The sequence below is a fragment of the Defluviimonas salinarum genome (genome assembly GCF_026013545.1).
GTDB lineage: Bacteria > Pseudomonadota > Alphaproteobacteria > Rhodobacterales > Rhodobacteraceae > Albidovulum > Albidovulum salinarum.
This window is the reverse complement of the sequence record NZ_JAPDOG010000006.1, coordinates 1-111,358: the sequence shown is the minus strand read 5'-3', so window position 1 is coordinate 111,358 and position 111,358 is coordinate 1. Positions and strand designations below refer to the sequence as shown.

107 protein-coding genes (1 of these 107 cut by a window edge) are annotated in these 111,358 nt (G+C 68.2%); 55 read left to right on the top strand and 52 right to left on the bottom strand.

Annotated elements, in window-relative coordinates; all coding sequences use genetic code 11:
* The 4 genes in view from OM960_RS08740 to OM960_RS08725 are tightly spaced (each overlapping or abutting the next) and all read left to right on the top strand, a layout consistent with a single transcriptional unit that may run on beyond the window.
* Positions 1–470, top strand: the 3' end of a protein-coding gene (locus tag OM960_RS08740) for an AAA family ATPase (protein WP_264771705.1). 535 nt of this gene lie to the left of the window's left edge; only the last 470 of its 1,005 coding nucleotides appear in the window; its start codon lies beyond the left edge, outside the window; the stop codon is at positions 468–470.
* Positions 467–1,363 (top strand): DUF58 domain-containing protein, encoded by an 897-nt coding sequence (locus OM960_RS08735; protein ID WP_264771704.1) that lies wholly within the window; start codon positions 467–469, stop codon positions 1,361–1,363. The genes OM960_RS08740 and OM960_RS08735 overlap by 4 nt, the downstream gene beginning before the upstream one ends.
* The gene (locus tag OM960_RS08730) at positions 1,363–4,128 is read left to right on the top strand and encodes a DUF4159 domain-containing protein (RefSeq protein WP_264771703.1); all 2,766 of its coding nucleotides are present in this window, start codon (positions 1,363–1,365) and stop codon (positions 4,126–4,128) included. Before OM960_RS08735 ends, OM960_RS08730 begins: the two co-directional genes overlap by 1 nt.
* Positions 4,125–6,209 (top strand): hypothetical protein, encoded by a 2,085-nt coding sequence (locus OM960_RS08725; protein WP_264771702.1) that lies wholly within the window; start codon positions 4,125–4,127, stop codon positions 6,207–6,209. Before OM960_RS08730 ends, OM960_RS08725 begins: the two co-directional genes overlap by 4 nt.
* Before the next feature lie 69 nt (positions 6,210–6,278).
* On the opposite strand, the gene OM960_RS08720 is transcribed toward OM960_RS08725, so the two are convergent.
* Together OM960_RS08720 and OM960_RS08715 are read right to left on the bottom strand one after the other, a co-directional pair.
* Entirely contained in the window at positions 6,279–6,473 is a 195-nt protein-coding gene (locus tag OM960_RS08720; RefSeq protein WP_263334044.1) for a hypothetical protein, read from the bottom strand.
* Between the two features lie 174 nt (positions 6,474–6,647).
* Positions 6,648–7,004, bottom strand: a complete 357-nt coding sequence (locus OM960_RS08715) for a hypothetical protein (protein WP_264771701.1) — start codon at positions 7,002–7,004, stop codon at positions 6,648–6,650.
* A 148-nt stretch (positions 7,005–7,152) separates the two neighbouring features.
* Between OM960_RS08715 and OM960_RS08710 the strand changes: the two genes are divergently transcribed.
* The 7 genes from OM960_RS08710 to OM960_RS08680 all read left to right on the top strand — a co-directional run bounded on the left by OM960_RS08710 (position 7,153) and on the right by OM960_RS08680 (position 14,074).
* Positions 7,153–8,586 carry an FAD-linked oxidase C-terminal domain-containing protein gene (locus tag OM960_RS08710; protein WP_264771700.1) on the top strand — a complete coding sequence of 478 codons (1,434 nt, stop codon included), beginning with the start codon at positions 7,153–7,155 and terminating at the stop codon, positions 8,584–8,586.
* Positions 8,587–8,656: 70 nt separating this feature from the next.
* A complete protein-coding gene (locus OM960_RS08705) occupies positions 8,657–9,766 on the top strand; it encodes an FAD-binding protein (RefSeq protein ID WP_264771699.1) in 1,110 nt (369 codons plus the stop codon).
* 3 nt (positions 9,767–9,769) lie between these two features.
* On the top strand, positions 9,770–11,056 hold the full coding sequence (gene glcF / locus OM960_RS08700; RefSeq protein ID WP_264771698.1) for a glycolate oxidase subunit GlcF: 1,287 nt from the start codon (positions 9,770–9,772) through the stop codon (positions 11,054–11,056).
* Between the two features lie 148 nt (positions 11,057–11,204).
* Positions 11,205–12,017, top strand: a complete 813-nt coding sequence (locus OM960_RS08695) for a trypsin-like serine protease (RefSeq protein WP_264771697.1) — start codon at positions 11,205–11,207, stop codon at positions 12,015–12,017.
* Positions 12,014–12,847, top strand: coding sequence for a trypsin-like serine peptidase (locus OM960_RS08690; protein ID WP_264771696.1), 834 nt, complete (start codon positions 12,014–12,016; stop codon positions 12,845–12,847). The genes OM960_RS08695 and OM960_RS08690 overlap by 4 nt, the downstream gene beginning before the upstream one ends.
* Before the next feature lie 124 nt (positions 12,848–12,971).
* Positions 12,972–13,436 (top strand): Hsp20 family protein, encoded by a 465-nt coding sequence (locus OM960_RS08685; RefSeq protein WP_264771695.1) that lies wholly within the window; start codon positions 12,972–12,974, stop codon positions 13,434–13,436.
* Between the two features lie 104 nt (positions 13,437–13,540).
* Positions 13,541–14,074 carry a cupin domain-containing protein gene (locus OM960_RS08680; protein WP_263334028.1) on the top strand — a complete coding sequence of 178 codons (534 nt, stop codon included), beginning with the start codon at positions 13,541–13,543 and terminating at the stop codon, positions 14,072–14,074.
* A gap of 39 nt (positions 14,075–14,113) precedes the next feature.
* On the opposite strand, the gene OM960_RS08675 is transcribed toward OM960_RS08680, so the two are convergent.
* The gene (locus OM960_RS08675; protein WP_264771694.1) at positions 14,114–14,593 is read right to left on the bottom strand and encodes a cupin domain-containing protein; all 480 of its coding nucleotides are present in this window, start codon (positions 14,591–14,593) and stop codon (positions 14,114–14,116) included.
* Between the two features lie 102 nt (positions 14,594–14,695).
* On the opposite strand from OM960_RS08675, the gene OM960_RS08670 reads away from it, so the two are divergent.
* On the top strand, positions 14,696–15,631 hold the full coding sequence (locus tag OM960_RS08670) for a LysR family transcriptional regulator (protein WP_264771693.1): 936 nt from the start codon (positions 14,696–14,698) through the stop codon (positions 15,629–15,631).
* Positions 15,632–15,742: 111 nt separating this feature from the next.
* Here OM960_RS08670 and OM960_RS08665 read toward each other — a convergent pair whose 3' ends face one another.
* The 5 genes from OM960_RS08665 to OM960_RS08645 form a co-directional block, all read right to left on the bottom strand.
* Positions 15,743–17,770, bottom strand: coding sequence for a vWA domain-containing protein (locus tag OM960_RS08665; RefSeq protein WP_264771692.1), 2,028 nt, complete (start codon positions 17,768–17,770; stop codon positions 15,743–15,745).
* The gene (locus OM960_RS08660; protein WP_264771762.1) at positions 17,767–18,306 is read right to left on the bottom strand and encodes an RNA polymerase sigma factor; all 540 of its coding nucleotides are present in this window, start codon (positions 18,304–18,306) and stop codon (positions 17,767–17,769) included. The genes OM960_RS08665 and OM960_RS08660 overlap by 4 nt, the downstream gene beginning before the upstream one ends.
* A gap of 211 nt (positions 18,307–18,517) precedes the next feature.
* Entirely contained in the window at positions 18,518–19,063 is a 546-nt protein-coding gene (locus OM960_RS08655) for a peptidoglycan-binding domain-containing protein (RefSeq protein ID WP_263334022.1), read from the bottom strand.
* A gap of 116 nt (positions 19,064–19,179) precedes the next feature.
* Positions 19,180–19,806 (bottom strand): hypothetical protein, encoded by a 627-nt coding sequence (locus OM960_RS08650; protein ID WP_264771691.1) that lies wholly within the window; start codon positions 19,804–19,806, stop codon positions 19,180–19,182.
* A 23-nt stretch (positions 19,807–19,829) separates the two neighbouring features.
* On the bottom strand, positions 19,830–20,363 hold the full coding sequence (locus OM960_RS08645) for a DUF2141 domain-containing protein (RefSeq protein ID WP_264771690.1): 534 nt from the start codon (positions 20,361–20,363) through the stop codon (positions 19,830–19,832).
* 136 nt (positions 20,364–20,499) lie between these two features.
* On the opposite strand from OM960_RS08645, the gene OM960_RS25525 reads away from it, so the two are divergent.
* The gene (locus tag OM960_RS25525; protein ID WP_264771689.1) at positions 20,500–21,312 is read left to right on the top strand and encodes a LytTR family DNA-binding domain-containing protein; all 813 of its coding nucleotides are present in this window, start codon (positions 20,500–20,502) and stop codon (positions 21,310–21,312) included.
* Positions 21,313–21,324: 12 nt separating this feature from the next.
* Here the strand turns inward: OM960_RS25525 and OM960_RS08635 are convergent, their stop codons facing one another.
* From OM960_RS08635 to OM960_RS08625, 3 genes are all read right to left on the bottom strand, one after another.
* On the bottom strand, positions 21,325–23,289 hold the full coding sequence (locus OM960_RS08635; protein ID WP_264771688.1) for a BTAD domain-containing putative transcriptional regulator: 1,965 nt from the start codon (positions 23,287–23,289) through the stop codon (positions 21,325–21,327).
* Between the two features lie 262 nt (positions 23,290–23,551).
* Positions 23,552–25,558, bottom strand: a complete 2,007-nt coding sequence (locus tag OM960_RS08630; RefSeq protein ID WP_264771687.1) for a BTAD domain-containing putative transcriptional regulator — start codon at positions 25,556–25,558, stop codon at positions 23,552–23,554.
* A gap of 141 nt (positions 25,559–25,699) precedes the next feature.
* A complete protein-coding gene (locus tag OM960_RS08625) occupies positions 25,700–27,178 on the bottom strand; it encodes an NAD-dependent succinate-semialdehyde dehydrogenase (protein ID WP_264771686.1) in 1,479 nt (492 codons plus the stop codon).
* Between the two features lie 84 nt (positions 27,179–27,262).
* Between OM960_RS08625 and OM960_RS08620 the strand changes: the two genes are divergently transcribed.
* Positions 27,263–28,045 carry an alpha/beta hydrolase gene (locus OM960_RS08620; RefSeq protein WP_264771685.1) on the top strand — a complete coding sequence of 261 codons (783 nt, stop codon included), beginning with the start codon at positions 27,263–27,265 and terminating at the stop codon, positions 28,043–28,045.
* On the opposite strand, the gene OM960_RS08615 is transcribed toward OM960_RS08620, so the two are convergent.
* The 11 genes from OM960_RS08615 to OM960_RS08565 all read right to left on the bottom strand — a co-directional run bounded on the left by OM960_RS08615 (position 28,042) and on the right by OM960_RS08565 (position 37,321).
* Positions 28,042–29,034 (bottom strand): P1 family peptidase, encoded by a 993-nt coding sequence (locus OM960_RS08615; protein ID WP_264771684.1) that lies wholly within the window; start codon positions 29,032–29,034, stop codon positions 28,042–28,044. The two genes, OM960_RS08620 and OM960_RS08615, sit on opposite strands and share 4 nt — an antisense overlap.
* Entirely contained in the window at positions 29,034–29,384 is a 351-nt protein-coding gene (locus tag OM960_RS08610) for a cupin domain-containing protein (RefSeq protein ID WP_263334006.1), read from the bottom strand. The genes OM960_RS08615 and OM960_RS08610 overlap by 1 nt, the downstream gene beginning before the upstream one ends.
* 66 nt (positions 29,385–29,450) lie before the next feature.
* Positions 29,451–30,191: a glucose 1-dehydrogenase gene (locus tag OM960_RS08605; RefSeq protein WP_264771683.1), complete on the bottom strand. Its 741-nt coding sequence runs from the start codon at positions 30,189–30,191 to the stop codon at positions 29,451–29,453.
* A 43-nt stretch (positions 30,192–30,234) separates the two neighbouring features.
* Complete coding sequence (locus OM960_RS08600; RefSeq protein ID WP_264771682.1) at positions 30,235–30,498, bottom strand: hypothetical protein; 264 nt, start codon at positions 30,496–30,498, stop codon at positions 30,235–30,237.
* Entirely contained in the window at positions 30,495–31,070 is a 576-nt protein-coding gene (locus OM960_RS08595; protein WP_264771681.1) for a hypothetical protein, read from the bottom strand. The genes OM960_RS08600 and OM960_RS08595 overlap by 4 nt, the downstream gene beginning before the upstream one ends.
* 6 nt (positions 31,071–31,076) lie before the next feature.
* A complete protein-coding gene (locus OM960_RS08590) occupies positions 31,077–31,436 on the bottom strand; it encodes a GerW family sporulation protein (protein WP_263334001.1) in 360 nt (119 codons plus the stop codon).
* A gap of 82 nt (positions 31,437–31,518) precedes the next feature.
* On the bottom strand, positions 31,519–32,967 hold the full coding sequence (locus tag OM960_RS08585; RefSeq protein ID WP_264771680.1) for an aldehyde dehydrogenase family protein: 1,449 nt from the start codon (positions 32,965–32,967) through the stop codon (positions 31,519–31,521).
* A complete protein-coding gene (locus OM960_RS08580) occupies positions 32,957–34,555 on the bottom strand; it encodes an ABC transporter ATP-binding protein (RefSeq protein ID WP_264771679.1) in 1,599 nt (532 codons plus the stop codon). The genes OM960_RS08585 and OM960_RS08580 overlap by 11 nt, the downstream gene beginning before the upstream one ends.
* Entirely contained in the window at positions 34,552–35,364 is an 813-nt protein-coding gene (locus OM960_RS08575) for an ABC transporter permease (protein ID WP_263333996.1), read from the bottom strand. The genes OM960_RS08580 and OM960_RS08575 overlap by 4 nt, the downstream gene beginning before the upstream one ends.
* A complete protein-coding gene (locus OM960_RS08570; protein ID WP_264771678.1) occupies positions 35,361–36,305 on the bottom strand; it encodes an ABC transporter permease in 945 nt (314 codons plus the stop codon). Before OM960_RS08570 ends, OM960_RS08575 begins: the two co-directional genes overlap by 4 nt.
* 59 nt (positions 36,306–36,364) lie before the next feature.
* Positions 36,365–37,321: a LysR family transcriptional regulator gene (locus OM960_RS08565; RefSeq protein ID WP_264771677.1), complete on the bottom strand. Its 957-nt coding sequence runs from the start codon at positions 37,319–37,321 to the stop codon at positions 36,365–36,367.
* Positions 37,322–37,434: 113 nt separating this feature from the next.
* On the opposite strand from OM960_RS08565, the gene OM960_RS08560 reads away from it, so the two are divergent.
* From OM960_RS08560 to OM960_RS08540, 5 genes are all read left to right on the top strand, one after another.
* Complete coding sequence (locus tag OM960_RS08560) at positions 37,435–38,067, top strand: sulfotransferase family protein (protein ID WP_264771676.1); 633 nt, start codon at positions 37,435–37,437, stop codon at positions 38,065–38,067.
* A gap of 67 nt (positions 38,068–38,134) precedes the next feature.
* Entirely contained in the window at positions 38,135–38,566 is a 432-nt protein-coding gene (locus OM960_RS08555) for a YybH family protein (RefSeq protein WP_264771675.1), read from the top strand.
* A gap of 300 nt (positions 38,567–38,866) precedes the next feature.
* Entirely contained in the window at positions 38,867–40,072 is a 1,206-nt protein-coding gene (locus OM960_RS08550) for an aminopeptidase P family protein (RefSeq protein WP_264771674.1), read from the top strand.
* A 141-nt stretch (positions 40,073–40,213) separates the two neighbouring features.
* A complete protein-coding gene (locus tag OM960_RS08545; RefSeq protein WP_264771673.1) occupies positions 40,214–40,747 on the top strand; it encodes an HD domain-containing protein in 534 nt (177 codons plus the stop codon).
* Positions 40,748–40,881: 134 nt separating this feature from the next.
* On the top strand, positions 40,882–41,688 hold the full coding sequence (locus OM960_RS08540; protein WP_264771672.1) for a L,D-transpeptidase: 807 nt from the start codon (positions 40,882–40,884) through the stop codon (positions 41,686–41,688).
* A gap of 14 nt (positions 41,689–41,702) precedes the next feature.
* Here OM960_RS08540 and OM960_RS08535 read toward each other — a convergent pair whose 3' ends face one another.
* Together OM960_RS08535 and OM960_RS08530 are read right to left on the bottom strand one after the other, a co-directional pair.
* Entirely contained in the window at positions 41,703–42,044 is a 342-nt protein-coding gene (locus OM960_RS08535) for a cupin domain-containing protein (RefSeq protein ID WP_264771671.1), read from the bottom strand.
* Between the two features lie 113 nt (positions 42,045–42,157).
* Entirely contained in the window at positions 42,158–43,630 is a 1,473-nt protein-coding gene (locus OM960_RS08530) for an ABC transporter substrate-binding protein (protein WP_264771670.1), read from the bottom strand.
* 165 nt (positions 43,631–43,795) lie between these two features.
* On the opposite strand from OM960_RS08530, the gene panB reads away from it, so the two are divergent.
* Positions 43,796–44,623, top strand: coding sequence for a 3-methyl-2-oxobutanoate hydroxymethyltransferase (gene panB, locus OM960_RS08525; RefSeq protein ID WP_264771669.1), 828 nt, complete (start codon positions 43,796–43,798; stop codon positions 44,621–44,623).
* Positions 44,620–45,462 (top strand): pantoate--beta-alanine ligase, encoded by an 843-nt coding sequence (panC, locus tag OM960_RS08520; RefSeq protein WP_264771668.1) that lies wholly within the window; start codon positions 44,620–44,622, stop codon positions 45,460–45,462. Before panB ends, panC begins: the two co-directional genes overlap by 4 nt.
* Positions 45,463–45,592: 130 nt before the next feature.
* Here the strand turns inward: panC and OM960_RS08515 are convergent, their stop codons facing one another.
* Positions 45,593–46,879 carry an acetylornithine deacetylase/succinyl-diaminopimelate desuccinylase family protein gene (locus tag OM960_RS08515; RefSeq protein WP_264771667.1) on the bottom strand — a complete coding sequence of 429 codons (1,287 nt, stop codon included), beginning with the start codon at positions 46,877–46,879 and terminating at the stop codon, positions 45,593–45,595.
* A gap of 170 nt (positions 46,880–47,049) precedes the next feature.
* Here OM960_RS08515 and OM960_RS08510 point away from each other — a divergent pair, with 170 nt between their 5' ends.
* From OM960_RS08510 to OM960_RS08460, 11 genes are all read left to right on the top strand, one after another.
* A complete protein-coding gene (locus OM960_RS08510) occupies positions 47,050–48,126 on the top strand; it encodes a hypothetical protein (RefSeq protein ID WP_263333973.1) in 1,077 nt (358 codons plus the stop codon).
* The gene (locus OM960_RS08505) at positions 48,127–49,254 is read left to right on the top strand and encodes a hypothetical protein (protein ID WP_263333971.1); all 1,128 of its coding nucleotides are present in this window, start codon (positions 48,127–48,129) and stop codon (positions 49,252–49,254) included.
* 71 nt (positions 49,255–49,325) lie between these two features.
* Positions 49,326–51,266, top strand: coding sequence for an AAA family ATPase (locus tag OM960_RS08500; RefSeq protein WP_264771666.1), 1,941 nt, complete (start codon positions 49,326–49,328; stop codon positions 51,264–51,266).
* A 50-nt stretch (positions 51,267–51,316) separates the two neighbouring features.
* Positions 51,317–51,607 (top strand): hypothetical protein, encoded by a 291-nt coding sequence (locus OM960_RS08495; protein WP_264771665.1) that lies wholly within the window; start codon positions 51,317–51,319, stop codon positions 51,605–51,607.
* Positions 51,608–51,698: 91 nt separating this feature from the next.
* Positions 51,699–52,145, top strand: a complete 447-nt coding sequence (locus tag OM960_RS08490; RefSeq protein ID WP_264771664.1) for an endonuclease domain-containing protein — start codon at positions 51,699–51,701, stop codon at positions 52,143–52,145.
* Positions 52,146–52,266: 121 nt separating this feature from the next.
* Positions 52,267–53,643, top strand: coding sequence for a DUF6638 family protein (locus OM960_RS08485; protein ID WP_264771663.1), 1,377 nt, complete (start codon positions 52,267–52,269; stop codon positions 53,641–53,643).
* Positions 53,640–53,912 carry a hypothetical protein gene (locus OM960_RS08480; protein WP_263333962.1) on the top strand — a complete coding sequence of 91 codons (273 nt, stop codon included), beginning with the start codon at positions 53,640–53,642 and terminating at the stop codon, positions 53,910–53,912. Before OM960_RS08485 ends, OM960_RS08480 begins: the two co-directional genes overlap by 4 nt.
* Before the next feature lie 7 nt (positions 53,913–53,919).
* On the top strand, positions 53,920–54,594 hold the full coding sequence (locus OM960_RS08475; protein ID WP_263333960.1) for a DUF1523 family protein: 675 nt from the start codon (positions 53,920–53,922) through the stop codon (positions 54,592–54,594).
* A gap of 105 nt (positions 54,595–54,699) precedes the next feature.
* The gene (gene deoC, locus OM960_RS08470) at positions 54,700–55,668 is read left to right on the top strand and encodes a deoxyribose-phosphate aldolase (protein WP_263333959.1); all 969 of its coding nucleotides are present in this window, start codon (positions 54,700–54,702) and stop codon (positions 55,666–55,668) included.
* Positions 55,669–55,675: 7 nt separating this feature from the next.
* Positions 55,676–58,033 carry an aldehyde dehydrogenase family protein gene (locus tag OM960_RS08465; protein WP_264771662.1) on the top strand — a complete coding sequence of 786 codons (2,358 nt, stop codon included), beginning with the start codon at positions 55,676–55,678 and terminating at the stop codon, positions 58,031–58,033.
* Complete coding sequence (locus OM960_RS08460; protein ID WP_264771661.1) at positions 58,030–58,728, top strand: fumarylacetoacetate hydrolase family protein; 699 nt, start codon at positions 58,030–58,032, stop codon at positions 58,726–58,728. Before OM960_RS08465 ends, OM960_RS08460 begins: the two co-directional genes overlap by 4 nt.
* A gap of 1 nt (position 58,729) precedes the next feature.
* Here the strand turns inward: OM960_RS08460 and OM960_RS08455 are convergent, their stop codons facing one another.
* Positions 58,730–59,023 (bottom strand): hypothetical protein, encoded by a 294-nt coding sequence (locus OM960_RS08455; RefSeq protein WP_263333953.1) that lies wholly within the window; start codon positions 59,021–59,023, stop codon positions 58,730–58,732.
* A gap of 185 nt (positions 59,024–59,208) precedes the next feature.
* On the opposite strand from OM960_RS08455, the gene OM960_RS08450 reads away from it, so the two are divergent.
* The 12 genes from OM960_RS08450 (at position 59,209) to OM960_RS08395 (ending at position 71,758) form a co-directional block, all read left to right on the top strand.
* Positions 59,209–59,790: an amino acid synthesis family protein gene (locus tag OM960_RS08450; protein WP_264771660.1), complete on the top strand. Its 582-nt coding sequence runs from the start codon at positions 59,209–59,211 to the stop codon at positions 59,788–59,790.
* The gene (locus OM960_RS08445) at positions 59,790–61,148 is read left to right on the top strand and encodes a hypothetical protein (protein ID WP_264771659.1); all 1,359 of its coding nucleotides are present in this window, start codon (positions 59,790–59,792) and stop codon (positions 61,146–61,148) included. The genes OM960_RS08450 and OM960_RS08445 overlap by 1 nt, the downstream gene beginning before the upstream one ends.
* 96 nt (positions 61,149–61,244) lie before the next feature.
* Complete coding sequence (locus OM960_RS08440) at positions 61,245–62,528, top strand: ABC transporter substrate-binding protein (protein WP_264771658.1); 1,284 nt, start codon at positions 61,245–61,247, stop codon at positions 62,526–62,528.
* Positions 62,529–62,568: 40 nt separating this feature from the next.
* Positions 62,569–63,450 carry a branched-chain amino acid ABC transporter permease gene (locus OM960_RS08435; RefSeq protein ID WP_264771657.1) on the top strand — a complete coding sequence of 294 codons (882 nt, stop codon included), beginning with the start codon at positions 62,569–62,571 and terminating at the stop codon, positions 63,448–63,450.
* Positions 63,447–64,388, top strand: coding sequence for a branched-chain amino acid ABC transporter permease (locus OM960_RS08430; protein ID WP_264771656.1), 942 nt, complete (start codon positions 63,447–63,449; stop codon positions 64,386–64,388). Before OM960_RS08435 ends, OM960_RS08430 begins: the two co-directional genes overlap by 4 nt.
* Positions 64,385–65,101 (top strand): ABC transporter ATP-binding protein, encoded by a 717-nt coding sequence (locus OM960_RS08425; RefSeq protein ID WP_263334210.1) that lies wholly within the window; start codon positions 64,385–64,387, stop codon positions 65,099–65,101. Before OM960_RS08430 ends, OM960_RS08425 begins: the two co-directional genes overlap by 4 nt.
* Positions 65,088–65,783, top strand: coding sequence for an ABC transporter ATP-binding protein (locus OM960_RS08420; protein WP_264771655.1), 696 nt, complete (start codon positions 65,088–65,090; stop codon positions 65,781–65,783). The genes OM960_RS08425 and OM960_RS08420 overlap by 14 nt, the downstream gene beginning before the upstream one ends.
* Before the next feature lie 156 nt (positions 65,784–65,939).
* Positions 65,940–66,965 carry a BMP family protein gene (locus OM960_RS08415; RefSeq protein WP_264771654.1) on the top strand — a complete coding sequence of 342 codons (1,026 nt, stop codon included), beginning with the start codon at positions 65,940–65,942 and terminating at the stop codon, positions 66,963–66,965.
* Positions 66,965–68,509, top strand: coding sequence for an ABC transporter ATP-binding protein (locus tag OM960_RS08410; protein WP_263333941.1), 1,545 nt, complete (start codon positions 66,965–66,967; stop codon positions 68,507–68,509). The genes OM960_RS08415 and OM960_RS08410 overlap by 1 nt, the downstream gene beginning before the upstream one ends.
* On the top strand, positions 68,499–69,548 hold the full coding sequence (locus OM960_RS08405) for an ABC transporter permease (protein WP_264771653.1): 1,050 nt from the start codon (positions 68,499–68,501) through the stop codon (positions 69,546–69,548). The genes OM960_RS08410 and OM960_RS08405 overlap by 11 nt, the downstream gene beginning before the upstream one ends.
* Positions 69,548–70,492, top strand: coding sequence for an ABC transporter permease (locus OM960_RS08400; protein WP_264771652.1), 945 nt, complete (start codon positions 69,548–69,550; stop codon positions 70,490–70,492). Before OM960_RS08405 ends, OM960_RS08400 begins: the two co-directional genes overlap by 1 nt.
* On the top strand, positions 70,493–71,758 hold the full coding sequence (locus OM960_RS08395) for an amidohydrolase family protein (protein ID WP_264771651.1): 1,266 nt from the start codon (positions 70,493–70,495) through the stop codon (positions 71,756–71,758). It abuts the gene before it with no gap.
* A 111-nt stretch (positions 71,759–71,869) separates the two neighbouring features.
* Here the strand turns inward: OM960_RS08395 and OM960_RS08390 are convergent, their stop codons facing one another.
* Positions 71,870–73,240, bottom strand: coding sequence for an FAD-binding oxidoreductase (locus OM960_RS08390; protein WP_263333934.1), 1,371 nt, complete (start codon positions 73,238–73,240; stop codon positions 71,870–71,872).
* 306 nt (positions 73,241–73,546) lie between these two features.
* Positions 73,547–74,176: a ribonuclease T2 family protein gene (locus OM960_RS08385; RefSeq protein WP_264771650.1), complete on the bottom strand. Its 630-nt coding sequence runs from the start codon at positions 74,174–74,176 to the stop codon at positions 73,547–73,549.
* A gap of 124 nt (positions 74,177–74,300) precedes the next feature.
* Here OM960_RS08385 and OM960_RS08380 point away from each other — a divergent pair, with 124 nt between their 5' ends.
* Complete coding sequence (locus tag OM960_RS08380; RefSeq protein WP_263333930.1) at positions 74,301–75,059, top strand: DUF1013 domain-containing protein; 759 nt, start codon at positions 74,301–74,303, stop codon at positions 75,057–75,059.
* Between the two features lie 110 nt (positions 75,060–75,169).
* On the opposite strand, the gene OM960_RS08375 is transcribed toward OM960_RS08380, so the two are convergent.
* The 3 genes from OM960_RS08375 to OM960_RS08365 form a co-directional block, all read right to left on the bottom strand.
* Entirely contained in the window at positions 75,170–75,562 is a 393-nt protein-coding gene (locus OM960_RS08375) for a cupin domain-containing protein (RefSeq protein WP_264771649.1), read from the bottom strand.
* 204 nt (positions 75,563–75,766) lie between these two features.
* On the bottom strand, positions 75,767–76,090 hold the full coding sequence (locus OM960_RS08370) for a DUF1330 domain-containing protein (RefSeq protein WP_264771648.1): 324 nt from the start codon (positions 76,088–76,090) through the stop codon (positions 75,767–75,769).
* Between the two features lie 122 nt (positions 76,091–76,212).
* Positions 76,213–77,145, bottom strand: coding sequence for a zinc ABC transporter substrate-binding protein (locus OM960_RS08365; RefSeq protein WP_263333925.1), 933 nt, complete (start codon positions 77,143–77,145; stop codon positions 76,213–76,215).
* Positions 77,146–77,224: 79 nt separating this feature from the next.
* Between OM960_RS08365 and OM960_RS08360 the strand changes: the two genes are divergently transcribed.
* The 4 genes from OM960_RS08360 to OM960_RS08345 are packed head-to-tail and all read left to right on the top strand — an operon-like array spanning position 77,225 to position 80,845.
* Positions 77,225–77,728, top strand: a complete 504-nt coding sequence (locus tag OM960_RS08360) for a transcriptional repressor (RefSeq protein WP_264771647.1) — start codon at positions 77,225–77,227, stop codon at positions 77,726–77,728.
* A complete protein-coding gene (locus OM960_RS08355) occupies positions 77,725–78,495 on the top strand; it encodes a metal ABC transporter ATP-binding protein (protein ID WP_263333922.1) in 771 nt (256 codons plus the stop codon). Before OM960_RS08360 ends, OM960_RS08355 begins: the two co-directional genes overlap by 4 nt.
* Entirely contained in the window at positions 78,410–79,276 is an 867-nt protein-coding gene (locus OM960_RS08350) for a metal ABC transporter permease (RefSeq protein WP_411709785.1), read from the top strand. Before OM960_RS08355 ends, OM960_RS08350 begins: the two co-directional genes overlap by 86 nt.
* A gap of 54 nt (positions 79,277–79,330) precedes the next feature.
* Positions 79,331–80,845: a malonate--CoA ligase gene (locus tag OM960_RS08345; protein WP_264771646.1), complete on the top strand. Its 1,515-nt coding sequence runs from the start codon at positions 79,331–79,333 to the stop codon at positions 80,843–80,845.
* A gap of 15 nt (positions 80,846–80,860) precedes the next feature.
* Here the strand turns inward: OM960_RS08345 and OM960_RS08340 are convergent, their stop codons facing one another.
* Positions 80,861–82,267, bottom strand: coding sequence for an aminotransferase-like domain-containing protein (locus OM960_RS08340; protein ID WP_264771645.1), 1,407 nt, complete (start codon positions 82,265–82,267; stop codon positions 80,861–80,863).
* 72 nt (positions 82,268–82,339) lie between these two features.
* On the opposite strand from OM960_RS08340, the gene OM960_RS08335 reads away from it, so the two are divergent.
* Entirely contained in the window at positions 82,340–82,990 is a 651-nt protein-coding gene (locus tag OM960_RS08335; protein WP_263333919.1) for a pyridoxamine 5'-phosphate oxidase family protein, read from the top strand.
* 9 nt (positions 82,991–82,999) lie between these two features.
* Here the strand turns inward: OM960_RS08335 and OM960_RS08330 are convergent, their stop codons facing one another.
* The 8 genes from OM960_RS08330 to OM960_RS08295 form a co-directional block, all read right to left on the bottom strand.
* Positions 83,000–84,304: a UDP-glucose dehydrogenase family protein gene (locus OM960_RS08330; protein WP_264771644.1), complete on the bottom strand. Its 1,305-nt coding sequence runs from the start codon at positions 84,302–84,304 to the stop codon at positions 83,000–83,002.
* Positions 84,305–84,543: 239 nt separating this feature from the next.
* On the bottom strand, positions 84,544–85,692 hold the full coding sequence (locus tag OM960_RS08325) for an iron-containing alcohol dehydrogenase (RefSeq protein WP_264771643.1): 1,149 nt from the start codon (positions 85,690–85,692) through the stop codon (positions 84,544–84,546).
* A complete protein-coding gene (locus tag OM960_RS08320; protein ID WP_264771642.1) occupies positions 85,689–87,077 on the bottom strand; it encodes an aldehyde dehydrogenase family protein in 1,389 nt (462 codons plus the stop codon). Before OM960_RS08320 ends, OM960_RS08325 begins: the two co-directional genes overlap by 4 nt.
* 38 nt (positions 87,078–87,115) lie before the next feature.
* Positions 87,116–88,480 carry a glutamine synthetase family protein gene (locus OM960_RS08315; protein WP_264771641.1) on the bottom strand — a complete coding sequence of 455 codons (1,365 nt, stop codon included), beginning with the start codon at positions 88,478–88,480 and terminating at the stop codon, positions 87,116–87,118.
* A gap of 73 nt (positions 88,481–88,553) precedes the next feature.
* Positions 88,554–89,588 (bottom strand): TRAP transporter substrate-binding protein, encoded by a 1,035-nt coding sequence (locus OM960_RS08310; RefSeq protein WP_263333910.1) that lies wholly within the window; start codon positions 89,586–89,588, stop codon positions 88,554–88,556.
* 46 nt (positions 89,589–89,634) lie between these two features.
* On the bottom strand, positions 89,635–90,963 hold the full coding sequence (locus OM960_RS08305) for a TRAP transporter large permease (protein WP_263333907.1): 1,329 nt from the start codon (positions 90,961–90,963) through the stop codon (positions 89,635–89,637).
* A complete protein-coding gene (locus tag OM960_RS08300) occupies positions 90,960–91,469 on the bottom strand; it encodes a TRAP transporter small permease subunit (RefSeq protein WP_263333905.1) in 510 nt (169 codons plus the stop codon). Before OM960_RS08300 ends, OM960_RS08305 begins: the two co-directional genes overlap by 4 nt.
* A 1-nt stretch (position 91,470) precedes the next feature.
* Positions 91,471–92,259 carry an N-formylglutamate amidohydrolase gene (locus OM960_RS08295; protein WP_264771640.1) on the bottom strand — a complete coding sequence of 263 codons (789 nt, stop codon included), beginning with the start codon at positions 92,257–92,259 and terminating at the stop codon, positions 91,471–91,473.
* 145 nt (positions 92,260–92,404) lie between these two features.
* Here OM960_RS08295 and OM960_RS08290 point away from each other — a divergent pair, with 145 nt between their 5' ends.
* Complete coding sequence (locus OM960_RS08290) at positions 92,405–93,277, top strand: MurR/RpiR family transcriptional regulator (RefSeq protein ID WP_263333901.1); 873 nt, start codon at positions 92,405–92,407, stop codon at positions 93,275–93,277.
* A 46-nt stretch (positions 93,278–93,323) separates the two neighbouring features.
* Here OM960_RS08290 and OM960_RS08285 read toward each other — a convergent pair whose 3' ends face one another.
* The 4 genes from OM960_RS08285 to OM960_RS08270 all read right to left on the bottom strand — a co-directional run bounded on the left by OM960_RS08285 (position 93,324) and on the right by OM960_RS08270 (position 97,471).
* Positions 93,324–94,091, bottom strand: coding sequence for an SDR family NAD(P)-dependent oxidoreductase (locus OM960_RS08285; protein ID WP_263333900.1), 768 nt, complete (start codon positions 94,089–94,091; stop codon positions 93,324–93,326).
* A 141-nt stretch (positions 94,092–94,232) separates the two neighbouring features.
* On the bottom strand, positions 94,233–95,126 hold the full coding sequence (locus OM960_RS08280) for a DMT family transporter (protein ID WP_264771639.1): 894 nt from the start codon (positions 95,124–95,126) through the stop codon (positions 94,233–94,235).
* 90 nt (positions 95,127–95,216) lie between these two features.
* Positions 95,217–96,422 carry a winged helix-turn-helix domain-containing protein gene (locus tag OM960_RS08275; RefSeq protein WP_264771638.1) on the bottom strand — a complete coding sequence of 402 codons (1,206 nt, stop codon included), beginning with the start codon at positions 96,420–96,422 and terminating at the stop codon, positions 95,217–95,219.
* Complete coding sequence (locus tag OM960_RS08270) at positions 96,419–97,471, bottom strand: dipeptidase (RefSeq protein ID WP_264771637.1); 1,053 nt, start codon at positions 97,469–97,471, stop codon at positions 96,419–96,421. The genes OM960_RS08275 and OM960_RS08270 overlap by 4 nt, the downstream gene beginning before the upstream one ends.
* A 145-nt stretch (positions 97,472–97,616) precedes the next feature.
* Between OM960_RS08270 and OM960_RS08265 the strand changes: the two genes are divergently transcribed.
* Complete coding sequence (locus OM960_RS08265) at positions 97,617–98,471, top strand: fumarylacetoacetate hydrolase family protein (protein ID WP_263333893.1); 855 nt, start codon at positions 97,617–97,619, stop codon at positions 98,469–98,471.
* A 115-nt stretch (positions 98,472–98,586) separates the two neighbouring features.
* Positions 98,587–99,909 (top strand): c-type cytochrome, encoded by a 1,323-nt coding sequence (locus OM960_RS08260; RefSeq protein ID WP_264771636.1) that lies wholly within the window; start codon positions 98,587–98,589, stop codon positions 99,907–99,909.
* Positions 99,910–99,927: 18 nt separating this feature from the next.
* On the opposite strand, the gene OM960_RS08255 is transcribed toward OM960_RS08260, so the two are convergent.
* The 5 genes from OM960_RS08255 to OM960_RS08235 form a co-directional block, all read right to left on the bottom strand.
* Positions 99,928–100,941 carry an oligopeptide/dipeptide ABC transporter ATP-binding protein gene (locus tag OM960_RS08255; RefSeq protein ID WP_263333889.1) on the bottom strand — a complete coding sequence of 338 codons (1,014 nt, stop codon included), beginning with the start codon at positions 100,939–100,941 and terminating at the stop codon, positions 99,928–99,930.
* Positions 100,938–101,906 carry an oligopeptide/dipeptide ABC transporter ATP-binding protein gene (locus OM960_RS08250; protein WP_263333887.1) on the bottom strand — a complete coding sequence of 323 codons (969 nt, stop codon included), beginning with the start codon at positions 101,904–101,906 and terminating at the stop codon, positions 100,938–100,940. Before OM960_RS08250 ends, OM960_RS08255 begins: the two co-directional genes overlap by 4 nt.
* A 1-nt stretch (position 101,907) precedes the next feature.
* On the bottom strand, positions 101,908–102,834 hold the full coding sequence (locus OM960_RS08245) for an ABC transporter permease subunit (RefSeq protein ID WP_264771635.1): 927 nt from the start codon (positions 102,832–102,834) through the stop codon (positions 101,908–101,910).
* Positions 102,835–102,837: 3 nt separating this feature from the next.
* Positions 102,838–103,761, bottom strand: coding sequence for an oligopeptide ABC transporter permease OppB (gene oppB, locus OM960_RS08240; RefSeq protein WP_263333884.1), 924 nt, complete (start codon positions 103,759–103,761; stop codon positions 102,838–102,840).
* Between the two features lie 62 nt (positions 103,762–103,823).
* The gene (locus tag OM960_RS08235; protein WP_263333882.1) at positions 103,824–105,434 is read right to left on the bottom strand and encodes a peptide ABC transporter substrate-binding protein; all 1,611 of its coding nucleotides are present in this window, start codon (positions 105,432–105,434) and stop codon (positions 103,824–103,826) included.
* Between the two features lie 335 nt (positions 105,435–105,769).
* On the opposite strand from OM960_RS08235, the gene OM960_RS08230 reads away from it, so the two are divergent.
* Entirely contained in the window at positions 105,770–106,636 is an 867-nt protein-coding gene (locus tag OM960_RS08230; RefSeq protein WP_263333880.1) for an urea carboxylase-associated family protein, read from the top strand.
* Positions 106,637–106,722: 86 nt separating this feature from the next.
* Here the strand turns inward: OM960_RS08230 and glyA are convergent, their stop codons facing one another.
* A complete protein-coding gene (gene glyA, locus OM960_RS08225) occupies positions 106,723–108,042 on the bottom strand; it encodes a serine hydroxymethyltransferase (RefSeq protein ID WP_264771634.1) in 1,320 nt (439 codons plus the stop codon).
* Between the two features lie 97 nt (positions 108,043–108,139).
* Here glyA and OM960_RS08220 point away from each other — a divergent pair, with 97 nt between their 5' ends.
* Complete coding sequence (locus OM960_RS08220; protein ID WP_263333877.1) at positions 108,140–109,018, top strand: LysR family transcriptional regulator; 879 nt, start codon at positions 108,140–108,142, stop codon at positions 109,016–109,018.
* A 15-nt stretch (positions 109,019–109,033) separates the two neighbouring features.
* Here the strand turns inward: OM960_RS08220 and deoD are convergent, their stop codons facing one another.
* Positions 109,034–109,738, bottom strand: a complete 705-nt coding sequence (deoD, locus tag OM960_RS08215; RefSeq protein ID WP_264771633.1) for a purine-nucleoside phosphorylase — start codon at positions 109,736–109,738, stop codon at positions 109,034–109,036.
* Between the two features lie 247 nt (positions 109,739–109,985).
* A complete protein-coding gene (locus OM960_RS08210) occupies positions 109,986–111,215 on the bottom strand; it encodes an amidohydrolase (protein WP_264771632.1) in 1,230 nt (409 codons plus the stop codon).
* Positions 111,216–111,358: the final 143 nt, after the last annotated feature.

The window sequence follows — 111,358 nt, the reverse complement described above, 5'->3', positions numbered from 1 at the left end:
TCCTCGTGCAGATCGACGTCGACTATCCCGACCGCGGCACCGAGCGCGACATCCTCCTGGCGACGACTGGGGTGGAGAGTGCCGAGTCGCCGCAGGTCTTCACCGCCGCCGATCTCGTCGCGGCGCAGACCACCGTCAGGCGGATGCCGGTCGGCGAGAAGGTGGTGGAGCTGATCCTCGACCTGGTGCGGGCCTGCCGGCCGGGCGAGGCCGAGGCCGGCCGGGCGGTCACCGACAGCGTGAGCTGGGGGCCCGGGCCGCGTGCGGCGCAGGCGCTGATGCTGACGGTCCGGGCACGGGCGCTGCTGCAGGGGCGGCTCGCGCCCTCGGCCGAGGACGTGCTGGCGCTGGCGCGGCCGGTCCTCAGCCACCGGATGGCGCTCTCGTTCGCGGCGCGGGCGCGGGGCGAGAGCCTTGCCGAGATCATCGAGAGCGTGGCGCGTGACGTGATGCGGGCCGAGGCGGCATGACCGAGGCCGCGCCCCATTCCGCCCGTCCGGCGGGCCTGAGGCGCAGGGCGGAGGCGCTCGCCTCGGCGCTGCCGCCCCTGATGGCGGATGCCCGCCACCTGGCGGCGACGGTGCAGTTGGGCGAGCACGGGCGGCGGCTTTCCGGCATGGGCGACGAGTTCTGGCAGTACCGCCCCGCCCATGCCGGCGACGAGGCGCGGCTGATCGACTGGCGCCGCTCGGGCAAGGCCGATGCGCAATTCGTGCGCGAGAAGGAATGGCAGGCGGCGCAGTCGGTGCATCTCTGGGTCGACGATGCCCGCTCGATGGAATTCACCGGCGATCCGAAGCGGCAGGCCAAGGCCGACCGGGCGCGACTTCTGGCGCTGGCTCTCGCGGTGCTCCTGATCCGCGCGGGCGAGCGCGTCGGGCTCGCCGATCCGATCGCGCCGCCGCGCTCGGGCGAGGTGCAGCTTCTGCGCCTTGCGCAAGCCTTCACACGGGCCGCCGGAGAGGCCGATTTCGGCGCGCCCGAGGCGCGGGCGATCCTCGCCGGCTCGCGCGCGGTCTTCCTCTCGGATTTCATGGGAGAGCCCGAGGCGGTCGAGAAGGCGCTGGCGCTCGCCGCCGACAAGGGGGTGACGGGCGTTCTGATGCAGGTGCTCGACCCGGTCGAGGAGGCGTTCCCCTTCGACGGTCGCACGATCTTTGAAAGCATGGGCGGCACGCTGACCCATGAGACCCGCAAGGCCGGCGACCTGCGCGCGCGCTACCAGGAGCGGCTTGCCGAGCGCAAGGCGCGGCTTGCCGACTACGCGCAGAAGGCGGGCTGGCTCTACACCACCCATCACACCGGCGAACCCGCACAAGGGGCGCTGCTCTGGATCTACGCGGCGCTCAGGAAGGATCACTGATGCTGATCCTCGGTCCCGTCGGCTTCACGATTCCCTGGCTCCTCTGGGGGCTCGTGCTCTTGCCGGTGCTCTGGCTTCTCCTGCGCGCGATCCCGCCGGCGCCGATCCGGCGGAGGTTTCCGGGTGTCGCGCTGCTGCTGGGGCTGAAGGACGAGGAGCAGGAAGCCGAGCGCACGCCGTGGTGGCTGCTTCTCCTGCGGATGCTCGCGGCGGCGCTCGTCATCGCGGGTTTTGCCGGACCGGTGCTCAATCCGCAGGAAAAGGTCGCGGGGGGCGGGCCGCTTCTCGTCGTCGTCGATGGCGGCTGGGCCGATGCGCGCGACTGGACGCGGCGCGCGGGCCGGATTGCGGCGGCGCTCTCGGAAGCCGGGCGCGCCGGGCGGCCGGTGGCGCTCGTCTCCCTCGCCGATCCGCCGGCGGGCGGCCCGGTCTTCGCCGCCGCCGACGCGGTCGCCGCGAGCCTGCCGGCGCTGGAGCCGAAGCCGTGGGAGCCGGAGGCCGGGGCGCTGACCGATCTGGCTGCAGCACTGCCGGAGGGCGGCTTCGATACGCTCTGGCTGTCGGACGGGCTCGCGCGGGAGGGGCGGGCGGGGCTTGCCGAGGCACTCGCGGCGAAGGGCAAGGTCACGGCGGTCGAGAGCGCGCGGGACGTGATGGCGCTCTCCGGCGCGGGCTATGCCGAGGGCAAGGTCTCGGTCACCGCGCTCAGGGCGCGCCATGCCGGCCCGGCCGCAGCCGAGATCGTCGCGCGCGGGCTCGACCCTGCCGGGATCGAGCGCGAGCTGGCGCGGGCAGAAGCCACGTTCGCCGACGGCGACGGCATGGCCGAGGCGGCGTTCGACCTGCCGCCGGAACTGAGAAACCGCATCACCCGCTTCGAGGTCTCGGGCGAGGCGACGGCGGGCGCGGTGGCGCTGACCGACGACGCGCTGAAGCGGCGCAAGGTCGGGCTCGTGGTCGGCGGCGCGGGGCGCGAGGGGCTGGAGCTGCTCTCGCCCGACCATTACCTGCGCCAGGCGCTGGTGCCGACCGCCGATCTCGTTGAGGGGACCGTCGGCGACGTGCTGCTTGCCAGCCCCGACGTGATCATCCTCGCCGATGTCGCCAAGGTGGCCGAGAGCGAAGCGCTGTCGGAATGGATCGAGGAGGGCGGGCTGCTCGTCCGCTTCGCCGGGCCGCGCCTTGCCAATTCCGATGTCGGCCGGGACGCGCTCGACCCGCTGCTGCCGGTGCGGCTCCGGCTTGGCGGCCGGGCGGTCGGCGGAACGATGAGCTGGGGCGAGCCGAAGGCGCTCGCGCCCTTCGCGGAAGGGTCGCCCTTCGCCGGGCTGGTGCCGCCCGCCGATGTCGCGGTGAGCGCGCAGGTCCTCGCCCAGCCGGGGCCGGACCTCGCGGCGGCCACGGTGGCGACGCTTGCCGATGGCACGCCGCTCGTCACCCGCCGGACGATCGGCGAGGGGCAGGTGGTGCTCTTCCATGTCGCGGCCAACGCCGAATGGTCGAGCCTGCCCTTGTCGGGGCTCTTCGTGCAGATGCTCGAACGGCTCGCGGTGTCGAGCCGGCCGGCGCGGCCGGAAGAGGCGGATCTCGCGGGCACGACCTGGGTCGCGGAGAAGGTGCTCGACGCCTATGGCGCGCTGGGCGAGGCCGAGGACCTGCCGGGCATCCCCGGCGAGGCGCTGGCCGAGCCGCGGATCGGGCCGGAGCTGCAGCCGGGGCTCTATGCCTCGGGCGACAGGCGGCTCGCGGTGAACGCGGTCGCGCCCGACCGGGTGCTGGCGGCGGCGGAATGGTCCAACGATGTCACCGTCGAGGGGCTGGCTGTCGCGCGCGAAACGCTCCTGAAGGGCTGGTTCCTCGGGGCAGCACTCCTCCTCCTGCTGCTGGACATGATCGCGGCGCTCGCGCTCTCGGGGCGGCTCCGGGGACCGCGGTCGGGTATCGCCGCGCTCCTGCTCGCGATCCTCGCCGCCGGGCTGCCGGGCGAGACCCGCGCCCAGAACGCGGCCGAGGAACAGCTCGTCCGCGCCGCTGGCAATGTCGTCCTCGCCCATGTCCTGACCGGCGACGCCGAGACCGACCGGGTCGCCGAGGCGGGGCTCTGGGGTCTGTCGGAGATCCTCTTCGCCCGCACCTCGGTCGAGCCGGTGGAGCCGCGCGGCGTCGATGTCGAAGGCGACGATCTGGCGGTCTACACCTTTCTCTACTGGCCTGTCACAGCCGACCAGAAGGCGCCGTCGCCCGCGGCCTATGCCCGGCTCAACCGCTATCTGAGGTCCGGCGGCATGATCCTCTTCGACACCCGCGACGGCGATGTCGCGGGCTTCGGCGCGGCGACGCCCGAGGGGCGGCGGCTGCAGGCGCTGGCGGCGCCCCTCGACATCCCGCCGCTGGAACCCTTGCCGAGCGACCATGTGCTGACCCGCAGCTTCTACCTCCTGCAGGATTTCCCTGGCCGCCATGCCGGCCGCGCGGTCTGGGTCGAGGCGGCGCCGCCGGATGCCGAGCGCGCCGAGGGGATGCCGTTCCGCAACCTCAACGACGGCGTGACCCCGGTGGTGATCGGCGGCAACGACTGGGCCTCGGCCTGGGCGGTCGATGACAGCGGCCGGCCGATGTTCCGGGTGGGGCGCGGCCTCGGCGGCGAGCGCCAGCGCGAGATCGCGTATCGCTTCGGCGTCAACCTGATCATGTATGTGCTGACCGGCAACTACAAATCCGACCAGGTTCATGTGCCGACGCTGTTGGAAAGGCTGGGGCAATGACCGGGCATGTCGTCTTCGATCCGTTCCTGCCCTGGCCGCTGATCTGGGCCGCCTGCGGTCTGGCGCTGGCCTTCGTGGCAATAGCACTCTGGCGCGGTTTGTCTGGCTGGTGGCTGCGCAGCCTCGCCGCCGCGGCACTTTTGGCGGCAATCGCCGGGCCCTCGCTGCAGACCGAGGAACGGCGCAGCCTCAGCGACATCGTCATTCTCGTCGTTGACGAGAGCGCGAGCCAGAAGATCGCCGACCGCGCCAAGCAGACCGAAGCGGCGGTGGCGCGGGTCGAGGCCGAAATCGCGGCCTTGCCGAACACCGAACTGCGCAAGGTTGTTCTGGGCGACGGCGCCGAGGATGCCGGCACGCTCGCGATGACCGCGCTCGCCCAGGCCCTGGCCGAGGAGCCGCGGGCGCGCGTTGCGGGTGCGATCCTCGTCACCGACGGTCAGGTGCATGATCTGGAGCTTGCGCCCGACATGCCCGCGCCGATGAACGTGCTCCTGACCGGGCACGAAAGCGACTGGGACCGCCGCTTGATGATCAAGACCGCCCCGGTCTTCGGGATTATCGGCGAGCCGGTGCAGCTCACGATCCGCGTCGAGGAGCAGGGTCGGATGCCGGCGGGGCTTGGCGGGCGGCCGGTCATGCTCTCGGTTGCGATCGACGGCGCGCCGCCGGAGACCTATCCGGTGCCGGTGGGAGAGGATATCGACCTGCCGCTGGTGCTCGATCACGGCGGGCAGAACGTGGTGCAACTATGGGTTGAAATCGCCGAAGGCGAACTCACCGATCGCAACAACATGGCCGTGGTGCAGATCAACGGGGTGCGCGACCGGCTCAGGGTGCTTCTGGTCTCGGGCGAGCCCTATGCGGGCGAGCGGACCTGGCGCAACCTCCTGAAATCCGACAGCGCGGTGGATCTGGTGCATTTCACCATCCTGCGCCCGCCCGACAAGCAGGACGGCGTGCCGGTCTCGGAGTTGTCGCTGATCGCCTTCCCGACGCGCGAGCTTTTTGTCGAGAAGATCACCGAGTTCGACCTGATCATCTTCGACCGCTACCGGCTGAGGGGCATCCTGCCCTCGGCCTATCTCGACAATATCCGCGACTACGTGCTTGCCGGCGGAGCAGTGCTGGTCGCGGCCGGTCCGGATTTCGCCTCGGCCGAGAGCCTCTATCACTCGGGCCTTGGCGACATCCTGCCCGCAAGGCCGACGGCGCGGGTGATCGAGGGCGGCTTCACGCCGCGCGTCTCCGATCTCGGTCAGCGCCATCCGGTGGCTGAGGGGCTCGAGGCTTTCGCGCCTGAGGGCGGGGCGGCCGGGACGGTCGGGGCGCCCAGTTGGGGGCGCTGGATGCGCTATCTCGAGCTTGCCGATCCTGCCGGGCAGGTGGTGATGGAGGCGCCCGGCGGCCGGCCGCTCCTGGTGCTCAACCGGGTCGCCGAGGGGCGGGTGGCGCTTCTCGGCTCCGATCAGGCCTGGCTCTGGGGGCGCGGGTTCGAGGGCGGCGGGCCGCAGCTCGAGCTGCTGCGCCGACTGGCGCACTGGATGATGAAGGAGCCCGAACTCGAGGAGGAGGCGCTGGTCGCCACCGCGGAAGGCCAAAAACTGACAATCACCCGGCGTACCTTGAGCGAAGGCGCGCGCGAAGTCACCGTGACCGCGCCGGACGGCACCGAGACAGTGTTGCAACTGACCGAAGCGGCACCGGGGCGCTACGAGGCCGAATTCGCGGCGCCCGAGATCGGGCTCTATCGCTTGACTGACGGCGAGTTGAACCGGGTGGTGGCCCTCGGTCCGGCGGCGCCGCGCGAGTTCGAGGAGACGATCGCCTCCGAGGCGCCGCTCGGCCCGGTGGCGGAGGCGAGCCAGGGCGGGTTCCTGCGGATCGAGGACGGGCTTCCGGATGTCCGCACGGTGCGCGCGGGGCGTCCGGCGATCGGGCGCGGCTGGGTCGGCATTACCCCGCGCGATGCCTACCGGACCACCGATATCCGCATCGCGCCGCTGCTTCCGGCCTGGGCGTTCCTCCTGATCGCGCTGGGTCTCAGCGTGCTCGCCTGGCTTCGCGAGGGCCAACGCTGACGCGCCCGAAAGGGCGCGTCAGGGCGTTTTCATGAGAGTGGGGTTTCGATCGCCGCGATGGCAACGCGGTCAGACCGGCATGTTGTCCCACAGGCTGTCCGGATCGTCGTTCGAGACCACGACCCGCAGCCGGCTCTGCCGGAAATTGGCCGGCGCTCCGAGACGGTCGCGCAGCAGGCGCTTCAGCTCTTCGGCACGCTCAGGCTTGGCCAGAATATCGTCCACGATCAAATCTATCTCGTCGCGGCGCTTCGCCTGGCTCATGACATCCTCCCGATTATTGGTTTTGGTTGCGCTGTGGTGCGCAAGGTGACGGCACGAGCGGAGGGTAACACAACCCAAACGATTCTTGATACGCTAAAGTCCGGTCAACTTGACGCGGCGTAAGCGTGGCCCGGAAATGCGGCGGAAATTGGCCGGATCGTTTCTCGAAGCAATTTAATCGGCAAGATCGAGCCTGACTGGTGTCGCGACCCAGCCGTCGAGGGTGCAGCGCGGGCGAATCAGCACGTGGTCGAGGCCATCGGGGACCGCCACGCCGGAGAGGCTCCGGGTGAAGGGCTGCTCCTCGACATGGGGATGTGTGAGCTCGCGGTAGCCGAGCCGGCCGCCGTCGGGCGCGAGCACCTCCCAGCCGCTGGCATAATGGTCCCAGCCGGAATCGGGATGGGTCAGCGTGACGGTGAAGGTAAGGGTGCCGCCGTGGCGTTCCGCACGCGCGCCGGTGATTTGCGGTGGGTCGGCGCAGGCCGGACCGGCTGCCAGGGCGAGGAGGACGAGACACGGGCGGAACATGGCGGCAGAGTGCCACGGCGGGACCGGAGCCGGGATCACATTGATGTGCGGGTGCCCGGTTTCTGCCCGAAAGGAGAGCTGCGCGACAAGGATTCGATTGCGTTTCACGAAAACTGGTTATAATTTCTTACCAGTTTTGAGGTGTGCCATGGATCTACCCGTCGCCGACCGTTCCGTCCTTGCCCGCAAGGCAGAGATCGTCGCGCGGCTTCGCGCGGCGATGGCGGACGGGGCGGTGATCGACGACCCTGCCGAGACCCGCGCCTATGAATGCGATGCGCTTGCCGCCTATCGCTGCGCGCCGCTCGCCGTCGTGTTGCCAGGCTCGACCGCCGAGGTCGCGGCGGTGCTCAAGGTCTGTCACGAGGAGCGGGTGCCGGTGGTGCCGAGGGGGGCGGGAACCTCGCTCGCTGGCGGCGCGCTGCCGACGGCGGACAGCGTGATCCTCGGGGTGGCGCGGATGAACCGGGTGCTCGACGTGGATTACGACGACCGCTTCATCCGGGTCGAGGCGGGGCGCACGAACCTTTCGGTCACCGGCGCCGTGGAGGAGGAGGGCTTCTTCTATGCGCCCGATCCCTCCTCGCAGCTCGCCTGTGCAATCGCCGGCAATATCGCGATGAACTCGGGCGGGGCGCATTGCCTGAAATACGGGGTGACGACGAACAACCTGATGGGCGTCACGCTGGTGACGATGGAGGGCGACGTGGTCGAGATCGGCGGCGCGCATCTCGATGCCGGAGGCTATGACCTTCTCGGGGTGGTCTGCGGCTCGGAGGGGCAGCTCGGCGTCGTCACCGAGGCGGTGTTGCGGATCCTGCCAAAGCCCGAGGGGGCGCGGCCGGTGCTGATCGCCTTCGGCTCGAACGAGGTCGCGGGCGCCTGTGTCGCCGACATCATCAAGGCGGGCGTGCTGCCGGTCGCGATCGAGTTCATGGACCGGCCCTGCATCCGCGCCTGCGAGGCCTTCGCCCGTGCCGGCTATCCGGATTGCGAGGCGCTCCTGATCGTCGAGGTGGAGGGCGCGGAGGCCGAGATCGACGAGCAACTCGGCCTGATCCGCCAGACCGCGGCGCGGCACGATCCGGTCGAGTTCCGCGAGAGCCGGTCGGCGGAGGAGGCGCAGAAGATCTGGCTCGGCCGCAAGTCGGCCTTCGGCGCCGTAGGGCAGATCAACGACTACATGTGCCTCGACGGGACGATCCCGGTCTCGGCCCTGCCGAAGGTGCTGAAGCGGATCGGCGAGATGAGCCGCGACTTCGGGCTCGATGTGGCGAACGTCTTCCATGCCGGCGACGGCAACATGCATCCGCTGATCCTCTATGATGCCAACAAGCCGGGGGACCTGGAGACCTGCGAGGCGCTCGGGGCGGAGATCCTGAAGCTCTGCGTCGAGGTCGGCGGCTGCCTGACCGGCGAGCATGGCGTCGGGATCGAGAAGCGCGACCTGATGGAGGTGCAATATTCGGCGGCGGACATGGAGGCGCAGATGCGGGTCAAGGACGTGTTCGATCCGCGCTGGTTGCTCAACCCGGCCAAGGTGTTCCCGCTGCACATGAGTGCCGGGCGGCGGGCTGGGTGAGGCGGCGGCGCCGGGGGTTTTCCACCCCCGGACCCCCGGAGGATATTTTCGAGAAGGTGAAGGCAGCAGCGTGAGGGTTTCATCCGAAGAGGAGCTGGCAGAGGCGGTTCGGGGTGCGTGCGCGCCGCTCACCGTGCGGGGTGGCGGCACGCGGCCCGTCGGCTCGACGGGCGCGGGCGCGGCGCTCGACGTCTCGGGTCTGGCCGGGATCACGCTTTACGAGCCGGGGGCGCTGACGGTCGTCGCGAAGGCGGGCACGCCCTTGGCCGCGCTCGAGGCGGCGCTTGCGGCCGAAGGGCAGCGGCTGGCCTTCGAGCCGGCGGACTGGCGCGGGCTTCTCGGGACCGCCGGGGAACCGACGTTGGGCGGCATGGTGGCCGCGAATGTCTCGGGGCCGCGGCGGGTGCAGGCGGGGGCTTGCCGCGATGCGCTTTTGGGGGTGCGGTTTGTCGACGGGACCGGCGCGGTGGTGAAGAACGGCGGGCGGGTGATGAAGAACGTCACCGGCTATGACCTCGTGAAGCTGATGGCGGGGAGCTGGGGCACTCTCGGCGTGTTGACCGAGGCGGCGTTCAAGGTGCTGCCGGCGCCGGAGGCGGCGGCGACGGTCATCATCGGGGTCGAGGGTGCGGACGCGGCCGTGCGGGTTCTCTCTGCGGCGCTCGGCACGCCCTTTGACGTGACCGGCGCGGCGTACCTGCCGGGCGAGGGCGCGCTGGTGAGGATCGAGGGCTTTGCCGCCTCGGTCGCCTACCGCGCGGAGCGGCTTGCCGCGGCGCTCGGGGCGCATGGGCCGGTCGCGGTCGAGGCGGACGCCGAGCGGGTCGCGGCGCTCTGGTGCCGGGTGAGGGAGGTGGCGCCGTTCCACGGCAAGGCGGGCGACGTCTGGCGGATCTCGGTCCGGCCCTCGGACGCGCCGGGCCTTGTCGCGCGGATCGGCGGCGCGTGGATGCTCGACTGGGGGGGCGGGCTCGTCTGGGCGCTGTTGCCGGAGGGGAGCGACCTGCGCGCGGCGCTCGGCCCGATCCGGGGCCATGCGACGCTGATCCGCGCCGCGGCGGCGACCCGCGCGCGGATCGCGACCTTCGCGCCGGAGCCGGCGGCACTCGCCGCGATCTCGGCGGGGCTGCGCGCCCGGTTCGACCCGCGCGGCATTCTCAATCCGGGGCTGATGGGCTGACCGATGCAGACGCATTTCACCGAAGAGCAGCTGAAGGATCATGGGCTCAAGCGCGCCAACGAGATCCTGCGTGCTTGCGTTCATTGCGGCTTTTGTACTGCGACTTGCCCCACCTACCAAGTCCTCGGCGACGAGCTCGATTCCCCGCGCGGGCGGATCTACCTGATCAAGGAGATGCTGGAGACCGGGCGGCCGGCGGATGAGAAGACCGTAAAGCACATCGACCGTTGCCTGTCGTGCCTTGCCTGCATGACGACCTGTCCCTCGGGCGTGCATTACATGCATCTGATCGACCATGCCCGCGCGCATGTCGAGGCGACCTATCGCCGGCCCTGGCGCGACCGGGCGCTGCGCTGGCTTCTGGCGCGGGTGATCCCGCATCCGGGCCGGTTCCGGCTGGCGCTGGCGGGTGCCCGGCTGGCGCGGCCCGTCGCCGCCTCGTTGCCCGATGCGCGGCTGAGGGCGATGGTGGCGATGGCGCCGGAGCGCGTGCCGCCGGCGAGCCGCAACGACGCGCCGCAGGTCTTCCCGGCGACAGGGGAACGGCGGATGCGGGTCGCGCTGATGACGGGCTGCGCGCAGAAGGCGCTCAACACCGATATCAACGACGCGACGATCCGGCTTCTGAGGCGGCTCGGTTGCGAGGTGGTGGTGGCGAAGGGCGCGGGCTGTTGCGGGGCGCTGACCCATCACATGGGCAAGACCGGCGAGAGCCACGCCTCGGCCGCGGCGAATATTCGCGCCTGGACGGCGGAGAAGCGCGCGGGCGGGCTCGACGCGGTGGTGATCAACACGTCGGGCTGCGGCACGACGGTGAAGGATTACGGGCACATGTTCCGCACCGACCCGCTCGCGGAGGAGGCGGCGGAGATCGCGGGTCTTGCTTGCGATGTGAGCGAGATTCTGGAGCGGATCGGGTTCGCCGGCACGGCGCCCGAGCCCTTGAGAGTCGCCTATCACGCGGCCTGCTCGCTGCAGCATGGCCAGCAGGTGCGGGGGGCGCCCAAGGCGCTCCTCAAGGCGGCGGGGTTCGAGGTCGTCGAGCCGGCCGACGCGCATCTCTGCTGCGGCTCGGCGGGGACCTACAACCTGCTCCAGCCGGAGATTTCGGCGGAACTCAAGCGGCGCAAGGTCGCGACGCTGGAGGCCCGGGCGCCGGACGTGATCGCGGCCGGCAATATCGGCTGCATGATGCAGATCGGTGCCGGGACTGGCGTGCCGGTCGTCCATACGGTGGAGCTTCTGGACTGGGCGAGCGGCGGGCCCCGGCCGCGGGCGCTGGCACGGTAGGGCCGGAGCGGCGCGCCCGGGGAGCGGATCTTCGCCGAAACCCCATGAAATCGGGCGCCGCGGTCCCGCGGGCGCGGCGCCGGGTTGCCCTCGGTCACAAATTTGCCTCAACAGGTGGGTAAATGCGGGATGACGGAGGGGAGACGACATGCGGACCTGGATTGCGGCGCTGTTGGTGGCCGGTTGGCCCCTCGCGGCTCCGGCGGAGGAGGCGGCGGCGCTCCATGCCCTGAACTCGGCGGATGAGACCCGCGGCTGGGAAGCCGTCGGCCGGCTCAATATCGCCGATACCTCGTTTTGCACCGGCGCGCTGATCGCGCCCTCGCTGGTGCTGACGGCCGCGCATTGCCTGGTCGATCAGCGCACGGGCGCGGACATCGATCCCGGCGAGCTGACCTTTCTTGCCGGCTGGCGCAACGGCCGGGCGGCGGCCTATCGCGGCGTGAAGCGAGCGATGGCGCATCCCGACTACGTCTACGAGGGGGAAAACCCGATGGACCGGGTCGCCTATGACCTCGCCCTCCTGGAGCTTGACCAGCCGATCCGGCTGCCCTCGATCCGGCCCTTCGACGTGGGCGCCGATCCGATGCGCGGCGACACGGTGAGCATCGTCTCCTACGCCTTCGACCGGTCCGAGGCGCCGTCGATGCAGGACGCCTGTCTCGTGCTCGGGCGCCAGCCGGGTGTTCTCGTGCTGACCTGCGCGGTCGATTTCGGCTCCTCGGGCGCGCCGATCTTCGCGGTCAAGGATGGTGCCGCGCAGATCGTCTCGGTGGTTTCGGCCAAGGCCGAGATGAACGACAAGCGGGTGGCGCTCGCCACGCAGATGACGCAGCCTTTGACCGAACTGCAGGCGGCCTTCGCCGCGGGGGAAAGCCCGTTCCAGAGGGTCACGCCCGGTCCTGGTGCATCGCCCACGGGCAAGACCGGCTCGGCCGGCGCGAAATTCGTCAAGCCGTGAGGCCGGCGGTGCGGATAATCGGCCTCGTTTCCATTGCCGTCTTGGCGCTCGCGGGGGCGGCGGCGGCCGAGGCACCGCCGCTCAAGCGGCTGACGCTCCGCCAGGATGTGCTCGGCTTCGAGGCCGTGGGCCGGGTCGAGATCGGCGCACAGGGCTATTGCACCGGTGCCCTGATCGCGCCCGACCTCGTCCTGACGGCGGCGCATTGCCTTCGCGGCGGCAGCTCGGGCACGGCGCCGGACATCGCCGGGATGCGTTTTCGCGCCGGGTTGCGCGATGGCGTCGCCGTGGCCGAGAGCGGCGTCGCGCGTGCTGTGGCGCATCCGCGCTACGATCCGGCGAATCCGAAAGACCTCGACAGCGTTCGCCACGATGTCGCGCTGCTCGAGCTTGCCGAACCGATCCCGGCGGCCACCGCCGCGCCCTTCGCGATCGCGCGTCTCGGCAATCAGGTTCGCCAGATCGACGTCGTGTCCTTCGCGACGGGACGCGATGCGGCGCTGTCGTGGCAGGACGGTTGCCGGGTCGTTGGCCGCGACGTGGGGCTCATCGCCTTCGACTGCGATGTCCATTTCGGCTCGTCCGGCGCGCCGGTCTTCGATCGCACGGCCGGCCGGCCGAGGATCGTCGCGATCATCGCGGCGGGCACGCGCGAGGACGGCAAGGTGGTCTCGGTCGGCATGGAACTCGAGGAGCCGGTCGCGGAACTGCGCAGGGCGTTGCGGACCGGACAGGGCGTGATCGTCGCCGGTGGTTCGCGCGGGATCGAGCCGCGCCGGATCCTCCCCGGCGCGAAGGCGGAAACCGGGGCGCGGTTCGTGCGTCCCTGACCCTTGAAAACCGCAAAAAGCCTTCACATGTGATGTTTGCCGGGGTGCCGCTTGAGGGCTCCGGAGTGGCAACCGCCCGTCCCGAGGAGGGAGGGCCAGAAACATCGCTCGATGGAGGATGAGAATGCGAACCTATGATTTTACCCCGCTTTACCGCGCGACCGTCGGATTCGACCGGGTCGCCGACCTGATGGACCGGGTCCTTTCGGCCGACGTGGCCCAGCCGACCTATCCGCCCTACAACATCGAAAAGACCGACGAGAATGCCTACCGCATCTCCATCGCCGTCGCCGGGTTCTCGGGCGATGAGCTGAATGTCGAGGTCAAGGACGGCGCGCTGATCGTCTCGGCCCGCAAGGCCGCCGAGGACGAGGCCAAGACCTACCTGCACCGCGGCATCGCGACCCGCGCGTTCGAGCGCCGCTTCGCGCTGGCCGAGCACGTCAAGGTGACGAACGCGGTGCATGTCGACGGCATGCTGCATGTCGACCTCGTCCGCGAAGTGCCCGAGGCGCTGAAACCGCGCCGGATCGAGATCGCCCGGGGCGATATGGTCGAGGCGAAAGCCGTCGAGAAGAGCGGGGCCTGAGGTCCCGACACGAAGGATGGACAGAGGCGCGCCCTGAAGGGCGCGCCTTTCGTTTGCGCGCGGCTGAGCATAGTCTTTCCCGCATCGCAGAAGGAGAGGCGCACATGTCCAATCCAGACCGTCCCGCGTGCATTGCCCACTGGCAGGAGATCGAGGGCGCCGACCGGCCCTATTACCGCGGCGAAGACGAACGGATGAGCATCGGCGCGCCGTTCGGCCGGCACTTCGGGCTGACCCGCCTCGGGATCCACCACGAACGGTTGCTGCCCGGCCGCCGGACATCATACCCGCACGCCGAGAGCGCCGAGGAAGAGTTCGTCTACGTCATCGACGGCGCACCCGATGTCTGGCTCGATGGCCATCTGCACCGCCTGTCGCCCGGTGACGCGGTCGGGTTCCCGGCCGGGACCGGGCAGTCGCACACCTTCATCAACAACACCGATACAGAGGTACGCCTGCTGGTCGTCGGCGAGGCCTCGAAGCCCGAGAACCGCATCGTCTACCCGCTGAACCCGCAAGAGCGTGACGGGCGCGACGACTGGTGGGACGCCGCTCCGGGCCGGCCGCTGGGGGACCATGACGGGCTGAGCGACAGGGTCCGCGACTGGCGCGCCGGGCGGCGGGCGACGCAGGATTGACCGTGTCGCCGCATCCCGCCGAGGGGTGCCTCGCAGGTGTCAGTGGAGCGGCGGGCCGACGATCTCGATCCGGTGGTCCGCGCAGATGCGGGTGAGTTCGGCCTTCATCGCCTCGGTCGGCACGGCGGGATCGGGCAGGCCTGGCCGGTCGGCAGGGCGGCTTGCCGCGCGGATCATGCGCTCGAAATCATTACCGCTGGTGATGGCGAGGAAATGCGCGCCCTCGGCGCTTTCGACGCGGAAGCTGTGCGGCTTGCCCTTCGGCGCCATCACGGTGCCGCCGGCATCGAGGAAGACATCCGTGCCGTCGATCTGGATCCGGAGCCGTCCCTTCAGCACCACGAAGACCTCGTCCTCGCTGTGGTGGATGTGGAGCGGCGGGCTGTCGCCATGGGGCGCCCATTGCTCGACGACCGACAGGCGGTCCGCGCCAGCCTCGCACGAGACGGGGATCGCGAGGAGGTTGTTCATGAACCAGAAGAGTTCGGTCCCGGAATCCGGGGTGGAGAGCGCATTCATCGTGGGGTCCTTCGCGTCGATGCCGGAAGCGGCGGCAGTTGCAATCTAGCGCGGATTGCTTCATCCATGAAATCGCAAGTCTCTATGCAGCCGATCCATGGGATGGATTTGAACGCACTCGATCTCAATCTGATCCGGGTCTTCGACGCACTCTGGCAGGAGCGCGGCGTGACCCGCGCCGGCGACCGGGTCGGCCTGTCCCAGCCCGCTGTCAGCGCGGCGTTGAACCGCCTGCGCCACGCGCTCGGCGACCAGCTCTTCGTGCGCCGCGGCAACGAGATGGTGCCGACCCCGCGCGCCGAGGAGCTGGCGCCGCGCGCGCGGGCGGCGCTCGCGGAGATCGGCAGGATGCTGGCGCCCGGACCGGCCTTCGATCCGGCGGGGCTGGAGCGGACCTTCACCTTCCTCGGGTCGGATTTCTTCTCGATGCTCCTAATGCCGCGCCTGGCCGAAAGGCTGGGGGAGGAGGCGCCGGGCGTACGGCTCAGGCTGCTCGACAGCGCCCATGGCGACGTGCCGAGACTGTTGCGCGATGACGGCGTCGACATGGCGCTGGAGCAGCCGATCGAGGTGCCCGAGGGCGTGTCGCGCGAGGTCATGTTCCGCGCGCCCTTCGTGATAGTGACGGCGCGGGGCAATCCCGGCGTGGCCGGGCTCGCCGAGGGCGCGCGGATGCCGATGAAGGTCTTCTGCGGGCTCGAACATGCGATCCGGTCGGTCGACGGCAGCATGCGGGGGCGGGTCGATGCGGCGCTGGAGGAGCAGGGCCGGCACCGCCGGGTCACGCTGGCGCTGCCGCATTTCCAGGCGGTGGCGCTCGCGGTCGCGCAGGGGCGCCACCTCGCGGCCCTGCCGGTGCAGTTCGCGCGCGCCGTGCGGGACAGCGTGCCGCTCCGGATCTTCGCGCCGCCGTTCGAGATTCCGGTGCCGGAGATCAGCCTCTACTGGCATGCGCGGCACGATCGCGATCCGGCGCATCGCTGGATGCGGGCGCGGACGCTCGGCCTCGTCGCCGAGCTTGGCTTCCGCGATCTTTGAGGTGGGCCGGCGGAGCGCCCTTGCGGGCGCGAGATATCTGTCGCGCCCGTTAGCCTGCGCAACGGGCGCTCCGCGGCCTCCGGCGGGGGTATTTGGCGCAATGAAGAAGCCTCAGCGCGCGAGGCTTTGCGCCAGCCGCATGAGCTGCACCGCCTCGGCGCGGTAGCCGTAGGGATCGCCCCCCCTGGCGCCGTTGGCAAGCGTGATGGCGTCGTCCCAGCCCCATTGCCCGAGGTATTTCGGGCCGGAGAGGAGCTGGCCCATGCCAGCGATCGCGGCGGCGAAGCGGGCGTCGGGATCAGCCTCGGCGGGCGTGGCGGGGATCGGCGTTTCGATCAGCCGCGAGGTCGCCGTGCCCGGCACCTTGTAGCGCAGCTTGAGAAAGCCAAGCTCGGCGGCGTCGCCGGCCAGTTGCGGTTCGGCGTAGCGCAGGGGGTCGGTCAGCCGCGCCTTGCTGCCGACCGGGGTGATCTCATAGAGCGCGGTCACCTGGTGTCCCGCGCCGATCTCGCCCGCGTCAACCCGGTCGTTGTTGAAATCCTCGCGCGCCAGCGCCCGGGTCTCGTAGCCGATCAGCCGGTATTCGGCGACGGCGGCGGGGTTGAACTCGATCTGGATCTTCACGTCGTCGGCGATGGGGAAGAGGGCGCCGGAAAGCTGGTCGACGAGCACCTTCTGCGCCTCGGCGAGCGTGTCGATATAGGCCGCCGTGCCGTTGCCGTTCTGGGCCAGCGCCTGCATTGTCGCGTCGTCGAGATTGCCGCGGCCGAAGCCGAGGACGGACAGGTAGGTGCCGCTCTCGCGTTTTTGCGCGATGAAGTCCTTCAGCGCCTCGGGATCGTGGATGCCGACGTTGAAATCGCCGTCGGTGGCCAGAAGGATGCGCCCGATCCGGCCCTCCCCGGCCATGCTCTCGGCGGTCCGGTAGGCCAGGCGCAGGCCCTCCGCCCCGGCGGTCGAGCCGCCCGCACCGAGCCGGTCGAGGGCCGCGAGGATCGTGGCGCGGTCGGCGGCGTCGGTGGGTTCCAGCACGAGGCCGGCGGAGCCGGCATAGGTGACGATCGCGATCCGGTCCTCGGGGCGCAGCTCGCCGAGCATCAGCGCGAGCGACTGCTTCAGGAGCGGCAGTTTCTTCGGATCGTCCATCGAACCCGACGTGTCGATCAGGAAGACGAGGTCGAGAGGCGGCCGGTCGTCGGTCGCGGGAAGCTCGCCCTGCAGGCCGATGCGGAGAAGCCGGGTCTCGGCGTTCCACGGCGTCTCGAAGAGGGTCACCGCGGCGCGAAACGGGGCGTCGCCCTCGTCCGGCGCCGGGTAGGCATAGGGGAAGTAGTTCACCATCTCCTCGACCCGCACGGCCTCGGCGGGCGGCAGATACCCATTGGTGAGCGAGGAGCGGAGCACCGCATAGGAGGCCGTGTCGGTGTCGATGGAGAAGGTCGATACCGGCTCCTCGGCCGTGACCTTCAGCGGATTGGGGTCGGCTTCGGGATAGGCCTCGGTGAGCGGCGCCGGTGCCAGCACCGTCTCGGCCTCTGGCAGGACGTAGCCCGCGACATCGCCGGAAGGGGCGGACCGGAACGCTTCCTCGGTCATGATGCCGGTCTGCGCGGTGATCGCCTCGGCCGCTTCTTTCCGCGGCGCGGGCGGCGCGGCCGCTATGGGCATGTCGGCGAGAGCGTCGGCTTCCGGGGCGGCTTTCGGCGTTGGGGCCGCGGCGATCGCCGGCGCGGTGGATTCGAGCGGGGAGGCGGTGCCCGCGTCCCGTCCGACCTCGGGGAAGGATTGCCGCGCGCGGGCCTCGCCGGTCTGGGCTTCGCCGGTCGCCGTGGCGACAGGGGACGGCGCCGAAACGCTCCGCCGCAGTTCGGGGTAGACCGTGATCGCCACACCGATGGCGACGACGGAGGCGGTGGCGGCCAGCGCCGGTCTCGTGGTCAGTCTCGACATCATCTCGCGTACTCCTTTCAGAACACCCGCCCGTGCAGGGCGGTCCTGATTGGGACGCGGCGCTTGCGCGCTTCCTTGGTGGCGGTCGAAATTTTCCATCGCCCGCCGCAGGGCTTCGGCCTTCGCCGCCCCGTCGGGGGCGGGGTGCGACTTCAACGCGGCGCGCAGGCGGTCGAGATCGTCGGTCATAGCATGCCCTCCGCCCGCGCCATCTCGCGCAGGCGTTTCTTCACTTCGCTCATCCGCCAGGCGACCGTGCCTTCGGAGAGCCCGAGCACCTCGGCGGCCTCCTTCTGGCTCAGTTCCTCCCCGAGCGTGAGGGCGACGGTGTCGCGCAGTTCCGGTGTAAGCCGCGCCATTGTCGCGGCGAGCCAGTCCCCAACCTCGGCCGCCTCGGCGATCCCGGCGCGGCGGTTGATCTCCCAGTCGCCCCAGCCGTCGGCGGCCCGCGCATGGGCGGCCATTCGGCGGCGGCGGTCATGCGCGGCATTCACCGTGACCCGGTAGAGCCAGGTCGTGAACCGCGCCTCGCGCCGGTAGCTCCCGAGCTTCGCCGGGAGCGCGAGGCAAATGTCCTGCGCGAGATCCTCGGCCTCGGCCCGGCTGCCGGTCAGGCGGAAGGACAGGCCGTGAAGCCGGTCGTAATGCCGCGCGAGAAGCGCCGCGAAGGCGTCGCGGTCTCCTCCTGCGGCGGCTTCGGCCAGGTCCTCGTCCGGGGTTTGCATGCGCATGACGGAACTATGACGCGGGCGAGGCGTCAATCCTTGGCGGTGGTGGAGAATATTTTTCGCCGAACCGGCGGGGGCAGCCCACTGGGCGCAGGGAGAGCGCGGGTGCCGCGGCTCTGCCAAGGGGCGCAGCGGGCGCGGTCGACATGCGCCCGCCGCTCGGGTGTCTCATCCTGCCGGGAAGCGCGGGCCTCCCGGCCGGGTGGCCTCAGCGCAGAAGCCGGCCGTAGAAGTCGTAGGCGCCGGCCACCGTGGTGAGCTCGGTCGTGCCTTGGGAGTCGCCGGCGAACGCGGTGACGGCACGGTAGGTCATCGGGCCGAACGAGCCGTCGATGCCGCCGTTGTAATAGCCCCACTCGGACAGACGCGCCTGGATGCGCCGGCGGTCCGAGAGCGGATAGCTGTTGAAGGCGCGCGCGGCCGGGGTCGAATAGACGTCCGAGGAGCCGTAGCTCGGCTGTTCGTAGCGCGCGGGCTGCTGGTAGGACGGCTGCGGGTAATAGCTGGACTGCGGCTGCCGGTAGCTGGTCTGCGGCTGCCGATAGCTGGTCTGCGGCTGGTAATAGCCGGTCTGCGAACGGGCCGGCTGCTGAGCCTTGGCGCGCGAGTTCATCAGCAGATAGCCCACCGCCGCCGCCGCGGCGGCGCCCTTGAGCATGTCCTGCTCGCGCTGGCCCCAGGCGCTTGCGGGTGCGGCGGCCGTGGAAGCGATCAGGAGCGCGGCAATGGCGGAGGTGCGGAACTTGTGCAGCATCGAGATTCCCTCGTTGAGATCGAATATGTGGCAGCAATGGAGCCGGCGCGCATGATAGGCAACATCGGGCTTCGGTTATTCGATAACCATCGGCAATTCGGTGCCGAACGCGCCCGTCACGCCTCCGCCCTCCGGGTCGAGGCGGCGCGCCACGCGACGGCCCCGATCGCGATCAGCGCAAGCCCGAACGCCGCCGCCGTGATCCGTGCCGCCGCGAGACCGCCAAGGGGGCTCAGCCCGGCGCCGAAGGCGAGCGCGGTGACGATCAGCGCCAGGGCGGGCACGCGCGGCATGATCCCGGCGAGGAGCCAGGCAGCACCAAGGGCCGCGTAGCCAAGGACCGTGAGCAGGCCGGCCAGCGGAAAGGCCACGGCCACGGCGCCCATCGCGTCGCCGGCGCCGTGATCGGCGATGACCTCGGGATAGTGAAGCGCGAGATAGGGCGCGATCAGCACCTCGTAGTAGTCGAGGCCGAAGATCATCATCATGCCGATAAAGAGCGTCACATAGCCGGCGAGGCCGAGCGCCCCGCTGCGCAGAGCCGTCGCGGCATAGAGCGCGGTCGTGCCGAGCAGGCCGAGCACGAGCGAGAGCGCGAAAAGCGCGTGGATCGCGATCCAGCCCGGGCTGGCGATGGTCTCGGGTGTCATGTGGTGCGGATGCGAGACATAGGAATAGCCGAGCGCCGCACCGGCGACGATCATGCCGGCGGCACCGGCGCGAATGAGCGTTTCACGGGTCATGGTTCTCTCCTGTTCCGGAATGGTCAGATCGTTGCCGTGCGGCGCAGCCGCCGCAGCAAAGCGAGCGCGCCGAACAGCGCGACAAGCGCGGGAAGCCCGACAAGCGCCATCTGCGAGACGGCCGCGAAAGCATTCATGCGCAGACGGATCGCCTGCCGCACCGGCGCTTCGCCGAGATCGACGGCGACCTCCTCCCAGTCGGGCAGGCCGAAGCTCGTCCAGGCGCCGTTCGAATAGCCGTAGGGCTCCTGCGGCAGGCCGAGGAACGGGCGGTTGAGCGCGTCGTCCCCGTCGCGGTCGTGATGGGCGATGATCGCGTAACGGCCGGGCGGCAGGTCGTCCGCCTGCCACTCGGCGCGACCGGCGCGGATCGGGACCGAGGCGATCCGCGCGACCGGGATCTCGCCGAGATAACCGGCCTCGCCTTCCATCACGACGATCCGCGCGAGGCCGGTGTCGTCGCCGAATCCGGTGATGGTGACGTCGATTTCGGCGGCCGCGGCAGCGCCGGTGCCGAGTGCTGCGATCAGGGGGCAGAGCGCAAGCTTCTGTTTCACATGATGTCCTTTCGTCCGTGTGGATGCCGGTTGCGATGTCGGCAGCTCTGGCGTCCTCGCCCGGTCCGTTCCTGCCGGCTTTCGTGATCCGGCACGGTTGTTTCGCCAATCCCGCCGGTGGTACGCTTCGCGAAGCGTGAACCGTACCGACCCCTCTCCCCGATCCGGAGCGCAACGGATCCTCGCCAGCGTCTCCCTGCGCTACCTGATCGCGATTCTCTCGACGGCGGCCTTCATGGTTTGGCAGGCCGGGGACGCGGTGCGCGCGGGGGAAGACCTGCGCGGGCTGACGCTGTTCTGGACCGCCTCGGTCACACTCGGCTGGCTGCAGATGATCCTGATCGCGCGGGGGGTGCGCGCGTCCTTCGGGGCCGGAAACTGGCCGGGCTGGGCGCTGCTTCTGGCCTCGGCCTTTCTCGGGGCGGTGCCGCTGACGTTCCAGGTTCGCTGGCTGATGGAAACGATCGTCGCGCCCGAAGCCGGATTGCCGGCGCCCTGGGTCACCTATCTCAACGTGGTGGTCATCAACACCGTCTTCTCGGTGATCCAGTACGTTCTGATCGAGCGCTGGCCCGTCCTCGGCACCGCGCAGCCGAGCGCGGCGCCAGACCCCAGCCCCACGATGCCGACGCTGCCGACCGTCGGCATGCTGAGGCGGCGGCCCGACGGGCTGACGGGTGTGATCCGGTACCTGCAGATGGAGGATCACTACCTCCGGGTGCACACGGACGCGGGCGACGGCCTCGTGCTGCACCGCATGAGCGACGCGGTCGAGGACCTCGCCGGGTGCGAAGGCTTGCAGGTCCACCGGTCCTGGTGGGTGTCGCGCGCCGCTGTCGCAGACACGCTCCTGGAAAACCGCAAGCGCTCGCTCGTCGCGACCGATGGGACCGTGATCCCGGTCGGGCGGTCGTTCGAGAAGACACTCCGTGCGGCGGGCTGGTTCTGACCGCTCAGCGTATCATTCGGGCAGACCGGCGACGGCCAGCCCGTCCCTGAGCCGCGCCGCGTCGCGCGGGCGCTGGAACGGATAGGCTTCGAGCAGGGTCGTGATGCGCAGACCCGGATCGCTCAGGCGGAGCCGTTCGACGACCTGCCGCGCGTCCTTGACCCGGCCGGACCGGGCGAGCGCCGCGGCGAGGATGCAATGCGCGACCTGGTAGCTCGGCCGCAGCCGGATCGAGCTTTCCGCCCAATGCACGGCCTCCTCGTCCCGCCCGGCGAAGAAATGGGTGCAGGCCATCGCCCCGTGGGTCGTCGCGGCATGGGGGTCGTGCGGGCTGAGGCGGATCGCGCGGGAAAGGTCCGCGATTGCCTCCTCCGGCCGGCCCGCCCAGGCATTGATCCAGCCGCTGAACCCCCAGGCCATCGCGAGATTGGGATTGAGCTCCAGCCCGCGCGCGATCAGCGACCCGCCGCCACCGATGTCGCCGCAAACGAATGCAAGGCCGAGCCCCGCCGTCGCGAGCGCGACGGCATCCCCGCCGCCCGTCGCGATCGCCCGCGCCGCAAGGTCGCGGACCGCGCGCTTCTCAGCGGCGGGATCGGTGACCCAGCCGCAGGCCTTGCGCTGCGAATGGCAGCGCACCGCCATTCCGTAGGCGGCGGCGAAATCCGGGTCGCGCTTAACCGCCTCGCCGAACATCGCGATGGCCGTCGCGTTGCCGTCCCGCGTCCACAGGTGCACCGAGGAGAGCCCGCGCAGGTAATAGTCGTAGGCATCGAGCCGGGCGGTCGGCTTCTGTGTCGCCCGGTCGATCTCGGCCTCCTCGATCCGGGGCGCGATCTCGCCGACGACGCGGGCGGTGATCCGGCCCTGCAGGTCGAATATGTCGCTCATGACCCCGTCGAAGCCGTCGGCCCAGAGCTGCAGGCCGGTCCCGGCGTCGACGAGCCGGGCGGTGATCCGCACCTGATCGGCCGCCCGGCGCAGGCTGCCTTCTAGGACGTAGCGCACCCCCTGCTCGCGGGCGATCTGCTTCACGTCGATGGCGCGGCCGCGATAGGTGAAGCTGGAACTGCGGGCGATCACGAACAGCCAGCGGATGCGCGACAGCGCCGTGATGATCTCCTCGACGATCCCGTCGGCGAAGTAATCCTGATCGGGATCGCCCGAGAGATTGGCGAACGGCAGCACCGCGATCGACGGGCGGTCGGGCAGCGGCGGGTAGGGCGCCGCGGCACCCGGTGCCCGGCCGGCACCGGTGCGGATCTCGGCCTCAAGCGCCACGGTGTCGCCGTCCGGCTCGGTCTGCACCTCCTCGGCCAGCCGGTCGCGCAGCTCGGCGCAGAGCCGCAGCGCCGCCGCGCGTTCGCCCTGCGCGGCGTGGAGCCGCATCAGGGCGCGCGCAGCGTCCTCGCGCAGGGGATCGAGCGCGAGCAGCCGCATCGCGGCGGACCGGGTGGCCTCCGCGTCGCCCCGAGCTTCGGCCGAGGTCATGAGACGGGCGGCCAGCGTCTCGGCCATGGCCCGGAATTCAAGCCGTCCCTGCCGCAGCCAGTCGTCGAAAGCCGGATCGCGCACCGCGATCCCGTCGAGAAGGTCGCCGCGATAGAGGGCGAGACCCTCGGCCCCGACGGTTTCGTCCTCCGCGGTGGCGAGGCGTTGGAATGCGACGGCGTCGACCGCCAGCCGCGTGAGATCAAGCCTTACCGAGTGACGGTCGCTGTCGAGAAGCCCCGGCGCGAGCGGATCAAGCACCCGGCGCAGCCCTGCCAGAGCGTGTTTCAGGCTGTCGCGTGCCTGCGGCGCGGCGCGGTCGCTCCACAGGAGTGCCGCGATCTGGTCGTGGCCGAGGCGGCCATCGGGGGCCAGCGCGAGCGCCGCGAGCAGGGCGCGCGGCTTGGCACCGGCCGGGGCGCAGTCGCCGCCGGTCGTGTCGGTGAGGGCGAAACCTCCAAGAATCGAAAGGGTTGCCTCGGCCACGGTGCGATTTCCCCTTCTACAGTGCCGAATTCCCGATCGTTTCCCGCCGCGTTCCCGTCCGGCTCCCGCATCCGGGCGCATGCTGGGTTTCACAGATGGCACAGGCCCTCACGATAACAGGAGACGACGCGATGCTCAGCAAAAACACATCCCCCCGCGAAACCGATCAGATGACGCAAATTCCGGTCCTGCCGTGGGAAATCGTCGCGAACGGTGCGAAGAGCCACGGGGCCGAACGGATGCCCGGGGCGCAACGGTCGGTCTATCGCCTGATCTGCGCGCTCGGAGCGTTCCGGGACTGGCTCGGTTCCGGGAACGCGTCGAGACCGGCCTTCCGCAGCCCGTCGCGCAAGTGGTCCTCGTCGGCCGGATCGGAATAGACGAACAGCAACCGCCAGTAATCCCTGTCGCCGGCCGGCGCGAGCGCGGCAAGCTGTTGCCGCACCGGTTCGACCTCCGGGCTGCCGAGCTGTCCGAGGCTTGCGAGGATGACCAGCGCGATGAACGGCTGGCGCCGGAGCGCGAAGGCCTTCCGGGAAAACTCCAGCGCCCTGCCGTAGTCGCGAAGGTGGTAATGCGCGAGGCCGATGCGGCTCAGGAACAGATAGGTCAGGGGATCGCGCGGGCTGAGGCGGAGCGCGGTCTCGAGCGGATCGAGCGCCTCGGCGAAGCGGCCGTTGGCGATGCGTGTCCAGCCAAGCGCGTTCTGAGCCAGAGCCAGGTTCGGATTGAGGTCGGCCGCGCGTTCCGCCGCGGCCAGCGCCTCGACCGGGCGTTCATCCATCAGGCAGGCGAGGCTCATCGCGTAGTGCGAATAGCCATCCCCCTCTTCCAGCGAAACGGCCTTCTCCGCCGCCGCCATCAGCTCGGCGCGGTCGCGGGCGATGTCGTCGCTGAAGCCGAAGAGGCTCCGGGCATAGAGCGCCCGCGCGAGGACCATGTAGGCGCGCGCGAGGCCGGGGTCGAGCTCGATAGCGCGGCGCTGCCAGTGGAGCGCCTGCGCGAAATCCTCTGCATCCTGCTGCCGGTTGTGAAACCACATGCCCTTCATGTGGCAGTCATAGGCGGCCAGCTGCCCGGCGGAGCGGTCGAGCGCACGGCGGGATTCGCCAACCAGAAGCTCCGGCTCGATGGCGCCGACGATCCGGCGCGTCAACTCGTCCTGAATGACGAAGATGTCGGTCAGGTCGCGGTCGTAGTGGTCGCCCCAGAGCTGGATTCCGGTGTCCGCCTCGATCAGCGCGGCCGAGAGCCGGATGCGGCTCCCGGCGCGCCGCAGGCTGCCGGTGGCGACGTAGCGAACACCGAGTTTCTGGCCGATCTCTGCGATCGGCATTTCGCTGTTGCGGAAGGCGAAGCTCGAGTTGCGGTTGATCACGAAGAACCAGCGGTACCGCGAGAGCGCGTTGATGAGGTCCTCCACGACGCCGTCAGCGAAGTAGGCTTGGTCCTGGTCGTTTTGGAGGGTGTGAAAGGGAAGCACCGCGATGGACGGGCGGTCGGGCAGCGGCAGGCCGGCCGGGGCGACGCTGGCGGCGATCCGACTCTCGCGGATCGCGGTGCCAAGGGCTTCGGTCTCGGAGGAGGGCTCGATCTGCAGGTCGGCTGCGAGCCGTTCGCGCAATTCCTCGAGGCACCGGAGCGCGGCTGCCCGCTCGCCAGCCTCGGCGTGCAGGCGCATGAGCGCGCGCACCGCGTCCTCGCGCAGCGGATCGAGACCGAGGAGCCGCGTGGCGGCCTCGCGGACCGCCGCGTCATCCGCTCCGGCCTCCGCATCGGCGAGAAGCAAGGCCGCCGTCGACTCCGCGAGCGTAGCGTAGGTGGCCCGCTCCTGCCTGAGCCAGTCGTCGAAGGCCGGGTCGCGCACGCTGACGCCGTGGAGAAGCTCACCGCCGTAGAGTTCCAGCGCCCGTGATTTCGCCTGCGGGTCCGCGGCGCCGGCGAGGGCCTTGAACTCGCCCGCATCGACGGCGATCCGATTCAGATCGAGCCGCACCGACTGGCGGTCGACCTCCAGCGCGTCCAGCCCGGCGGCGGCGAGGCGGCGGCGGAGGTCGGCAAGCGCGTGCTTGAGGCTGTCGCGCGCCTGCGGCGCGGCGCGGTCGCTCCACAGGAGCGCGGCGATCTGGTCATGGCCGAGCCGCCCGTCCGGCGCGAGCGCCAGCACGGCGAGCAGTCCGACGGGCTTTGCGCCGGGGATCTCGCAGGTCGTGCCCCGTGCGTCCCGAAGGCTGAAACCGCCCAGTAGTGTCAGACGTGCCTCGGCCAAGGGTACATCTCCGATATCGTCCGCGAGGCCGACCAACAGGCCTCTGAGGACACGATAACAGCAGATGAGCCGCCGCTCACACAAAACGAAACCGGCCGCAGGATCTGCATCCCGCGGCCGGTCCCGGTCGTTGCTGTCGCCTCAGACGGAGAGGCAGATGTATTTCATCTCGAGGTAGTCCTCGACGCCGTGATGGCTACCCTCGCGGCCGAGGCCGGATTGCTTGACGCCGCCGAACGGTGCCACCTCGGTGGAGATGAGGCCGGTGTTCACGCCCACCATGCCATATTCCAGCGCCTCCTGGACCCGCGTGATGCGGCCGATGTCGCGGGCGTAGAAGTAGCTCGCAAGCCCGAAGATCGTGTTGTTGGCATGCGCGATCACTTCTTCCTCGGTCTCGAACCGGAACAGGGGCGCGAGCGGGCCGAAGGTCTCCTCGGTCGAGACCTTCATGTCCGGAGTGATGCCGGTGACGACCGTCGGCTCGAAGAACGTGCCGCCGAGCGCGTGGCGCTGGCCGCCAGTCACGACCTGCCCGCCACCGGCGAGCGCGTCGGCGATATGCTCCTCGACCTTCTCGACCGCCGCCTCGTTGATCAGGGGGCCGGTGGTGACGCCGTCCTTCAACCCGTCGCCGACGTTGAGCTTCTTTACCGCCGCCGCGAGCTTTTCGGCGAAGGCGTCATAGACGCCGGCCTGCACATAGATGCGGTTGGCGCAGACGCAGGTCTGGCCGTTGTTGCGGAACTTCGAGATCATCGCGCCCTCGACCGCCTTGTCGAGATCGGCGTCGTCGAACACGATGAAGGGCGCGTTGCCGCCAAGCTCCATCGAGCACTTCATCACCTGGTCGGCGGCCTGGCGCAGGAGGATCCGGCCGACCTCGGTCGAGCCGGTGAAGGTGAGCTTGCGCACGATCGGGTTCTCGCAGAACTCCTTGCCGATGTCCGACGACCGCTTCGAGGTGATGACCGAGAAAAGCCCCGCCGGAACCCCGGCGCGTTCCGCGAGCACCGCCATGGCGAGCGCCGACAAGGGCGTCTCGGCCGCCGGCCGCGCGACGAAGCCGCAGCCCACCGCGAGCGCCGGGGCCACTTTCCGGGCGATCATCGCGTTCGGGAAGTTCCACGGCGTGATCGAGGCCGCGACCCCGATCGGCTGCTTGATCACCGTAATGCGCTTGTCGGGCTGGTGGCCGGGGATCGTCTCGCCATAGACCCGCTTGGCTTCCTCGGCGAACCACTCGACGAAGGAAGCGCCATAGAGGATCTCGCCCTTGGCCTCGGCCAGCGGCTTGCCCATCTCGGCGGTCAGGATCGCGCCGAGATCGTCGGCATTGGCGACCATCAGGTCGTGCCACTTGCGCAGAACGCCGGCGCGCTCCTTGCCGGTGCGGGCGGCCCAGGCCTTGCGCGCCGCATCGGCGGCGGCGATCGCCCGGGCGGTCTCCTTGCGGGAAAGATCGGGCACGGTGCAGATCACGTCGCCGCGTGCCGGGTTGGTGATTTCGAACGTTGCGCCGTCGTCGGCGTCGATCCATTCTCCGGCGACATAGGCCTGCGTGGCCAGAAGCGACGGGTCTTTCAAGAGCGACCGGAGGTCGGTGACGGAATCGAGCATGGAATCCCCCTGTATTGGCAATTTGATCAAATGCACGAGACCGGCACGAAAGTCCAGCGTCCTGCCGGGTAGCGGTGGTTGCACATGAGATATGACGACGCTTACGCGAATGCAAAGTTTATCCCCGGCGGCGCCGATTACCCGCCGCGCTGGGCAAAAGGCGCGGCGACGTTCCGCGCGGCACTCGGGCAGCGAGCGCGGCTCGGGCTGCGCTACGGCCCCGCCGAAGCCGGCTGGTTCGATCTTTTCTTGCCTGATGCGGAGCCTCTGGGGCTGATGGTTTTCGTTCATGGCGGCTATTGGCTGGCCTTCGGGCCGCGCGACTTCTCGCATCTCGCCTCCGGCGCGCTGGCGCGCGGCTGGGCCTGCGCGATGCCCGCCTACACGCTCGCGCCCAAGGCACGGATTTCGGAAATGACCGCCGAGATCGCGGCCGCGCTGCCAATGATGGCTGGTGCGGTGGCGGGCCCCGTGGTCCTCACCGGCCACTCGGCGGGCGGGCATCTCGTGGCGCGCATGGCTTCCGCCGATGCCGCGCTGCCGGTGGTCGAGCGACTCACCCGGATCGTGCCGATCTCGCCGCTCGCCGATCTGCGGCCGTTGATCGAGACCGCGATGAACGCCGATCTGCGGCTCGATCCAGCCGAAGCCCGGGACGAGAGCCCGGCGCTTCACCCGCGCCGCCCCGGGACCAGCGTTCATGTCTGGGTCGGTGGCGACGAGCGCCCGGCCTTCCTCGACCAGGCGCGCAGGCTCGGCAATGCCTGGGCCTGCCCGGTGACGATCGAGCCGAAGCGCCACCATTTCGACGTCATCGAGGGGCTCGAGCCCCCCGACAGCCCGCTGATGGCGGCGCTTCTCGGTTAGGGGGCGAACTTCTGCCGCCAGCTCGGCAGGAGGTCGCCCGGACGCGCTTCCGCCGCATGGACACCCCGGGCGATGGCGCGGGCGAGGCAGCATGCGGCGGCATGGCCAAGCGCGAAGAGGTCGGCGACCGGATCGGCGAGCGGCCGCGCCCCGGTTGCCGCCGCGAAGACCAGATCGCCGTCAAGGAGCGTATGCGCGGGCACGATCGCCCGCGCCATGCCGTCATGCGCCGCCACCGCCACCCGATGCGCCTGGGCCCGGTCGAGCACGGCATCGGTGGCGACGATGGCGATCGTGGTGGCCTCACCGGGGCGCTTCGCGGGCACCGGCTCGGCGCCGGGCGCGAACACGCCGGGCAGACCGAGCCCGCCATATTCCGCGCCCATCTCCCAGGGCGCCGCCCAGAACTGCGGCCCGCCCCCCACCGTCACCGCGCCGAGCGCGTTGACCGCGACCAGCGCGCCCACCGTGACGCCATTGTCGAGCACCGCCGAGGCCGAGCCGAGCCCGCCCTTCAGCCCGTGCACGGTGGCCCCGGTCCCAGCGCCAGCAGTGCCGAGCGCGAACTCCGCCCGTGCGGCGTCCAGCGCCGCTCGGCCGAGCCGCCGGTAGGGATCCTCGGCCCAGTCCTTGTCGCCGCCATTCAGAAGGTCGAAGAGGATCGCCCCCGGCACGATCGGCACCCGCGCCTCGCCCACGGCAAAGCCACGACCTGCCATACGGAGCCCGTCCGCGACGCCCGAACAGGCATCGAGTCCGAAGGCCGAGCCGCCGGACAGGACCAGCGCGTCGACCTCGCTCACCAGCCGGTCGGGCGCAAGCAGGTCGGTCTCGCGCGTGCCGGGGGCACCCCCCATCACATGCACCGCCGCGACGAAGGGCCGCGCGCCCAAAAGCACGGTCGCGCCCGAGCGAAGCCCGTGGTCCTCGGAATTGCCGACCAAAAGCCCCGCGACATCGGTGATCAGGTTGCGCGCACCCGGCCGCATCAGATCCGCTCCTTGACCGCCGCCGTCGCCGGATCGCCGGTATTGGGCGTGTTCCGCGGCTCGATCAGCAGCACCTGCGCCTCGCGCTCCGCCCGTGGCCGGTGGCGCACTCCCTTCGGCACGACGAACAGCTCACCCGGACCCAGCCGATGGGTCTCCTCCTCGACATCGAGGAGCACCTCGCCCGCGAGAACCAGGAACAGGTCGTCGGTGTCGGGATGTTCATGGAACGGAAACTCGCCCTGGAACTTCACCACCATGATGTCGTTGCCATTGTAGTCCGCCACGACCTTCGGCTGCCAATGCGCATCGAACTGCGCGAGCTTCTCCGCGAGATTGACAACCTTCATGCCCCCATCCCTTCTTCTTTTCCGAAATATCCCGGGGGTCCGGGGGCAGCGCCCCCGGCTCCGCGCTCAGATGCAGCGCCCGCCATCCACCTCGAGCGCCACACCGGTGATCATCGCCGCCTCGTCCGAACAGAGAAAGCACGCCGCATTGCCCATGTCCTCGGGTGTCGAGAACCGCCCGATCGGGATCGTGGAAAGGAACTTCGCCCGCATCTCCGGCGTGTCCTCGCCAAGAATGCTCTTCAGAAGCGGCGTCTCGCCGGCGACCGGGCAGATCGCGTTGACCCGTACGCCGGTCGGTGCCAGCTCGACCGCCATCGTCTTCGTCGCGGTGATCATCCAGCCCTTCGAGGCGTTGTACCAGTTGAGCCGCGGCCGGGGCGAAAGCCCGGCGGTCGAGGCGACGTTGAGGATTGCGCCCGCACCGTGTGCCTTCATCGCCGGGACCAGCGCGCGGGCGGTCAGGTAGACCGCCTTGCAGTTCACCGCGAAGACCCGGTCGAAATCGGCTTCGCTCACTTCTTCGAGCGGACTCGGCAGATGCGTCACCCCGGCGTTGTTGACGAGGATGTCGACCGCGCCGAAGGCTTGCGCCGCGGTCGCGGCCATCTCCGCCACGCTCTCGGCCGAGGCGACGTCGACGCGCCGGGCGATGCCGCCGATCTCGGCCGCGATAGCCTCGGCGGCCGTCGAGTTGATGTCGGCCACCATCACTCGCGCGCCCTCGGCCGCGAACTTTCGCGCGATTCCCGCTCCGAAGCCCGATCCCGCGCCGGTCACGATCGCCGTCTTGCCTTCGAGTCGCATAGCCGCCCTCCCGCCATCCAGCCTGCCGATTGCGTGCGTGAACTCAACCGCCATCTTGAGGCATCGCCGCCTCAAGGCGGTCGCGCAGAGCAGGAAAGGCCGCCTCGAGATCGGCTAGGGCGAGCGGCTGGCCCTGGGGATCGACCGCCACGATTTCGTCCCACGTGCCGATCACGATCGCGACCGGCCGTTTGTCACCCGCGGCACCCAGAGCGCCGGGCAGGCGCCATCCGTGTGCGCCCGTCTCGCAGAGCGCGGCAACGACGATGCCGCCAAGGCGGCGTGGCGGATCGAGGCGGAGTGTCATCGCCGCACCACGAATACGTCCCAGCCGAAGCGAAGCACCGGCCCGAGAAGGGCGATCGGGGTCAGGTACAATGCCACCTCCGCCTGCCCGGCGAGGCTTGGCCCGGTGAAGTCGGGACGCAGGTCGAGCGCGACCCGGGGCGGCCGCGGGGCATGGATAAGCAGCGCCAGCCAGCCATAAAGCTGCCCGGTCTCGGCCGGATCTGTGAGGCCGAACACGCCCGTGACCGCGACCCGGTCGAGATGGACCCGCCGCAGCACCCCGCCGAGCAGACGGGGCGCGGCGCGGACCATCCGCAGCGCGCGGCCACGCCCGCCGGCGTCGGGCTTCCGGCGCCTCTTGCGTCCCGGCGCTGCCGCCGAGGGGCGGCCGGGTGCGGGTCGGGGCTTGCGCCCTCCGGTGCTGTCGAAGACCGGCAGGGCCGGCGTCAGCCCGGCGACGAGCCGTGCTTCGGCCCTGAACCGCAGCGCTGCGCCCGCCTCGGCCCGGAGCCTGAGATGGACGGGCAGGGCGATCACCGCGAGAAGGGCGAGACCCGAAAGCAGTAGCAAGCCCCAGAGAAGGGCAGTCATCGCCCCTCAGCCCCCGGCTTTCGCCGCCCCGGCCGCGCCCGCGGCCTTTTCGATGGCTTTCGACGCGGCCTCGCCGAGCATCTGGGCGATTGTCGACATTGCGCCGTGGACGCCTTCGACCCGCGCGCCCTCCTTGTCGATGATGATCGCGCCCAGGGGCTTGATTCCGCCACCGCCGCCGGTACCACCGCCCTGGCCCTTCTTCATATCCGCGCCGCCTCCTGCACCGAAGGCGAAGCCGTAGCTGACGATCGGGATGATCGTCGCGCCGTCCTTCTCGATCGGGTCGCCGAGTACGTTCTTGGCGCTGAGAAGCCTTTCCAATTCTTCCACGGTTCCCTTGAGCAGGCGTTCGACATCTTCCATTGCTGTATCCTCCTGAAAGCCCGAGCCGCCCGCAGGATAGGCAAGGAAACGTGCCGAAGTCTGATCGTGGTCAATGACGCCGTCAGCCGTGGCGCGCAGCGACGGTTTTCAGGACCGAGAAGCCGTAGAGCGCCTCGAATCCCTTCTCGCGGCCGTGGCCGGAGCGGCCGACGCCGCCGAACGGCAGTTCGACCCCGCCGCCCGCGCCGTAGTTGTTGATGAAGACCTGGCCCGCGCGGACCCGCTTCGCCATCCGCATCTGGCGGGCGCCGTTGTCGCTCCAGACCGAGGCGACGAGTCCGTAATCGGTGCCGTTGGCGATGGCGACGGCCTCGTCCTCGCCGTCGAACGGGATCACGACCTGCGCCGGCCCGAAGATCTCGTCGCGGGCGAGGATATGGTCGGGGCGGACATCGGCAAGAAGCATCGGCGCGACATAATGGCCGCCTCGCGGCGCGCTCGCCGCGATCTCGCCGCGCGCCGCGACGGTGAGGTCGTCGGAAGCGGCGAGATAGCTTTCGACGATCTTCTTCTGGCGCGCGGAGATCAGCGGGCCGAGCTCGAGATCGTCGAGCGCGCGCCCGACGCGAAGCGCGCGGTAGCGCTCGGCCATGCGCTGGACGACCTCCGCATAGCGCGGCCGCTCGACGAGGATTCGCGAGGAGGCAGAACAGGTCTGGCCGGCATTCTGGATGCCGGCATTGACGAGGAAGGGCAGGGCGGCGTCGAGATCGGCGTCGGCGAAGACGATCTGGGGCGACTTGCCGCCGAGCTCCAGAGTCACGGGGACGACATTCCCGGCTGCCGCCGTCTGGACGAGGCGCCCGACCGGGACGGAGCCGGTGAAGCTCAGATGCCGGACGCCGGGATGGGCGGACAGCGCGGCACCCGCCTCCTCGCCGAGGCCGGGAACGACGTTCAGCGCACCGGCGGGCAGGCCGGCCTCGGTGGCGATGCGGGCGAAGGCAAGGGCGGTGAGCGAGGCCTCCTCGGCGGGTTTCAGGACGCAGGCATTGCCCATCGCGAGGGCCGCGCCGACCGAGCGGCCGATGATCTGCATCGGGTAGTTCCAGGGCACGATATGGCCTGTGGCGCCATGTGGCTCGCGGAGGGTGTAGACGGTGTAGCCGTCGAGATAGGGGATCGTGTCGCCCATCACCTTGTCGGCCGCGCCGCCGTAGAACTCCATGTAGCGCGCGAGGGCTGCCACATCGGCGCGGGCCTGCTTCAGCGGCTTACCGACATCGGTGGATTCGAGGATCGCGAGGTCCTCGGCGCGCGTCTCGACGATGCGGCCGATCTTCATGAGGACGCGGCCGCGCGCGGCCGCCGTCATCCGGCCCCAGTCGCCGGTCCTTGCAGCCTCGGCAGCGGCGACTGCTTCGTCGATCTCCGCCGCCCCGCCCTTCGCCAGGGCCCCGATCTCGGACCCCGTCGAGGGGTCCTCGATCGGCAGCGTCTCCGACGCTGGGCGCCAGGCCCCACCGGCGAGCCATTCGGTCGGGTCGAACCAGAGCCGGTCAATCGTCATGGGCCTCCTCCTTCCAATTGGCCGGGATCACCGGTGTCGCCGCGACGAGTTGCCGCGTATAGGGGTGGGACGGGCGGGTGAAGACGGTCTCGGTCTCGCCCTCCTCGACGATCCGGCCGGACCGCATGACGAGGACCCGGTCGGTGACGGCGCGCACGACCGAGAGGTCGTGGCTGACGAAAAGGTAGGCGAGCCCGTGGCTGTCCTGCAAGCGCGCGAGGAGGTCGAGCACCTGGGCGCGGACCCGGACATCGAGCGCCGAGACTGCCTCGTCGAGCACGATAAGGTCGGGGCGGATGATCAGCGCGCGGGCAATGGCGACGCGTTGGCGCTGGCCGCCGGAAAACTCGTGGATGTATTTCGTCATGTCGCCGGCCTCGAGCCCGACCTCCTCAAGTGCCGCCGCGACGCGATCGCTTGCGTCCGTCGGGGTGCCGGTCAGGTGGAAGGGTTCGGCGACGAGGCGGCCGACGCGGTGGCGGGGATTGAAGCTGCCGTACGGGTCCTGGAACACCACCTGCATCCGGGCGCGGAGCGCGCGCGGCATCGTCCGTCCCGCCGTCACCTCGGCCCCGCCGAGTCGCACCCGGCCCGACTGGATCGGGTCGAGCCCGAGGATCGCGCGGGTCAGCGTGGACTTGCCGCAGCCGGATTCGCCGACGAGTCCAAGGCTTTCGCCCCTGCGGATCGTGAGGCTCACGCCGTCCACCGCGCGCAGGCGCGGATGCGGGGCGAAGGCAGTGGGGCGGGGGAGAGCATATTCGCGCACGGCTTCCTCGACCTCGAGGAGCGTCTCGGGCCGGGTCCGGGCCGTGCGCGCGGGCCGGTGCCCGGAAGCCGCGAAGAGCTTGCGCGTATAGTCGTGCGCGCGGGTGCGGAACACCGTCCCGGTCGCGCCGTCTTCCACGATGCGGCCTTGTTGCATCACAGCGACATGGGTTGCCATGCCCGCCACGACTGCGAGGTCGTGGGTGATGAGCATGAGCGCCATGCCTTCCTCAGCCGTCAGCCGCTTCAGGAGGTCGAGGATCTGCGCCTGGGTGGTGACGTCGAGCGCAGTCGTCGGCTCGTCGGCGATTAGGAGCTTCGGCCGGAGCGCGATGGCCATGGCGATGGCGACGCGCTGGCGCTGGCCGCCCGACAGTTCGTGCGGGTAGAGCGAGAGCGGGAACCGCTCCTCGGGCAGGCCGACGCGGGCGAGCCGGTCGCGGGCGGCGGCGCGGGCCTCGGCGCGGCGGGCCGCGCGGTGGATCAGGAGCGTCTCGGCCACCTGGTCGCCGATCGTCTTCATCGGGTTGAGCGCCGTCATCGGTTCCTGGAAAATCATGCCGATCTCGTTGCCCCGAAGCGCGGTGAGCCGTCGTTCGGGCAGGGAGAGCAGGTTTTCACCGGCGAAGCGCACCTCTCCCGCGGCAACCGTGCCGCTCGGCAGGAGGCCCATCACGCCAAGCGCGGTCATCGACTTGCCGGAGCCAGATTCGCCGACGAGGCCGAAGGTCTCGCCCGGCGCGATGTCGAAGGAGACCTCGGCGAGGATCGGCGTCGCGTCGATGGACAGGGACAGGCCCCGGACCGAGAGCAACGTCATCGGATCCGCCTCAGCCTTGGGTCGAGATGATCGCGCAGGCCGTCGCCGAGGAGGTTGAGACCAAGGACGGTGAGGACGATGGCGAGGCCGGGGAAGATCGCGACATGGGGCGCGAGCGTCACCATGGTCTGAGCCTCGGCGAGCATCCGGCCCCACGAGGCGGTCGGCGGCTGCGCACCGAGGCCGACATAGGAAAGCCCCGCCTCGGCGAGGATGCCGAGCGAGAACTGAATCGTGCCCTGCACGATCAGGAGGTTCGCGAGATTGGGCAGGATGTGCTCGACCGAGATCCGCGCGGGGCCTTTCCCCGCGACCTCGGCGGCGCGGATGAAGTCGAGCGTCCAGAGGGACAGCGCCGCCCCGCGCGTGACGCGGGCGAAGACGGGCACGTTGAAGATGCCGATGGCGAGGATCGCGTTCAGGGCCGAGGGGCCGAAGACCGCGGTGATCAGGATCGCGATCACGAGCGAGGGAAAGGCGAAGACGAGGTCGTTGAGGCGCATCACCGCCTCGTCGATCAGGCTGCCCCGGTTGGCGGCGGCGATAAGTCCGAGCGGCACGCCCGCGCCCATGCCGATACCGACTGCGACGAGAGCCACGGCGATCGAGGTCTGCGCCCCCGCCATCAGCATCGCGCCGATGTCGCGGCCGAAATGGTCGGTACCGAGCCAGTGGGCGGGGGAGGGCGGTTGAAGCCGCTCGGCGATGGCCATGGCGGTGATGTCGTAGGGCGTCCAGACCAGCGAGACGACGGCCGCGAGAAGTGCGGCCAGCGACAGGGCCAGGCCGAGGAGGAGCGGCAGCCTCATGCCCGTTTCCTCAGGCGCGGATCGATCGCGGCATAGGCGAGGTCGACGAGGAAGGTCACGAGGATCACCGCGAAGACGAGGATCATCACCACGCTTTCGACGACGATCAGGTCGCGTTGCGTGATCGCTTGGAAGATCAGCCGCCCGAGACCGGGCAGGTAGAAGACATTTTCGATGATGATTGCCCCGGCGATCAGGAACGAGAACTGCATGCCGAGGATTGTCAGGACCGGGATCATCGCGTTGCGAAGGGCATGGTGCAGGATCGTCTGGCCGCGCGTGAGCCCCTTGGCGCGGGCGGTGCGGATGTAGTCCTGGTCGAGCGTCTCGATCAGCGCCGAGCGAAGCACGCGGGCGAGGATCGCGGCCTGCGGCAGGGCGAGCGCGATCGCGGGCAGCGTCAGCGCCCTGAGGCCCGCGCCGACGCTCTGCCAGCCCGGAAAGCCGCCGGCCGGGAAGATCTGCCAATGGAGCGCGAAGACGAGGACGAGAAGCATCGCGAACCAGAAGTTTGGCAGCGCGATGCCGATCTGCGTCGCCCCCATCACGGCGGCATCCGCCGCCCGCCCGCGCCGTGCGGCGGCGAGAAGCCCGGCCGGGAAGGCGATCAGCGTGGCGAGCGCGAGCGCATAGGCCGCGAGCGGCAGCGAGACCGCGAGGCGCTGGGCGACGAGATCGGCCACCGGCACCTTGTAGGTGTAGGAAAGGCCGAAATCGCCCCGCGCCATGCCGGTGATCCAGCCAAGATAGCGGATAGGTGGCGCGGCGTTCAGCCCGAGCCTCTCGCGGAGCGCGGCCACCGTATCCTCGCTCGCGTTGAGGCCGAGCATGTAGGCGGCGGGATCGCCGGGCACGACCTCGATCACGGTGAAGATGACGAGGCTCGCGACCAGAAGGCTCAGGCCGAGCGAGATCAGGCGTCCGAGGAGATAGCGCAGCATGTCCCGCCCCTTTCCGTCGCCGAGGCTAGGGGGTGGCGCCGATCCGGTCCAGAGCCGGATTACGCTGGCGCGACCAGGCGGTTTACCGCGAGCTTCGTCTCGGCTTCCGCTTGCAGGCATCGGTAGGCCTCGATCACCACCGAGCGGATCCAGCTGCCGGCGGCGTCATTGGCAAGCCGCGCGCTCCAGAAGAAACGGACCGGCACCGGGTCGAGCGTGACCGGCGGGCGCAGCGCGCGGAGGCCGTGCGCCTCCATGTCCCAGGCGAGCAGCATCGCGGGGAAGGTCGCGAGGAAATCCGACTGGGCGAGGATCGAGGCGACCCCGGCCGAGTCGCCGATGAGCGCGGTGACCCGGCGCCCGCCGACCGGGCCCCCGGCGGCCTCGGCGAAGGGGCTCTGGGCCGCGCGGGTGACATTGACCATTAGGTGCGGATAGCGGCGCCAGGCGTCGAGCCCCCAGTTCCGGACGGCCGGATGATCCTGCCGCGCGAAGGTCACCCAGGAAAAGGGCTCCACCACCTGTTCGTTCAGGCCGTCGGGCAGGCGCGGCGTGCCGCCGAGATGGGCAAGGTCGATGAGCCCCTCGCTGAGGGCGGCGTAGACGTCGTGATGCGGCGGCAGCCACTCGATTCGGACATGCGGCGCCTCGCGCGCCACCCGTGCCGACACCTCGGCGATCAGCCGGGTGAGCGTCGGGATCGCGATGCGGAACACCCTGTCGCTGGTCGCGGGATCGAAGAGGTCGCGGGGCGCGATCACCCGCCGGATGCCGCGCAGGATCGGCCGGACATCCTCGATCAGCACCTCGGCATAGGGGCTCGGATGCATGCGGCCGCCGACCTTCACCAGCAGCGGATCGCCGAGCTGCTGGCGCAGGCGCGCGAGCGCATGGCTGATCGCGGACTGGGTCTTGCCGAGCCTGTCGGCCGCGACGGTGACGCTGCGGGTCTCCATCAGGACCTCGAACACGACCAGGAGGTTCAGGTCCACGTGGTTGAGATTAATTTCATTCATGACGCATGAAATCGTTTCGTTGGATTATTTAGGGCTACTGGCGCAGGATTTCGCGTGAAAACCGATCATTCGACGCGCATCGTCAGTTTCATTCATAATGGAGGGACGCGCACATGGCACTCAAAATCATCGGTGCGGGGTTCGGCCGCACGGGCACCTATTCCCTGAAGCTCGCGCTCGAACAGCTCGGCTTCGATCCCTGCCATCACATGGCCGAGGTGATCGGCAATCCGGCGCAGGTCGCGCTCTGGACCGAGGTGGTGAACGGGCGGCCGGATTTCGGCGCGATCTTTTCGGGGTTCGGCGCCGCGGTCGATTTCCCCGCCGCCGCCTACTGGCGCGAGATCCACCAGGCGTTTCCGGAGGCGAAGGTCGTCCTCTCGGCGCGCGATCCCGAACGCTGGTACGAGAGCTTCTCACAGACGATCCTGCCGGTCTTGACCGACCGGGCTTCCTGGCCCGATCACGCCAAGCCCTGGTTCGAGATGGTCGAGGCGGTGGTGATCGGCAAGGCCTTGGCCGGACGGACCGACCGCGACGGCATCCTCGCGGCCTATCGCGAGAACGTGGAGGCGGTGCGCCGGCTTGAGAAGGAGGGCCGCGGATTGAGTTTCGCCGCGTCCGAGGGCTGGTCGCCGCTTTGCGCCTACCTCGGCTCCGAGGTTCCGGGCGAGCCCTATCCGCGCACCAACGCAAGGGAGGAGTTCTTCAGCGCCTTGAAGGCGGGCCTCGAAGTCGAGGCATGAGGCGCCATAGCGAAGGAACGGCAACGAGCGGGCTGGTCCCGCGACTTCTGGAAAGGGAGGATCGAGAATGTCCAGTGAAAGCGATGTCCGCGCCGCTTCGGAACGGTTCTACGCGGCATTGAACGCGATGGCCAATGGCGACAACGGCCCGATGGCCGATGTCTGGTCGGCGAGCGAGGGGGCGTCCGCGCAGCATCCGATCGGTGGCCGCAATCTCGGCCATGCTGATGTCGTGGCCTCCTTCGGCGCGGTCGCGAAGGCGGCCACGGGGGGTGAGGTCGCGCTGCTCGACCAGAAGATCGAGCTTGGCGGCGACATGGCGGTCGAGACCGGGGTGGAGAAGGGCAGGGTGACACTTGCCGGGCACGCGGCGGAGATCGAGCACCGGGTGACGAATGTCTACCGCCGCGAGGGCGGGGTATGGAAGATCGTCCACCACCACACCGATCTCTCGCCGGCACTCCTCGACGTGCTGGATAAGTTGAAGGCCGGAGGGTGAGCTAGCGGCAGGCGGCCGGGGGCGCTGCCCGTCGTCCATTGGCTCTCGAACCAATGGACGACCCCCGGGATACTTCTGCAATGAAGAAGGAGGAGCGGTCGCCCGGGGGACGCAATGTCGTTTTTCGGCTAGCCGGGGGCGGGACGGTTGCGCTAGAAGGCGAGCGAGCCGTGGCGATGGCGTCGCCACAGGGGCATCTGCCCCGCCGCTTGCGGAGCGATCCGCCGCAGTCCTGTACGCCGGGACCTTTCGGGGTTCCTGTGCCTGAGGTCCGGACCCCATCAAGTGAGGTCTGTAGAAATGACGGAACGTCCCCAGCAATACCGCTTCCACCAGGGCGAGAAGACCCTGCCCTTCGCCGCGTCGGAATACGACGCGCGCCTCGGCGGGCTCCGCGCGATCATGGATGCGCAAGGCGTCGATGCGGTCGTGCTCACCTCGATGCACAACATCGCCTATTATTCCGGGTTCCTTTACTGCTCTTTCGGGCGGCCCTACGCGCTCGTCGTCACGGCGACCGAGGACGTGACGATCAGCGCGGGGATCGACGCCGCGCAGCCCTGGCGGCGCTGCCATGGCGACAACATCACCTATACCGACTGGCAGCGCGACAACTACTGGCGCGCGATCCTGTCGGTGACGGGGCCGGGCAAGGCCATCGGCTACGAGGGCGATCACCTGACGCTCCTGCAGTCCGAGAAGCTGAAGGCGTTCCTCGCGCCCGCGAAACTCGTCGATATCGCGCCGGCGACGATGAAGCAGCGGATGCACAAGTCCGCCGCCGAGATCGCGCTGATCAAGCATGGCGCCAATGTCGCCGATGTCGGCGGCTTCGCGATCCGCGAGGCGGTGAAGGCCGGCGCGCGCGAGATCGACGTGGCGATGGCCGGGCGCGACGCGATGGAGCTGGAGATCGCCAAGCGGTTTCCGGAGGCCGAATACCGCGACACCTGGGTCTGGTTCCAGTCGGGGATGAACACCGACGGCGCGCATAACCCGGTCACCGCGCGCGAGCTTCAGGTCGGCGACATCCTCTCGCTCAACACCTTCCCGATGATCTCGGGCTATTACACCGCGCTCGAGCGCACGATGTTCGTGCGCGAGGTGGACCCGGCCAGCCTAAAGATCTGGGAGGCCAACGTCGCCGCCCACGAATACGGGATGAGCCTTCTGAAGCCCGGCGTCTCCTGCGCCGAGGTCACCGCGAAGATCAACGACTTCTTCGAGGAGCGCCAGCTGCTGCAGTACCGCACCTTCGGTTACGGCCATTCCTTCGGCGTACTCTCGCACTACTACGGCCGCGAGGCGGGGCTGGAACTGCGCGAGGACATCGATACGGTGCTGGAACCCGGCATGGTGATCTCGATGGAGCCGATGCTCACGATCGGCGAGGGCCAGCCCGGTGCCGGCGGCTACCGCGAGCACGACATCCTCGTCATCACCGAGGATGGCAACGAGGATATCACCAAGTATCCATACGGGCCGGAGTTCAACGTCGTCGGCTGAGCCGCTTGACGGCGTGACGCGACGGGTTAGAGTGGAAGGTGGCGGCCGGCGACGGTGCGCCACCTTTTCCTTTCATCGCAACGCTCTTGCGCACCGCACCGATGGTGCGATGGCGGCCTGCGTCGACTCCAGGAGGTATTCTTGCCCGATCTGATTACCCGTGCCGAGGCTTTCGCCCGGCAGGCCCACGCGGGCCAGACCCGCAAGGGCGCCTCGTCCGAGCCCTATGTCATTAATCTCGAGGAGGTCGCGGGCTTCGTGCGGCGTCACGGCGGCGACGAGATCGCGCTCGCCGCGGCCTGGCTGCACGATACCGTCGAGGATTGCGACGGCGTGACAGCGCGCGACATCGCGCGGGTCTTCGGTGCGGCGGTGGCTGCGGTCGTCGCCGAGCTGACCGATGACAAGGCGCTGGCGAAGGCCGAGCGCAAGCGGCTGCAGATCGTCCATGCCGCATCGAAGTCGCCGCGCGCGGCGCTGGTGAAGCTCGGCGACAAGACTTCGAACGTCCGCTCCGTCGCGGCCTCGCGGCCCGTGGGCTGGAGCCTAGACCGCTGCTGCGCCTATGTCGACTGGGCCGAAGCCGTCGTGGCGGCGCTGCCGGAGGCGCCGGAGGCCGCGCAGGTCGAGTTCCTCGCGGCCGTCGCGGCGGCACGCCGGACCTTCGGTTCGTGAACAAGGGCAGCGCGCCCGGTGCCGGAGCGGTGGCGCCGAACGGACACGGGTCGCTGGCCTGCGGATCAACGGGCTTTTGCAAAAGCCGTTTTCGATGTTAGGGTTAGGCCAAGAAACGCGATATTGGATACCTGATGCGAGATTTCATTCCGACCCGCCGCTCGTTCCTGGCGCTTGCGGGGAGCACCATTCTGTCGGCCTGTGCCAGTAGCTCGGACGAGGTCTTTTCTGAGGCCTCGGGCGACGGCAGCCGGAACTACGGCTTCACCCCGGTCGAAGGCTACGAGGCGCTGCCGGACAACGGTTACCTGCTGCCGCCGGTGCCGCCGCGCTACCTCGACTGGCCGAACCGCCGGCAGCTCGTCTACTACGAGGGCCGCGAGGCGCCGGGAACGATCGAGATCGATCCCCACGCCAAGTTCCTCTACTACATCCTGAGCGACGGCACCGCCTGGCGCTACCCGATCGCGGTCGGCCGGGCCGGCCTCAGCATGAAGGGAACGACGGTCGTCCGCCAGAAGAAGGAATGGCCGGGCTGGCAGCCGACGGCGAACATGCTCCGCACCCAGCCCGAGGTTTATGGCGCGTTCCGTAATGGAGTGCCGGGGGGGCTTGCCAGCCCGCTCGGCGCGCGGGCGCTCTACCTTTACCGTGGCAAGCGCGACACCCATTTCCGGATCCACGGAACCAACGACCTCGGCTCGATCGGCAATTCCGGGTCGGCCGGCTGCATCCGGCTCTTCAACCAGGACATCATCGACCTCTACAACCGGGTGTCGGTCCCGACCACGGTGAACGTGCGGACCTACGAGGACTCGCTCCGGCTCGTCGGCCCCGGCTACAGCCCGCGCGGGCGCGAGCTGCCGCCGACGATCGTCTCGCCCGAGACGATCTACGGTGCGACCGCGGTTCTGCCGGTCGGGATCGACATCGGATCCTGACCGGCCGCAAGCGGTCAGGACAGGATGACGTATTCCTTCCGGAGCGTCTCCAGCACTTCCCAGGTGCCGGTGAAGCCCGGGCGCAGGATGAAGCTGTCGCCGGCCGCGAGGTGGTGCTCGGTCCCGTCATCGGCGGTGATCACAGAACGTCCCTCGAGGATATGGACATATTCCCACTCCTCATAGGCGATGCGCCACTTGCCCGGCGTCGCCTGCCAGATGCCGCAATAGAGCCCGTCGCGGTCCTCGACGTTCCAGGTGGTGAATTGCGGGTCGCCCGAGATCAGCTTGTCGGCGGGCGGGGCGTCGTATTCGGGTTCGGCGGCCGAGGCGGTGAGGCGGAGGAAATTGGGCATCGGAGCATCCTGTCGCTGTTGGAAACCTGTGGATTTCTCTCCCGGTTCCGCCTGCCTTTGTCAAACGGCTTCTGTCGCGCGCGCCCGTCACGGTGAGCAGGCGGGCACCCCGCTCACTCGGTCCAGCGCACCGCCGTGAGGTCGTTGGCCTGGGTGGGCGAGTTTTCCCACAGGCCCTCGATCCTCGCGTCCGCGACGCCGGTCTTGGCGAGCTGGAAGAGATAGCCGTTGACATGGTCCCTGGCGATCATCTCCTGCGCTTCCTTCAGGATCGCCGAGCGGTCGCTTGTATCGGTCGTGAGCGTGAGCCGGTCCATCAGCGCGACGAAGTCCGGCCTCGCGTACTGGAAGTAGTAATCGGGCCGTGCGTAGATGTTGATGTCGGCGGGCTCGGTATGGCTGACGATGGTGAGGTCGAAATCCTTGCCCTTGAAGACCTGTTCCAGCCACTGCGCCCATTCGACATTGGTGATCTCGGTCTGGATCCCCACCGCGGCGAGCTGGGCCGCGACGATCTCGCCGCCACGGCGCGCGTAGGTCGGCGGCGGCAGGGCGAGGCGGAGCTTGAGGTCCGCGACACCTGCCTCGGCGAGAAGCGTCTTCGACTTCTCCGGGTCGTAGGCCGAAATCGATGTCAGGTCGACATAGTCGGGATTGTGCGGCGCGAAATGCGTCCCGATCGGCGTGCCATAGCCGAACATCGCACCGTCGATGATCTCCTGCCGGTTGATCGCATGGGCGATCGCCTCGCGCACGCGCACGTCGTCCAAGGGCGGCTGCCTGTTGTTCATGGCAAGGATCGTCTCGCCCTCGGTGGAGCCGACGATGACCTTGAAGCGCGGATCGGCGGCGAGCTGGGCGAGCGTCTCCGGCGCGGGGAAGTTCGGGAAGGCGTCGACATCGCCCGCCATCATCGCGGCGAAGGCCGCCGTCGGGTCGGAGATGAAGCGGAAGGTGGCCTTCGTAATCGCCACGGGTTCACCCCAGTAGTCGGGGTTGCGCTCGATCTCCACCCGGTCGCCCTGGGTCCAGCCCGTGAAACGGAAGGGGCCGGTGCCGACCGGATGTGTCGCCGCATCGGCGATCGTTTCCGGCGCGACGATCACCGCGTCGCCCCAGGCCATGTTGAAGGGGAAGTTGCCGTCCGGCGCGGTCAGCGTGACCTTCACGGTCTGCGGGTCCGTAACTTCGACGCTTTCGATCCCGGCGAAGAGCGCCTTTTGCGCATTGGCGCTGTCCTCGGCCCGGGCGCGGTCGAGCGAGAACTTCACGTCCTCGCCGTCCATCGCCGTGCCGTCGTGGAAGGTCACGCCGGTCCGCAGATGGAATGTGTAGACCTTGCCGTCCTCGGCCACGTCCCAGCTTTCGGCCAGGGCGGGCCGCACCGATCCGTCCGGGCCGAAGCGGGTGAGCCCCTCGAAGACATTGGCATAGACCACCTCGTCGATCGCCGCCGCGGCGCCTGCCGTCGGGTCGAGCCCGGGCGGCTCCAGCACCATGCCGATCGTGATCGAGTCCTCTGCCGCGAGTGCGGCGCCACCCATCAGCGCGAGCGCGGCGGCGCTCCTCATCAGCCGGTCGAGCATCTTCTCTCCTCCCGTGTGATCCGCATGGCGCGGCCGGTTCTTTGGCAGTATCTTTGGCCGGTTTCCCATTCCGATCAAGCGCGGGGCGGGCGATCGAAGAGAAAGCTGGAAACGATGCTGCGGTGCAGCTAAAAAGAACCAGCGACAGGAAGGGAGGATGGACGGATGAGCGCCACGACCGAGATACGGCGGCCGGTTCCGCCCGATATCCGCGCCCGCAAGGGCGGCACGCCGCTGGTCGTTCTGACCGCCTACACGACGCCGGTGGCGCGGCTCGTCGATCCGCATTGCGACATCGTTCTCGTTGGCGACAGCGTCGGCATGGTGCTCCACGGCCTGCCCTCGACGCTTCATGTGACGATGGAGATGATGGTGCTCCACGGCCAGGCGGTGGCGCGCGGGCTGTCGCGCGCGATGATGGTCATCGACATGCCGTTCGGGTCCTACGAGGAGAGCCCCGATCAGGCGTTCCGCAATGCCGCGCGGCTCATGTCCGAGACCGGCGCGGCGGCGGTGAAGCTTGAGGGCGGCGAGCACATGGCCGGGACCATCGCGTTCCTGACCCGGCGCGGCATCCCGGTCATGGGTCATGTCGGGCTGACGCCGCAGGCGGTGAACACGCTCGGCGGCTACCGGGTGCAGGGCCGGGGCGAGGACGCCGACCGCATCCGCCGCGACGCGGCCGCCGTGGTCGAGGCCGGGGCCTTCGCGGTCGTGCTGGAAAAAGTGCCGGACGCGCTCGCGCGCGAGATCACCGGGGCGGTCGCGGTGCCGACGATCGGCATCGGCGCCTCGGCCGATTGCGACGGCCAGGTGCTGGTGGTCGACGACATGCTCGGCCTCTTCACCGCGTTCCGGCCGAAGTTCGTCAAGCGCTATGCCGAGCTCGGGCAGGAGGCCGACCGCGCCATCGCCGCCTATGCGGCCGAGGTGCGGGCGCGGACCTTCCCGGCGCCCGAACACGTCTTCGGCGAGGAGCCCGTGCGCAAATGAGAACCCTGCGTGACGTCAAGGGCCTGCGCAGCGTGGTCGCGGGCTGGAAGCGGGCGGGTCAGAGCGTCGGCGTGGTGCCAACGATGGGGGCGCTGCATGAGGGGCATCTGAGCCTCGTCGCCGCAGCGAAGGCGGGCACCGACCGGGTGATCGCGACCGTCTTCGTCAACCCGATGCAGTTCAACAATGCCGAGGACCTGGCCAAGTATCCCCGCACCGAGGACCGCGACGCGGCGATGCTGATGGAGGCGGGCGTCGACCTCCTGTTCGCGCCCGCGCCCGAAGTGGTTTATCCCGATGGCTTCGCCACCACGGTCGGCGTGTCGGGCCTCAGCACCGATCTGGAGGGCACCTTCCGGCCCGGCCATTTCGACGGCGTGGCGACGGTGGTGACCAAGCTCCTGATGATGACCGGGGCCGACCGGGCCTATTTCGGCGAGAAGGACTGGCAGCAGCTGCAGATCGTGCGCCGCCTCGTGCGCGACCTCAACATCCCCGCCACGATCACCGGCTGCGCGACCCGGCGCGAGGCGGACGGGCTCGCGATGTCGTCGCGCAACCTGCGTCTTTCTGCCGAGGAACGCGCGGTCGCGCCGGCGCTCCATAATGCGATGGCGGCGGCGGCGGCGGCGATCCGGGGCGGCGCGCCGGTTCCGGCCGCGCTCGCGACCGCGCGGGACGCGGTCGTGGCGGCCGGTTTCGCCGAGGTCGAGTATCTCGAGCTGCGCGAGGCCGAGGGGCTCGCGCCGCTCGACCGTCTCGACCGGCCGGCGCGGCTTCTGGCGGCGGCCTGGCTCGGGCCGGTGCGGCTCATCGACAATATCGCCGTCGCGCCCTGAGACGGGTTTCCGGGGCTGACGCCCCGGACCCGGCGGGGGCGCTGCCCCGTCGTCCGTTGGTTCTCGAACCAATGGCGCACCAATGGACGACCCCCGGGGTATTTTCGCAACGAAGAAGCCGGTGGCGGATTCAGGCGGCGAGGAGCTCGGCGAGGACCAGCGCCATTACCCGGGCGCTGTCCTCCATGTCGGCGATGCCGACCCATTCGTCGGGCTGGTGCGCGAGGTCGAGGACGCCGGGCCCGTAGGCGATGCAGTTCTTCAGCCGGCCGATCCGGTCGATGTGCTTCTGGTCATAGGTGCCGGGAGAGACGACGAAAGCCGCCTCTCGGCCCAGGACCTTCTCGATCGCGGCGGCGGTGGTGCGGACAATCGGCGCGTCGCGGTCGGTCATCGTCGGGCGCACGTCGAAGAGGTCGCGGATCTCGTAGTCGAAGGAGGGCCGCGCCGTCTTGATCCGCTCGAGCATCCCGGTGACCTCGCGCTTCACCTCCGAAAGATCCTCCTCGATCAGGTAGCGCCGGTCGATGGTGATGCGGCAGCGGTCGGGGACGCAGGGCGCGGGCAGGCCGGTGTAATCGTCGTCAGGTTCCGCCGCGCCGCCGTGGATCGCGTTGATGTTGAGCGTCGACTGTTTCGCGCCCTCGGGGACCACCGGCATGTCGGTGCGCCTGGTGGCGAGGAGCGGAAAGAGCGTCGCCTCCATCTCGGCGAGGACCGCGCCCATGTGGCGCACCGCGCAGTCGCCGAGGAAGGGCATCGAGCCGTGGGCGATGCGGCCCTTCGTCTCGATCTCGGCCCACCAGACGCCCCTGTGGCCGAGGCAGATCCGGTCCTTGTGCAGGGGCTCTGGGATGATGACGTGCTGGACGCGTTCGGGGTCGAAGCGGCCCTGTTCGGCAAGGTAGGCGACGCCGCCGAAGCCGCCCGATTCCTCGTCCGCCGTGGCGCTGATCTCGATCGCGCCGGCGAAATCGGGGCAGGCGGCGAGGAAGGCCTCGGCGGCGATCACGCTGGCGGCGAGGCCGCCCTTCATGTCGCAGGCGCCGCGGCCGTAGATGCGGCCGTCCTCGATCTCGGCCCCGAACGGGTCGCGGCTCCAGCCGTGGCCGACCTCGACGACGTCGTGGTGCGAGTTGAAATGCACGCAGTCGCCTGGGCGCGTGCCCTCGGTCCGCGCGACGAGGTTCCAGCGCGGATGGACGTCGCTGTCGCCGAGCGCGCCCTCGGCGCGGATCAGTTCGACCGTGAAGCCCGCGGCTTCGAGACGCGCGGCGAGGTAGTCGCAGATCGCGCGGTAGTTCCGCCCCGGCGGGTTGAGCGTCGGGATGCGGATCAGGTCCTGCGTGAGGGCGATCAGCGCCTCGCGGCGGGCCGCGATCTCGGCGGCGATGCGGGTCTCGAGGGCGGCGGTCATGGCGCGAAGGCTAAACGCGCGCACGCCTCGGTCGCAACGGTAAAAGCGTTGGCGGCGATTGCGGGATGACGGGGGGCAAGCTTTTTGCGATAAGATTTCGACAACCGGGGGATGACAACCGCTTGGCGCATCCCCATCATTGTAAAAGATATTAACATCGGGGAGCGTCCATGTCAGATTTCGATGCCCAGATCCGCGAGAGCCAGAAGCAGGTTTCCGAGGCGCAGGCCAAGATTTCCGAGCTCACGAGCCGGATCGAGACCGCGCGGTCGAAGCTGAAGGCGGGGGACGATGTCTCCATCGACATCGAGAACGCGACGCTCGACGACGTCCACAAGCATGCCGAGGTGATGAACGCCAACATCGCCGAGCTGATCATGGGGCTCGACGACGTGACAGCTGGATTCTCGCGGGATTTCGACGAGATGCGCTCGAAGACCGGTTGGGAAAGCTTCGTTGGCATCTTCGCCAAGGGCAAGTCCGAGGCGATGCGGCAGGAGCGGCTGCGCGGGGCCTCGATCGACGACAAGCTGCAGGATCTCATCGGCAAGTCCGACGTGATCGTAAAATTGCTGGAGGGTCAGCTCAATGTGCTGAACCAGCACAAGGACAAGGTCGAGGCGAACCTGACCGAGACGCTCGGCGATCGCGAGGTGACGGTGGGCGAGCTCGAGGCGCTGCGCGCCGATATCCAGAAGCTCGATCCCGAGATCATCAAGATCGAGAACGCGATCAGCGTCGAGCAGGACGCGGCGGCGCGGACCAAGCTCGAAAGCCAACTCGCCGAGCTCAACAAGCGTTACAACGCGATGGTGCAGGACGAGCAGGTGAAGCTCGCGAAATCCCAGACGCTGGAGCGCTACATCGAGAAGGGCAAGACCTGGGTCGACAGCCTGCAGAACCAGGCAGCGACGCAGATGGTGCTGATCAACAAGCTGCAGACCGACACCAAGCAGCGGGTGGTGCTCTACGACGCGCTGACGAAGTCGCTGAAGACCGCCCAGCAGCAGGACGTGGCGCACAAGATCAACGAGATCGGGGTGAAGACCGACCAGGAGGCGCAGGCGGCGATGGCCGGGATCGGCGTCGCGACCAACACCCGGATGGCCGAAATGCTGGAGAAGCACGAGGACCAGATGGTCTTTGCCCGCAAGGTGCTGGAACAGAAGGCCAAGGCCGACGAGCGCTTCGCCCGGCGCTTCGCGGCGATTGTCGAGAAGCATGACAAGAACCTTTATGGTGGCTAAGTGCCCGAGCTTGACCTGACCACCGACCACAAGGCGCTCGACGACGATCTCGCCGCGCGGCGCTACTTCGCGAAGTTCGAGCGCATCACCCGGCTTCTTGGCGGCGTCGCCGAGGCGATGGAGAAGGAGCGGGGCTTCTCGGCGATGGATGGCGACGTGCTCGACGCGTACGTCCGCGCGATCGCCGCGACCTTCAAGGCCCTGAGCCTCAAGTATCTCGTCTCGGGCCGGCTCGAGGGGATCGGGCAGAAGCACCTGACCATCGACCTCCATGAAAGCGGCTTTCCGATCTACCAGGAGCTGGTGACGATGGCGAACGATGCGGCGCAAGCGGCGCGGCATCTGGAGGGCATGGCCGATGCGGGCCGCCTCAAGGACGAGATGGTGCGCCAGATCGTCGGCGAGCGGGTGGTGCCGACGCGGTTGCAATATGCGCTGTCGCAGCGGCTCTATTACGAGGTGCTGCAGCGGGGCGGGCTCTACTTCGCGCAGATGCATCCCAAGGCGGAATGGATCGCCGATGTCACCGGCGGGCGGCGCGGGTATCTCGTGCATTGGGGCACCTATGACAGCCAGCTCAATGTGCCGGTCGTCTACCTGATGGAGGTGGTGGATTCCGGGCGGAAGGCGCTGCCGCTTGATGAACGGCGCTGGCCCGCCGTGCAGGCGCATCTGATGGCGCAGTCGGTGGGGGGGCTGAAGCTCCTGACCATCGCCAAGGGGTTCGACACCGATTTCGACGACCTGCATCCGAAGCGGCTGCGGCGGCTTCATCTCGGGCCGATGTATTCGAGCGCGTTCACGCTCCAGACCGGGCCGATTCGCGAGGTGCTGGAGGAGGCGAAGTCACCCAAAGGCGAGGACTGGGCGCTCGCCTGGACCGTCGAGGAGCTGGAAAGCGAGCGGGTCGAGGTCGAGAAGGGCTGGTTCTCGGAGGTCGAGCGGGAGGTGTTCCGGCTCGATCCCTTCGCCGGACGCGGGGTCGATACCGGGGCGACGCGGGTGACGCGGTCGCTGATCCTGCCGCAAAGGCCCTTCCAGGTCTTGGCCGAGAAGGATCCTGCGGGGTTCCGCGACGTTCGGAAGTTCGTGGTCGGCAAGGAGGGCAGGGTGCTCGTCTACGGATGAGCCGCGAAGCGGGGGCGCCGCCCCCGCACCCCCGGGGGTATTTGGGCAATGAAGAAGGACAAGGGGTTTCGATGAGCGCGCCGCGGAACGAGATGGAGCTGAAGGAAGAGGAGATCCGGGCGCATTACAATGCGGCGACCGAGATGCTGATGGGCGTCGATCACGCGCCGCGCATCGCGACGCCGAAACTGACCGTGACGGGTCCCGAGAAATCGCCCGACGTGGCGGCGATGCAGCGGCGTTTCCGGTCCACCACGCCCGGTCTTGTGACCCGTTCGATGGTACGGACCGAAGGCGTTCGGTTGATCGACCGGATGGCCGGGACGGATGACGACGATCCGCTGACTTCGCCTTTGCAGGCGGCGACGGCGCATGCTTTGCGGCGGGCGCTTTCGATTGCCTTGGCGATGGGCGACTTGTTTTCTGGGCAGACGGGTCTGGTTGAACTGAAGAAGGCCAACCTGGAAAACCGCCTGCCCGCGGCACGGGCCACCGAGTTCACCGAATTGCTGGCGGCCGAGGCACTGGTGGTGCTTTCGGTTTTCGCCAACGCGGTGGCTTTCTTGCTGGCCGAACATGCGACCGAGGCCTCGGTGGAGATCGGACCGGTGGAGGAGGTGCTGACGGACAATGCCCAGCTGGCGCTGCATGGCGCGCTTTGGGAGCTCGATCAGGACATCGCGGTCTTCGCCAAGGACGAGCCGCTGCTGATCGCGACCGTGCTCGCCTATGCCGAGCAGCTGATGCAGAAAGTCAAGCTGCGCGCGGCCTCGGCCCCCCGGCTGGAGGCCTTCTCCGGGGCGAATTACCGCGTCGAGGCGGATGATTTCCCGATCTCGGGTTTTGAACCGGCGCGCAAGGCGAAGGGTTCGACGCTGGTGATGACCTTCAAGAAGCCGCATGAGGTCGTCGGCAACCATATCGCCAAGTACCAGGCGATGCGGCTCGCCAAGATGCTGATGGCCTATGATTTCGAGCAGAAGCTCAACCCCTTTGCCGAGATGGGCGGCTTCATCTTCACCTTCATGGGCGACGGCAAGCCGGGGACGGGGAAGACGACTCTGATCCAGATGATGGCGGGGCTCTTGAACGACTACTGCAAGGTCGCGGGCTATCCCTTCCGCTACCAGAACCTGTCGATCGACAACGTGGATTCCTATCAGGGCAAGTCCGGGCAGAACGCCAAGGCCTTCATCAACAACGTGATGGACCCCGCGGTGATCGGCTTCGGCACCGTTGACGACATCGACCAGGTCGCGGGCAAGCGCGGCGACCGGCAGTCGAGCGCGGGCCAGCAGGAGATCACGGCGGTCCTGATGGAGGCCTTCGCCGGCGCGAACACGGTGGTGCGCGGCAACTGCACCTTCGGCATGTTCTCGAACTACCCCGAGAATGTCGACGACGCGCTGCGCCAGCGGGCCGGGGCGCGGTTCCTCGTCGACGGGCCGCAGACGCGGGAGGACTACATCGACATCCTCGCGCTGCTTCTCGGCAAGAACCACGCGATCCCGCTCGGCGACCACGAGCTTTACGCCGCGCAGGAGATCAAGCGGGCGGTCGCGGCCTCGTTCGAGGGCCATTCGCTGCCGCATGAGGAGGGGCTTAAGGCGGTCTGGGCCGAGGTCGAGGGGCGGATCGGCAAGCTCGACACGATCGCCAAGCTCGGGGCCTATCTCAAGGCGATCCAAGACGCGGACGAGCGCTTCACCGGTCGGGCGATCAAGAACATCACCGACGCGGTGAAGGTCCGGGCGATGGATTTCGAACTGCCGGACGAATGGATGGAGGAGCCGGATCTGTTCCTCTTCAAGAGCTACGACGAGAAGAAGGCGATGATTTCCGAACTGAGGAAGCCGATCACGGTCGAGATGGTGGTTCAGGAGATCAACCGCTACGCGGATTCGGAATTCCGCTACGCCGACAAGTCGGACGAGGTTGCCATCGAGGGGGCCGTTCGGGACATGCGGCGTATGGAAGAGGCCAAGCGGCGGTATCTGGAGGGGAAGGGGTGAGTGCTCCGTTAGGCTTTGCTATTCTGGCGGCGAGCGGCGCTGTGGCTTGGATGGCCGTTCTCGTTGCTCTGCGGCGGAATGCTTCAAATAGATTCCTGGCCTTGTTAGCTGGATTGGTGACGCTCGCGCTGGGGCTTATCCCGGTAAGCGCCGCAATCGTCGTCTTCAATTGCGGACCAAGCTCGTTGCTTCGGCCTCTTAAGGCGACAATGTGTGATCCAAAGTTCTCGGCATTCGATGTTTTTCTGCTTTCCGGCTTTGCGACCATGTTCCTTGGTGGAATCTTCTTCTTGATCATGCTTCTTGCTGAGGCTCTGCGGAGAAGGAAGGTGAAGTCGTGATATCCCCCCCTCCCCATCCCTCCCCCACGAGGGGGGAGGGAGGTGCGAAGGTCGCCGGTCTGGCACCTCCCCTCCCCCTTGTGGGGAGGGGATGGGGGTGGGGGGCTGCGTCGTGACTCGCATCGCTGCCCATACCCGGGATCACGCCCGAGAGCTTCGGAAGAACATGACCTCGCAGGAGCGTCATCTCTGGCCGAAACTGCGTGAGGTGAACCGGATGCTTGGCACCCATTTTCGCAGGCAGGCGCCGGTCGGGCGTTACATCGCGGATTTCGCTGAATTCGGTAGACGGCTGGTGATCGAGGTCGATGGCGGCGGGCACGGCGGGCCAAGAGATCAGACGCGGGATGCGTGGTTCGAAGGGCAGGGCTTTTCCGTCCTGCGATTCTGGAACACAGATGTGGATGGCAATATCGACGGTGTGATGCAGGTGGTGCTGGATGCGCTTGAGGCCATCCCCCCATCCCCATCCCACGAGGGGGAGGGGAGCCGCGATGTTGCGGGCGGTGTTTCGAAACGGAGAGGGCCGGGAACATGATTTTCTGCAATACCTCTGCCTTCAAGCCTGATCATCTCGCGGCGGCAGTTTCTATCTCTTCCCCTCCCCCTCGTGGGATGGGGGTGGGGGGACGCGCTCCAGACAAACTGAAAGGCCGCGCATGAAACGCCTCATCGAAAAAGGCCTGATGTTCGGCAATCTCGTCCCGGTCGAGAGCCCGGCGCTGGTCGAGCGCTATAACCGTGCGTTGAAAGCTCTGTCGGGTAAGGAGACCAGGCTTGCCGATTTCCACATCGACATCTCGGGCTACTCGCCCGAGGTGGGCGATGAACTGGGCGATCACCTCTACCTCAACGCCAATGGCTGCAACCGGCAGTTCATCCTCCTGACCACCGACCAGAAGACCGCGCCGCTTCTGAACGCCAAGTTCTCCACCTCGCGCGGCATTCTCGCCCGCTTCATCGCGGAGAACGAGGCGCAGCTCTTTACGCTCACCGCGCGCGACGCGGTGGCGGGGGAACTCGAAAACACCGTCTACGACCTCGAAAGCCCGGCCCGGCTCTTCGACATCCGCCGCATCACGGTCACCGCCGACACGACCGGCAACCATGTGGCCGAGGGGCAGAAGCTTGCCGGCCTCATCGACCGCTTCCGCAGCGAGGAGGACGGCTGGTGGGATGACGTGCTGATCGCCGAGATGATCGGGCTCGCGGACAAGACCGGCGACGTGACGCGCAATCCGGTCGCGCTCAAGTCCACCACATTCGACCAGGGTAATTTCTGGACCGCGCATTTCGGCGGCCTCTACATCTTCCGTGACGTGGAACATCCGGCGGCGATCGCGGTCGGGCGGAAGGAGGCTTTGGGGGCGCTGCCGATCAAATACGTCTTCGACCTCGAGGACCGCAACCAGATCGCCAAGTTCCTCGAGATCAACGACCTCGTGGAGCCGATCGTCAATGCCCGCGGCGCCGATGCCGCGGCGATCCTGCGCCAGAAGATGGATTTCATCGTCGTCGCCGCCGCCGCGAGCCTCAGGCTCGAGATCGGCCACGGGGCGCGGCGCGACCTGAGGCAGGCCGCGTCGGCCATCGGCGCGCGGCTGCCCGAGGAGTTCCACGGGCTCGCGGCGCTTCTCAGATGGGTCGAGACGGGCGGGCCCTGGCCGCGCATTACCTCGGCGCATCCGGCCTATTTCTACACGCTCCGCGCCAAGGCCCATGCCGATCGCGACCTCGTCAACATGCTGCTTTCCGAACTGTCACCCCTCGACGTGCGCCAGCTCTTCATCTGCCACAAGGAGCTTTTCTACGATCTCTACCGCTCCTGGCCCGAGGCGAAGAAGGCCTATGTCGCCGACTATCTCGAACGCGAATACCAGATCGACAAGGCCGGTGCGCGCGAGGCTCTGTTCGGCCCCGAGCCCGGCATGCATGAACCGGGACCCTGGAGCCGCTCCGGTGCGCCCGAGAGCCGCAAACCCGACATTCTCGACATCGTCGGCCCCTGGGGCGCGGTGAGAAAGGAGCGCCGATGATCGCCTTCCTCCGCCTTGCCGTCTTCGGCTTCATCGCGATGACGGTGATGTATCTGCTCCTGTCGATCTATTCCCGCTCGGTCGAGCGCGAGCGGCTGGAGAAGGAATGGGACGGCGAGCACGACGGGGGTGAATCCCCGGCCCGAGACGCCTATATCGAGGCGGGCATGCGGGATTACGAGAAAAGCCTGAGGCGCAAGCTGATCTGGCTCGTCTACGTGATCCCGACGCTCGGCGTGCTGTTACTGATCTACCTGACCAATTACTGAGGCGAAGATGAAATACGCGAAATGGACCGTGCTGACGCTGATTGCGCTCATCGTCTTCGGCTTCTTCCACTACACGCTGCCGCAGCATGACATCGTGCGGGTGGTCAACACCTATCAGGAGCGGCAGGACCTCAACGACTGGACGCGGATCTTCTGGGCGAAGCCCGACGACCAGTCGACCGGGCTCATCAACCGCGACGTGCAGTTCATCCAGACGGTGAAGGCCAACAACAAGCCAATGGTCTATCGCAACGAGGATACCGGCTGGTCCTGGCCGCCCTATTTCAAGTTCGACACCGCGAACCTGCAGACCGAGGCGGAAGATGCGAAATCCACCGCCGCGGCGCCGGAATGGGTCTCGGTCACCCATTACGGCTGGCGGATCGAGTATTTCTCGGCCTTCCCGAACGCGATCTCGATCAAGCGGGTCGAGGGGCCGGACGTGACGATCATCCCCTGGTTCAACATCTTCTTCTTCGTCTTCCTCGGCTTCGTTCTCCTGATGCTGCGCCGGATGTGGCTGCAGTTCCGCGAACGCTCGATCGACCCGGTGCTCGCCGATGTCGAGGAGGCCTGGGACAGCGTCGACCAGCGCGCCGACGAGGCGGCGGAGCGGGCGCGCGGCGTCTGGGGCCGGTTCCGCGCCTGGCTCGGCACCTGGAAGGGCAAGCCGCGGCGGTGAACGTCTGAAATTTGACCCTGTGGTCAAAATTGGATTGCCGAGACCGGAGACAGGCGTTAGCGTCAGGCGCTATGATCGGTTGACGCCGCCAGCCAGGACAGTCCGATGCCCGAGATTCATGCCCTTCCCAACATCGCGCGGAATCCAGGCGTTCCCCTGCAGCTCGACTGGTTCGACCAGATCGCGGTGAACACGCCCGCGGCCGAGCGCCGGGCCGCGACGCTGACCACGCGTCGCACCGTTAAGAAGGAATGGCAGGCCGCCTGGCTCGTCAACGCGGTCCGCTGCATGGACCTCACCACGCTCGCCGGCGACGATACGCCCGAGCGGGTGCGCCGACTCTGCGCCAAGGCGCGGAGCCCCTTGGCCGACCACATCCTCGACGGGCTCGGGCTCGCCGGGCTGACGACCGGCGCGGTCTGCGTCTATCCGACGCTTGTATCGACCGCAGTCAAGGCGCTCGACGGCACCGGCGTCCCCGTCGCCTCGGTCGCCACCGGCTTCCCGGCGGGTCTCATGCCCCTCAACCTCCGCCTCGCCGAGATCCTCTACGCCGTCGACCACGGCGCGGATGAGATCGACATCGTCATCACCCGCGCCCATGTCCTCGACGGCAACTGGTCCGCGCTCTACGACGAGGTCGCGGAGATGCGCGAGGCCTGCGGGGCCGCGCATCTCAAGGCGATCCTCGCGACCGGCGACCTCAAGACGCTGCGCAACGTCTACAAGGCCTCGATGGTGGCGATGCAGGCGGGCGCGGATTTCATCAAGACCTCGACCGGCAAGGAGGGCGTGAACGCGACGCTGCCCGTGAGTCTCGTCATGGCCCGGGCACTCCGGGATTACGGCGCGCGCACCGGCCAGAAGATCGGCTTCAAGCCGGCGGGGGGCATGAAGACCGCGAAAGACGCGATCGCCTGGCAGATCCTGATGAAGGAGGAGCTCGGCGACGACTGGCTGAAACCCGATCTCTTCCGGCTCGGCGCCTCCTCGATGCTCGCCGATATCGAGCGCCAGCTCGAACACCACCTGACCGGACGCTATGCCGCGTCCTCGCGCCACGCCATTGCCTGAGGGACCGATGCCGACAGTGACCGAGATACTGGAGACGATGGACTACGGCCCGGCGCCTGAGGCCTCGGGCGAGGTCATGGGCTGGCTGAAGGCAAGGGGGACGTTCGGCCACTACATCGACGGCGCCTTCACGAAGCCCGCGAAGACCTTCCCGAGCGCCGATCCCGCGACCGGCGCGGAGCTCGCGAAGGTGGCGCAGGGCTCGGAAAAGGACGTGGCCGCGGCGGTGAAGGCCGCCCGCGCCGCCTTACCCGGCTGGTCGAAGCTGCCCGGCCACGAGCGCGCGAAATGGCTCTACGCCATCGCCCGCCACGTCCAGAAACGCGAACGCTTCCTTTCCGTGCTGGAGACGCTCGACAACGGCAAGCCGATCCGCGAGAGCCGCGACATCGACATCCCCCTCGTCGCGCGCCACTTCTACCACCACGCCGGCTGGGCCGAGATGCTGGAGGAGGAGTTTCCCGGCGCCGTGCCCGTCGGCGTCTGCGGCCAGATCATCCCGTGGAACTTTCCCCTCCTGATGCTCGCCTGGAAGATCGCGCCGGCGCTCGCCGCCGGCAACACCGTGGTCCTGAAACCTGCCGAATACACGCCGCTGACCGCGCTTGCCTTCGCCGAGATCTGCGCCGAGATCGGCCTGCCGAAGGGCGTCGTCAACATCGTCACCGGCGATGGCGAGACCGGGGCGGCGCTGGTCGGCGCGGAGGTCGACAAGGTCGCCTTCACCGGCTCGACCGAGGTCGGCCGCGCGATCCGCAAGGCGACGGCGGGCACGGGCAAGAAGCTGACGCTGGAACTGGGCGGCAAATCGCCCTTCGTGGTCTTCGCCGATGCCGATCTCGACGGCGCGGTCGAGGGAGTGGTCGATGCGATCTGGTTCAACCAGGGCCAGGTCTGCTGCGCGGGGAGCCGTATCCTCGTGCAGGAGGGCATCGCCGAGACCTTCGTGACACGCCTCCGCGCCCGGCTCGCCAAGCTCCGCACCGGCGACCCCCTCGACAAGTCCACCGATATCGGCGCCATCGTCGATCCGGTCCAGCTCGCCCGCATCCGCGACATCGTCGCGAAGGGCGAGGCCGAGGGCGCGGTGCTGCACCAGGCCGAGGGCCAGCTTCCCGCGACGGGCTGCTTCTTTGCGCCCGGCTTCATGACCAATGTCGCCCCCGCCAACATCGTCTCCGAGGTGGAGATCTTCGGCCCGGTGGCCACGCTCACCACCTTCCGCACCCCCGACGAGGCGGTCGAGCTGGCCAACAACACCCGCTACGGGCTTGCCGCCTCGATCTGGTCGGAGAACATCAACCTCGCGCTCGACATCGCCGCGAAGGTCAAGGCCGGCGTCGTCTGGGTGAACGCGACCAACATCTTCGATGCCGGGGCGGGCTTCGGCGGCTACCGCGAGAGCGGCTTCGGTCGCGAGGGCGGCCGCGAGGGCATGCGCGAATACCTCTCGGGTCCGGTCCCTCGGGCGAAGCCCGAGACGGCACCGGCGCGGCTCGATGCCGCGCCGGTGCCGGGCGCGCCATCCACCGGCACGGCCCCCATCGACCGCACCGCGAAACTCTATATCGGCGGCGCCCAGAAACGCCCCGACGGCGGCTATTCCTACGCCGTCACCGGCAAGTCGGGCCAGATCGGCCTCGCCGGCCTCGGCAACCGCAAGGACATCCGCAACGCGGTCGAGGCCGCGCACAAGGCGGGCGGATGGGGCAGGGCGACCGGCCACAACCGCGCCCAGGTGCTCTACTACCTCGCCGAGAACCTCGCCGCGCGCGAGGCCGAGTTCACCCGGCGCCTGAAGTCCGCCGGCACCCCGAAACCGGCCGAGGAGGTGGCGGCCTCGATCCGCCGCGCCTTCTACTACGCCGCCCAGGCCGACAAGTTCGACGGCGCGGTGCATGCGACGAAATCGGCGCATGTCACGCTCGCGATGCCCGAACCCTTCGGCGTGATCGGCATCGCCTGCCCGAACGACGCGCCGCTCCTCGGCTTTCTCAGCCTCGTCCTGCCGGCGATCGCGATGGGCAACCGCGTCGTCGCGATCCCGGCGCAGGCGATGCCCTTGGCCGCGACCGACCTCTACCAGGTCTTCGACACGTCCGACCTCCCCGGCGGGGTGGTCAACATCGTCACCGGCGCCCGCGACGAACTGGCGAAGACCCTCGCCGGACACGACGACGTCGCCGCGATGTGGTATTGCGGTTCGGAGGACGGCGCGAGGATGGTCGAGGCCGAAAGTGCCGGTAACCTCAAACTCACCTGGTGCCCGCCGAACCGCGACTGGTCCGGGCCCGGCGGCCAGGGCCGCGATTTCCTGCTGCGCGCGACGCAAGTGAAGAACATCTGGGTGCCCTACGGCGAATGACCAGGCTCGTGTTCCCCGCCTCCGACCCCGTCACCGTGCCCCTGCACGGCGAGGACGCCGCCTTTCCGGTCACCCGGATCTTCTGCGTCGGGCGCAACTACGCCGACCACGCGAAGGAGATGGGCGCCGAGGTCGACCGCGAGGCGCCGTTCTACTTCACCAAGGCGCCCGCGCATCTGACCCTTTCAGGTGCCACGATCCCCTATCCGCCGGGCACCGCCGATTTCCACCACGAGATGGAATTCGTCGTCGCCCTCGGCGCCCCAGCCTTCCGGATCCCGCAGGAGAAGGCGCTCGACGCCATCTTCGGCTATGCCGCGGGGCTCGACATGACCCGCCGCGATCTTCAGGCCGCGGCCAAGGACAAGCGCCGGCCCTGGGACACCGGCAAGGATTTCGAGAACGCGGCCGTGATCGGCCCGATCACCCGCGCCGCGGCCTTCGGCGAGCCCGGCCCGCAGGGGATCTCGCTTCTCCTGAATGGCACGCCCGTCCAGCGCGCCCGTCTCGCCGACATGGTCTGGTCGGTGGCCGGGATCGTGGCCCATCTCTCGACGCTCTACCACATGCGCGCGGGCGACCTGATCTTCACCGGCACGCCGGCCGGGGTCGGACCGGTTCGCCCTGGTGATATCCTGCACGGAGAGATCGACGGGCTTGCGCCCGTGGACCTCGAGATTGCGCCCGCCGATTGAGCTAGAACGAGTTCTCCCGGCTGTGGCGTGCCTTGATCTGGCACGGATTGTGCCGGTGATGCGCGTCGAGATGGTTGAGCCGGTGGCAGGCCGGGCACAGCGCGATCGGCGTGAGTACGCGTTCCCCGCTCATGATGTCGGACGCAAATTCCTCGGCGCAGATTTCAAGATGCTCGCCGTTTTCCAGCAGTGCCGCCGCCGAGACCCGGCAATGCCGGCACTCAGCTTCCGACAAGGCAGTCGTCAGTTCGCGCGCAGTCATCTTGCGCTGATAATTGCACTCCGTTCCCGCCATTCCGGCCCCCGCCCCTCATTGCTTGCCCGGGCTGGTCGGATCCCGGGTCGGCGTCGGCAGGATAGCCTCAACCGGCCCGCGTAGCCAGTAACAGTCCCGCGCGCAGACCGACACATGGAACGCGGTCATTGCCGCCTCGCCCCGATTGCGGCATGGTTCCCCGAGCCGAGAAGGGAGCATCATCCGTGCCCGATTTCCGCCTGCGCAAGCTGAGCCTCATCACCGACGAGATCCACCACGACGGCGGCGCGGATGCCGCAACCCCGCGCCGCCGCGCGGCGGTGCTCGCGGTGGTGTCGAATCCCTTCGCGGGGCGCTTCGAGCCCGACCTGCAGCCGGCGATGGAGGATCTCAAGCCGCTCGCCCTGATGATGGGCGAACGGCTGATCGCCGCCCTCGGCGGGGCCGAGGGGATCGACGCCTATGGCAAGGGCGCGCTCGTCGGCCTGATGGGTGAGCTGGAACACGGCGCGCTCTGGCATGCGCCCGGCGGCTACGGCATGCGCGCGCTTCTTGGCGAGACCAAGGCCATCGTGCCCTCGGTCAAGAAGGTCGGCGCGGCAGGCTCGACGCTCGACCTGCCGCTCGCCCATGTCAACGCCGCCTATGTGCGCAGCCATTTCGACACGATGACAGTGATGGTGCCGGACGGGCCGAAACCCGACGAGATCGTCTTCGCGCTCTGCATGGCGAAGGGGCCGCGCATCCATTCCCGTATGGGCGGGCTCGAGGCGCACCAGATAAAGGGCGAGGACGGCCTGCGCTGATGCGCGGCCTCGCGGTCCTGCTGGCGCTCCTGCCTGCGCCGGTTTTCGCCCATGCCTCCGAGCGCATGGTGATCCTCACCCTGCCGACCGGTTGGTACATGGCCGGCGCCGCCGTCGCAGTCGTGCTGACCGCGCTCGCCGGGCTCGACGCGCGCCGGCTGCCCCGGTTCGCGGCGCACCAGCTCTTCGAGCGGCCACGCCTCGTGCCGCGCGCGCTAGCCGGATGGCTCGCCACGGCGGGCTTCTGGGGGCTCGTGGCCGTCGGCCTCTTCGGCACCCGCGACCCGCTGGAGAACCTGCTGCCGCTCATGCTCTGGACCGTGCTCTGGGTCGGCCTCACCCTCGCTTCCGTCCTCTTCGGCAACCTTTGGCGCGACATCGAGCCGTGGTCGGCCCCGGCCCGCGCCCTTCGCCGCCTCTTCGGCATCAGCGGCAGCATCGGCCTCTCCCGGCTCGGCCACTGGCCGGCTGTCGCGGGCTATCTCGGCTTTGCCTGGTTCGAGATCATCTCGCTCGCCCCCGCCGATCCCGCCGTCCTCGCCCGCGTGGCGGCGGGCTACTACCTCGTCATCCTTCTTCTGGCCGTTGCCGAGGGCGAGGACTGGCTCGATCGGGGCGAGTTCCTGACCGTCTATTTCGGCTTCGTCGCCAAGATCGCGCCCTTCTGGGCCGAGCCGGCGGGCGACAGGCTCCGGGTCTTCGCCGGTCTGCCCGGCGCGCAGGTGCTGCGCCTCGCGCCGCTCTCGGCCTCGGCCGTCGCCTTCGTTACCCTCGTCCTCGCGTCGGTCAGCTTCGACGGCCTGACCGAGACCTTCTGGTGGCTCGTGCGCCTCGGCATCAATCCCCTCGAGTTTCCCGGCCGCTCGGCGGTGCTCGTCGCGAACAGCATCGCGCTGCCCCTCTTCTGGCTGCTCAGCGCCGCGCTCATCCTCGGCGCGATCCGTGCCGGCCTGCCCGCCGGGCGGTTTCGCGACGCGGCGGGGCCGATGATGCTCGCCTTCCTGCCGATCGCGGCGGGCTACCACGTCGCGCATTACCTCATCGCTCTCCTTACGAACGGCCAATATGCGATCGCGGCGCTGAACGACCCCTTCGCGCGGGGCTGGCAGCTTCTCGGCCTCTCAGAGCACTGGGTCTCCTTCGGTTTCCTCGCGACCCGCGCCGGGGTCCGCATGATCTGGATCGCCCAGTTCGCGACGATCCTCGGCGCGCATCTCCTCGCCGTCATCATCGGCATGAAACTCTCCGAACGGATTGCCGGCGGGCACTCGTTTCGCGCCCACCTGCCGATGACGGCACTGATGGTCGGCTACACCGTCTTTGGCCTCTGGCTGCTCTCCGCCCCGGCGGTCGGATGAGAAATCCTTGCATTCGGGGCACTTCCCGTGTTCCGATTTCGCACGAGAACCGGGCGCGCGGCCAGAACGCGCCAGATCCAACAGCGGAGATGTTCCATGACCGGAAGACCGTTCACCACGACCCCGACCCGCCGCACGATCCTCAAGGGCATGGCCGGCGCCGGCGCGCTTGCCGCCGTCCCGCGCTTCGTCCAGGCGCAGTCCTCCGAGCCGATCCGCATCGGCTTCCAGCTTCACCGCACCGGCATCGGCGCTTCCTACGGCCGCTGGTACGAGCGCACCGCCTCGGCCGCGCTGAAGGTGCTGAACGAAGGGGGCGGCATCAACGGGCGGCCCGTCGAGATCGTCTTCGAGGATGACGGCACCGACCCCAAGCGCGGCGCGGAAGTGGTGGAGAAGCTCACCACCCAGTCGAACTGCGATCTGGTGATGGGAACGCTCTTTTCCCATGTCGTGATCGGCTCGGCCCCCCGCGCGGGCGAACTGAAGGTGCCCTATCTCGTCTGCTCCGAGGGCCACCATGTGGCGAGCGGGATGCTCAACCGCTGGACGCTCCAGCCCGGCATCACCGACGTGAAGAGCCAGGTCCAGGGCATGGCGCCCTTCGTCTCCTCGAACCTCGGCAAGAAGGTCACGATGATCTTCCCCGACTTCGCCTTCGGCCACGATCACCGCGACTTCTTCACCGCCGCGATGGCCGCGCAGGGCGGCGAGGTGATCCAGCAGATCGCGATCCCGCCGACCGAGACCTCCTTCACCCGCTACTTCCCGCAGATCCCCTCCGAAACCGAGGTGATCTATCACGTCATGGTCGGCCCCGCCGTCCTGACCTTCGTGAAGGAACTGGGCGAATTCTACGGCTCGGGCGACCGGCCGCAGCTTTTTGGCTTCATCGACTCGCTTGAGGCCGTCGACATCAACTCCCCCGGCCTCGAATTCCTCGACGGCTCGCATTTCTGGGAAGGCCATCCGCGCTACAAGCAGGCCGATGCCTCCGAGCACGAGACCTTCTACCGCGCCGCGGTGGGCGTCGACGACAACGGCGCCTCGGTTTCCGACCCCGCCGATATCGCGACCTACGCCCATATGTTCTCGACCTGGGAGACCTTGTTCGTCATCAAGCATGCGATGGAGGCGGCGGGATACACCGGCCCCGCCGACCGGCAGAAGATCGTGGAAGCCATCGAGGCAATGACCGATTTCGCCGAAGGACAGGCGCATCCGCAGGGGCCGAAGGTCTTCAACGGCAAGACCCACCAGGCCTTCGGGCTCCAGTCCATCACCAAGGTCGAGGGCGGCAAGCTCGTGCGCGTCCACCAGACCTCGATGGAGGACGGGTTCTATCCCGACGAGGTCGACTACACGACGATGAGCTTCTGATACCGGGACGGGCGGGGCGTAATCCCCGCCCGATTTGTGCGTGGATTTCGGACCCTTCCTGCTTCTCGCCCTGATGGAGGGCCTTGTCACCGCCGCGGTCCTCGCGCTGACGGCCTCCGGGCTGTCATTGGTGTTCGGCATCATGCGGGTGGTGAACGTCGCCCACGGCGCCTTCTTCATGCTGGGCGCGGTGCTGGCGTGGTTCGTCTCGCAATGGGTGCCGGGCCCGCCCGCGCTTTCCTTCGCCGTGGCGCTCGTCCTCTGCCCGCTGATCGTCGGCGCCATCGCGGCGGCCGCCGATACCGCCGTCCTGAAACGGCTGAACTACGAGCCCGAGGCGACCATCGTCGCGACGATCGGGCTCCTCTACATCCTCGAACAGGCGGCCTTGAGCTTTTTCGGCCCCGACGCGCGCCCGGTCCCGGCACCGCTGAACTTCCGCATCCAGCTGCCGTGGTTCGGCTATTCCGGCTACAAGCTCGCGGTTGTCGCCGCGGCGGCATTGGTGCTCTTGGCGGTCTGGCTGATCCTCAGGCACACGCGCGCCGGGCTGATCATGCGGGCCACCCAGATCGACCGCGACACCGCGCGGGCCTTCGGCATCAATGTCGACAGGGTCTATGCCGGGGTCTTCGCGATGGGGGCGGGGCTTGCCGCCATCGCCGCTGTCCTCATCGTGCCGATCCAGCAGGCGCACTACCTGATGGGCGGCGATCCCCTGCTTTTGTCCTTCATCGTCGTCATCATCGGCGGCTTGGGCAGCTTGCGCGGCACGCTGGTCGCGGCCCTCGTCATCGGGCTCTCGGACGGCGTCATCTCCACCTTCTTCGCGCCGACGCTGGCCAAGATCGTGGCGACGCTCGCCGTCGCGCTGATCCTCGTGCTCAGGCCCCAGGGCCTCTTCGGAAAGCGCGCGGCATGAAGCTCGACCGGGCGCTCCTTCTCCATCTCGGCCTCCTCGCGGCACTTCTCGCGTTCCACTTCGCGGCGCCCGCCTATCACCACACCAATATCGCCCGGATCATGGTGCTCGCGATCTACGCGATGGGCTACAACATCGCCTTCGGCTACACCGGCCTCCTGAGCCTCGGCCACGCGCTCTTCTTCGGCGCCGGGCTCTATGCCGCCGGGCTTCTCGCCTATCACGCGGAGGGGACGGCGGGGACCGGCCTGATCGCCGGGCTCGCCGCCGGGGGGCTCGTGGCCTTCGCGCTCGGCCTCTTCGCGCTCCGCACAGCCGGGGTCGCCTTCATGATCGTAACCCTGATGTTCGCGCAGGCGGGCTACCTGACGGTGCTTTACTTCGGCAGCTACACCCGCGGGGACGAGGGCATCGTGATCCCGAGGGCGGGGCGGATGCTCGGGAGCCTCGACCTCTCCGACGACAACACCCGCTACCTCGTGGCCTTCGCGCTCTTCGCGGCAGCCCTTCTCGTCAACCTCTGGCTCGCCCGCTCGCCGCGCGGCCGGATCATGGTGGCCATGCGCGAGAACGAGGAGCGAAGCCGCATGCTCGGCTACAACCCGTTCACGGTGAAGCTCGCGGCGCTGACGATCTCCGGCCTCTATTCCGGCCTCTCCGGCGCGGCCTACGCGCTGATGTTCGGCTATGCCGGGGCGAGCCTCGCCTCGGTGCAATACTCGATCCTGCCGCTTCTCTACGTCCTTCTCGGCGGCGCGGGCACGGTGATCGGCCCGTTCCTCGGCGCGCTCCTGATGTTCTACCTCATCGACTACGCCTCCTCGGTGACCGACGCCCACCAGTTCGTCACCGGCGCGGCTCTGGTCCTGCTCATCCTCTTCGCGCCGAAGGGCATCCTCGGCACGCTCCGCGAACGGGGGCTCAGATGGCTGCCGTGACGCTTCTGGAGGCGCGCGGGCTCACCCGCCATTTCGACGGGCTGAAGGCCGTCGACGGGGTGGATTTCGACCTTGAGGAGGGCGAGATCCACGCCCTCATTGGCCCGAACGGCGCCGGCAAGACCACCTTCGTGAGCCTCCTTTCGGGCCGCATCCCGGTCCAGTCCGGCACGATCCGCTTCGCCGGGCGCGACATCACCCGCACCCCCGCCCATGCCCGCGTCCGCGCGGGCATCGCCTATACGTTCCAGATCACCCAAGTCTACGGCGCGCTCACGGTCTTCGACAACGTCGCCCTCGCGGTCCAGAGCCGCCATTCCCGCCGTCTTGCCGAGGACACGACCGAGGCGCTGACCCGCGTCGGGCTCGAGGCGCGCGCCGACCAGATCGCGGGCACCCTCAGCTACGGCCACCAGCGGCTTCTCGAAGTGGCGATGGGCCTCGCGCTGAAGCCAAAGCTCCTGATCCTCGACGAGCCGACGCAGGGCCTCGCGCAAGGCGAGATCGAGACCTTCAAGGACATCGTGCGCGGCGTGGTGCCGGAGGCGACGGTGCTCCTCATCGAGCACAACATGGACGTGGTCATGGACCTCGCTCACCGTATCACTGTGCTGAACTTCGGCGAGGTCTTGGCGACCGGCACGCCGAAGACGATCCGCGCCGACAAGGCGGTGCAGGCGGCCTACCTGGGGGATCCGCATGCTGCGGCTTGAGGGGATCGAGGCGGGCTACGGCGCCGTCCAGGTGCTGCGCGGGCTCTCCCTCTCCGTCGCGGCGGGCGAGGTCCTCTGCCTGATGGGCCGGAACGGTGCGGGAAAGTCCACCACGCTCAAGACCATCATCGGTCAGCTCCGCGCCAGCGCCGGGACCATCGAGCTTGACGGAGCCCGGCTCGAAACCCTGCCCGCGCACGAGGTGCCGCGCCAGGGCGTCGGCTATGTGCCGCAGGGGCGGCGGCTCTTCGGCGACCTGACCGTGGCCGAGAACATCGAGATCGGCCTGATGACCCGCAAGCGTGACGCCCGCACCCGCGACCGGGTACTGGAGCTCTTTCCCCGGCTCCGCGAGCGAATGGGGCAAGTCTCGCGCACGCTCTCGGGCGGCGAGCAGCAGATGCTCGCCATTGCCCGCGCGCTCTGCCTCGAGCCAAAGGTCCTCCTTCTCGACGAGCCGACCGAGGGGCTGCAGCCCTCGATGATCGCGCTGATCCGAGACACCGTGGTGGCGCTCAAGAAAACCGGCGTCGCGACGATCCTCGTCGAGCAGCGCGTCGATGCGGCCCTGTCGGTCGCCGACCGCATCGCCTTCATGACGGGCGGCAGCGTCGCCGAAACCGTCCCGGCGGCCGGCCTTCGCGCCGATGCGCCGCAATTCGCCGCCTATGTCGGCGTCTGAGCGGGCAGGCCGGTCGCGGCCCGGAATGCGCGGCCCAAGACCGGCATTCCCTTTTGCCGCCGCTGGCTTAGAATTTTCTTGCGCGAATCTGAAAAAACTTTACCAATTGATAAAAATTTTCGCGAGGGAGTGCAACAAACCGACAGGGAGTTGAACATGACTGGAAGGATCAAGCCGGCCGGGCTGAGCCGGCGGCACCTCATGGCGAGTGCGGGCGCCGTCGCCGCGACCGGGATCGTCGGACTGCCGAAACGACTTCTCGCCGCCGACCCGATCAAGGTCGCGGGCATCTACACCGTGCCGGTCGAACAGCAATGGGTGAGCCGCATCCATGTCGCCGCCGAGGCCGCCGTCGCGGCCGGTGGCGCCGAATACACCTTCACCGAGAACGTCACCAACACCGACTATCCCCGCGTCATGCGCGAATATGCCGAACAGGGCGCAAAGCTCATCATCGGCGAGATCTTCGGCGTCGAGCAGGAGGCGCGCGAGGTCGTCGACGAATATCCCGAGACGGCGTTTCTCCTCGGCTCGTCGTTCCTCCATGACGAGGCGCATCCGAACCTCGCCGTCTTCGACAACTACATCCAGGATGCGTCCTATCTCTCCGGCATCATCGCCGGCGCGATGACGCAGTCCGGCAATATCGGCGTCGTCGGCGGCTTCCCGATCCCCGAGGTCAACCGGCTGATCCATGCCTTCATGGCCGGCGTGCGCGAGACCAAGCCCGACGCGACCTTCCAGGTGAGCTTCATCGGCTCGTGGTTCGACCCGCCGAAGGCCAAGGAGACCGCTTTCGCCATGATCGATAACGGCGCGGACCTCATGTATGCCGAACGCTTCGGCGTCTCGGACGCGGCCCAGGAACGCGGCATCCTCGCCGTCGGCAACGTGATCGACACGCAAGGGGACTACCCCGAGACCGTCGTCGCCTCCGCGCTCTGGCATTTCGAACCGACGCTGAACGCCGCCCTCGCCGCGGTCGCCGGCGGCAGCTTCAAGGCCGACAACTACGGCACCTATTCCTTCCTCAAGGAAGGCGGCTGCTCGCTCGCCCCCCTCGGCACGTTCGAGGGCAAGGTGCCCGCGGAGGCAATGGCGCTGGTGGCCGAGCGCGAGGCCGCGATCAAGGACGGCAGCTTCACCGTCGAGATCAACGACGAAGAGCCGAAGTCCTCCTGATGGCTGGGGGCGAGGGGGCGGAGGTCGTCCTCCGCCTCGACGGCATCACCAAAAGGTTCGGGGCGCTTCTCGCCAACGACGCGATCTCGTTCGAGCTGCGGAAGGGCGAGGTCGTCGCCCTTCTCGGCGAGAACGGCGCCGGCAAGACGACGCTGATGAACATCCTCTTCGGCCACTACACCGCCGATGCGGGAACCGTCGAGGTGTTCGGGCGGCGGTTGCCGCCCGGCCATCCCCGCGCCGCCCTCGCGGCGGGGGTGGGCATGGTGCACCAGCACTTCACGCTCGCCGACAATATGACGGTGCTGGAGAACATCCTCCTCGGCACCGGCTCGCTGCTCTCGCCGCGGCTCGATACCGGGGCGGCGCGGGCGAAGGTCGCCAAGCTCTCCGCCGATTTCGGCCTCGCCGTCCACCCCGACGCCCGCGTCGGCGCGCTCTCGGTCGGCGAGCGCCAGCGGGTCGAGATCCTCAAGGCGCTCTACCGCGACGCCCGCATCCTGATCCTCGACGAGCCGACCGCCGTCCTGACCCCGCAGGAGACGGCGGCGCTTTTCGAGACGCTGCGGAAAGCCGTTGAACTCGGCCTCTCGGTCATCTTCATCTCGCACAAGCTGAACGAGGTGATGGCGATCTCCTCGCGCGTCCTCGTGCTGCGCCATGGCCGCCTCGCGGGCGAGGTCGCGACCGCCGACACCGACCGCCACAGGCTGGCCGAGATGATGGTCGGCGCCGAGATCACCGCGCCGAAACTCGCAGAGCGTGACCCGGGCGCCCCGCTCCTGACGTTGCGGCGGGTGACGACGGCCCGGCGCGGCAATGCGCCGGGGCTCGCGGGCATCGACCTGACGCTCCGCGCGGGCCAGATCACCGGCCTCGCGGGCGTCTCCGGCAACGGTCAGGCCGCGCTTGCGGATCTCATCGGCGGGCTCGACGAACCCGCCAGCGGTACGATGGACCTGACTCCGCCGCATCATGGCGACTGGTCGCCGCGCGCCGCCCTTGCCGCCGGCATCGCCCGCATCCCCGAGGACCGCCACCGCACCGGCACCGTCGCCGATTTCTCGCTGACCGAGAACGCGGTGCTGGAAAGTTACGAGGCCGCCCCCTACAGCCGGAAGGGCTGGATGGACTGGGCCGCCGCCGAGGGCTTCGCGCGGAAGATCATCGACACCTACGACGTCCGCTGCCCGGGACCCTCGGCGCGGATCCGGCTCCTCTCCGGCGGCAACATGCAAAAGCTGATCCTCGGCCGCGCGCTCGAAGCGGGCCCGAAGATCATCCTCGCCAACCAGCCGGTCCGGGGCCTCGACATCGGTGCCGTCACCTTCGTCCACGGCCAGCTCATCGCCGCCCGCGACCGAGGGGCGGCGGTCCTCCTGATCTCCGAGGACCTCGACGAGATCATGGCGCTTTCCGACAGCATCCATGTGATCTACGAGGGCCGGCTCTCGCCCGCCTTCCCGCGCGGCACCAAGACCCCGGCCGAGCTCGGGATCTGGATGGCGGGGCAGGGCTTCGACGGAGGCGCCGATGCGGCTTGAGCCGATCGCCAATCCCACGGCGCTCCGCCGCTTCGGCCTGCCCGCCACCGCGCTGGCGCTCACCGTTCTGGTCGCCTCGCTCCTCGCGCTCCTTGCGGGCGCTAATCCTTTTGCAACATTGGGACTGATCCTGAAGGGCGCTGCGGGGTCAAAATTTGCACTTCTCGAAACTTTGAGCCGCGCGACGCCGCTCATCTTCACCGGCCTCGCCGTCGCCGTGGCGTTCCGAGCGAAGCTCTGGAACATCGGCGCCGAGGCCCAGCTCTACGCGGGCGCCATCGTCACCGTGCTCCTCGGTACCGGGGCGCTGCCGCTGCCCTCGGCGCTCCTCCTCCCCGTTATCGCCCTCGCCGCGATGCTCGCAGGCGCGCTCGTCCTCCTCGGCCCGGTGCTCCTCAAGACCCGCCTCGGCGTCGACGAGGTCGTGACCACGCTCCTCTTCAACTTCATCATGCTCCTCTTCGTCTCCTACCTCCTCGAAGGGCCGATGAAGGACCCGATGGGCATGGGCTGGCCGAAATCCCCAGCCTTGGAGAAAGCCGCCCGCCTGCCGCGCATCGTCGACGGGCTGCGCCTGCACTGGGGCTTCGCGCTGGCGATCCTCGCGGCCATCGCGGTCTGGGTGATCCAGACCCGCACCACGCTCGGCTACGAGACCCGCGCCGTCGGCCTCAACGCCGAGGCCGCGCGCTTCGCCGGCATCCCGGTCGGCCGCGTCATGGTCAAGACCGCGCTCCTCTCGGGCGGGCTCGCCGCGCTCGCGGGCTTCTCCGAGGTCGCGGGGCTGAAGGGCAACCTCACCTTGGACCTCTCGCCGGGCTTCGGCTACACCGGCATCATCGTCGCGATGCTGGCGCTTCTCAATCCGCTCGGGGTGGTGCTCTCCGCGCTCTTCGTCGCCGGCGTCTTCGTCGGCGCCGACAGCATGAGCCGCGCCGCAGGCGTGCCGACCTACATCGCCGACATCCTGACGGCGACCGCGCTCCTGACCATGGTGCTGGCGCTCCGCCTCACCCGCGCCCGGATCAGGTGGCGCTGATGGAGGTCCTCGACATCCTCCTCACCGCGAGCTTCTGGGCCGCCGCCGTCCGCATCGCCTCGCCCTTGATCTTCGCCACGCTGGGCGAGCTCATCTGCGAGCGCGCCGGGGTGCTCAACCTCGGCATCGAGGGGATCATGGTGATCGGCGCCTTCGCCGGCTGGATGGCGGTCTATCTCGGCGCGGGCCTCTGGGCGGGCGTCCTCGTCGCGATGCTCGCGGGCATGCTCTTCGGCCTCCTCCACGCCACGCTCACCGTGCCCTTCGGCCTCAGCCAGCATGTCGTCGGCCTCGGCGTCACGCTTCTGGCCACCGCGAGCGCGAGCTTCGCCTACCGGATATCGCTTCCCGAAGTCACCTCGCCGCCGAAGATCACGCCCTTCCAGCCCTTCGCGATCCCCTACCTTTCGGAGATCCCGCTCATCGGCCCGGCCTTCTTCGCCCAGACCCCGCTCACCTACCTCGCCTTCGCCCTCATCGCCGTCGTCGCCTTCACCCTCTACCGCACGCCGCTCGGCCTCGCCCTGCGCGCCGCGGGCGAAAACCCGGCCTCGGTCGAGGCGCAGGGCCTCTCCGTCACCGCGATCCGCATGGGCGCGGTGATCGTCGGCTCCGGCCTGATGGCGGTGGGCGGCGCGTTCCTCACCATGTCGGCCTTCTCGTCCTTCTTCTTCGAGATGGTCAACGGCCGCGGCTGGATCTGCATCGCGCTCGTCGTCTTCGGCGCCTGGCGGCCCGGCAAGGCAGCCCTCGGCGCGCTCCTCTTCGCCGCCTTCGACGCGCTGCAGGTCAGGCTCCAGCAGACGCCGATGGGCGCGGTCGTGCCCTACCAGGTGTTCCTGATGGTGCCTTACGTCCTATCGATCCTCGCCCTCATCCTGATGTCGCGCCGCGCCGAGGTGCCGGCCGCGCTGATGGTCCCGTTCAACAAGGGGGAACGCTAGATGTTCGACCTTCTGATCAAAGGGGGCACGCTCCCCGACGGCACGGTCTCCGACATCGCCATCACCGGCGACCGCATCGCCGCCACCGGCCGGGTGGAGGCCGAGGCGACGGAGGTGATCGACGCCACCGGCGACCTCGTCTCGCCGCCCTTCGTGGACCCGCATTTCCACATGGACGCGACGCTTTCCTATGGCATCCCCCGGGTGAACGCCTCGGGCACGCTTCTTGAGGGCATCGCACTCTGGGGCGAACTCCGCGCGATCGCGACGGTCGAGGAGATGGTTTCCCGCGCGCTCACCTATTGCGACTGGGCGGCCTCGATGGGGCTTCTGGCGATCCGCTCCCATGTCGACACCACGCCCGACCAACTGCGCGGCGTCGAGGCGCTTTTGGAGGTGAAGCGGCAGGTGGCGGGATATATCGACCTCCAGCTCGTCGCCTTTCCCCAGGACGGGCTCTACCGCACCAAGACGGGCCGCGAGAACCTGATCCGAGCGCTCGGCCGCGGCGTCGACGTCGTCGGCGGCATTCCGCACTTCGAACGCACGATGGAGGAGGGCCGCGAGAGCGTCGCCGACCTTGCCCGCATCGCCGCCGAACGCGGGCTGATGCTCGACCTCCACTGCGACGAGACCGACGACCCGATGAGCCGCCATGTCGAGACGCTGGCGCGCGAGGTCACCCGCCACGGGCTGAAGGGCAGAGCGGCCGGCTCGCATCTCACCTCGATGCATTCGATGGACAATTACTACGTCTCGAAGCTCCTGCCCCTGATGGCCGAAAGCGGCATGGCGGCGATCCCCAATCCGCTCATCAACATCACCCTTCAGGGCCGCCACGACACCTATCCGAAGCGCCGGGGCCTGACGCGGGTGAAGGAGATGCAGGCCCACGGCATCACCGTCGGCTGGGGCCAGGACTGCGTCATGGACCCCTGGTATTCGCTCGGCACCGCCGACATGCTCGACGTCGCCTTCATGGGGCTCCACGTCACGCAGATGACCCATCCGGATGAGATGGCGCGCTGCTTCGACATGGTGACCAATGCCAACGCCCGGATCATGGGGCTTCAGGGCTACGGGCTGAAGAAGGGCGACGTGGCCTCGCTCGTCATCCTTGACGCCGCCAGCCCGACCGAGGCGCTGAGGCTCCGCGCCGCCCGCCTCGCGGTGATCGCCAAGGGCAAGGTGATTGCCCGGAGCGCGCGAGGCGACGCCCGTCTGTCACTTCCCGGCCGCCCGGAAACCCTGCGCCGCCGCCACTGAGGCCAGCGGGGCGCCGACCGCGACAGTCAGTGCCCGCGCGATCGGCAGGATCGCTTTCCCCCGGGCTCCGCGAACGGAACACCCCGCCAGGGCGCTTACAGGAAGCCCCCGTCAGGGCGCGATGTTCTGGTTGATCCGGAACAGGTTGTCGGGGTCGTAGCGGCGCTTGATCTGGACCAGCCGCTCGTAGTTGCCGCCATAGTTGTCCTGCACCCGCCCGCTGTCGTCGTCGTCCATGAAGTTGATATAGCCGCCGGGCTCGGAATGCGGCGCCACGGCGTCCGAGTAATCCCGCACCCACTTGGTATGCGCGGCATCATGCGCCGGATCGTCCGAGGCGGCGATGATGACCATGGAGAAGTTCGCGTCGCGGTGGCCGAAGGCCGTGGCATCGGCGGCCACATCCTGGCAGGCGCCGTCGATCGGGTAGAGGTGCATGGTCGAGCTGACGGTCGGCGCGTTCGGCCCGTGCTTCACATGGGCGGCGATCGCCTCGTCGGTCAGCTCCTTGACGAAGTTGCCCTTCCAGTACTGGCGGATGCCGGTCGGGAACAGCCCGTCGAAGGCGCCGTTGATCGCCGGGTAGGGCAACGGGCCGACCATCTCGGCCTTGACCTCGGCGACTTCGTGGAACGCCTTGAACTGGCGCTCACCCTCCGCCGGGTCACCGGACCAGCAGGCCACGATGGCGGCGAACATGTCGCCGTGCCGGTTCTCCGGGATGAAGGGCAGCGGCGGCGCGATCTGGAACGCCGGGAAGCAGCCCATCTCGCGCGGGGCCGTCTTGATGTAGTCTCGGTAGAACTTGAAGATGTTCTCGGTCTCCTCGATCTCGTAGAACATCGGCCCCCAGTAGACGTTCTGGAGCGGCTGCAGCTTGTATTCGAGCGAGGTGCAGACCCCGAAGTTTCCGCCGCCGCCGCGCAGCGCCCAGAAGAGGTCGGCATTCTCGTTCTCGCTCGCGATCACCATCCTGCCATCGGCGGTCACCACGTCGGCGGAGATCAGGTTGTCGAGCGACAGCCCGTGCCCGCGCGACAGATAGCCGATGCCGCCTCCGAGCGTCAGCCCGGCGATGCCGGTTGTCGAGATCACGCCGCCGGTCGTGGCCAGCCCGAAGGCATGCGTCGCGGCGTTGAAATCGCCCCAGGTCGTGCCGCCCTCCGCCCGGACGGTCCGGGCGACCGGATCGACCCGGACCCCGCGCATGCGGGAAAAGTCCAGCACGACCCCGCCGTCATTGGTGCCGAACCCCGGTCCGCTGTGCCCGCCGCCGCGAACCGACAGGTCCAGGCGATTGTCGCGGGCAAAGTTGACGGTCGTCATCGCGTCGCCGGCATTCGCCACGCGCACGACGACCGCCGGACGCTTGTCGATCATGCCATTGTGAACCTTGCGGGCCGCTTCGAACTCCGCGTCGTCCGGAACGATCACGTCGCCCCTGATGAGTTCGCGCAGCTCGCTCGCTGTCCTAGCGGTCATGATATCCCCCCCGAGGATGAATCCTCTTATTCCTGCGCCGGGACCGTCCCGGAGCAATTTTCAATTTTACCATAAATACTTGGGTGAATGGGACGCTTCGACTCAACCCTAAGGCAGACATGTCGAACTCGACGGAGCAGCCTCTTGAGGGTGGCCCTGACGACACCCGCGCCCGTTACCGCAGGCCGATCGAAAGCGCCCTACGCTTCTGTCTCTCCTCATCGCTGCCATGAAGAATCGGAATCGGACCTCAGGTCTCTTGGAAGCCTCAGAGGTTCACATGAACATCGTCCCGCACCAGATGCCTTAACGCACCGCCTCCAGCAGCGCGTCGGGCATCCGGCAGTCACGCGCCGCGTCGGCGCCACAGGGCCGGAAGCCGAGATCGCGCGTGAGACAGATCCGCGCCTCCTGGATCCGCCCGGCCTTGCAGGTGATCGTGATCATCGGCGGCGCGAGTCCGGGATTGGCCTCGATGAAGGCCTCCTCGACGACCTCCGCCGGCAGGCGCAGGTCGCGGTCGAGCCGGGCCAGCAGCTCTGGGATCCGGACCTGCCCGTAGGCCCGTCGCGCGGTGTCGAAGTAGGCGTCCGGGGCGAGGCCCGAGCAGCGGCCATGTTTCTTCCACTGATACCAGGCGAGCCCGGCCGAGCCCATGATGTCGGCCATCGCTCGCGTCTCGCGGCGCGAGGGATCGCGCTCGGCGGTGCGGCAGTAGCTCGGCCAGCCGCTCTCGAACTGCGGCCAGAGCCCGTGCAGGGTGAAGCTGAAAGCCTGGCCCGGATCACACTGCTTGTCGCCGCGCGCGTCACCCTCCAGCGCGCAATAGCCTGGCGACCAGGAGAGCGACAGGATGTAGTAGTCGAACGCGCCCGCCGGCTCGCCCTCGGCGAGAGCTGGTGTGGCCAGCAGGGCAAGGGCGGCAAGCCAGCGCATTTTCTCTTTCCTCCTTTGCCCGGAAGGACTATATAGCCGCTGAACTTCCCCGAAAACGAGGAAAGGCGGCCCGAGGGTCGCGGCCGTTTTCCCGGCGCGGGAGAGATTTGTAAAGGAGACGCCTATGACCAAACCGCTCATGGCCAAGGCCACGGCCGTCTGGCTGGTGGACAACACGACGCTGAGCTTCAAGCAGATCGCCGATTTCTGCGGCCTGCACGAGCTCGAGGTGCAGGGCATCGCCGATGGCGACGTGGCCGCGGGCGTCAAGGGATTCGACCCGATCGCCAACAGCCAGCTCGACGCGTCCGAGATCGAGAAGGGCGAGAAGAACCCGCTGCACAAGCTGAAGCTGAAGTTCAACCCCGCCTCGGTGGGCGAGGAGAAGCGTCGGGGTCCGCGCTACACGCCCTTGTCGAAGCGGCAGGACCGGCCGGCGGCGATCCTGTGGCTGGTGAAGTTCCACCCCGAGCTCGCGGATGCCCAGATCGGCAAGCTCGTCGGCACCACCAAGCCGACCATCGCCTCGATCCGCGACCGGACGCACTGGAACATCAACCACATCACGCCGATCGACCCGGTGGCGCTCGGCCTCTGCCGCCAGTCGGAACTGGACGCCGCCGTCCAGAAGGCCGCGAAGAAGCGCGCCGCCGAGGGCTCGGTGATGACCGACGACGAGCGTCGCAAGCTGGTTTCGACCGAGCAGTCGCTCGGCATGTCGACCGAGCCGAAGATCCCCTCGTCGATCGCGGGGCTCGAGAACTTCTCGCTGTCAAAGTCCGAAGAGGACGACGAGGAGAAGAACCCGGCAGACTATTCCAATGCCGACAGCTTCTTCAACCTGCCGCATGGCGATGACGACGACGAAGACGACGACAAGTGATCCGCTGAAAACCCCGGCCCCGCGCCGGGGTTTGTCTTGGCCGGTCGGCGTATTGGTCCGCAATGGGACGCGTTCCGTCCCATTGTCCGCCCGGTCTCGGCTGGCGCGGCTTACACCTCGCTTCCCGGCATCCAGCGACGTGTGACCTCTGTGCTTCCATCAAATTGCGCTTCGAATATGGGCGAAGCGAGAACGGCCAACATGTGCAGTTCGCCGTCGCCGCAATTGCGGAACCCGTGGCGTCGTTTCGCAGGTATCAGCGCTGAGTAACCTGCATTCGCACGAACCCGTTCGCCGTCGATCCAGATCTCGGCCACGCCGGATAACACCGTCAGAACCTCTTCGGCCGGATGCCAATGGGTGGGGGCGCCGAGTCCTGGCTCACACCACTGTTCAAAGATTGAAAGCGCCGAGGCGTCCGTCAGCGCCGAGACGCGCATGCGCGTCAAAACGCCTGGACGCCATTCGCGGCGGGGCTGGCTGCAATGATCGATCAGCTCCACAGTAAATCTCCCCTTTTCAGCGGTTGGTACATGCGGAAGACGACGTGGCCTTGAACGCGCCCGGCAATCTTGGACAGGTGATTGCCTCTGCAATGCCCTGCTTGTCGTACACTGCGCGGCCTCGCACGAAGATCGGTTGCGCGTTGGTTCGAAGCCAGGCTTGACCGCTAGCGTTTCGATCCGCAGCCGTGTCGCACTTCCCGATCAGGCAACTGTACCGGCCGAACCGGCATCGAGCGCGACCAAAGTGCTTGTGGCCGAGCGGAAGCGAATGTCCCGAACCGGCGCGTAGTCGGCGCAGTCGTACCATTCCTTGAGCGCCGCCATGCTGGGAAACTCAATAATGACCATGCGATCGGGCGTCCAATCTCTCCCCGCCTCCAGTACTTCCAGATCTCCTCCACGAGAAAGGAAGCGCCCGCCGTATTTGCTGATCAAAGGCAAAACCGCCCGCTTATACTCTTCGAAGACGGCCGGGTCCGTGATTGTCTCGTCGGCGATAAGATATGCAGGCATGCGGTCACCCATTCCCGAACACATTCGCAAGCCAAGCGTAGCCTTGGGGTTCGCGCCGCGCAAATTCCGAATATCACAGTGGGCAGAAGACCGAACGGCTAACTGCCCGGAGCCAACGACCCGTCCCAGCCGCCTCAGTCGGCATCCAGGCAGTCGGCGATGGCGGTGCCGAGGTTTTGCAGCAGCGCCGGGTAGAGTTCCGCCCCGGTCGCCTCGCCGCGCCCTTCGGGGTCGAGCGGTGCGCCGATCCGGACCGGCGTGCCCTCGGCGAGTGTCTCGACCGGGGCCGGGTCGCGCCCGATCTCGGCGAAGATGCAGTCCGCCACGCCGGCTTCGAGGTGGCCGCGCACCTCGGACAGATGCGCGGCGCCCGGTTCGTGCGCGTCGCCCGACGCGAGGCTCGCGGTGACCGTCAGCCCGTAGTGCTCGGCGAAGTAACCGTAGGCGTCATGGGCGACGACGAAGCCCGCGTCGCCATGCGGGGCGAGGCGCTTGGCGAGCGCCTGGTCGATGGTCTTGATCCGCATCAGCGCCAGCGAGGCATTGGCCCGGTACGCGACCGAATTGCCGGGATCACGGGCCACGAGCGCGTCTGTGATCAGACCGATCCAGAGCGCGGCGTTGTCGGGGTCGAGCCAGGCATGGGGGTCGATTCCCTCCGCGCCGTGCGCGTCTTCGCTGTGCGTCGATCCGTGATCCGCATGCGATACCTCGGTGGTCGGCTCTTCGCCGTAATGGTGCAGATGCGTGGACTTGTCGTGGAGGAGCGATACCGTGGTGACCTCGGGGGCGGCGGCGAGTGCCCGCTCGAGCCAGGGGGTCATCTCCGGCCCGACCCAGATCACGAGCTCTGCGCTCTGCAGCGCGCGAACTTGAGAAGGGCGAAGCTGGAAGTCATGCGGATCGGCCCCGGCCTCCAGAAGCAGCGCCGGCGTGCCGAGATCGCCCATCACCAGCGCGGTCAGCGACTGCACGACCGGGATGTCGGTCACGACCGCGAGCGGGCCGGCCTTGAGCGGCGTGGCCGCGAGCGTCAGGGCGGCGAGGAGGGGCACGGTCAGGCGCATCGGGATCCATCGGGGATTGCGGCTCGGGTGGGTGTCTTGTATGTTATAGCATAACATGTCAACCCGAAAGTCCCCTCAGATGACCGATCCGCGCAGATCCTCCGACCCGGGCCTCGCCTTCGAGGCCCATGATCATGCGGATTGTGCTGGCGATGTCCTGCGCCGCGCCGAGGCGGTGAGCGCGGACCGCGGCGCCCGGCTGACGCCGGTCCGGCGGCGGGCGCTCGAGATCCTGCTCGAATCGCATCGCGCGATGGGGGCCTACGAGGTGCTGGAGCGGCTCGCCGAGGACGGGTTCGGCAACCAGCCCCCGGTGGCCTACCGGGCGCTCGATTTCCTCGTCGACCAGGGGCTCGCGCACCGGATCCGGCGGCTCAATGCCTTCGCCGCCTGCATGCATCCGGGCGAGGCGCACAGCCCGGCCTTCTTCATCTGCCGCTCCTGCAGTGCGGTCGCGGAAGCCCCGGCCGAGGCGGTGCGGGCGGCGATGGACAGCGCCGCCACGACGATCGGCTTTTCGGTCGAGCGGATGAACATCGAGGCGCTCGGCCTTTGCCCGGCCTGCCGGGAGACGGCGGCATGACCCTGATCGAGGCGCGCGGCCTCGCGGTCCGCCACGGGGCGCTCCCGGTGCTGCGGGATGTCGACATCGCCGTGCGGGCGGGCGAGATCGTGACCATCCTCGGGCCGAACGGCTCGGGCAAGTCGACGCTGGTCCGGGCGCTGATCGGGCTCGAGCCGGCGGCGGCGGGCGCGGTCGTGCGGCGGCCGGGGCTGCGGATCGGCTACGTGCCGCAGCGGCTGCAGATCGATCCGGTGCTGCCGCTGACGGTGCGCCGCTTCCTGTCGCTGCCGCGCCGCGTCGCCGATGCCGAGGCCGCGGCGGCACTGGAGCGGACCGGCGTCGGCGGGCTCGGGGCGCGGCAGATGTCGGCCCTGTCGGGCGGCCAGTTGCAGCGGGTGCTCCTGGCGAGGGCGTTGCTTGGCCGGCCCGAGATCCTGATCCTCGACGAGCCGACCCAGGGCCTCGACCAGATCGGCGAGGCCGCCTTCTACCGGCTTCTCGAGGAGGTGCGGCAGGAGAGCGGCGCGGCGGTGCTGATGGTCAGCCATGACCTGCATGTGGTGATGAGTACCTCGGACCGGGTGATCTGTCTCAATGGCCATGTCTGCTGCGAGGGTGCGCCGAAGGTCGTGTCGGCGGCGCCGGAGTACCGGGCGCTCTTCGGTCACGGCACCGGCGGGGCGTTGGCGCTCTATCGCCATGAGCATGACCATGACCATGACCACGGCGAAGGGCCGCACCATCATCACCACCACGATCACGCGCATGAGGCCGAGGATGCCTGACGATTTCCTGATCCGGGCGGCCCTGGCCGGGATCGGCCTGATGCTGGCCGCGGGACCCTTGGGAGCCTTCGTCGTCTGGCGGCGGATGGCCTATATGGGGGATGCGACCGCCCATGCCGCGGTGCTCGGCGTCGCGCTGGCGCTGGCGACCGAGCTGCCGGTGGCCTTCGGCACCGGCGTCGTGGCGCTCGCGATGGCGCTTGCGGTGGCGGGGCTGAGCGGGCGGGGCCGGACCGCCGATACTGCTCTCGGCGTACTCGCGCATTCGGCGCTCGCGCTCGGACTGGTCGCTGTCTCGTTCCTCAAGGGGGTGCGGGTCGACCTCTCGGCCTATCTCTTCGGTGACGTCCTGTCGGTGACGCGGGGCGACCTGGTCTGGATCTGGGGTGGCGCGGCGGCTGTGCTGGCGCTCCTCGCTTGGCGCTGGAACCGGCTTCTGACCGCCACCGTGAACGAGGAACTGGCGCAGGCCGCCGGGCTCGATCCGCGGCGCGAGAAGCTGGTGCTGACGCTGGCGCTGGCGCTGGTGGTGGCAGTGGCGATCAAGATCGTCGGCGCGCTTCTCGTCGCGGCCATGCTGATCATCCCGGCGGCGAGCGCGCGCGCCTTTGCGCGTACGCCCGAGGCGATGGCGGCCTGGGCGGTCGGGCTTGGCATCGTCGCGGTCCTGGCGGGGCTCTGGGCCTCGCTCGGCTTCGACACGCCGGCCGGGCCGTCGATCGTCGCCGCGGCCGCCGCGATCTTCTGTCTCAGTCTGATCCCGGGGCGGTCGGCGCGCTAGATTCTTGCCTCCGGCGGGGATATTTGGAGCAAGATGAAGACGCGGGGGCGGGCGATGGGCAATCATCTCTACGATGCGCTGTTCGGGCGGCATGAGGGCAGCGGGGCGGATTTCCTGATCCTGCCGGACGGCGGGCGGGTCAGCCACGCGGCTTTCGCCGCGCGCGCGGCGCGGTTCTCCGGCGCGCTGGCCGCGGCGGGGCTCGCGCCCGGCGACCGGGTGGCGCTGCAGCTGGAGAAAAGCCCCGACATGCTCGCCGTCATTGCCGGGGCGATCCGGGCGGGCGTGGTGTTCCTGCCGCTGAACCCGGCCTATACCGCGGCCGAGGTCTCGTATTTCGTCACCGATGCGGGGGCGAAGCTTCTTCTTTGCGACGGGGCGTCCGAGGCGGCTCTGGCGCCGGTCGCAGACGCGGCGGGGGCGGCGCTCGCGGTACTGAACGCCGACGGCACCGGAAGTTTCGCCGAGGCCGCGATCCGCGCCGAGCCCCTGCCGGTGGTCCCGTGCGAGTCGGGCGACCTCGCGGCGCTTCTTTACACCTCCGGCACGACGGGGCGGTCGAAGGGCGCGATGATGAGCCACGCGAACCTCCTGTCGAATGCCGAGGTCCTCGTCGACTACTGGCGCTTCACCGCCGATGACGTGCTGCTGCACGCCCTGCCGATCTTCCACACCCACGGGCTTTTCGTCGCGACCAACGTGGCGCTTCTGGCGGGCGCTCGCATGATCTTCCTGCCGAAGTTCGATGCAGGCGAGGTGATCCGCCACCTGCCGCAGGCGACGGCCATGATGGGGGTGCCGACCTTCTACACAAGGCTTCTCGACGATCCGCGCCTGACGCGCGATCTGGTCGCGGGGATGCGGCTCTTCATCTCCGGTTCGGCGCCCCTCCTGGCCGAGACCCACCGGCAATGGCAGGCGCGGACCGGGCACCGCATCCTCGAACGCTACGGCATGACCGAGACCAACATGAACACCTCGAACCCCTATGAGGGCGAGCGCAGGGCCGGCACCGTGGGGGTTCCGCTGCCGGGGGTGGAACTCAAGGTCTGCGACGGGACCGGGGCGGAGCTGCCGCGGGGCGAGATCGGCACGATCGAGGTCCGGGGGGCGAATGTCTTCCAGGGCTATTGGAACATGCCGGAAAAGACGGCCGAGGAGTTGCGGCCCGACGGGTTCTTCATCACCGGCGATCTCGGTCATGTCGATGGGGAGGGCTACGTGACCATCGTCGGGCGCGGCAAGGACCTGATCATCTCCGGCGGTTTCAACGTCTACCCGAAGGAAGTGGAGCTGGCGCTCGACGCGCTGCCGGGGGTCCTGGAAAGTGCGGTGATCGGCGCGCCGCATCCCGATTTCGGCGAGGGCGTCGTGGCCGTGGTGGTGCCCGAGGCCGGGGCGGAGCTAGCGCCCGATACGCTCAGGGCGGCGCTCGGCGGGAGCCTCGCGAAGTTCAAGCAGCCGAAACATATCGCGATCCGCGACGGCTTGCCGCGCAACACCATGGGCAAGGTGCAGAAGGCCCTGCTCAGGGAGGAGTTTCGCGCTACGTTCGCGACCGGGCGTTGAAACGGGCGCGCGGCGTCAGCGGGCCGCGAGGACCCGTCCCAGCGTCGCGGTGAAGCGGGCGATGCGGTCTGGCGTCGCCTCGGCAAAGCCGGTGATCAACCCCTCCTGCGGCGGGCCGAGGCAGTAGTCCGAGAGCGCAGCCGTGCCAAAGCCCGCGGCGTGGAGCGCGGTCAGAGCCGAGGCCTCGTGCCCCTCGGGCAGGCGAAAGCCGATCTGCACCCCGCCCGAGGGGTCCGCGACCTCGATCCCCGGAAGGGACCGCAGGGCTGCGGCGAGCGCCCGGCCGCGTTCGCCATAGACCTTGGCGATGCGGCGCAGATGGGCGCGGTAGCGGCCCGTCTCCATGAACTCCGCCAGCGCCGCCTGGGCATGGACATTGGCGGCGAGGCCGAGATTGCGCTGGGCGGCGCGGAGCGGCCCGGCGAGCCCGGGCGGAGCGACGATCCAGCCGATCCGCAGCGCTGGCATCAGCGCCTTCGCGGCGGTGCCGAGCGCGATCACCCGCTCGGGTGCCGAGCCCTGAAGGGCGGCGATCTCGCGCCCGTGCCAGTGGAACTCGCTGTCGTAATCGTCCTCGACGAGAAAGCCGTCCGAGATGCGGGCATGGTCGAGTGCCTCGGCCCGGCGGCGGAGCGAGAGGCGATGACCCATCGGGTACTGGTTCGCCGGCGTGAGATAGGTGAGCCGGGCGCGGGGGGCTGCGCTGACATCGGCGCCCTCGGTGTCGACCGGCAGGGGCAGGGTGGACAGTCCCGCGCCGCGAAACGCCGCCCTTGTGCCGGGATAGCCCGGCTCCTCGACCAGCGCGGTGTCGCCCGGGTCGGCGAGCGCGAGCGCGAGGAGCGCGAGTGAGGCCTGGCTGCCGGGCGTGATCAGGATGTCATCGGGGGCGACCTGCATGCCCCGATCCGCCGCGAGGCGCCGGGCGAGGACCTCGCGCAAAGCCGGCAGGCCGGAATACTCCCCGTAGGCGAAGGCTCCGCCGAGCCGGCGGCGGGAGGCTCGGCGCAGATGCATCGCCCAGTCGTCGCGCGGAAAGAGCGGCTCGTCGGGATGGCCCGGCGCCATGATCCCGCCGCCGCTCCGGCGTCGCTCCTCGGCCCAGGCATGTCCGCGCGCACTGGGGCCGGGGCTTTGCTCGGCCGCGCCCATCGCGGGCCCCGCTTCCGCTGGCGGCAGGATCTCCGGCGCGGCGCCGGGGCGGATCACCACCGCGCCCTCGGCGCGCAGAAGCTCGTAAGCCGCGTTCACCGTGTTGCGCGAGACCCCGAGTGCCGCGGCCGCCGCGCGGGAGGAGGGGAGCTGTCCGCGCGCCCGGCCGGTTCGGATCGCCTCCAGCAGGTCTCGGTAGAGCTGCACCGTCAGCGGGCTTTCGGCGTTGCGGTCGGGCGTGGAGAGCGCGGTTAGGACAAGTGGTTCCATGAAACTTACAGATTCTGGCCCTTTGAGAGAACCATAAGTGCGGCTATCCCGGACCGCAAGACAGGAGAGCCCATGACCCGCCCCCCCGCCTATGCCCGCATCCGCAATCCCAACCGCAAGGTCGAGGACGAGGCCGTCGCCCATGCGATCCTCGACCAAGGCCTTGTCGCCCATGTCGGCTTCATCGCCGAGGACCGGCCGATGGTCATTCCCATGGCCTATGCTCGCGACGGCGACCGGCTCTATATCCACGGCGCCTCGAAGACGCGGGCGGTGGCCCGTACCGGGGGGCTGCCGATGTGTCTCACGGTGACGCTGCTCGACGGGATCGTCGCGGCGCGCTCGGCCTTCCATCACTCGGTCAACTACCGTTCCGTCGTCGTCCACGGCATGGCGCGCAAGGTGACCGGGCGCGAGGAGTTCGACCGGGCGCTCAGGCTCATCACCGAGCATCTCCTGCCGGGCCGGTATGACGAGATCCGCGCCAACACGGCGCAGGAGGAGAAGGCCACCGGCGTGCTGGCACTCGACATCGAGGTGATGACGGTGAAGGTCCGTTCCGGCCCGCCGGTGGATGACGAGGCCGACCACGCGCTCGACCTCTGGAGCGGAGTCCTGCCGGTGACGACGGCGATCGGGCGCGGCGTGCCGGACGGGTTCACCCGCGCGGATCGGCCCGAGCCGGCGAGCTTCGCGCGGGCCCGGACGAAGTTCCTGACCTGAACCGGCGCCTCAGCGCCCGACGCCGGTATAGGCCACGAACCCGGCCGCTTCGGCATCCTTCGGCGAATAGATGTTGCGCAGGTCGGCCATGCGCGCCGTCGCCATCGCGCCGGCCAGCCGCGCGAGGTCGAGCGCGCGGAACTCGTTCCACTCGGTCAGGAGCACGACGACATCGGCATCCTTCGCAGCGGCATAGGCGTCGTCCATCCAGCTCACGCCGGGCAGGAGGTGTTCACCCTCGCGCCGCCCCTGCGGGTCGACGACGCGGACCTTCGCCCCGCCGCCCACCAGCGCCGGCACGATCGTCAGCGCGGGCGCGTCGCGCATGTCATCGGTGTTGGGCTTGAAGGTCACGCCGAGCACGGCGACGGTCTTGCCGTTCGCCGAGCCATCGAGCAAGTCCAGCACCTTCTCGACCATGCGCCGCTTGACCTCCTCGTTGACCTTGATCACGGTCTCGACGATCTGCATGGGGGCGGCATGATCCTGCCCGATCCGGGCAAGCGCCGAGGTATCCTTGGGGAAGCACGAGCCGCCATAGCCCGGCCCGGCATGGAGGAATTTGTTGCCGATCCGTCCGTCGAGCCCGATCCCCTTCGAGACCTGCTTCACGTCGGCGCCGACCCGCTCGCAGAGCCGCGCCACCTCGTTGATGAAGGTGATCTTCGTGGCGAGGAAGGCGTTGGCCGCGTACTTGATCATCTCGGCGGTCTCGAGATCGGTGTAGAGGATCGGGAAGTCGCGCAGGAAGAGCGGCCGGTAGATCTCGCCCATCACCTTCCTCGCACGCTCCGAGGTGACGCCGACGACGACCCGGTCGGGGCGCATGAAGTCGTCGATCGCGGCGCCCTCGCGCAGGAACTCGGGATTGGAGGCGACGTCGAAATCGGCCTCGGGCGCGGCCGCCTCGATCGCGGCGCGCACGGCGGCATTGGTGCCGACCGGCACGGTCGACTTGGTGACGATGACGGCATAGCCGGTGAGCGCGCGGCCGATCTCTTCGGCCGCCGCCATCACATAGGTCAGGTCGGCATGGCCGTCGCCGCGCCGCGTGGGCGTGCCGACGGCGATGAAGACCGCCTCGGCCCCGTTTACGGCGGCCTTCAGGTCGCCGGTGAAGGCGAGGCGGCCGGCAGCAACGTTGCGGGCCATGAGCGCCTGGAGACCGGGCTCGTAGATTGGCACCTCGCCGTTGGTCAGCATCTCGACCTTGCGCGGATCCTTGTCGACGCAGATGACCTCATGGCCGAAATCCGAAAAGCAGACGCCCGAGACAAGGCCGACATATCCGGTGCCGATCATCGCGATTTTCATGTGGGCATCCCTGATAAAGCCTTTGTTCCGACATGAGGCCAACAGCTTCTAACTGTCAACGTCCGCGCTGGGAATGGGAGCAACCGGCCGGTGCACTGGTTCCGAAACGGCGACGGTCCAAGCGGCCGTCGCCCTTTTCGGATGCATGAAAAACGGCTCGGGGCGGCCCGGCGGCCCGCTCTTTCATCTTGCGAAAAGCATCCCCGCTTGAGGCCCGTCCGGCCCCCGGCCGGACACCCTCACATGCAGGCGTCGTAAAGCGCGCGGGTGTTCTCGCGCGTCATCTCGACCGGGTTGCCGCCGCAGGACGGATCCTCGAGCGCCATCTCGGTCAGCTCGTCGAGCCGCGCGGCCTCGACCCCCATCGCGGCGAGATTCGCCGGGATGCCGAGTTCGGAGCGGAGATCCATCACCCGCGCGCGGAACCCGTCGAAGCCGCCCTTGATGCCGAGATAGGCGGCGGCCTTTTCGATCCGGCCCTCGATGGCGGCGCGGTTGAAGTCGAGCACCATCGGCATCACCACCGCATTCGTGGTGCCGTGATGGGTGCCGTAGACCGCGCCGACCGGGTGCGAGAGCGAATGGATCGCGCCGAGGCCCTTCTGGAAGGCGACCGCCCCCATCGCGGCGGCGGACATCATGTGGGCGCGGGCTTCGAGGTCGGTCGGGTTGGCATAGACCTTCTGCAGGTTTTCCATGACCAGCCGCATGCCTTCAAGCGCGATGCCCTGGCTCATGGGGTGATAGAAGGGACTGCAGAAGGCTTCGAGGCAATGGGCGAGCGCGTCCATGCCCGTTCCGGCCGTGATGAACTTCGGCATCCCCACGGTCAGTTCCGGGTCGCAGATCGTCACCGCGGGCAGCAGCTTCGGGTGGAAGATGATCTTCTTCTTGTGGGTGGCGGAGTTGGTCAGCACCCCGGCGCGGCCGACCTCCGATCCGGTGCCGGCGGTGGTCGGCACCGCGACGATCGGGGCAATGGTCGTGGGGTTCGCGCGGGTCCACCAGTCGCCGATATCCTCAAGCTCCCAGACGCTGATCTTCTGGTCGACCATCAGCGCGATCATCTTGCCGAGGTCCAAGGCCGAGCCGCCGCCGAAGCAGACCACCCCGTCGTGGCCGCCGGCGCGGTAGACCTTGAGCCCGGCCTCCATGTTGGCCTCGTTGGGATTCGGGTCGACCTCGGAAAAGACCGCGCGACCGAGGCCGGCTCCGTCGAGGATGTCGAGCGCCTCGGCCGTGATCGGCAGCGAGGCGAGCGCCTTGTCGGTGACGAGGAGCGGCTTCTTCATGCCGACCGCCTTGCAGTGGTCGGCAAGCTCCTTGATGCGGCCGGGGCCGAACTTGACGGCGGTCGGGTAGGACCAGTTGGCGGTGGGGGCGGTCATTTCGTCACTTTCTTCAGATGATAGGATTTCGGCCGCGTGACCGAGTGGAAGCCCAAGGGCGAGAGCGCCGCGCCGCGCCCGGTATCCTTGCAGCCGGTCCAGCAGAGCGCGGGGTCGAGATAGTCGCAGCGGTTCTGGAACACCGTTCCGGTCTCCAGCCGCCGGCCGATCCGTGCGGCGCGTGTGCTGTCGGCGGTCCAGAGCGAGACCGTCAGGCCATAGTCGCAGTCGTTCATCATCGCGATGGCGTGGTCGTCGTCCTTCACCGGCATGATGCCGACGACGGGGCCGAAGCTTTCCTCTCGCATCACCCGCATCTCGTGATTGACGCCGACGAGGATCTGCGGCGCGAGATAGGCGCCGCCGTCGTCCTCGGGGAAGAGCGCGGGGTCGATGAGCGCGGTGGCGCCGTCCGTCACGGCATCGGCGATCTGGCTGCGCACCATGTCGGCAAAGCGTCGGTTCGCCATCGGCCCGAGCGTCGTCGTCTCCTCGAACGGGTTGCCGAGCTTGAGGTTCTTCACCCAGTCCACGGCCTTCTCGACGAAGGCGTCGTAGAGGCTCTCGTGGACATAGATCCGCTCGATCCCGCAGCAGCACTGGCCGGCATTGTACATCGCCCCGTCCATCAGGCTGTCGACGGCGGCGTCGAGATCGGCGTCGTCCATGACGTAGCCCGGATCCTTGCCGCCGAGCTCCAGCCCGAGCGCGGTGAAGGTGCCGGCGGCGGCCTTCTCCATCGCCGCGCCTCCACCGACCGAGCCGGTGAAGTTGACGAAGCCGAAGGCGCGGCTGCCGATCAGTTCCTCGGTGACGTGGTGATCGAGGACGACGTTCTGGAACACGTCCTCGGGGATACCGGCGGCGTGGAAGGCCTCGGCCAGCCGCTCGCCCACCAGAAGCGTCTGGGTCGCGTGTTTCAGGATCACCGCGTTGCCGGCGATGAGCGCAGGCGCCAGCGTGTTGATCGTGGTGAGATAGGGGTAGTTCCACGGCGCCACGATGAAGACGAGCCCGTGCGGCTCGCGCTCGATCCGGCGCTCGAAGAGGTTGGAGTTCTCCACCACCATCGGCGAAAGCGTCTCGGCCGCGATTTCCGACATGTAATTCGTCCGGTCGTTGACGCCGCCGAACTCTCCGCCATAGCGGGTGGGGCGGCCCATCTGCCAGGCAAGCTCCTCGACCACCTGCGGCTTCATCTCGTTGAGCCGCGCGACGCCCGCCTTGACGAGCGCGATACGCTCATCGAGCGGCCGCTCCGCCCATTCGGGCTGGGCGGCCTTGGCGCGCGCCACGGCGGCCTCGGCCTCGGCGAGCGTCAGGGCCGGACGCTCTGCATAGACCCGCCCGTTCACGGGTGAGATGCACTGGATCATCTTCGTCATGTTGTCCTCGCTTGGCGCCCTTCGCGCCGGTTGCGGCGTCAGAGCCGCTCGAAACCCCGTTTCACTTCCCAATCCGTCACCACACGGTTCTGTTCCTCGATCTCCCAATGGGCGGCGCGCACATAGTGGTCCACCACCTCGTCGCCGAAGGCCGCGCGGAGCATCTTCGACTTCTGCATCAGCGCCGCCGCCTCGCCGAGCGTATGCGGGATCTCGCGCACGCGTTTCGCGTGGTAGATGTCGCCGGTGTTCGCAGGTTCAAGTTCCAGCTTCCGCTCGATCCCGGCAAGTCCCGCCGCCAGCAACCCGGCGCAGGCCATGTAGGGGTTGAGATCGGCCCCGCCGATCCGGCATTCGACGCGGATCGCCCTGGTGTTCTCGCCACAGACGCGAAACCCGGCGGTGCGGTTGTCGAAGGACCAGACCGCCTTCGTGGGCGCGAACATGCCGACGACGAAGCGCTTGTAGGAGTTGATGTAGGGCGCGAGCAAGGCCGTGATCTCGCGGGCATGAGCGAGCTGCCCGGCAACGTAGTGGCGCATGAGATCGGACATGCCATGCGGGTCCTTCTCGTCGCGGAAGGCGGGCTTGCCGCCCTTCCACAGGGACTGGTGGACATGGCTCGATGAGCCCGCGCGTTCGTGGCTGTATTTCGCCATGAAGGTCGCGGCGCGGCCCTGTTGGTGGGCGATCTCCTTCACGCCGTTCTTGATGATCGCGTGCATGTCGCAGGTATCGAGCGCGTCGGAATACTTCGCGTTGATCTCCTCCTGACCGACCTCGGCCTCTCCCTTCGAGTTCTCGATCGGGATACCGGCGCCCCAGAGCCCGTTGCGGATCGCCCGCATCACGCTTTCTTCCTTGGTGGTGCCGAAGATCGAATAGTCGATGTTGTGGCGGCCGAGCGGCTGAAGGTTCTGGTAGTTCCGGTCATTGAGGGCGTCGTAGCTGTCCTGGAACAGGAAGAACTCCAGTTCCGTCGCCATCATCGCGTCGAAACCCATCGCCTTGGCGCGGGCGATCTGGCGCTTGAGGATCGCGCGGGGGCTGACGGCGACCTCTTCATGCGTGTGATGGTCGAGAAGGTCGCAGAGCACCATCGCGGTGCCGTCAAGCCAGGGAACGCGGCGGAGCGTGGAAAGGTCGGGCTTCAGGACGTAGTCACCGTAGCCCTTTTCCCAGCTTGCCGACTTGTAGCCCGGCACGGTGTACATCTCGACATCGACGGCGAGGAGGTAGTTGCAGCAATGCGTCTCCTCCCAGGCGCTCTCGACGAAATGCTGCGCGACGAAGCGCTTGCCCATCAGCCGCCCCTGCATGTCAGGGAAACAGGCGAGCACGGTGTCGATCTCGCCGGCGGCGACTGCCTTCTTGAGCGCGTCGAAAGTCAGATTGGCGGGCATTCGGTCTTCACTCCCTCTCGAACCTCATCGGGCGCGGCGTGTCCGCCGCGCCCCGTATCGTCACCTTAATGGATCAGGTGTAGCGGTAGGGCCGCCCGGCCTTGTCCATCGCCTCGTTATAGGCCTTGAAGATATTCACGATCTTGGCCTTGGTCTCGCTTTCGGCCGCGATCTCGTCCCAGAATGCGCGGGCTGCGGTCTCGACCTGGGCCCATTCCTCGTCGGGGATCGAGGTGAGTTGCAGCTTGGTGCCATCGACGCGCAGCTTCGCCTCGCCGGCCCAGTACCAGTGCTGGCGGTAGTAGTGGCTGGCGTCGAAGCAGACGCGCACCAGTTCCTGTAGATGCTCGGGCAGTTCGTTCCAGCGGTCCATGTTGGCGAAGAAATGGCCGATCCAGGCGCCGGAGATGTTGTTCGTCAGGAAGTAGTTCGTCACGTCGGCCCAGCCCACCGTATAGTCCTCGGTGATGCCCGACCAGGCGACGCCGTCGAGCTCGCCGGTCTGCACCGCGACCTCGATATCCTCCCAGGGCAGCGTCACCGGAACGACGCCGAACTGCGCGAGGAAACGGCCTGCGGTCGGGAAGGTGAAGACCCGCTTGCCCTTAAGGTCGGCGAGCGAGTTGATCGGGTCCTTGGTGGCGAAGTTGCAGGGGTCCCAGGAGCCGGCGGAGATATGCTTGACGCCGACCTTGGCGTATTCCTCGTCCCAGATCTCGTTGAGGCCCCAGTTGTGGAAGAGCGCGGGCACGTCGAGCGAGTAGCGCGAGGCGAAGGGGAAGTAGCCGCCGAAGACCGTGACCTCGGTCGGCGAGACCATCGAGTCGTCGTCCGATTGCACCGCGTCGATCGTGCCGCGCTGCATCGCCTGGAACAGCTCTCCGGTCGGCACCAGCTGGTCGGAGAAGTAGAGTTCGATCTCCATCTGACCCGCGGCGATCTTGTTGAAGCTGTCGATTGCCGGTTTCACCACATGTTCACCAAGCGCGGCGCCGGCATAGGTCTGAAGCCGCCACTTGATCGGCGATTGTCCGTGAACGGCGGGCGCGGCGAGCGTCGCGGCACCGGCGGCGGCGCCGGCCGTCAGAAACTTGCGTCTCGTTGTCATCGGTCGTTTCTCCTTGTTGCGGTTCGTTTCGGGCGGTTGACCCGCCTCATTGTTTGTAAAGCGTTTCGGGCAGCCAGAGCGCGATCTCGGGGAAGGCGATGACGATCGCGAGGGCGAGGATCATCACCCCGACGAAGGGGATGATCGAGCGGTAGATGTCGGCGAGCGAGATCTCCGGCGGCGCCATCGCGCGCATCAGGAAGAGGTTGTAGCCGAAGGGCGGCGTCATGTAGGCGACCTGCGTGGTGATCGTGTACAGAACACCATACCAGATCAGGTCGAAGCCGAGCGCGTCGACCAGCGGCACATAGAGCGGCGCGACGATCACGAGCATCGCGGTGTCATCGAGGAAGGTGCCCATCAGGAGGAACGTGAGTTGCATGATGATGAGCACGGTCCAGCGGTTGAGGTGCAGGTCCTCGAGGAAAAGCCCCTTCAGCGCATCGACGGCGCGGAGCCCGTCGAAGATCGCGCCAAAGGCGAGCGCGGCGAGAATGATCCAGAGGAACATGCAGGAGATCGCCAGCGTGTGGCGGGCGGAGGTCTCGAACACGGCCCAGGTCATGCGGCCCTTGGCGACTGCGGCGAGCACTGCGGCGAGAGCGCCGATGACGGAGCTTTCCACGAGCCGGACATAGCCCGTCACGAAGGGCACCATCATCGCGAGGAAGATGGCGAGCGGCATCAAGCCCGCGCCGAGCAGGCGGATCTTCTCGGCCCGCGTGACCTCGGCGCGCTCCTCGCGCGACAGGACGGGGCCGAGCGAGGGCGTGATCTTGCAGCGGATCCAGATGTAGAGGATGAAGAGGCCCGCCATCATCAGCCCCGGCAACACGCCCGCTAGCCAGAGCTTGCCGACTGGCTGCCGCGCGATCATCGCGTAGAGGACGAGGACGACCGAGGGCGGAATGAGGATGCCCAAGCTGGAGCCCGCCTGGATCACGCCCGTCACCATCAGCTTGTCGTAGTTGCGGCGCAGAAGCTCGGGCAGCGCGATCGTCGCCCCGATGGCCATGCCCGCGACCGAGAGCCCGTTCATCGCCGAGATCAGCACCATGAGGAAGATCGTCCCGATCGCGAGCCCGCCGGGGACAGGACCGAACCAGACGTGGAACATCCGGTAGAGATCGTCGGCGAGGCGGCTTTCCGACAGCACATAGCCCATGAAGATGAACATCGGCAGCGTCATCAGGGGGAACCAGCCCATCAACTTGATCGACTGGGCAAAGGCGATGTCGTAACCGCCGCGGTCGCCCCAGAGCCAGAGTGCGGCCACGACGGCGACGAAGCCGATCATGCCGAACATGCGCTGGCCGGAGAACAGGAGGACCAGCATCGCGCCGAACATCGACATGGCAATCATGTTCGGGGTCATGACAGGTCCTCGCCGCGGAGTTTCGCCAGATCCTTGAAGAAGATCGAGGTGCATTGCAGGATCATCATCACGATGCCCACGCACATGACGGTCTTGACCGGCCACATGTAGGGCCGCCAGAGACCGCGCCGGGTCTCGCCCGTCTCGATCGCATAGGCGGTGCTCTCGACCGCGCCGTAGAGCAGGACCCCGAGGTAGAAGATCAGCCCGAGAATGGTGATCACGTCGACGAATGCCTTGGTACGGTCGCGCCAGCGGCTGTAGAAGAGGTCCATCCGGACCGCGCTGTCGAGTTGCAGCGAATAGGCGCCGCCGAGCATGAAATAACCCAGGAGCAGGAATTGCCCCATCTCGTCGGTCCAGATCGCCGGGGTGAATGCGGCGCGGGCGAAGGACGACCAGAGCATCACGCCCATCAGCACGAACAGGAGGTACATGGCAAAGCGCCCGACGCGGTAGTTGAAGGCGTCGACGTAGCGCACGAAGGTCCGGGTCCAGCTCGGCATGTCAGATCGCTGCCTTCCTGTTCGTGCCGGCGCCGATCCGCGCCAGCGCCGCGGCGAGCACCGGGGCAAGCCCGTCGGTCATCGCCGCGACGGCGAGATCGTCGGCCAGAAGATCGTTGCGGATTTCGAGCATGACGTGGTGCAGCCCGTAGGGCGTCGCCTGGAGCCGCAGCGTATGGGTCACGCCGTCGGCGGCGGAATAGGGTTCGTTCATGCGGCAGTCGAGCCCGGTGAGCGCCTTTGCCTCGGCGAGCACGGCCGTGGCGAAGGTCGGGTCGGCGTCGTGGATGACGCCGAGCTCGACGTTGCGGTGCTGGCCGAAATACACCGGCGTGAAGCTGTGGACGGTGACGATCACCGGGGGCTGGCCGGTGGCGAGCCGCCGGGCGATCTCGGCATGAAGGGCGGCGTGGAAGGGCAGGTAGATGGCTTCCGTGCGCCTGAGCCGCTCGGCTTCGGCAAGGTCCGCATTGCCGGGAATGTCATAGACCTCGCTTCTTTCCGCCATGGCGCCCGCCGCGTGGGGCGGGCGGTTCAGGTCGTAGACGAGCCGGGAGAGGTTGGCCGCGACCAGGGGCGCGTCGAGGGCCTTCGACAGCCCGCGCGCGAGGTTGAACGCGCCCGGATCCCACGCGATATGCGCCGACCGCGCCTCGGGCGTGAGACCGAGCGTCCCGAATGCCGCCGGGAAGTGGTTCGAGGCATGTTCGCAAACGATGAGAAATGGCCCGCGCGCCTCGCGGTTCTCGGTCATCACGACCGGAAGGGTCTTGGCTGTCGCCCCCGTCATCGTCCCGGAATCCTCCCCGACTCCCTGTTCAAGGCTCCTCCGATGACCGCGTTTCTGTCAAGATATTTTCTTGACTGTGGTCTCTGTTACGATCTTTACTTTCTCTGCCGGCAAGCGCCCGGCGCTGAGGGGGGGAGAACCGACGATGCCCGGCGCCGCAAAGACCGTCGAACAGCAGATCAGGGCGCGTTTCGACGGGCTGACGCGGGCCGAGCGGCAGCTCGCCTCGCACATCACGCGGCACTATCCGGTGGCGGTGCTGGGCTCGATCACGGCGCTCGCCAAGGGGGCCGAAGTCTCGACGCCGACGGTGGTGCGGCTGGTGCAGAAGCTCGGCTACAAGGGCTATCCGGATTTCCAGACGGTGGTGCGGGCAGAGGTGGAGGAGCGGCTGATCTCGCCCATCGCCAAGCATGACCGCTGGGCCGGCGGCGTGCCCGACACCCACATCCTCAACCGCTTCGCCGATGCCGTCGTGGGCAACCTGCAGGCCACGCTCGGCCAGATCGACCATGCCGAGTTCGATGCCGTCGCGGGGCTTATGGCCGACAAGAACCGCAAGATCTTCGCGATGGGCGGGCGGATCACCCATGCGATGGCGGATTACTTCGTCACCCACATGAAGGTCATCCGCCGCGACGTGGCGCTGATCTCCGACACATCGAACGCCTGGCCGCCCGCCCTGATCGACATGGGCCCTGGCGATGTGCTCCTCGCCTTCGACATCAGGCGCTACGAAAACAACGTGCTCACCCTCGTCGAGATGGCCGCCGATCAGGGCGCCGAGGTGGTGCTGATCACCGACCAGTGGGTCTCCCCCGCCGCCGAGCGGGCACGCTACCGGCTCTCGGCCCATATCGAGGCGCCCTCGGCCTGGGATTCGACCGTGGCGATCCAGGTTCTGGTCGAGACGCTGATGGCCGCGATCCAGAGCCTGACCTGGGAGGAGACGCAGGCGCGGATGAAGCGGCTGGAGGAGCTTTACGCAAGGGCCAGGTTCTTCCGCCGCTCCAAGTGAGCATGCCGCTGCGAAAGTCGGCGCCGGCGGATCATTCCGGTCTGGTTCACTGTCCCGCCGTTGATCCGCCATCGATCTGGAACGCGGCACCCGTCACGAAACGCGCGTCGTCCGACGCCATGTAGAGGATCGAGGTGGCGATTTCGCTGGGTGCCGCGATGCGCTTCAACGGCGCGTAGTCGATGAGCGCCCGTTCGGCCGCCAGCGGATCAGCGGCCCGGTCGATGCCATCACGGCGCACCATGTCGGTGTCGACGTAACCGGGGCAAACACAGTTCACCCGGACATCGGGCGCGAGTTCAAGCGCCATGGCGCGGGTCATGTTCACGACGCCGCCCTTCGACGCGCAATAGACGGTGCCACTCCCGACATCGCCCATGAGGCCGGCGTCCGAGGCGACATTGACGATATTGCCCTTGCTTTCGCGCAGCGCCCCGAGCGCCCAGCGTATGCAGAAGAACGTTCCCTTGAGGTTCACCGCGAGCATCTCGTCCCAAAAGGCCTCGTCGATCTCTTCGATGGGGCCTGAATCGCCGACACCCGCGCTGTTGACCAGCATGTCGAGCCCGCCAAGCCCCTCGATGGCCGCGTCGACGATCGCCTTGCATCCCGAGGCCGTCGCCACGTCTCCAGGAGCGGAGACGAGCCTCGCCCCGCTTCCCAACGCGGCAATCGCCGAGGACGTGGAGGCGGGCGTTCGGCCATTGACGGCAACCCTCGCGCCAGCTTCGAGGAACGCCTCGGCGGTCGCGCGGCCGATGCCCCGCGTTCCCCCGGTGACCAGCACGCGCTTGTCCGTGAAATCAAACCGCATCGCCGCCATCCCTATCTGAGGACCGGATGAGATTTTGTGACACGGTACGCCGCTCGCGACAACGTTGGAGCCGTGAGGCGGGGACGTGTCTCGACGCTTGCGGGTGTCGCGAAATGGCCAGCCGCGCCCAGATCCCGTCCCTCAGGTTGTCAGTGCGGGCGGGCGGTGACGCATTCCGGTCGCGGCGTTGAAGGCGATGGCGGCGAGAAGGACGGCGCCGCCGATGAAGGTGCCAGAACTCGCGCTTTCGCCGAGGACGAGCCAGACCCAGACCGGCGCCAGCATCACCTCGGCCATCGTGAGAAGCCCGAGTTCGGCCGCCTCCACGACCCGGCTGCCGGTGGTGTAGATTGCGAGCCCGAAGCCGAGGAGCGCCGCCCCCATCAGCATCGCGATGGCGATGGAGCGGGGGGGCAGGGCGAAGCTTTCGCCGCGGAGCGCGATGACCGCGCCCGCGACGATCACCGACAGCACGCCGCCGATCAGCACCGAGGGCAGCATGTTGGCGACCCGGCCCCAGCGGAGCGCGATGGTGAAGGCGGAGAACCCCGCCGCCGAGAAGAGTGCCGCGACATTGCCCCAGCCGGCGCCGATGGCAAGGCCCTCGCGGACCATCACGAACATGCCGATCCCGGCGAGCGCGATCGCGCCCCAGGTCGCGCGGCGGACCGGCTCCTTCAGGATCAGCCAGGCCATGACCGCGGTGAAGAGCGGTGCCGCGGCGAAGAGGAAGACGGCATTGGCGACAGTTGTCGACTGGATGGCGTAGATCGCGCCCGCGAAGGCGAAGACGAGCCCGAAGCCGCCGATAAAGCCGGGCCATCCCGCGGCACGGATGCGCTGGAACGGGCGCCCGCCGGAGCGGCAGGCGACGGTCAGAAAGAGCACCGGTGCCATGCCGAGCGAGCGGTAGAACAGCACCTGCCATGTCCCCGCATCGCCGAGCGAGCGGATCGCGAGCCCCATGAGCGACCACAGGACCGCCGCGAAGAGCACCAGCCCCACGCCCTTGCGATAGCTTACGACATGATCCATGTGCGCCTCCGTTTCCCCAAGTAAAGTGGGGAACGGCGGTGGCCATCGTCTGTTCCGATGCCGACGTACGGCGGCGTCGGTTTTCGCCCGTCAGGCCGCGCGCAGCCAGCCGGCGGAGAAGCGCACCTCCTGGCAGCCGGTGAAGCGTCCGAGCCGGGCAAGCTCGGCTTCGAGCCGGGCCAGCCGGCCCGCGCCCATCGCGATGCCCGCCTCGGGCCAGAAGGAGGTTACGGCGAGCACGCCCTCGGCGCGCAGGCATTTCGCGTCGATCCGGCCGATCAGCCGGTCGCGCTCCATCACCGGGAAGACATAGTAGCCAAAGCGGCGTTGCGGCTCGGGCACGAAGACCTCGATCCGGTAGTGAAAGCCGAAGAGCCGCTCGGCCCGTTTGCGGTCGCGCAGCGCGGGGTCGAAGGGCGAGAGGATGCGGATGCGGTTCGCCGGGGCGGGCAGCGCGGCGGCGGCGTCGTCGAGACCCGGCCGGGCGAGGCAGCGGCGCAGGCTGCCGTCATGGTTCTCGATCCGGACCTCGGCGATCTCACCCCGCGCCAGCGCGCGGTCGCACCAGTCCTTCGCCTCCTGCGGCGTCACCAGATCCCAGAACGCCCCGATCTCGCCCGAGGTGGCGAAGCCCAGCCGGTCGAGCGCGGCGCTGCAGGCCCAGTCCACGGTTGCGGCCTCGGCCGGTTCCGGCAGCCGGTGGGCGTCGGGCAGGACACGCTCGGTCAGGTCGTAGACCTTGGCGAAGTTGCGGCGGTGGCAGACGCAAAGCGCACCCGTCCGCCACAGATATTCCAGAGCGGTCTTCGAGGGATGCCATTCCCACCAGCCGCCCTTGCCGCGCTGCTCGTCGGTTCCGACCTCACCCGAGCCGCAGGGGCCGCGCGAGCGGACATGGTCCAGCACGTCCTCGACCTTGTCGTGGAACTCGGCGCCCTGCCACGCGGTCCAGCGGGCGTGCATGCGCTCGGCGTCGCGGCGGAAGCGGAGCCTCCAGTAGGGGAAGAACTCCGCCGGAATGACCGAGGCATCGTGGGTCCAGTGCTCGAAGAGCGCCCGGTCGCGTTCCAGAAGGCGCTTGAGATCCGCCGGCCGGTAGCTCTGGCGACGCGACCACAGGATCATGTGATGGGCGCGTTCGACCGTGTTGATGCTGTCCACCTGCACGAAGCCGAGCCGGTGGATCAGCGCCATCAGGGCCTCGCCCCGCGCCGGTCCGGAGGGCGGCTCCAGAAGCGCGTGACGGTCGAGAAAGAGCCGCCGCGCGCGCTCGTTGTCGAGGACCGGGGCGGTCATCGACCCCAGGTCCGGTCCAGCACCGCCAGCCAGTTCTCATGCGCCAGCTTGCGGATCAGCGCCTCGCCATAGCCGTGTGCCGCGAGCGCCTCGAGAAGCCGCGGCAGGCCGCGCGCATCGCCGATCGCCTCCGGCACCATCGCGCCGTCGAAATCCGATCCGAAGCCGACGTGGTCTTCGCCGAGATGCTCGATCAGGTGGTCGAGATGGCGCAGGACCGGGTCCCAGCCGTCGAAGGACGCGCGGCGGCCGTCGGGACGCAGGAACACGGTTGCGAAGTTGAGCCCGACCATGCCGCCGGAGGCACGGATCGCGGCGAGCTGGCGGTCGGTGAGGTTGCGGGTCGAGGGGGTGACCGCATGGGCGTTGGAATGGGTGGCGACGAGCGGCGCGCCGGAAAGCGCCGCGACATCGTCGAAGCCCTTCGCGTTCAGGTGGCTGAGGTCGATCAGGATGCGAAGCCGGTCGCATTCGGCCACGAGGCGCTTTCCCGCCTCGGTCAGGCCGGGGCCGGTGTCCGGTTCGCCGGGGAAGCGGAACGGGACGCCGTGGCCGAAGGCGGTGGGGCGCGACCAGACCGGGCCGAGCGATCTGAGCCCGGCGGCGTGCCAGAGATGCAGGGCGTCGAGATCCTCGCCGATCGGTTCGGCGCCCTCGAAATGCAGGATCGAGGCGATCCTTCCCGCCGCCATCGCGGCGCGGATATCATCGACCGAGCGGCAGATCGTGAGCGTTCCGGTGCGCTCCATCCACATCAAATGCCCGACCATCGCCGCCGCAACAGGCTGCGCGGCATCCGCGCCGACGGGTCCGGGCAGGGGCAGGTCGTAGGGCGGGGCATCCATCAGCGCGTCGAGGTCGAGCGAGGCCTCGGCGTCGGGCGAGGGGACATAGACCGCGAAGAAGCCCCCGGCGAGGCCGCCGGCCCGCATTCGCGGCAGGTCGAGATGGCCCTTGCCGTTTCCGGTGAGCCAGATCGCCTCGCGGTCGGCGGGCTCGCGCAGGAGCCTGAGGAGGAAATCGTTGTGGCCGTCGAAAACCGGAATCATGCTGCCTCGGCGCTGGGATGGATCCGGCCGCTCCGAGGCCGGACCCCGAGCCTCGCGCGAAGCGCGGCGAAGCGCAAGGCCGGCCGATCCGGACTTGACCGTACCGGGCGCGCCGGTCAGCCTGCGCCGAAACAGGGGGGCTCGCATGAAACTGGTGCGCTACGGGGCGAAGGGCGCGGAGAAGCCCGGTCTGATCGACGGCGAGGGGCGGGTGCGCGACCTCTCCGGTATTATCGCCGATGTCGCGGGAGAGGCGCTTCTGCCCGAAAACCTCGCGCGGCTCGCGGCCCTCGATCCCGCGGCGCTGCCGCTGGTCGAGGGCGTGCCACAGGCGGGGCTCCGGCTCGGTCCCTGCGTCGGCAGCACCGGCAAGTTCATCGCCATCGGGCTCAACTATGCCGACCATGCCGCCGAGGCCGGGATGAAGGTGCCGGAGGAACCGGTTATCTTCAACAAATGGACCTCGTGCATCAACGGGCCGGATGACGACGTGATCCTGCCGCGCGGCTCGCAGAAGACCGACTGGGAGGTCGAGCTTGGCGTCGTGATCGGCAAGGGCGGCGCCTATATCGATGAGGCCGATGCGCTTTCGCATGTCGCGGGTTATTGCGTCGTCAACGACGTGAGCGAGCGCGAATACCAGATCGAGCGCGGCGGCACCTGGGACAAGGGCAAGGGCTGCGACACGTTCGGGCCGATCGGGCCCTGGCTGGTGACGCCGGACCAGGCGGGCGATGTCGGCAATCTGAGGATGTGGCTGGAGATCGACGGGCAGCGCTGCCAGAACGGCGCGACGGCGACGATGGTGTTCAAGGTGCCGTTCCTCGTCGCCTATGTCAGCCGCTTCATGTCGCTCCAGCCGGGCGACGTGATCGCGACCGGGACACCGCCGGGTGTGGGCATGGGCCGCAAGCCGCCCGCCTATCTGAAGGGCGGCGAGGTGATGCGGCTGTCCGTCGAGGGGCTCGGCGTGCAGACCCAGCGGGTGGTGCGGGGCTGAGGTCACGCCGCCGCTTGTGGCCCGATCAATGGACCCGAAGGCCTGTCCCGGCCTATAGTGTCGCGGCCCGGCCGGGTGCTGCGCGCATCGGCGGGGCGAACGCCGGGGGGCGGTGATGCCGACGACCGTGGACCGATGGATGCCCGCACGGGCCGCGCTCTGCGCGGCCGCTTTCTGGGGTCTGGCCTCTGGTGCGCAGGCGCAGGAGTTCTTCACGCTCAAAGGTCACGGTGGTCCAGTCATGGGCATCGCGACCGGCACGGACGGGACGATCCTGACCGCGAGTTTCGACAATTCCGTGGGCCTCTGGCGCAGCGGCCGGCCGAGCTGGCTGGAAGGGCACAGGGCGGCCGTCAATACGGTCGCCGATCTCGGCGGCGGGCGCATCGCCTCGGCGGGCGACGACTTCACGGTCCGGGTCTGGGATACAGCGACCGGGGCGGGGCGCGAGCTCGGCCGGCACGCGGGAAAGGTCGTGCGGCTCGCGGTGACGCCGGACGGGCGGCGGATCGCCTCGGCAAGCTGGGACGGCACCGCGCGGATCTGGGATGTCTCGGGCGCGAGCGGTCCCGTCGTGATCGACGGGCACCGAAACAGCGTCACCGATGTCGCTTTCTCGTCCGACGGCGCGCGGCTCTACACCGCCTCGGCGGACGGCACGCTGCGGCTCTGGGACGCGGCGAGCGGCGCCGCGCTCGGCCAGCTCATTGCGCACGGGTTCGGCATCAACACACTCGTGGTGAACAAGGATGAGACCTGGCTCGCCTACGGTGCGGTCGATGGCGGCACCCGCATCCTGAAACTGCCCGGGGGCGAGGAACTGGCCGATTTCACGCTCGACCGGCGGCCGATCCTGGCGATGGCCTATCATGCAGGCTCGCAGCGGCTCGCCGCGGGCGATGCGCAGGGCTACATCATGGTCGTGGACACCGCCGCGTGGCGCATCGCCGACGACTTCCGCGCGACGCTGAAAGGTCCGGTCTGGGCGCTGGCCTTCGCGCCGGACGGAACGAACATCCATGCCGGCGGGCTCGACAGCGCGATGTACAGCTGGCCGCTTGACGATCTCGACGGGGTGCGGATCGAGGATTCCGGGCAGAGCTTTCTCACCCCGCCAGAGGAGATGCCGAACGGCGAGCGCCAGTTCCAGCGCAAGTGCTCGATCTGCCACGCGCTCGGCCCCGAGGGCGGGCGCCGCGCCGGGCCGACGCTTCACGGCCTCTTTGGCCGGCCCGCCGGGACGGTCGCGGGCTATGGCTATTCCGCGACGCTTGAAGGCTCCGACATCGTCTGGAGCGATGGCACGATCGACCGGCTCTTCGACCTCGGGCCCGATCGCTTCATCCCCGGATCGAAGATGCCGATGCAGAGGATCGCGGCCCCGGAAGACCGCGCCGACCTGATCGCGTTCCTGAAAGCGGCGACGGCGCCCGACTAGACGCGCCGCGCGCAGTCGTCAGGCCGGTTCCACAGCCCTGCGCGCGCCGATCATCGGGCCGGGGAAGTGGCAGGCCACCCCGTGGTCGCCGAGCGTCAGTTCCGGCACCTTGTCCGCGCAGCGGGCCTCGGCGCGCGGGCAGCGGGTGCGGAAGACGCAGCCCGACGGCGGCGAGAGCGGCGAGGGCAGGTCGCCTTCGAGCGGGATCATCACCTTCGCCCGCTCGGCGACCGGATCGGGGATCGGCACGGCCGAGAGAAGCGCCTGGGTATAGGGGTGCTGCGGCTCGGCATAGAGATCGCGGCTCGTCGCCACCTCCATCTCGCGGCCGAGATAAAGCACCATGACCCGGTCGGAGATATGCTTCACCACCGACAGGTCATGCGCGATGAAGATCATCGCGAGCCCGAGGTCGCGTTGCAGTTCCGCGAGAAGGTTGATCACCTGCGCCTGGATCGAGACGTCGAGGGCCGAGACCGGCTCGTCGCAGATGAGAAGTTTCGGCTCGACGATCAGCGCGCGGGCGATGCCGATCCGCTGGCACTGGCCGCCGGAGAATTCGTGCGGGTAGCGGTTGATCTGGTTCGGGAGAAGCCCCACCCGGTCCATCATCTTCTTGACGCGGGTCTTGACCTCCTCGCGGTCGAGGTCGGGCTTGTGGACCTTGAGCGGCTCGGCGATGATCTGGCCCACGGTCATGCGCGGATTGAGGCTCGCGAGCGGATCCTGGAACACCATCTGGATATCGGCGCGGTATTTCAGCATCTCGCGCCGCGAGAGCGACAGGAGGTCGGTCTTGCCCTGCCAGACCGCCCTGCCGGTCGCCGGCACCATCTGGATCAGCGCGCGGGCGAGCGTGGACTTGCCGCAGCCCGACTCGCCGACGACGCCGAGGGTTTCGCCGGGGAAAAGCTCAAAATTCACGCCCGAGACGGCATGGAGAAGCCGGGGCTTCGTCCAGGGCATGTCGCCCGCGCGTTTCAGTTCGAAGGTGACGCGCAGGTCTTCGACGCGAAGCAGCGGTTCGGTCATGCAAGCTCCTCCAGCGTGCGGTTGCAGGCGCGCCAGCGGTCGGGCGCGAACTCGGTGAGGGCGGCAAGGTGGTCGCGGCAGTCGTCGGCCGCGAAGTCGCAGCGCGGCGCGAAGGGGCAGCCTCTCGGCGCGTTCGTCATGTTGGGCGGGCTGCCGGGGATCGAGTCGAGATCCTCGCCCTCGTGGTCGACCCGCGGGATCGCCCGGAGGAGGCCGCGCGTATAGGGGTGGGTCGGGGTCTGGAACAAGGGATCGACCGGGCTTTGCTCCATCACCTGGCCACCATAGAGCACCAGCACGTCCTCGCAGAACCCTGCCACCACGCCGAGGTCGTGGGTGATGAGGATTGTCGCCATGCCGAAATCGCGCTGGAGATCGGCGAGCAGCGTCATGATCTGCGCCTGCACGGTCACGTCGAGCGCGGTCGTCGGTTCGTCCGCGATCAGCAGTTCCGGCCGGCAAAGGAGCGACATCGCGATCATCACCCGCTGCCGCATCCCGCCCGAAAACTCGTGCGGATAGAGGCCGACGCGGCCCTTGGCGTCGGGAATCTTCACCGCATCGAGCATGTGCACGGCTTCCTGGACCGCTTCGGACTTGCCCATGCCCTTGTGGTGGATCAGCACCTCGGCCATCTGGTCGGCGACCCGCATGTAGGGGTTGAGCGAGGTCATCGGGTCCTGGAAGACCATCGCGATCTTGTTGGCGCGGATCGGGTTGATGACATGGGGCGGCGCGTTCAGGATTTCCCGACCGTCGAACATCACCGATCCCGTCGCCCGGCCGTTCTTCGCGAGAAGCCCCATGATCGCGAACGAGAGCTGGCTCTTGCCGGAGCCGCTTTCGCCGACGATGCCGAGCGTCTCGCCCTTGTCGAGGGTGAAGTTCACCCCGTTCACCGCGTTCACGGTGCCATCGGGCGTCGCGAAACTGACGCCGAGGTCGCGGACTTCGAGTAGTGCCATGTCAGCGGTCCTTCGGGTCGAGCGCGTCGCGCAGGCCGTCGCCGACGAAGAAGAAGGCGAAGAGCGTGATGATGAAGAAGAAGAGCGGGAAGGCGAGCTGCCAGAGCGTGCCGTAGTTGATCGTGCCCGCGCCCTCGGAGATCAGCGCACCCCAACTTGTGAGCGGTTCCTGCACGCCGAGGCCGAGGAAAGAGATGAAGCTCTCGGTCAGGATCATCAGCGGCACGAGGAGCGTCGCGTAGACCGCAACGACGCCAAGGAGGTTCGGCACGATGTGGCGCCAGATGATGGTGAAGCTCGGAACCCCGGTGGCCTGCGCGGCCTCGATGAATTCCTTGTGCTTGAGGCTGAGCGTCTGGCCACGGACGATCCGGCTCATGTCGAGCCAGGAGATGAGGCCGATGCCGATGAAGAGCATGGCGATCGAACGGCCGAACATCACGAGGAGCAGGATCAGCACGAACATGTAGGGAATCGACATCAGGATATCGACGGTGCGCATCATGATATTGTCGACGCGGCCGCCGACATAGCCCGCCGTGGCGCCGTAGAGTGTGCCGACGACGACCGCGATCAGCGAGCCGACGATGCCGACCATGAGCGAGATCCGCGTGCCCTGTACCGTGCGCGCGAAGAGGTCGCGGCCAAGGTCGTCGGTGCCGAAATAATGGCCGTTCGAGAGCGACGGCCCGCCGAGATCGGCCACCTGGCCCATCACCGAGAAGTCGAGCTCCTCGTTCGACCAGGCGGCGACGTAATTGCCGAAGATCGCGAAGAGGCCGATCAGGAACAGGATGACCAGCCCCACGACGGCGGCCTTGTTGCGCAGGAACCGGTGGCGGGCATCGGCCCAGAGCGAGCGGCCCTTGACCTCTTCGGCCGCGAGCCGGTCGCTCAGGCTCTTCATCTTGATTGTGTCTACGACCATGGCTCAGTACCGGATCTTCGGGTCGATCCAGGCGTAGAGGATGTCGACCACGAGGTTGAAGAGGATGGTGAGCGCGCCGACGAGGATCGTGACCCCCATCATCACCGCGTAGTCGCGGTTGAGCGCGCTGTCGACGAAGGCCTTCCCGATGCCGCCGGTGGAAAAGTAGATGTCCACGACGACCGACCCGGTGATCATCGTCACGAAGGCCGGTCCGAGATAGGAGATCACCGGCAGCATCGCCGGCTTCAGCGCATGGCGCAGGATCACCTTGCGTTCGGGCAGGCCCTTTGCGCGGGCGGTGCGGATGTGATTGGAGTTCAGCACTTCCAGCATCGACGACCGGGTGATCCGCGCGATCGAGGCCATGAATGAGGTCGAGAGCGCGACGACGGGCATGATGATGTATTGCCATTCGCCGCCTTCCCAGCCGCCGCCCGGAAGCCAGCGTAGCCAGAGCGTGAAGACGAGAACGAGGATCGGCGCCATGACGAAGTTCGGCAGCACCTGCGCCCCGATCGAGACGCCGACGGCGAGGTAGTCGAGCCAGGTATTGTGCCGGATCGCGGCGGCGACGCCGAGCGAGACGCCGACGAGGACCGCTAGGGCGAAGGACAGAGAGCCGTAGGTCAGCGTGACCGGGAAGCCCTGCGCGATGATCTCGTTCACGGTACGGTCCTTGTAGATGAAGGACGGGCCGAAATCGAAATGCGCGACGATGCCCCAGACATAGTTCGCCATCTGACGCCAGAGCGGCTGGTCGAGCCCGTACTTGGCCTCGAGATTGGCCAGCACCTGCGGCGGCAGCGCGCGTTCCTGCGTGAACGGGCCGCCGGGCGCGGCGTGCATCAGGAGGAACGAGATGATGATGAGCAACAGAAGCGTCGGCACCGCGATGGCCAGGCGCTTGGCGATATAGGAAAGCATGGGTCCGGATCCCGCCGAAAGGTGAGGGCGCGCCCGGTCAGGACGCGCCCCGGATGCCGCCTTTAGTTGGCGACGCGGTACATGTCCTTGACGTACCAGTTCTGCATCAGGTTGTTGAGGCTCATGCCGCGCATGTCGGGCTTGATCATCTCAACCTCGGTGTACTGGTAGATCGGCGCGAAGGGCATTTCGGCGGCGAGGATCTGCTCTGCCTCCTTGTAGAGCGGGGCCGGGTTCTCGGCCGTCTTGGAGTCCTTCAGCAGCTTGTCGTAGTCCGCAGACAGGAACTTGCCGTTGTTGTGACCGGAGTACGAGGTGAAGAGGTCGAGATAGGTCGAGGCTTCGTTGTAGTCACCGCACCAGGCGTAGCGTGCGATCTCGAAGTCCTGGTTCTGCATCTTGTCGGTGTGAACCTTCCACTCCATGTTGTTGAGCGTGAGGTTGACGCCGATCCCCTTCCAGAACTGCTGCACCGCGATCGCGATCTTCTTGTGCGCTTCCGAGGTGTTGTAGTTCAGCGTCAGGTCGAGCGGGTTGTCCGGGCCGTAGCCGGCCTCGGCGAGAAGCTCCTTCGCCTTGGCGAGACGGTCGGCCTGGCTCCAGGACGCATAGTCGATCTCCGGCATCTCGAAGCCGTCGGTCGAGGCATGGGTCCAGTTGTAGGACGGCGCCTGCCCGCCCTGCAGGACGTTGTTGACGATGATGTCGCGGTCGATGGCGTAGGACAGCGCCTTGCGGACGTTGACATCCTTCAGCGCCTCCGGCCCCTTCGCCTCGTCGAGGTTGAACATGTAGATGTAGGAGCAGGACTGCGGGACCGAATTGGCCTCGTCCGGAAGCTCCGCCTCGAGCCGCGGATACTGGCCGGCCGGGACGTCGGTGCGGTCAAGCTCACCGGCGAGATAGCGCGTGAGCGCCGCGTTCTCGTCGTTGATGGTGAGCGCGGTGGCCTTGGTGATGATGGTCTTGGCGTCGTCCCAGTACATCGGGTTGCGCTCCATCACGACCTTCTCGCCGAGGATGTGCTCCTTCAGCACGTAGGCGCCATTGCCGACCAGATTGCCGGCATCCGTCCACTTGTCGCCATGGGCCTCGACGACCTTCTGGTTGACGGGGAAGGTCGAGGCGTGGGTCAGCATCTTCGGGAAAAACGGGAGCGGCGCGGTGATCTTCACCTCGAGGGTGTGATCGTCCACGGCCTTGACGCCGAGTTCGTCAACCGGCTTCTCGCCGGCGACGACCTCGGAGGCGTTCACGACCTGCATGAGCTCCATGTACCAGGCGTATTCCGAGGCGGTCGCGGGATCCGCGAGGCGCTTCCAGGCATAGACGAAGTCGTTCGCGGTGACCGGATCGCCGTTCGACCACTTGGCGTTGTCGCGCAGGTGGAAGGTGTAAGTTGTCTTGTCGTCGGAAAGCTCGTGGGACGTGGCCACGCCCGGCACGAGACCGCCGACCTGATCCTCGTTGTAGAGGCCTTCGAAGAGCGAGCGCATGATGCCCGCGCCATCGACATCGGTGTTGATCTGCGGATCCATCGACTTGATCGCGTCGAGGACCCGGTAGGTGTATTCCTGGTTCTCTGCGAGGGTGTCGCCGGGCTGGACCTCGGCGGCGAAGGCCGGAAGGGCGAGGCTGAGGCCGAGGGCGGTGGTGAGAAGCAACTTGTTCATCTTGTGAACGCCTCCTGCTGTTGGTCGTTTGTTTTTCTGCGCTTTGCGCGCAAGGTGGCAAAAGCCTAGTCGGCGCGTACAGCCGCACAAGATCAATGCGCCGGTACGAAACAGGTACGTTGCGTCAACTTGCCGGAGCTTCCGGTCACTTCGCCGGAACGGCCCTGCATCCGGTAGGGCGCCGCCCAAGAAATGCCTTGTGTGACCGAACAATAGTAATGCTCAGGCGCCGCACCGGCAAACATTATTGCGCCGCCTCGCCCGGCCGAATCGCGGCTCGACCCGCTTGACCGGAGGCACCGACACGCTCAGGGTCGGCCCGACTGGAGGACCTTATGAAGCCAGAGCACCCCGAGACCACCGCCCCCGAGGACGCCGAAGCCCGCCGCGCCGTCCGCCCGGTGATCTGCTATCCGCCCGACACCTTGCCCGTCCCCGACATGGCGCGCTTTCGCGCCCTGCGTGCCGGGCTCGCGCCCATCGGAGAGGTTTTGGTCCCGCCGCGCGAAGCGGCCTGTTTTCGCGTCCCGGCCGGGCATGTCTTCCGCATCCAGTCGGTGGAGGGGCCGCAGGTCGGCGACCTCAATCTCTGGAACGCGGGCGACCTCTCGGAACGCTTCTATTCCGGCAAGACGCGGGCGCTCCACGGCACGCACCTGTCCACCGGCGACCGCATGTGGTCCTCCTTCCCTCATCTCAGGCCGATGGCGACGATCATCCATGACACGCTCGACTGGTACGGATTCGACGACTTCGGCGGCGCGGTCCATGACGTGATCGGAACGCGCTGTGATCCCTATACTCACAACCTCCTCAGCCACGGCGGCCAGTACCACCATTGCTGCCACTCGAACCTCACCCGCGCGCTGGCCGCCGAGACCGGCCTGTCGCTCCGCGAGGCCGAGGCGCATGTCCACGATGTCCTCAATGTCTTCATGTGCACCGGCTTCACCCGCGATACCGGCCAGTATTTCATGAAGGCCTCGCCCGTGCGCCCCGGCGACTACATCGAGTTCTTCGCCGAGATCGACCTTCTCGGGGCCCTCTCGGCCTGTCCGGGCGGCGACTGCTCGGCCCAGCATTCCTCCGATGCCGCCGCCTGTCATCCGCTCCGGGTGGAGATCCTCCGGCCCGACCCGGCGGCGCTGGCAGGATGGGCCGGGCCAGAGCCCAATGGCTACGACCGCAGCCACGGCCTCTGACTTCATCTTGCCGAAAATATCCCGGGGTCGTCCATTGGTGCGCCATTGGTTCGAGCACCGTTGGATGACGGGCGGCGCCCCGGTCCTTACGTCGTCACATAGTGCAGCCCGGTAAATCCGCGCCGCAACGCCGCCACCTCGCCTGCGAGCGTCGACGGATCATTCGCCCGAAGCCCCGCCGCGATCAGCCGCGCAAGCTCGCCCGCATCGGCCTCGGTCACGCCGCGGCGCACCAGTTCCGGCGTGCCGATCCGGAGCCCGTTCAGGTCGCCCGGCACGTCGGCGAGCGGCAGGCCGATGCCGCAGGCGAGGAACCCGGCCTTCCGCAACAGCTTCGACGCCGCCTGGCCGCCGCCGAAGGCGGCCGCCTCGACCGCGAACTGGTGCGAAGTGGTGTGGCCGCGCGCCGCGGCGAAGACCGGCAGCCCCTCCGCGGCAAGAGCTTCGGCCAGCGCCCGCGCGACAGCGATCATCTTCGCCGCATAGGCGGAGCCGAAGTCGCGCCAGTCCAGTAGCGTCAGCGCCAGCGCCGCCACCCTCCCGGCGTCGAAATTCGCGGTCATGCCGGGAAAGGCGATCGCGTCGAGCCGCTCGGCGATCTCCGCAGCGTTCGTCACGATCAGCCCTCCCGCCGGGCCGCCGAGGCTCTTGTAGGTCGACATCGTCATCAGATGCGCGCCCTCCGCGAGCGGGTTCTTCCAGGCGCGGCCGGCGATGATCCCGCATTGATGCGCGGCATCGAACATGACCTTCGCGCCGACCTCGTCGGCGATGGCGCGAACCTCGGCCACGGGATGCTCGAAGAGGTTGAGCGAGCCGCCCACCGTGATGAGCTTTGGCTTCACCTGCCGCGCCAGCGCGCGGAGCCCGTCGAGATCGAGCGTGTAGCCGTCCACATCGACCGGCGCGGCATGGGTGACGAGCCCGTAGAGCCCGGCGCAACCAGCGCCGTGATGGGTGACATGGCCGCCGACGGATGCGGGCGGCGCGATGATCGCGTCGCCGGGCTTCGTCAGCGCCATGAAGCCGTAGAGGTTGGCCATCGCGCCCGAGAACACCCGGATCTCGGCGTAGCGCGCTCCGAAGACCTCGGCGGCAAGCTCGGCGCAGATGACCTCGATCTCCTCGATCGCCTCCAGCCCCATCTCGTACTTGTCGCCGGGATAGCCGAGCGAGGGGCGGGTGCCGAGCCCCCGCGCCAGCACCGCCTCGGCGGCCGGGTTCATGACATTGGTCGCGGGGTTGAGGTTGAAGCAGTCGCGGTCGTGGATCTCGGTATTGCGCGCGATCAGCCCGTCGATCCGGGCCGCGACCTCGGCCGACGGCGCGGCGGTCGCCTCGGCATGGCGCTGGATCAGCGCCTCGCAGGCGGCGGGAACCCAGGGGCGATGGGCGAGATGGGCCATGATGTGTCTCCTTGTGACTGAAGCCAGTCGAGCAGAGCGGCCTTGCCCGCGCAAACCAGATTTGCGAGAATTTAGGCGTAGATAAAATGAGTCTCAGATGCCGGTCGCGCCGCCCCGCCCGAACGCCCCGCCGCTCAACGCGCTCCGCGCCTTCGAGGCGGCGGCACGGCTCGGCGGCTTCGCGGCGGCGGCCGAGGAACTGGGCGTCACGCCGGGTGCGGTCGCCGCCCATGTGAAGGCGCTGGAGGACGGGCTTGGCGCGGCGCTCTTCGAACGCCATGCGAAGGGCGTGCGGCTCTCGGCACTTGGGCACCGGGTGCTGCCGGAGTTCACCGAGGCTTTCGACCGTCTCGGCCTCGCGGTGCAGGCGCTCCGGGCCGAGGCGGCGCCAGGCACCGTCCATATCGCGACCCTGCCGGCGATCGCGCAGCTCTGGCTCTCGCCGCGGCTGCCGGCGCTCCGCGCCGCGGCGCCCGCGATCACCATCTCCATCACCGCGATGGAGGAGCCGCCGGACCTGAAGCGCGCGCCCTTCGACCTCAACCTTTTCTACCGGCCCGAGGGCGAGGGCAGGGTGCTCGCGCCCGACGAGATCTTCCCGGTCTGCGCCCCGTCGCTGGCCGCGCGGCTCGCCCGGCCGGAAGACCTCGCCGATGTGCCGTGCCTCACCGACAGCGTATGGGCGGAGGACTGGCGCATCTGGGCTGAGGCCGCCTTGCCCGGGGCGGGTTTCGCGCCGGAGGGGCCGGTATTCTCGCTCTATGCGCTGGCGGTCGAGGAGGCCGTGAACGGCGCGGGCGTTCTCATGGGGCACGGCGCGCTGGTGGCGCGGCATCTGGAAAGCGGGGCGCTCGTCGCACCGTTCGGGCCGCGGCTGCGGCTTGGGCGCGACCTTTCCCTCTGGTCCGCGCGGCCGCATCGACCCGGCAGCCCGGCGGCGCGGGTGGCCGACTGGCTGGCGCGGCCCGGTGGCTGACGCCCCGCCGCCGGTTCAGCCGAAGGCCGCCCCGAGCGCGATCTCGACCATGTCGCCGAAGCTGCGTTCCCGGTCTTCGGAGGGCAGCGCCTCATGGGTGAGGAGGTGGTCCGACACCGTGAGCACCGCAAGCGCGCGGGCGCCGTGTCGCGCGGCGACGGTGTAGAGCTCGGCCGCCTCCATCTCGACGGCGAGCACGCCGTGGCGGGCCAGCATCTCGGTCAGGTCGGGGCGTTCGTCGTAGAAGACGTCGGCCGAATAGATGCCGCCGACATGGATGCGCGTCCCCTTCGCCCGCGCCGCCGCGACGGCGCGTTCGAGAAGGCCGAAATCGGCCGCGGGCGCGAACTGCATCTCCTTGAAGAAGCCGCGCGAGGGGGTGGAGATGGTCGAGGCGGTCATCGCGATCACCACGTCGCGCAGATTCACCGTGTCGAGCATCGCCCCGGCCGAGCCGATCCGGATCAGCGTCTTCGCGCCATATTCCCTAATGAGTTCGTTGGCATAGATCGACAGCGACGGCATCCCCATGCCGGAGCCCTGGATCGTCACCCGGTGGCCGTTCCAGGTGCCGGTGAAGCCCAGCATGCCGCGCACCTGGTTGACGCAGACCGCGTCCTTGAGGAACGTCTCCGCCGCCCATTTCGCCCGGTAGGGATCGCCCGGCATCAGTACGGTTTCGGCGATCTCGCCGGGTTTCGCGCCGATATGGATTGTCATGGAGCCCTCGCCGGTTTGGTGCCCGCGAAGTATAGGCTCGGGTTGCGGGAAGGTTAATGGGGTGCGTGTCTTCGGCCGCAGGGAGGGTGGCAAGAGGTTGGATTTGCTTGAAAATCTGCGTGTGAAATGCGTCCCGCATCCGTCGGGTCTGCGTATGGCATCCGTCCCTACACGTGCGATATCAGGTGAGGGATGAGGTGCCGGGCCTGCGGGACGTTTGGAAACCTATACTCGGCGAGCTTCCTGCCTATGATTTGGAGGCCCATTCGGACACGACCGCCCATCCCAAAGCGTTGGTTCCGCAACAGCTAATTACCGAGACTTGTCCAGCCGCAGATGACATGCATGAGCGGGATACGGGCGAGGTGCAACAAGAGCATCCGGCCAGAGTTCCTTTCTGTGCGATACCTGATGCATCGGCTAGCGCATATTGCGGCTTTGCCGGCGGGCTTATCGTATGCCTTGGAGGCGTTAATGACGCCCGGTCCAGATCAAAGTCGTCGGAAACCGGAAATATGTCGCCCTCAAGTACGGTGCCCCAGATGCCGATGTCCTTGATCTTGTCCGGTTCTACTTCGAATGGGTCTTCTTCAAGAATTGTGAAGTTTGCAAACTTGCCGGGAGCGATAGAGCCAATCTCTGCCTCCAAACGTAGGGATTGGGCGGCATCAATGGTCACTGCCCGCAGAGCATCTTCAACGGACAATCGGTGTTCAGGGCCCGCGACGCGGCCAGATACAGTTGTACGGTTCACGCCAGCCCAGACCAGAAATAGCGGCTCGCCTGGAGCCATCGGTACGTCAGAGTGGAAAGAGATCGGGGTGCCGTTGGCTTTGATCGGGCCAAGGGGAACGATGTCGTCTGCACGTTCTTGTCCAAGTCCAAGCTCGCTATATCGATCTGACAACGCCGTTACGTAATACGGGTTTCCGCTGACGATGCAGCCCAGTTCGGCGATCCGGTCTGCCTGATCTTCACGGGCATATCCGAAGTGGACAAGCGTGGTGCGGTGATCTGCGCGCGGCATCCGGCGCATGTTTCGTTCGACGGCGTCCAGGATCATATCAACGGCAAGGTCACCCGTCTGATGAACATGGATCTGATAGCCTGCCGCCCAATAAGCATCGAAAACAGGGTTGAAGTTGTCCGGCTGCATGATCCACTCACCGTGGAAATCGCCGCCCACATATGGCTCCGACATCTGCATCGCCAAACTGTAGACTGCTACATCGGCGAAGAGCTTCACCTGCTTGGGCATGAACGCCGTCTTGCCCTTACCCCAATCCAACAACTTTTCGGTTTCCTCAATCATCGTGCCGCGTTGGAAGTGCATGGCGGCCAACGATTTCCCATCAGCTATGAAATACGTCCGAAGTGGAGCGTCGGGACCCGAAAAGACGGTGTTGGTCGCGTCTTGGAGTGGTCGAGACAAAACGCCTCCAGGTTCAGCGGCGACGGTGACGCCAGCGCGGTGCATATACTCCCTGGTGAGACGAAGACCCGCCCCTAGGGTCAGGACCCATTGATCTGCTTGAAGCTGCCGCCGCCGGGTGATTCAAGGCTCCAGACTGACGGGGTTGATGATGAGCAATCTTTTCTGGCTGACGGACGAGCAGATGG

What these genes read in the sequence shown, in the direction of transcription:
- OM960_RS08535 (WP_264771671.1), bottom strand. Translation starts at nt 42,044, where the DNA reads ATGCCCAATTTCCTCCGCCTCACCGCCTCGGCCGCCGAACCCGAATAC.
- OM960_RS08390 (WP_263333934.1), bottom strand. Translation starts at nt 73,240, where the DNA reads ATGACCGCTAGGACAGCGAGCGAGCTGCGCGAACTCATCAGGGGCGAC.
- OM960_RS08355 (WP_263333922.1), top strand. Translation starts at nt 77,725, where the DNA reads ATGACCCTGATCGAGGCGCGCGGCCTCGCGGTCCGCCACGGGGCGCTC.
- OM960_RS08265 (WP_263333893.1), top strand. Translation starts at nt 97,617, where the DNA reads ATGAAACTGGTGCGCTACGGGGCGAAGGGCGCGGAGAAGCCCGGTCTG.
- OM960_RS08595 (WP_264771681.1), bottom strand. Translation starts at nt 31,070, where the DNA reads ATGACTGCCCTTCTCTGGGGCTTGCTACTGCTTTCGGGTCTCGCCCTT.
- OM960_RS08250 (WP_263333887.1), bottom strand. Translation starts at nt 101,906, where the DNA reads ATGGCACTACTCGAAGTCCGCGACCTCGGCGTCAGTTTCGCGACGCCC.
- oppB (WP_263333884.1), bottom strand. Translation starts at nt 103,761, where the DNA reads ATGCTTTCCTATATCGCCAAGCGCCTGGCCATCGCGGTGCCGACGCTT.
- panB (WP_264771669.1), top strand. Translation starts at nt 43,796, where the DNA reads ATGAGCGCCACGACCGAGATACGGCGGCCGGTTCCGCCCGATATCCGC.
- OM960_RS08360 (WP_264771647.1), top strand. Translation starts at nt 77,225, where the DNA reads ATGACCGATCCGCGCAGATCCTCCGACCCGGGCCTCGCCTTCGAGGCC.
- panC (WP_264771668.1), top strand. Translation starts at nt 44,620, where the DNA reads ATGAGAACCCTGCGTGACGTCAAGGGCCTGCGCAGCGTGGTCGCGGGC.
- OM960_RS08675 (WP_264771694.1), bottom strand. Translation starts at nt 14,593, where the DNA reads ATGAATGCGCTCTCCACCCCGGATTCCGGGACCGAACTCTTCTGGTTC.
- OM960_RS08540 (WP_264771672.1), top strand. Translation starts at nt 40,882, where the DNA reads ATGCGAGATTTCATTCCGACCCGCCGCTCGTTCCTGGCGCTTGCGGGG.
- OM960_RS08590 (WP_263334001.1), bottom strand. Translation starts at nt 31,436, where the DNA reads ATGGAAGATGTCGAACGCCTGCTCAAGGGAACCGTGGAAGAATTGGAA.
- OM960_RS08460 (WP_264771661.1), top strand. Translation starts at nt 58,030, where the DNA reads ATGACCAGGCTCGTGTTCCCCGCCTCCGACCCCGTCACCGTGCCCCTG.
- OM960_RS08290 (WP_263333901.1), top strand. Translation starts at nt 92,405, where the DNA reads ATGCCCGGCGCCGCAAAGACCGTCGAACAGCAGATCAGGGCGCGTTTC.
- OM960_RS08320 (WP_264771642.1), bottom strand. Translation starts at nt 87,077, where the DNA reads ATGACGAAGATGATCCAGTGCATCTCACCCGTGAACGGGCGGGTCTAT.
- OM960_RS08420 (WP_264771655.1), top strand. Translation starts at nt 65,088, where the DNA reads ATGCTGCGGCTTGAGGGGATCGAGGCGGGCTACGGCGCCGTCCAGGTG.
- OM960_RS08455 (WP_263333953.1), bottom strand. Translation starts at nt 59,023, where the DNA reads ATGGCGGGAACGGAGTGCAATTATCAGCGCAAGATGACTGCGCGCGAA.
- OM960_RS08720 (WP_263334044.1), bottom strand. Translation starts at nt 6,473, where the DNA reads ATGAGCCAGGCGAAGCGCCGCGACGAGATAGATTTGATCGTGGACGAT.
- OM960_RS08465 (WP_264771662.1), top strand. Translation starts at nt 55,676, where the DNA reads ATGCCGACAGTGACCGAGATACTGGAGACGATGGACTACGGCCCGGCG.
- OM960_RS08495 (WP_264771665.1), top strand. Translation starts at nt 51,317, where the DNA reads ATGGCCGTTCTCGTTGCTCTGCGGCGGAATGCTTCAAATAGATTCCTG.
- OM960_RS08500 (WP_264771666.1), top strand. Translation starts at nt 49,326, where the DNA reads ATGAGCGCGCCGCGGAACGAGATGGAGCTGAAGGAAGAGGAGATCCGG.
- OM960_RS08335 (WP_263333919.1), top strand. Translation starts at nt 82,340, where the DNA reads ATGACCCGCCCCCCCGCCTATGCCCGCATCCGCAATCCCAACCGCAAG.
- OM960_RS08365 (WP_263333925.1), bottom strand. Translation starts at nt 77,145, where the DNA reads ATGCGCCTGACCGTGCCCCTCCTCGCCGCCCTGACGCTCGCGGCCACG.
- OM960_RS08345 (WP_264771646.1), top strand. Translation starts at nt 79,331, where the DNA reads ATGGGCAATCATCTCTACGATGCGCTGTTCGGGCGGCATGAGGGCAGC.
- glyA (WP_264771634.1), bottom strand. Translation starts at nt 108,042, where the DNA reads ATGGCCCATCTCGCCCATCGCCCCTGGGTTCCCGCCGCCTGCGAGGCG.
- OM960_RS08235 (WP_263333882.1), bottom strand. Translation starts at nt 105,434, where the DNA reads ATGAACAAGTTGCTTCTCACCACCGCCCTCGGCCTCAGCCTCGCCCTT.
- OM960_RS08440 (WP_264771658.1), top strand. Translation starts at nt 61,245, where the DNA reads ATGACCGGAAGACCGTTCACCACGACCCCGACCCGCCGCACGATCCTC.
- OM960_RS08220 (WP_263333877.1), top strand. Translation starts at nt 108,140, where the DNA reads ATGCCGGTCGCGCCGCCCCGCCCGAACGCCCCGCCGCTCAACGCGCTC.
- OM960_RS08555 (WP_264771675.1), top strand. Translation starts at nt 38,135, where the DNA reads ATGTCCAGTGAAAGCGATGTCCGCGCCGCTTCGGAACGGTTCTACGCG.
- OM960_RS08715 (WP_264771701.1), bottom strand. Translation starts at nt 7,004, where the DNA reads ATGTTCCGCCCGTGTCTCGTCCTCCTCGCCCTGGCAGCCGGTCCGGCC.
- OM960_RS08485 (WP_264771663.1), top strand. Translation starts at nt 52,267, where the DNA reads ATGAAACGCCTCATCGAAAAAGGCCTGATGTTCGGCAATCTCGTCCCG.
- OM960_RS08560 (WP_264771676.1), top strand. Translation starts at nt 37,435, where the DNA reads ATGGCACTCAAAATCATCGGTGCGGGGTTCGGCCGCACGGGCACCTAT.
- OM960_RS08340 (WP_264771645.1), bottom strand. Translation starts at nt 82,267, where the DNA reads ATGGAACCACTTGTCCTAACCGCGCTCTCCACGCCCGACCGCAACGCC.
- OM960_RS08725 (WP_264771702.1), top strand. Translation starts at nt 4,125, where the DNA reads ATGACCGGGCATGTCGTCTTCGATCCGTTCCTGCCCTGGCCGCTGATC.
- OM960_RS08410 (WP_263333941.1), top strand. Translation starts at nt 66,965, where the DNA reads ATGGCTGGGGGCGAGGGGGCGGAGGTCGTCCTCCGCCTCGACGGCATC.
- OM960_RS08580 (WP_264771679.1), bottom strand. Translation starts at nt 34,555, where the DNA reads ATGACGTTGCTCTCGGTCCGGGGCCTGTCCCTGTCCATCGACGCGACG.
- OM960_RS08475 (WP_263333960.1), top strand. Translation starts at nt 53,920, where the DNA reads ATGAAATACGCGAAATGGACCGTGCTGACGCTGATTGCGCTCATCGTC.
- OM960_RS08430 (WP_264771656.1), top strand. Translation starts at nt 63,447, where the DNA reads ATGAAGCTCGACCGGGCGCTCCTTCTCCATCTCGGCCTCCTCGCGGCA.
- OM960_RS08550 (WP_264771674.1), top strand. Translation starts at nt 38,867, where the DNA reads ATGACGGAACGTCCCCAGCAATACCGCTTCCACCAGGGCGAGAAGACC.
- OM960_RS08615 (WP_264771684.1), bottom strand. Translation starts at nt 29,034, where the DNA reads ATGCGGCCGGGTGCGCGCAACCTGATCACCGATGTCGCGGGGCTTTTG.
- OM960_RS08620 (WP_264771685.1), top strand. Translation starts at nt 27,263, where the DNA reads ATGAGATATGACGACGCTTACGCGAATGCAAAGTTTATCCCCGGCGGC.
- OM960_RS08695 (WP_264771697.1), top strand. Translation starts at nt 11,205, where the DNA reads ATGCGGACCTGGATTGCGGCGCTGTTGGTGGCCGGTTGGCCCCTCGCG.
- OM960_RS08680 (WP_263334028.1), top strand. Translation starts at nt 13,541, where the DNA reads ATGTCCAATCCAGACCGTCCCGCGTGCATTGCCCACTGGCAGGAGATC.
- OM960_RS08600 (WP_264771682.1), bottom strand. Translation starts at nt 30,498, where the DNA reads ATGACACTCCGCCTCGATCCGCCACGCCGCCTTGGCGGCATCGTCGTT.
- deoD (WP_264771633.1), bottom strand. Translation starts at nt 109,738, where the DNA reads ATGACAATCCATATCGGCGCGAAACCCGGCGAGATCGCCGAAACCGTA.
- OM960_RS08255 (WP_263333889.1), bottom strand. Translation starts at nt 100,941, where the DNA reads ATGACCGAACCGCTGCTTCGCGTCGAAGACCTGCGCGTCACCTTCGAA.
- OM960_RS08285 (WP_263333900.1), bottom strand. Translation starts at nt 94,091, where the DNA reads ATGCGGTTTGATTTCACGGACAAGCGCGTGCTGGTCACCGGGGGAACG.
- OM960_RS08605 (WP_264771683.1), bottom strand. Translation starts at nt 30,191, where the DNA reads ATGCGACTCGAAGGCAAGACGGCGATCGTGACCGGCGCGGGATCGGGC.
- glcF (WP_264771698.1), top strand. Translation starts at nt 9,770, where the DNA reads ATGCAGACGCATTTCACCGAAGAGCAGCTGAAGGATCATGGGCTCAAG.
- OM960_RS08275 (WP_264771638.1), bottom strand. Translation starts at nt 96,422, where the DNA reads ATGACCGCCCCGGTCCTCGACAACGAGCGCGCGCGGCGGCTCTTTCTC.
- OM960_RS08325 (WP_264771643.1), bottom strand. Translation starts at nt 85,692, where the DNA reads ATGACCGCCCCCACCGCCAACTGGTCCTACCCGACCGCCGTCAAGTTC.
- OM960_RS08655 (WP_263334022.1), bottom strand. Translation starts at nt 19,063, where the DNA reads ATGCTGCACAAGTTCCGCACCTCCGCCATTGCCGCGCTCCTGATCGCT.
- OM960_RS08710 (WP_264771700.1), top strand. Translation starts at nt 7,153, where the DNA reads ATGGATCTACCCGTCGCCGACCGTTCCGTCCTTGCCCGCAAGGCAGAG.
- OM960_RS08565 (WP_264771677.1), bottom strand. Translation starts at nt 37,321, where the DNA reads ATGAATGAAATTAATCTCAACCACGTGGACCTGAACCTCCTGGTCGTG.
- OM960_RS08660 (WP_264771762.1), bottom strand. Translation starts at nt 18,306, where the DNA reads ATGCAAACCCCGGACGAGGACCTGGCCGAAGCCGCCGCAGGAGGAGAC.
- OM960_RS08570 (WP_264771678.1), bottom strand. Translation starts at nt 36,305, where the DNA reads ATGCTGCGCTATCTCCTCGGACGCCTGATCTCGCTCGGCCTGAGCCTT.
- OM960_RS08300 (WP_263333905.1), bottom strand. Translation starts at nt 91,469, where the DNA reads ATGCCGAGCTGGACCCGGACCTTCGTGCGCTACGTCGACGCCTTCAAC.
- OM960_RS08210 (WP_264771632.1), bottom strand. Translation starts at nt 111,215, where the DNA reads ATGCACCGCGCTGGCGTCACCGTCGCCGCTGAACCTGGAGGCGTTTTG.
- OM960_RS08585 (WP_264771680.1), bottom strand. Translation starts at nt 32,967, where the DNA reads ATGACGATTGACCGGCTCTGGTTCGACCCGACCGAATGGCTCGCCGGT.
- OM960_RS08385 (WP_264771650.1), bottom strand. Translation starts at nt 74,176, where the DNA reads ATGCGCTGGCTTGCCGCCCTTGCCCTGCTGGCCACACCAGCTCTCGCC.
- OM960_RS08625 (WP_264771686.1), bottom strand. Translation starts at nt 27,178, where the DNA reads ATGCTCGATTCCGTCACCGACCTCCGGTCGCTCTTGAAAGACCCGTCG.
- OM960_RS08610 (WP_263334006.1), bottom strand. Translation starts at nt 29,384, where the DNA reads ATGAAGGTTGTCAATCTCGCGGAGAAGCTCGCGCAGTTCGATGCGCAT.
- OM960_RS08230 (WP_263333880.1), top strand. Translation starts at nt 105,770, where the DNA reads ATGAAGCCAGAGCACCCCGAGACCACCGCCCCCGAGGACGCCGAAGCC.
- OM960_RS08490 (WP_264771664.1), top strand. Translation starts at nt 51,699, where the DNA reads ATGGGGGTGGGGGGCTGCGTCGTGACTCGCATCGCTGCCCATACCCGG.
- OM960_RS08510 (WP_263333973.1), top strand. Translation starts at nt 47,050, where the DNA reads ATGTCAGATTTCGATGCCCAGATCCGCGAGAGCCAGAAGCAGGTTTCC.
- OM960_RS08370 (WP_264771648.1), bottom strand. Translation starts at nt 76,090, where the DNA reads ATGGGTGACCGCATGCCTGCATATCTTATCGCCGACGAGACAATCACG.
- OM960_RS08685 (WP_264771695.1), top strand. Translation starts at nt 12,972, where the DNA reads ATGCGAACCTATGATTTTACCCCGCTTTACCGCGCGACCGTCGGATTC.
- OM960_RS08415 (WP_264771654.1), top strand. Translation starts at nt 65,940, where the DNA reads ATGACTGGAAGGATCAAGCCGGCCGGGCTGAGCCGGCGGCACCTCATG.
- OM960_RS08395 (WP_264771651.1), top strand. Translation starts at nt 70,493, where the DNA reads ATGTTCGACCTTCTGATCAAAGGGGGCACGCTCCCCGACGGCACGGTC.
- OM960_RS08330 (WP_264771644.1), bottom strand. Translation starts at nt 84,304, where the DNA reads ATGAAAATCGCGATGATCGGCACCGGATATGTCGGCCTTGTCTCGGGC.
- OM960_RS08260 (WP_264771636.1), top strand. Translation starts at nt 98,587, where the DNA reads ATGCCGACGACCGTGGACCGATGGATGCCCGCACGGGCCGCGCTCTGC.
- OM960_RS08575 (WP_263333996.1), bottom strand. Translation starts at nt 35,364, where the DNA reads ATGAGGCTGCCGCTCCTCCTCGGCCTGGCCCTGTCGCTGGCCGCACTT.
- OM960_RS08515 (WP_264771667.1), bottom strand. Translation starts at nt 46,879, where the DNA reads ATGACCGCCGCCCTCGAGACCCGCATCGCCGCCGAGATCGCGGCCCGC.
- OM960_RS08730 (WP_264771703.1), top strand. Translation starts at nt 1,363, where the DNA reads ATGCTGATCCTCGGTCCCGTCGGCTTCACGATTCCCTGGCTCCTCTGG.
- OM960_RS08400 (WP_264771652.1), top strand. Translation starts at nt 69,548, where the DNA reads ATGGAGGTCCTCGACATCCTCCTCACCGCGAGCTTCTGGGCCGCCGCC.
- OM960_RS08530 (WP_264771670.1), bottom strand. Translation starts at nt 43,630, where the DNA reads ATGCTCGACCGGCTGATGAGGAGCGCCGCCGCGCTCGCGCTGATGGGT.
- OM960_RS08295 (WP_264771640.1), bottom strand. Translation starts at nt 92,259, where the DNA reads ATGACGGGGGCGACAGCCAAGACCCTTCCGGTCGTGATGACCGAGAAC.
- deoC (WP_263333959.1), top strand. Translation starts at nt 54,700, where the DNA reads ATGCCCGAGATTCATGCCCTTCCCAACATCGCGCGGAATCCAGGCGTT.
- OM960_RS08405 (WP_264771653.1), top strand. Translation starts at nt 68,499, where the DNA reads ATGCGGCTTGAGCCGATCGCCAATCCCACGGCGCTCCGCCGCTTCGGC.
- OM960_RS08665 (WP_264771692.1), bottom strand. Translation starts at nt 17,770, where the DNA reads ATGACCGACGATCTCGACCGCCTGCGCGCCGCGTTGAAGTCGCACCCC.
- OM960_RS08280 (WP_264771639.1), bottom strand. Translation starts at nt 95,126, where the DNA reads ATGGATCATGTCGTAAGCTATCGCAAGGGCGTGGGGCTGGTGCTCTTC.
- OM960_RS08480 (WP_263333962.1), top strand. Translation starts at nt 53,640, where the DNA reads ATGATCGCCTTCCTCCGCCTTGCCGTCTTCGGCTTCATCGCGATGACG.
- OM960_RS08735 (WP_264771704.1), top strand. Translation starts at nt 467, where the DNA reads ATGACCGAGGCCGCGCCCCATTCCGCCCGTCCGGCGGGCCTGAGGCGC.
- OM960_RS08310 (WP_263333910.1), bottom strand. Translation starts at nt 89,588, where the DNA reads ATGACAACGAGACGCAAGTTTCTGACGGCCGGCGCCGCCGCCGGTGCC.
- OM960_RS08305 (WP_263333907.1), bottom strand. Translation starts at nt 90,963, where the DNA reads ATGACCCCGAACATGATTGCCATGTCGATGTTCGGCGCGATGCTGGTC.
- OM960_RS08650 (WP_264771691.1), bottom strand. Translation starts at nt 19,806, where the DNA reads ATGACCCGTGAAACGCTCATTCGCGCCGGTGCCGCCGGCATGATCGTC.
- OM960_RS08670 (WP_264771693.1), top strand. Translation starts at nt 14,696, where the DNA reads ATGGATTTGAACGCACTCGATCTCAATCTGATCCGGGTCTTCGACGCA.
- OM960_RS08445 (WP_264771659.1), top strand. Translation starts at nt 59,790, where the DNA reads ATGCGCGGCCTCGCGGTCCTGCTGGCGCTCCTGCCTGCGCCGGTTTTC.
- OM960_RS08315 (WP_264771641.1), bottom strand. Translation starts at nt 88,480, where the DNA reads ATGCCCGCCAATCTGACTTTCGACGCGCTCAAGAAGGCAGTCGCCGCC.
- OM960_RS08380 (WP_263333930.1), top strand. Translation starts at nt 74,301, where the DNA reads ATGACCAAACCGCTCATGGCCAAGGCCACGGCCGTCTGGCTGGTGGAC.
- OM960_RS08245 (WP_264771635.1), bottom strand. Translation starts at nt 102,834, where the DNA reads ATGGTCGTAGACACAATCAAGATGAAGAGCCTGAGCGACCGGCTCGCG.
- OM960_RS08350 (WP_411709785.1), top strand. Translation starts at nt 78,410, where the DNA reads ATGAGCATGACCATGACCATGACCACGGCGAAGGGCCGCACCATCATC.
- OM960_RS08270 (WP_264771637.1), bottom strand. Translation starts at nt 97,471, where the DNA reads ATGATTCCGGTTTTCGACGGCCACAACGATTTCCTCCTCAGGCTCCTG.